The organism is Faecalibacterium sp. I4-3-84 (assembly GCF_023347255.1).
Lineage (GTDB): Bacteria > Bacillota > Clostridia > Oscillospirales > Ruminococcaceae > Faecalibacterium > Faecalibacterium taiwanense.
In genome coordinates this window covers 288,358-403,700 of record NZ_CP094466.1, presented here as the reverse complement: position 1 = coordinate 403,700, position 115,343 = coordinate 288,358, and the positions used below count along the sequence as shown (strand labels likewise).

The 115,343-nt window shown below is 57.6% G+C and carries 94 protein-coding genes and 8 tRNA genes (1 of these 102 running past the window's edge); 62 read left to right on the top strand and 40 right to left on the bottom strand.

Annotated elements, in window-relative coordinates; translation table 11 throughout:
• Positions 1-71 precede the first annotated feature (71 nt).
• The 9 genes from MTP41_RS01890 (at position 72) to MTP41_RS01850 (ending at position 10,896) form a co-directional block, all read left to right on the top strand.
• Positions 72-1,859: an efflux RND transporter periplasmic adaptor subunit gene (locus tag MTP41_RS01890; protein WP_249236068.1), complete on the top strand. Its 1,788-nt coding sequence runs from the start codon at positions 72-74 to the stop codon at positions 1,857-1,859.
• Positions 1,859-2,608 (top strand): ABC transporter ATP-binding protein, encoded by a 750-nt coding sequence (locus MTP41_RS01885; protein WP_249236067.1) that lies wholly within the window; start codon positions 1,859-1,861, stop codon positions 2,606-2,608. The genes MTP41_RS01890 and MTP41_RS01885 overlap by 1 nt, the downstream gene beginning before the upstream one ends.
• Complete coding sequence (locus MTP41_RS01880) at positions 2,605-3,804, top strand: ABC transporter permease (protein WP_249236066.1); 1,200 nt, start codon at positions 2,605-2,607, stop codon at positions 3,802-3,804. The genes MTP41_RS01885 and MTP41_RS01880 overlap by 4 nt, the downstream gene beginning before the upstream one ends.
• A 10-nt stretch (positions 3,805-3,814) precedes the next feature.
• Complete coding sequence (locus tag MTP41_RS01875; protein WP_249236065.1) at positions 3,815-5,926, top strand: S-layer homology domain-containing protein; 2,112 nt, start codon at positions 3,815-3,817, stop codon at positions 5,924-5,926.
• Positions 5,927-6,371: 445 nt separating this feature from the next.
• Complete coding sequence (locus tag MTP41_RS01870) at positions 6,372-7,031, top strand: amino acid ABC transporter permease (protein WP_118526105.1); 660 nt, start codon at positions 6,372-6,374, stop codon at positions 7,029-7,031.
• Positions 7,012-7,686 (top strand): amino acid ABC transporter permease, encoded by a 675-nt coding sequence (locus MTP41_RS01865; RefSeq protein ID WP_118526103.1) that lies wholly within the window; start codon positions 7,012-7,014, stop codon positions 7,684-7,686. The genes MTP41_RS01870 and MTP41_RS01865 overlap by 20 nt, the downstream gene beginning before the upstream one ends.
• A 6-nt stretch (positions 7,687-7,692) precedes the next feature.
• Entirely contained in the window at positions 7,693-8,442 is a 750-nt protein-coding gene (locus tag MTP41_RS01860; protein WP_005945732.1) for an amino acid ABC transporter ATP-binding protein, read from the top strand.
• Positions 8,443-8,513: 71 nt separating this feature from the next.
• Complete coding sequence (locus MTP41_RS01855) at positions 8,514-9,476, top strand: transporter substrate-binding domain-containing protein (RefSeq protein WP_249236064.1); 963 nt, start codon at positions 8,514-8,516, stop codon at positions 9,474-9,476.
• 136 nt (positions 9,477-9,612) lie between these two features.
• Positions 9,613-10,896: an amidohydrolase family protein gene (locus MTP41_RS01850; RefSeq protein WP_249236063.1), complete on the top strand. Its 1,284-nt coding sequence runs from the start codon at positions 9,613-9,615 to the stop codon at positions 10,894-10,896.
• 47 nt (positions 10,897-10,943) lie between these two features.
• On the opposite strand, the gene MTP41_RS01845 is transcribed toward MTP41_RS01850, so the two are convergent.
• The 4 genes from MTP41_RS01845 to MTP41_RS01830 all read right to left on the bottom strand — a co-directional run bounded on the left by MTP41_RS01845 (position 10,944) and on the right by MTP41_RS01830 (position 16,911).
• On the bottom strand, positions 10,944-11,696 hold the full coding sequence (locus tag MTP41_RS01845) for a hypothetical protein (protein ID WP_249236062.1): 753 nt from the start codon (positions 11,694-11,696) through the stop codon (positions 10,944-10,946).
• A gap of 308 nt (positions 11,697-12,004) precedes the next feature.
• Positions 12,005-13,759 carry a hypothetical protein gene (locus tag MTP41_RS01840; protein WP_249236061.1) on the bottom strand — a complete coding sequence of 585 codons (1,755 nt, stop codon included), beginning with the start codon at positions 13,757-13,759 and terminating at the stop codon, positions 12,005-12,007.
• Positions 13,759-14,679 carry an AAA family ATPase gene (locus MTP41_RS01835; RefSeq protein WP_249236060.1) on the bottom strand — a complete coding sequence of 307 codons (921 nt, stop codon included), beginning with the start codon at positions 14,677-14,679 and terminating at the stop codon, positions 13,759-13,761. Before MTP41_RS01835 ends, MTP41_RS01840 begins: the two co-directional genes overlap by 1 nt.
• Positions 14,680-14,880: 201 nt before the next feature.
• The gene (locus MTP41_RS01830; protein ID WP_249236059.1) at positions 14,881-16,911 is read right to left on the bottom strand and encodes an FAD-binding protein; all 2,031 of its coding nucleotides are present in this window, start codon (positions 16,909-16,911) and stop codon (positions 14,881-14,883) included.
• A gap of 173 nt (positions 16,912-17,084) precedes the next feature.
• On the opposite strand from MTP41_RS01830, the gene MTP41_RS01825 reads away from it, so the two are divergent.
• Positions 17,085-18,008 (top strand): LysR family transcriptional regulator, encoded by a 924-nt coding sequence (locus tag MTP41_RS01825; protein ID WP_097777582.1) that lies wholly within the window; start codon positions 17,085-17,087, stop codon positions 18,006-18,008.
• Positions 18,009-18,093: 85 nt separating this feature from the next.
• On the opposite strand, the gene MTP41_RS01820 is transcribed toward MTP41_RS01825, so the two are convergent.
• Genes MTP41_RS01820 through MTP41_RS01810 form a run of 3 tightly spaced genes read right to left on the bottom strand, consistent with a single transcriptional unit; the run spans position 18,094 to position 22,716 of the window.
• Positions 18,094-19,905 (bottom strand): ABC transporter ATP-binding protein, encoded by a 1,812-nt coding sequence (locus MTP41_RS01820; protein ID WP_249236058.1) that lies wholly within the window; start codon positions 19,903-19,905, stop codon positions 18,094-18,096.
• Position 19,906: 1 nt separating this feature from the next.
• Entirely contained in the window at positions 19,907-22,213 is a 2,307-nt protein-coding gene (locus MTP41_RS01815) for an ABC transporter ATP-binding protein (RefSeq protein ID WP_249236057.1), read from the bottom strand.
• Positions 22,210-22,716 carry a MarR family winged helix-turn-helix transcriptional regulator gene (locus tag MTP41_RS01810; protein WP_194173936.1) on the bottom strand — a complete coding sequence of 169 codons (507 nt, stop codon included), beginning with the start codon at positions 22,714-22,716 and terminating at the stop codon, positions 22,210-22,212. The genes MTP41_RS01815 and MTP41_RS01810 overlap by 4 nt, the downstream gene beginning before the upstream one ends.
• A 202-nt stretch (positions 22,717-22,918) precedes the next feature.
• Between MTP41_RS01810 and MTP41_RS01805 the strand changes: the two genes are divergently transcribed.
• Both MTP41_RS01805 and MTP41_RS01800 read left to right on the top strand, forming a co-directional pair.
• A complete protein-coding gene (locus MTP41_RS01805) occupies positions 22,919-23,902 on the top strand; it encodes a Na/Pi cotransporter family protein (protein ID WP_249236056.1) in 984 nt (327 codons plus the stop codon).
• 80 nt (positions 23,903-23,982) lie between these two features.
• On the top strand, positions 23,983-24,639 hold the full coding sequence (locus MTP41_RS01800; RefSeq protein WP_249236055.1) for a sortase: 657 nt from the start codon (positions 23,983-23,985) through the stop codon (positions 24,637-24,639).
• An 82-nt stretch (positions 24,640-24,721) separates the two neighbouring features.
• On the opposite strand, the gene gltA is transcribed toward MTP41_RS01800, so the two are convergent.
• Together gltA and MTP41_RS01790 are read right to left on the bottom strand one after the other, a co-directional pair.
• Positions 24,722-26,116 carry an NADPH-dependent glutamate synthase gene (gene gltA / locus MTP41_RS01795; RefSeq protein WP_249236054.1) on the bottom strand — a complete coding sequence of 465 codons (1,395 nt, stop codon included), beginning with the start codon at positions 26,114-26,116 and terminating at the stop codon, positions 24,722-24,724.
• Position 26,117: 1 nt separating this feature from the next.
• A complete protein-coding gene (locus MTP41_RS01790; RefSeq protein WP_044954207.1) occupies positions 26,118-26,960 on the bottom strand; it encodes a sulfide/dihydroorotate dehydrogenase-like FAD/NAD-binding protein in 843 nt (280 codons plus the stop codon).
• Positions 26,961-27,301: 341 nt separating this feature from the next.
• On the opposite strand from MTP41_RS01790, the gene MTP41_RS01785 reads away from it, so the two are divergent.
• The 5 genes from MTP41_RS01785 to MTP41_RS01765 all read left to right on the top strand — a co-directional run bounded on the left by MTP41_RS01785 (position 27,302) and on the right by MTP41_RS01765 (position 27,882).
• Positions 27,302-27,377: transfer RNA gene (locus tag MTP41_RS01785), tRNA-Gly, on the top strand.
• 6 nt (positions 27,378-27,383) lie between these two features.
• Positions 27,384-27,459: transfer RNA gene (locus MTP41_RS01780), tRNA-Val, on the top strand.
• A gap of 3 nt (positions 27,460-27,462) precedes the next feature.
• A tRNA-Asp gene (locus MTP41_RS01775) sits at positions 27,463-27,536 on the top strand.
• A 164-nt stretch (positions 27,537-27,700) separates the two neighbouring features.
• Positions 27,701-27,776: transfer RNA gene (locus MTP41_RS01770), tRNA-Phe, on the top strand.
• Positions 27,777-27,806: 30 nt separating this feature from the next.
• A tRNA-Gly gene (locus MTP41_RS01765) sits at positions 27,807-27,882 on the top strand.
• A 192-nt stretch (positions 27,883-28,074) separates the two neighbouring features.
• On the opposite strand, the gene MTP41_RS01760 is transcribed toward MTP41_RS01765, so the two are convergent.
• Positions 28,075-29,064, bottom strand: coding sequence for a nucleoid-associated protein (locus MTP41_RS01760; protein ID WP_249236053.1), 990 nt, complete (start codon positions 29,062-29,064; stop codon positions 28,075-28,077).
• Between the two features lie 143 nt (positions 29,065-29,207).
• Here MTP41_RS01760 and MTP41_RS01755 point away from each other — a divergent pair, with 143 nt between their 5' ends.
• Entirely contained in the window at positions 29,208-29,585 is a 378-nt protein-coding gene (locus MTP41_RS01755; RefSeq protein WP_097777588.1) for a PH domain-containing protein, read from the top strand.
• A 91-nt stretch (positions 29,586-29,676) separates the two neighbouring features.
• Here the strand turns inward: MTP41_RS01755 and MTP41_RS01750 are convergent, their stop codons facing one another.
• On the bottom strand, positions 29,677-30,840 hold the full coding sequence (locus MTP41_RS01750; RefSeq protein WP_249236052.1) for an MFS transporter: 1,164 nt from the start codon (positions 30,838-30,840) through the stop codon (positions 29,677-29,679).
• A gap of 170 nt (positions 30,841-31,010) precedes the next feature.
• On the opposite strand from MTP41_RS01750, the gene MTP41_RS01745 reads away from it, so the two are divergent.
• Positions 31,011-32,000 (top strand): helix-turn-helix transcriptional regulator, encoded by a 990-nt coding sequence (locus tag MTP41_RS01745; RefSeq protein ID WP_249236051.1) that lies wholly within the window; start codon positions 31,011-31,013, stop codon positions 31,998-32,000.
• Between the two features lie 18 nt (positions 32,001-32,018).
• Positions 32,019-33,338, top strand: coding sequence for an MATE family efflux transporter (locus MTP41_RS01740; protein WP_249236050.1), 1,320 nt, complete (start codon positions 32,019-32,021; stop codon positions 33,336-33,338).
• A 143-nt stretch (positions 33,339-33,481) separates the two neighbouring features.
• Here the strand turns inward: MTP41_RS01740 and MTP41_RS01735 are convergent, their stop codons facing one another.
• The 3 genes from MTP41_RS01735 to MTP41_RS01725 all read right to left on the bottom strand — a co-directional run bounded on the left by MTP41_RS01735 (position 33,482) and on the right by MTP41_RS01725 (position 37,295).
• Entirely contained in the window at positions 33,482-35,008 is a 1,527-nt protein-coding gene (locus MTP41_RS01735; protein WP_249236049.1) for a DUF6056 family protein, read from the bottom strand.
• Positions 35,009-35,141: 133 nt separating this feature from the next.
• Positions 35,142-36,230 carry a sugar kinase gene (locus MTP41_RS01730; protein WP_249236048.1) on the bottom strand — a complete coding sequence of 363 codons (1,089 nt, stop codon included), beginning with the start codon at positions 36,228-36,230 and terminating at the stop codon, positions 35,142-35,144.
• Between the two features lie 144 nt (positions 36,231-36,374).
• A complete protein-coding gene (locus MTP41_RS01725; RefSeq protein ID WP_154255656.1) occupies positions 36,375-37,295 on the bottom strand; it encodes a radical SAM protein in 921 nt (306 codons plus the stop codon).
• Positions 37,296-37,450: 155 nt separating this feature from the next.
• On the opposite strand from MTP41_RS01725, the gene MTP41_RS01720 reads away from it, so the two are divergent.
• The 3 genes from MTP41_RS01720 to MTP41_RS01710 all read left to right on the top strand — a co-directional run bounded on the left by MTP41_RS01720 (position 37,451) and on the right by MTP41_RS01710 (position 41,877).
• Entirely contained in the window at positions 37,451-39,469 is a 2,019-nt protein-coding gene (locus tag MTP41_RS01720) for a fructose-1,6-bisphosphatase (protein WP_097777594.1), read from the top strand.
• Positions 39,470-39,738: 269 nt separating this feature from the next.
• A complete protein-coding gene (locus MTP41_RS01715; protein ID WP_242959267.1) occupies positions 39,739-41,022 on the top strand; it encodes a UDP-N-acetylglucosamine 1-carboxyvinyltransferase in 1,284 nt (427 codons plus the stop codon).
• Between the two features lie 66 nt (positions 41,023-41,088).
• On the top strand, positions 41,089-41,877 hold the full coding sequence (locus tag MTP41_RS01710) for an MBL fold metallo-hydrolase (protein WP_249236047.1): 789 nt from the start codon (positions 41,089-41,091) through the stop codon (positions 41,875-41,877).
• A gap of 38 nt (positions 41,878-41,915) precedes the next feature.
• Here MTP41_RS01710 and MTP41_RS01705 read toward each other — a convergent pair whose 3' ends face one another.
• The 5 genes from MTP41_RS01705 to MTP41_RS01685 all read right to left on the bottom strand — a co-directional run bounded on the left by MTP41_RS01705 (position 41,916) and on the right by MTP41_RS01685 (position 45,982).
• A complete protein-coding gene (locus tag MTP41_RS01705; protein ID WP_154260476.1) occupies positions 41,916-42,893 on the bottom strand; it encodes an ATP-binding protein in 978 nt (325 codons plus the stop codon).
• Between the two features lie 9 nt (positions 42,894-42,902).
• On the bottom strand, positions 42,903-43,817 hold the full coding sequence (locus tag MTP41_RS01700; RefSeq protein ID WP_097777598.1) for a DnaD domain-containing protein: 915 nt from the start codon (positions 43,815-43,817) through the stop codon (positions 42,903-42,905).
• Positions 43,818-43,820: 3 nt separating this feature from the next.
• Complete coding sequence (locus MTP41_RS01695) at positions 43,821-44,198, bottom strand: hypothetical protein (protein ID WP_097775348.1); 378 nt, start codon at positions 44,196-44,198, stop codon at positions 43,821-43,823.
• A gap of 81 nt (positions 44,199-44,279) precedes the next feature.
• Positions 44,280-44,355, bottom strand: a tRNA-Gly gene (locus MTP41_RS01690).
• A 55-nt stretch (positions 44,356-44,410) separates the two neighbouring features.
• Positions 44,411-45,982 (bottom strand): peptide ABC transporter substrate-binding protein, encoded by a 1,572-nt coding sequence (locus MTP41_RS01685; RefSeq protein ID WP_249236045.1) that lies wholly within the window; start codon positions 45,980-45,982, stop codon positions 44,411-44,413.
• Between the two features lie 255 nt (positions 45,983-46,237).
• Here MTP41_RS01685 and murD point away from each other — a divergent pair, with 255 nt between their 5' ends.
• The 4 genes from murD (at position 46,238) to MTP41_RS01665 (ending at position 51,035) form a co-directional block, all read left to right on the top strand.
• A complete protein-coding gene (gene murD / locus MTP41_RS01680; RefSeq protein ID WP_097775350.1) occupies positions 46,238-47,641 on the top strand; it encodes a UDP-N-acetylmuramoyl-L-alanine--D-glutamate ligase in 1,404 nt (467 codons plus the stop codon).
• The gene (locus tag MTP41_RS01675) at positions 47,638-48,396 is read left to right on the top strand and encodes a GNAT family N-acetyltransferase (protein ID WP_249236044.1); all 759 of its coding nucleotides are present in this window, start codon (positions 47,638-47,640) and stop codon (positions 48,394-48,396) included. Before murD ends, MTP41_RS01675 begins: the two co-directional genes overlap by 4 nt.
• Positions 48,397-48,579: 183 nt before the next feature.
• A complete protein-coding gene (locus MTP41_RS01670; RefSeq protein ID WP_005945812.1) occupies positions 48,580-49,842 on the top strand; it encodes a methionine gamma-lyase family protein in 1,263 nt (420 codons plus the stop codon).
• A 14-nt stretch (positions 49,843-49,856) separates the two neighbouring features.
• A complete protein-coding gene (locus MTP41_RS01665) occupies positions 49,857-51,035 on the top strand; it encodes a pyridoxal phosphate-dependent aminotransferase (RefSeq protein ID WP_097775353.1) in 1,179 nt (392 codons plus the stop codon).
• A gap of 78 nt (positions 51,036-51,113) precedes the next feature.
• On the opposite strand, the gene MTP41_RS01660 is transcribed toward MTP41_RS01665, so the two are convergent.
• The 4 genes from MTP41_RS01660 to proC form a co-directional block, all read right to left on the bottom strand.
• Complete coding sequence (locus MTP41_RS01660; RefSeq protein WP_005945815.1) at positions 51,114-51,554, bottom strand: methylglyoxal synthase; 441 nt, start codon at positions 51,552-51,554, stop codon at positions 51,114-51,116.
• Positions 51,555-51,991: 437 nt separating this feature from the next.
• Entirely contained in the window at positions 51,992-53,254 is a 1,263-nt protein-coding gene (locus tag MTP41_RS01655; RefSeq protein WP_249236043.1) for a glutamate-5-semialdehyde dehydrogenase, read from the bottom strand.
• A gap of 4 nt (positions 53,255-53,258) precedes the next feature.
• A complete protein-coding gene (gene proB, locus MTP41_RS01650) occupies positions 53,259-54,035 on the bottom strand; it encodes a glutamate 5-kinase (RefSeq protein ID WP_249236042.1) in 777 nt (258 codons plus the stop codon).
• A gap of 7 nt (positions 54,036-54,042) precedes the next feature.
• A complete protein-coding gene (gene proC, locus MTP41_RS01645; protein ID WP_249236041.1) occupies positions 54,043-54,849 on the bottom strand; it encodes a pyrroline-5-carboxylate reductase in 807 nt (268 codons plus the stop codon).
• 335 nt (positions 54,850-55,184) lie between these two features.
• Between proC and MTP41_RS01640 the strand changes: the two genes are divergently transcribed.
• Complete coding sequence (locus MTP41_RS01640; RefSeq protein WP_097775356.1) at positions 55,185-55,766, top strand: TetR-like C-terminal domain-containing protein; 582 nt, start codon at positions 55,185-55,187, stop codon at positions 55,764-55,766.
• A gap of 160 nt (positions 55,767-55,926) precedes the next feature.
• Complete coding sequence (locus MTP41_RS01635; RefSeq protein WP_118526039.1) at positions 55,927-57,360, top strand: radical SAM protein; 1,434 nt, start codon at positions 55,927-55,929, stop codon at positions 57,358-57,360.
• 264 nt (positions 57,361-57,624) lie between these two features.
• Here MTP41_RS01635 and MTP41_RS01630 read toward each other — a convergent pair whose 3' ends face one another.
• From MTP41_RS01630 to typA, 6 genes are all read right to left on the bottom strand, one after another.
• On the bottom strand, positions 57,625-59,151 hold the full coding sequence (locus tag MTP41_RS01630; protein ID WP_118526037.1) for an Ig-like domain-containing protein: 1,527 nt from the start codon (positions 59,149-59,151) through the stop codon (positions 57,625-57,627).
• Between the two features lie 57 nt (positions 59,152-59,208).
• Entirely contained in the window at positions 59,209-60,321 is a 1,113-nt protein-coding gene (locus MTP41_RS01625; protein ID WP_097777609.1) for an HlyD family secretion protein, read from the bottom strand.
• Between the two features lie 2 nt (positions 60,322-60,323).
• Positions 60,324-60,773, bottom strand: a complete 450-nt coding sequence (locus tag MTP41_RS01620; RefSeq protein ID WP_097777610.1) for a hypothetical protein — start codon at positions 60,771-60,773, stop codon at positions 60,324-60,326.
• Between the two features lie 365 nt (positions 60,774-61,138).
• Positions 61,139-63,469 (bottom strand): peptidase domain-containing ABC transporter, encoded by a 2,331-nt coding sequence (locus MTP41_RS01615; protein ID WP_249236040.1) that lies wholly within the window; start codon positions 63,467-63,469, stop codon positions 61,139-61,141.
• Between the two features lie 459 nt (positions 63,470-63,928).
• Positions 63,929-64,005: transfer RNA gene (locus MTP41_RS01610), tRNA-Asn, on the bottom strand.
• Between the two features lie 158 nt (positions 64,006-64,163).
• Positions 64,164-65,987 (bottom strand): translational GTPase TypA, encoded by a 1,824-nt coding sequence (gene typA, locus MTP41_RS01605; RefSeq protein WP_097777612.1) that lies wholly within the window; start codon positions 65,985-65,987, stop codon positions 64,164-64,166.
• Between the two features lie 216 nt (positions 65,988-66,203).
• Between typA and MTP41_RS01600 the strand changes: the two genes are divergently transcribed.
• The gene (locus MTP41_RS01600; RefSeq protein ID WP_120020278.1) at positions 66,204-67,811 is read left to right on the top strand and encodes an MBL fold metallo-hydrolase RNA specificity domain-containing protein; all 1,608 of its coding nucleotides are present in this window, start codon (positions 66,204-66,206) and stop codon (positions 67,809-67,811) included.
• Between the two features lie 48 nt (positions 67,812-67,859).
• On the opposite strand, the gene MTP41_RS01595 is transcribed toward MTP41_RS01600, so the two are convergent.
• Positions 67,860-67,934: transfer RNA gene (locus MTP41_RS01595), tRNA-Gly, on the bottom strand.
• A 145-nt stretch (positions 67,935-68,079) separates the two neighbouring features.
• Here MTP41_RS01595 and MTP41_RS01590 point away from each other — a divergent pair.
• The 10 genes from MTP41_RS01590 to MTP41_RS01545 all read left to right on the top strand — a co-directional run bounded on the left by MTP41_RS01590 (position 68,080) and on the right by MTP41_RS01545 (position 80,387).
• Entirely contained in the window at positions 68,080-68,775 is a 696-nt protein-coding gene (locus MTP41_RS01590; protein WP_249236039.1) for a DNA alkylation repair protein, read from the top strand.
• Between the two features lie 129 nt (positions 68,776-68,904).
• Positions 68,905-69,615, top strand: a complete 711-nt coding sequence (gene pyrH / locus MTP41_RS01585) for a UMP kinase (protein ID WP_120020276.1) — start codon at positions 68,905-68,907, stop codon at positions 69,613-69,615.
• An 81-nt stretch (positions 69,616-69,696) separates the two neighbouring features.
• Positions 69,697-70,251, top strand: a complete 555-nt coding sequence (frr, locus tag MTP41_RS01580; RefSeq protein ID WP_005945866.1) for a ribosome recycling factor — start codon at positions 69,697-69,699, stop codon at positions 70,249-70,251.
• A 92-nt stretch (positions 70,252-70,343) separates the two neighbouring features.
• The gene (gene uppS / locus MTP41_RS01575) at positions 70,344-71,057 is read left to right on the top strand and encodes a polyprenyl diphosphate synthase (protein WP_249236038.1); all 714 of its coding nucleotides are present in this window, start codon (positions 70,344-70,346) and stop codon (positions 71,055-71,057) included.
• Positions 71,058-71,170: 113 nt separating this feature from the next.
• Entirely contained in the window at positions 71,171-72,031 is an 861-nt protein-coding gene (locus MTP41_RS01570) for a phosphatidate cytidylyltransferase (RefSeq protein WP_097781696.1), read from the top strand.
• Between the two features lie 15 nt (positions 72,032-72,046).
• A complete protein-coding gene (gene dxr, locus MTP41_RS01565) occupies positions 72,047-73,198 on the top strand; it encodes a 1-deoxy-D-xylulose-5-phosphate reductoisomerase (protein WP_249236037.1) in 1,152 nt (383 codons plus the stop codon).
• Positions 73,199-73,213: 15 nt separating this feature from the next.
• Positions 73,214-74,326: a M50 family metallopeptidase gene (locus tag MTP41_RS01560; RefSeq protein WP_097777618.1), complete on the top strand. Its 1,113-nt coding sequence runs from the start codon at positions 73,214-73,216 to the stop codon at positions 74,324-74,326.
• A gap of 23 nt (positions 74,327-74,349) precedes the next feature.
• Entirely contained in the window at positions 74,350-75,396 is a 1,047-nt protein-coding gene (gene ispG, locus MTP41_RS01555) for a flavodoxin-dependent (E)-4-hydroxy-3-methylbut-2-enyl-diphosphate synthase (RefSeq protein ID WP_097777619.1), read from the top strand.
• 14 nt (positions 75,397-75,410) lie between these two features.
• Positions 75,411-76,025 (top strand): protein adenylyltransferase Fic, encoded by a 615-nt coding sequence (gene fic / locus MTP41_RS01550; protein ID WP_097777620.1) that lies wholly within the window; start codon positions 75,411-75,413, stop codon positions 76,023-76,025.
• A 108-nt stretch (positions 76,026-76,133) separates the two neighbouring features.
• Complete coding sequence (locus MTP41_RS01545; protein ID WP_442900359.1) at positions 76,134-80,387, top strand: PolC-type DNA polymerase III; 4,254 nt, start codon at positions 76,134-76,136, stop codon at positions 80,385-80,387.
• A gap of 116 nt (positions 80,388-80,503) precedes the next feature.
• On the opposite strand, the gene MTP41_RS01540 is transcribed toward MTP41_RS01545, so the two are convergent.
• A complete protein-coding gene (locus MTP41_RS01540; protein WP_207698984.1) occupies positions 80,504-82,198 on the bottom strand; it encodes a DAK2 domain-containing protein in 1,695 nt (564 codons plus the stop codon).
• A 60-nt stretch (positions 82,199-82,258) separates the two neighbouring features.
• A complete protein-coding gene (locus MTP41_RS01535) occupies positions 82,259-82,609 on the bottom strand; it encodes an Asp23/Gls24 family envelope stress response protein (protein ID WP_005945874.1) in 351 nt (116 codons plus the stop codon).
• Between the two features lie 439 nt (positions 82,610-83,048).
• Between MTP41_RS01535 and MTP41_RS01530 the strand changes: the two genes are divergently transcribed.
• Complete coding sequence (locus tag MTP41_RS01530; protein ID WP_097775366.1) at positions 83,049-83,501, top strand: CBS domain-containing protein; 453 nt, start codon at positions 83,049-83,051, stop codon at positions 83,499-83,501.
• A gap of 588 nt (positions 83,502-84,089) precedes the next feature.
• Entirely contained in the window at positions 84,090-85,868 is a 1,779-nt protein-coding gene (locus MTP41_RS01525; RefSeq protein ID WP_249236035.1) for a Na/Pi cotransporter family protein, read from the top strand.
• Positions 85,869-85,922: 54 nt separating this feature from the next.
• On the opposite strand, the gene MTP41_RS01520 is transcribed toward MTP41_RS01525, so the two are convergent.
• Together MTP41_RS01520 and MTP41_RS01515 are read right to left on the bottom strand one after the other, a co-directional pair.
• Positions 85,923-86,093, bottom strand: coding sequence for a hypothetical protein (locus MTP41_RS01520; protein WP_154255643.1), 171 nt, complete (start codon positions 86,091-86,093; stop codon positions 85,923-85,925).
• A 132-nt stretch (positions 86,094-86,225) separates the two neighbouring features.
• Entirely contained in the window at positions 86,226-86,600 is a 375-nt protein-coding gene (locus tag MTP41_RS01515) for a hypothetical protein (RefSeq protein WP_249236034.1), read from the bottom strand.
• Between the two features lie 269 nt (positions 86,601-86,869).
• Between MTP41_RS01515 and MTP41_RS01510 the strand changes: the two genes are divergently transcribed.
• The 13 genes from MTP41_RS01510 to MTP41_RS01450 all read left to right on the top strand — a co-directional run bounded on the left by MTP41_RS01510 (position 86,870) and on the right by MTP41_RS01450 (position 101,012).
• Entirely contained in the window at positions 86,870-89,395 is a 2,526-nt protein-coding gene (locus MTP41_RS01510; protein ID WP_207698983.1) for a transglycosylase domain-containing protein, read from the top strand.
• Positions 89,396-89,575: 180 nt separating this feature from the next.
• The gene (locus tag MTP41_RS01505) at positions 89,576-90,016 is read left to right on the top strand and encodes an ACT domain-containing protein (RefSeq protein WP_005945891.1); all 441 of its coding nucleotides are present in this window, start codon (positions 89,576-89,578) and stop codon (positions 90,014-90,016) included.
• Between the two features lie 30 nt (positions 90,017-90,046).
• On the top strand, positions 90,047-91,282 hold the full coding sequence (locus MTP41_RS01500) for a homoserine dehydrogenase (protein WP_005945893.1): 1,236 nt from the start codon (positions 90,047-90,049) through the stop codon (positions 91,280-91,282).
• 28 nt (positions 91,283-91,310) lie between these two features.
• Positions 91,311-92,216 carry a homoserine kinase gene (gene thrB, locus MTP41_RS01495; protein WP_249236033.1) on the top strand — a complete coding sequence of 302 codons (906 nt, stop codon included), beginning with the start codon at positions 91,311-91,313 and terminating at the stop codon, positions 92,214-92,216.
• A gap of 93 nt (positions 92,217-92,309) precedes the next feature.
• Positions 92,310-93,509 (top strand): aspartate kinase, encoded by a 1,200-nt coding sequence (locus MTP41_RS01490; protein WP_005945897.1) that lies wholly within the window; start codon positions 92,310-92,312, stop codon positions 93,507-93,509.
• Between the two features lie 342 nt (positions 93,510-93,851).
• On the top strand, positions 93,852-94,664 hold the full coding sequence (locus MTP41_RS01485) for a M15 family metallopeptidase (protein ID WP_249236032.1): 813 nt from the start codon (positions 93,852-93,854) through the stop codon (positions 94,662-94,664).
• 39 nt (positions 94,665-94,703) lie between these two features.
• Positions 94,704-95,999, top strand: a complete 1,296-nt coding sequence (locus MTP41_RS01480) for a M16 family metallopeptidase (RefSeq protein WP_249236031.1) — start codon at positions 94,704-94,706, stop codon at positions 95,997-95,999.
• Complete coding sequence (gene yfmH, locus MTP41_RS01475) at positions 95,986-97,296, top strand: EF-P 5-aminopentanol modification-associated protein YfmH (RefSeq protein ID WP_097777630.1); 1,311 nt, start codon at positions 95,986-95,988, stop codon at positions 97,294-97,296. The genes MTP41_RS01480 and yfmH overlap by 14 nt, the downstream gene beginning before the upstream one ends.
• Complete coding sequence (gene lgt, locus MTP41_RS01470) at positions 97,293-98,345, top strand: prolipoprotein diacylglyceryl transferase (protein ID WP_249236030.1); 1,053 nt, start codon at positions 97,293-97,295, stop codon at positions 98,343-98,345. The genes yfmH and lgt overlap by 4 nt, the downstream gene beginning before the upstream one ends.
• 148 nt (positions 98,346-98,493) lie before the next feature.
• Positions 98,494-98,805, top strand: a complete 312-nt coding sequence (gene rplU, locus MTP41_RS01465) for a 50S ribosomal protein L21 (RefSeq protein ID WP_044954216.1) — start codon at positions 98,494-98,496, stop codon at positions 98,803-98,805.
• A gap of 14 nt (positions 98,806-98,819) precedes the next feature.
• Positions 98,820-99,071 (top strand): 50S ribosomal protein L27, encoded by a 252-nt coding sequence (gene rpmA, locus MTP41_RS01460; protein WP_005945908.1) that lies wholly within the window; start codon positions 98,820-98,822, stop codon positions 99,069-99,071.
• A 243-nt stretch (positions 99,072-99,314) separates the two neighbouring features.
• On the top strand, positions 99,315-100,598 hold the full coding sequence (gene obgE / locus MTP41_RS01455; RefSeq protein WP_097777632.1) for a GTPase ObgE: 1,284 nt from the start codon (positions 99,315-99,317) through the stop codon (positions 100,596-100,598).
• A 9-nt stretch (positions 100,599-100,607) separates the two neighbouring features.
• Positions 100,608-101,012, top strand: a complete 405-nt coding sequence (locus MTP41_RS01450) for a Mini-ribonuclease 3 (protein WP_097775375.1) — start codon at positions 100,608-100,610, stop codon at positions 101,010-101,012.
• A gap of 278 nt (positions 101,013-101,290) precedes the next feature.
• Here the strand turns inward: MTP41_RS01450 and MTP41_RS01445 are convergent, their stop codons facing one another.
• A complete protein-coding gene (locus tag MTP41_RS01445; protein WP_097777633.1) occupies positions 101,291-101,473 on the bottom strand; it encodes a hypothetical protein in 183 nt (60 codons plus the stop codon).
• Between the two features lie 105 nt (positions 101,474-101,578).
• Between MTP41_RS01445 and MTP41_RS01440 the strand changes: the two genes are divergently transcribed.
• A complete protein-coding gene (locus MTP41_RS01440) occupies positions 101,579-103,117 on the top strand; it encodes an RsmB/NOP family class I SAM-dependent RNA methyltransferase (RefSeq protein ID WP_249236029.1) in 1,539 nt (512 codons plus the stop codon).
• 181 nt (positions 103,118-103,298) lie between these two features.
• Entirely contained in the window at positions 103,299-104,036 is a 738-nt protein-coding gene (locus MTP41_RS01435; RefSeq protein ID WP_044954219.1) for a YebC/PmpR family DNA-binding transcriptional regulator, read from the top strand.
• Between the two features lie 191 nt (positions 104,037-104,227).
• On the opposite strand, the gene galT is transcribed toward MTP41_RS01435, so the two are convergent.
• The 4 genes from galT to htpG all read right to left on the bottom strand — a co-directional run bounded on the left by galT (position 104,228) and on the right by htpG (position 110,542).
• Positions 104,228-105,727 (bottom strand): UDP-glucose--hexose-1-phosphate uridylyltransferase, encoded by a 1,500-nt coding sequence (gene galT / locus MTP41_RS01430; RefSeq protein WP_249236028.1) that lies wholly within the window; start codon positions 105,725-105,727, stop codon positions 104,228-104,230.
• A complete protein-coding gene (locus tag MTP41_RS01425) occupies positions 105,724-107,010 on the bottom strand; it encodes a galactokinase (RefSeq protein ID WP_120080264.1) in 1,287 nt (428 codons plus the stop codon). Before MTP41_RS01425 ends, galT begins: the two co-directional genes overlap by 4 nt.
• Before the next feature lie 335 nt (positions 107,011-107,345).
• A complete protein-coding gene (locus MTP41_RS01420) occupies positions 107,346-108,455 on the bottom strand; it encodes a 5-bromo-4-chloroindolyl phosphate hydrolysis family protein (protein ID WP_249236027.1) in 1,110 nt (369 codons plus the stop codon).
• 158 nt (positions 108,456-108,613) lie between these two features.
• Complete coding sequence (gene htpG / locus MTP41_RS01415; RefSeq protein WP_097777638.1) at positions 108,614-110,542, bottom strand: molecular chaperone HtpG; 1,929 nt, start codon at positions 110,540-110,542, stop codon at positions 108,614-108,616.
• Positions 110,543-110,744: 202 nt separating this feature from the next.
• Between htpG and MTP41_RS01410 the strand changes: the two genes are divergently transcribed.
• From MTP41_RS01410 to MTP41_RS01400, 3 genes are all read left to right on the top strand, one after another.
• On the top strand, positions 110,745-111,524 hold the full coding sequence (locus MTP41_RS01410) for an alpha/beta hydrolase (protein ID WP_249236026.1): 780 nt from the start codon (positions 110,745-110,747) through the stop codon (positions 111,522-111,524).
• Positions 111,525-111,638: 114 nt separating this feature from the next.
• Complete coding sequence (locus tag MTP41_RS01405) at positions 111,639-112,079, top strand: hypothetical protein (protein ID WP_005945935.1); 441 nt, start codon at positions 111,639-111,641, stop codon at positions 112,077-112,079.
• A gap of 35 nt (positions 112,080-112,114) precedes the next feature.
• Complete coding sequence (locus MTP41_RS01400) at positions 112,115-112,645, top strand: HD domain-containing protein (RefSeq protein ID WP_097777640.1); 531 nt, start codon at positions 112,115-112,117, stop codon at positions 112,643-112,645.
• A gap of 79 nt (positions 112,646-112,724) precedes the next feature.
• On the opposite strand, the gene MTP41_RS01395 is transcribed toward MTP41_RS01400, so the two are convergent.
• Entirely contained in the window at positions 112,725-113,243 is a 519-nt protein-coding gene (locus MTP41_RS01395; RefSeq protein ID WP_249236025.1) for a GNAT family N-acetyltransferase, read from the bottom strand.
• A gap of 206 nt (positions 113,244-113,449) precedes the next feature.
• Here MTP41_RS01395 and MTP41_RS01390 point away from each other — a divergent pair, with 206 nt between their 5' ends.
• Positions 113,450-114,517 (top strand): alpha/beta hydrolase, encoded by a 1,068-nt coding sequence (locus tag MTP41_RS01390; protein WP_243111455.1) that lies wholly within the window; start codon positions 113,450-113,452, stop codon positions 114,515-114,517.
• 21 nt (positions 114,518-114,538) lie between these two features.
• Positions 114,539-115,343 carry the 5' portion of an alpha/beta hydrolase gene (locus tag MTP41_RS01385; RefSeq protein ID WP_249236024.1) on the top strand. 272 nt of this gene lie beyond the right edge of the window, so the window shows 805 of its 1,077 coding nt (coding positions 1-805); the start codon lies at positions 114,539-114,541; its stop codon lies beyond the right edge, outside the window.

The window sequence follows — 115,343 nt, the reverse complement described above, 5'->3', positions numbered from 1 at the left end:
GAATCATCCTGTATACTTCCAGATATTGGCGGAGAAGATCCCGCCGCATGCAATACAGGAGGGGCGATACGATGCTGCGAAAGAAAAACAGCGAACCGGCACAGCAGCCGGATGCCCAGCAGGAACTGCTGGACTTTGAGAACCCGGCGGTGCAGCCGGGCAAAAAAGACCCGAAACAGTTTTTGAAGCGCAACTGGAAAAAGATCACTGCGGTGGTCTGCGTGGCGGCGGTGGCCGCTGCGGTGCTGCTGCCCAAAAACAGCAAAAAGGCTGTGCAGGCCAGCACCCAGTACATGGAGGCCGCACTGGAACGGCGGGACATCACCAACACCTTCAGCGGTTCCGGAACCATTTCCGCAGCTAACACCTATACGGTCAAGTCGCTGGTGAAGGGCACTGTGCTCACCGCAGATTTTGAGGTGGGCGATACCATCGAGAAGGGTACCGTGCTGTACACCATCGACAGTTCAGACGTTGCCACCAGTGTGGAAAAGGCCCAGCTTGCGCTGGAGCAGGCACAGCGCAGCTACGACGATACAGCCGATGCCCAGTACATCCGCAGCGTCATTGGCGGCACAGTGGCTTCCATCAAAGTCAAGGCCGGTGACTACGTGACCGCCGGGCAGGAGATCGCCACCGTGCGGGACGATTCCAGCCTGCTGCTCACGCTGGAATTCCCGGCAGCGGATGCTTCGGGGTTTGCCGTGGGTCAGGCTGCGGAGGTCATACTCAACGGTACCTTTGAGACCCTTTCCGGCACGGTGCAGGCCGTGGCCGGCACCGATACCATCAGCAGCGGCAATCTGCTGGTGCGCACCGTGACCATTGCCGTGAAGAATAATGGCAGCCTGACCACCGCACAGGCCGCATCCGCCACCATCAACGGTGTCAGCGCGCTGGCTTCGGCCCGGTTCGATTATCAGCACCAGCAGACCGTCACAGCCACCACCAGCGGCACGGTGGCTGCTGTGTGCGTCAAGGAAGGCACTGCCATTGAGGCCAACACGGCCATCGTGCAGCTTTCCGGCACCGAGCTGAGCAGGCAGGTACAGTCCGCTGCCGACAGCCTGCTCAACGCGCAGCTTTCCATGAGCGATACCCAAAAGCAGATGGAAAACTACACCATTCCCTCGCCCATCAGCGGCACCGTGATCCAGAAGAATGTCAAGGCTGGTGACACTGTGGGCACCGATACTACAGCCAGCGAGACGCTGTGCACCATCTACGACCTGAGCTATCTGGAAATGACGCTGAATGTGGACGAACTGGAAATCCTCTCCATCAAGGAGGGTCAGACCGTCACCATTACGGCAGATGCCATTTCTGACCGTACCTTTACCGGCGTGGTCACCAGTGTTTCCGCTGCAGGAACCACCACCGGCGGCACCACGACCTACCCGGTGACCATCCGCATCGATGACACCGGCGACCTGCTGCCCGGCATGAACGCCACGGCCGAGATCGAGGTGAGCAGTGCGTCCAACGCCCTTGCCGTTCCCAACGGTTCCGTGGTGCGCGGCAATTATGTGCTGGTCACCAAGGATTCGCCCAGTGCTGCCAATGCCGTGCAGGATATGACCGCACCGGACGGCTATGTGTACGTAAAGATCACCACCGGCACCAGCGACAACGATTCGATCGAAGTGACCGGCGGCCTGCAGGAGGGCGACACCATCGCCTACGATGCCAATGCTGCTGAAAAGCAGAACGCCAGCGACAGCATGGAATTCATGGTGGGCCCGGGCGGCACCATCGCCTACGATGCCGACGCTGCTGAAAAACAGAACGCCAGCGGCAGCGGCGGGCACGGCGGAGGGAACGGAGGCCCCGGCGGCGGAGGCCCGGGAGGTGGCTTCTGATGAGTGCCCTTATTGAATTTGATCATGTGTGCAAGTATTACCAGATGGGCGATACCCTTGTAAAGGCTGCAGATCACATTTCGATGCAGATCAACAAGGGCGAGTTCGTGGCCATCGTGGGCCAGTCCGGCTCCGGCAAATCCACCTGCATGAACATCATCGGCTGTCTGGATGTGCCCACGGCGGGCACCTATAAACTCAATGGCCGGGATGTGGGCAGAATGAGCCGCGACGAGTTGGCCGAGATCCGCAACGAGCTGCTGGGATTCATCTTTCAGCAGTACAACCTGCTGCCCAAGCTCAGCCTGATCGAAAACGTGGGGGTCCCGCTGGTGTATGCCGGAGTGCCGCGTGGGGAGCGCCGCCGCCGTGCCGCCGCCGCACTGGAGCGGGTGGGCCTTGGCGATAAGCTCCGGAACAAGCCCAACCAGCTTTCCGGCGGTCAGCAGCAGCGTGTTTCCATCGCGCGGGCACTGGCAGGCCGTCCGGCTGTCATTCTGGCCGACGAGCCTACCGGCGCACTGGACAGCCACACCGGCCGTGAAGTGCTGGGCATGCTGCAGGACCTGCACCGGCAGGGCAACACCGTGGTGCTTATCACCCACGACAACTCCATTGCCGTGCAGGCCCAGCGCATCATCCGGCTGGAGGACGGCCATGTGGTGTACGACGGCGATGCCCACGCACCCGAAGCCGTGGTGCAGCCCAATTATGCACCCAAGGCAGAACAGGAGGGGAGTGCATCATGATCTATGAGACCTTCCGTGAAGCCATCCAGAACATCTGGAGCAATAAGTTCCGCACCTTCCTCACCATGCTGGGCATTATCATCGGCGTGACGGCGGTCATCGTTATCGTGGGCCTTGGCAACGGCATGACCCAGAGCATCCAGTCCAGCTTTTCAGATCTCGGCACCAACATCATCAGCGTGCAGGTCATGGGTTACGGTTCCCGCTCTGTGAAAGTGGAGGATGTTTACAGCCTCGTGGATGCCCACCCGGACCTGTTCGAGGCGGTGTCGCCTACGGCCAGCATCAACGGGACCGTGAAGGTGGGTACCACCAGCTACAGCAACACCAGCGTCAAGGGCGTGAGCGAGAGCTATCTTGGAATGAGCGGCTGCACCGTCCGCGTCGGGCGCGGCATCAACTACGTGGATCTGACTGACAACAAGAAGATCTGCGTAGTGGGCGATTACATCAGCCGTGTGGCCTATGGCGGCAATGCCGTGGGCCAGACCATCAAAATCGGAGCGGAGAAATATACCATTGTGGGTGTACTGGAAGCCAAGGTGACAGACACCTCGGATCAGGAGGGCAGCAGCGATGATATCGTTCTGCTGCCCTACACCACGGCGCTGCGTGTTTCACAAACCAGCACCGCCAGCTCCTACGCCGTCACTGTGACCAGTGAGGACAACATTTCCGAAGCGAAGACCGCACTGGAAAACGGCCTGCAGGAGCTGCTCAGCTCCGATAAGGGCTACATGGTCACCAGCATGAGCGAAATGCTGGATATGATGACCTCCATGGTGAACATGGTCGTCACTATCCTCACAGCCATTGCGGCCATCTCGCTGCTGGTGGGCGGCATCGGCATCATGAACATCATGATGGTGTCCGTCACCGAGCGCACCCGCGAGATCGGCATTCGCAAGGCGCTGGGTGCCAAGGAACGGGTCATTCTGGGCCTGTTCGTCACCGAAGCTGCCACCACCTCGGCGCTGGGCGGCATACTGGGCATCGGTCTGGGCTATCTGCTCTCGGCACTGGCAAACAAGATCCTGCCGCTGGTCATGTCCGATATGGAAATGACCGTGGCACCGTCTCTCAGCTCGGTGGCCGTGGCCTTTGGCATCTCGGTGGGCATCGGCGTGCTGTTCGGCTACCTGCCCGCAAAGCGCGCGGCACGGCTCAACCCCATCGAAGCGCTGCGTTACGATTAAGGAGGCAACTATGAAAAAACGATTCCTCGCACTGCTGCTGTCGGTGTGCATCGGCGTGTCCATGCTGGTGCTGCCCGCATCGGCAGCTGGCTCCAACACGGCGGTGCAGACGGCGGTAACGCTGGGCGCTTTCTCCACCGAGGAAGCTGCCGGGCTGAGCACGCCGCTCACCCGTGGGCAGCTGGCAAAGCTGCTGGTGGCCTTTTCCGCCTACCACGATAACGCCAATACGCAGGGCAGCATCGGCACTCTGTATACTGATGTGAACGGCAGCAGCGCTTATGCGCCCTATATCCGCATTGCAGTGCAGCAGGGCTGGATGAGCGGCTATACCGATGGCTCCTTCCGCCCGAATCAGACCGTGACGCTGGAAGAAGCCTGCACCGCCGCTCTGACCCTGCTGGGCTATGATGTGACGACCCTGACCGGCGGCTTCCCCGCAGCACAGCTGAACAAGGCAAACGCCATCGGACTGCGTGCAAATCTGAGCCGCACCCAGGGTCAGGCCATGACCATGGAAGACGGAGCCATCCTGCTGTACAACGCCCTCACCGCAAACACGGCCAGCGGCAGTGTGTACGGTACCACCCTTGGCTTTACGGTGACAAATGGTCAGGTGGATGTTTCGTCCATCCTGCTCAGCAATCTGGAAGGCCCCTTTGTGGCATCGGAAGGCGAAAGCCTGCCCTTTGAGCCGGAGGCCGTTTACTGCAACGACAGCGTGAGCACCAACGCCCAGCTGTCCGCTTATGATGTGTACTATTATAATGCCAGCGCAAAGACCGTGTGGGTCTACACCCGCAAGGCGGCAGGCCGCATCACGGCGGTGTCGCCCAGCGCCAGCGCACCCACATCTGTTACCGTGGCTGGCACCAGCTACACCATTGCAAGCTCCTCGGCAGCAGCCCAGCTGTCCAGCCTGAACGGCGGCGGCGTGGGTCAGGTAGTCACCCTGCTGCTGGGCATGAACAACGAAGCCGTTGCCGTGCTGACCGGTGATGCCGCAGACGAAGTGTTCTACGGCGTAGTGCAAACGGCCACCCGCAGCCTTGTGGAAGAAAACGGCGCGGACGTGCAGCAGAAGGTGGAAGTGAAGTGCACCGACGGCATCACCCGCACAGTGAGCGTGGCCAAGGACCTGAACTACCCGGCCGGCTGGATGGTGAAAATCACCGTGAACGCCGACGGCGAGCAGGTGGATGCCATTGGTAAAAAGGGCACTTCCGGTACGATCAATGCAGACGGTACCGCTCTGGGCGAAACAGCCCTTGCGGACGGCGTGGAAATTCTGGATACGACTTCGGAGGGTGTGGCTGGGACGGTAAGTCCCAGCCGCCTATCGGGGGTAACACTTTCGGATGCCGATGTGCGCTACTATACCACCAATGAGAACGGTCAGATCGATCGACTGATCCTGAACGATGTCACGGGTGATCTGTGGACTTACGGCGTGCTGGACGACGTGAAAAACCTCATCAACAATGTCACCTCTTCCAGCAGCACCACATCCACCGGCACGACGACCGGTACCACCACAAGCACCTCTTCCAGCACCGATGCAGCTTCCATCGCAGGCGATGTGGCCGAGATCGTGCTGCCCAGCATCGGCGACCTTTTGTGGGGCCTTGTGGACGGAAGCATCGGCAGCAGTGTGTGGGAAAGCGTGACCGGCAGCACCGACAAGCTGGCAAGCTATCTGCTCAAGTTGGGCGCAGCTAACACCAGCGGCGGTCTGAGCACTGTGCTCAACTATCTGGGAAGCGGTGCAGATTACGTGTGCTACGTGAACGGCAAGCAGACGACCTACAAGACCAGCACCAAGTACCCGGTGCTGGCGGGCGGCATTGCTGTGGGCATCAGCACTTCCGGCAAGGTCAAGTCCATGCGGCAGCTGATGCCTGCCGTGATCGACAAGGTGGGCGCGGCCTCGGTGATGAGCGGCGGCAAGAAGTACGAGACTGCCGACGATATGCAGGTGTATCTGTGGTATAAGGGCACCTACTATCCCACCACCCTTTCGCAGGTGAACGGCGAGGACTACACCCTCATTGGCTGGTTTGATAACGACGGCCGCGCAGCAGGCAGCAAGATCCGCGTGCTGATCGCGGTCAGGAAAAACTGAATCCGGCCCGGCCCTCCCCCGACGGGAGGGCTTTTTGCTGTCCGCACGACGCATACGGTCAAGTTGAAAAATGAATAAAATTTGCACATAGAATGAGATGTTTTTAGGCTGAATGAGCAAAGAATCGAAAGAAGCCCCATAATCATATTGACATAATGGGTAATGGGGTGTAAACTACGTGCATCGGGTCGAGCAAATCTGAAAATTGAGATCATTCAGGGAGGAAACGGCTATGATGTGTTGTTGCGCAATGTGTTGTTGTACCGCAAACGCTTCCCGGACCGGCCGCCCTGCAGTATGGTATGCCGTGTGAGCATATCTGCATATTCTGTGTGGGAACACGCAGAAGGATCTGTCGCTGATCGCCTGGGAGCTTACTTGAAGAGGGAGCTTCCGGGCGTTTTGTTTTGACCCGCAAATCAGGATACAAGGGAGGAATCCGGCAATGGACTGGAATGCGATCCAGCAATATTTGCCGCTCTACCAGAAAGCCGCTGTACTTACCGTGCGGCTGGGCGTTGCAGGCATCATTTTTGCCATCATCATTGGCCTTGCCTGCGCAGTGATCCAGTATGACAAGGTGCCCGTTCTGCGGCAGATCGTGGGTGTCTACATCCAGCTGTCCCGCAACACACCGCTGCTGGTGCAGCTGTTCTTCATTTATTATGGCCTGCCCAAGGTGGGCATCCGCACCAATGCCGAGATCTGCGGCATTGCCGGTCTGGCGTTTCTGGGCGGCAGCTACATGGCCGAAGCGTTCCGCAGCGGTCTGGAAGCCATTGAGCCGATTCAGACGGAAAGCGCCTACAGCCTTGGCATGGATCGCTGGCAGACCATGCGCTACATCATTCTGCCGCAGGCCATGTCCACCAGTATGCCGGCTTTCATGGCAAATGTGATCTTCCTGCTCAAGGAGACCAGCGTGTTCAGCGCCATCAGCCTGATGGACCTGATGTTCACGGCCAAGGATCTCATCGGCATGTATTCCAAGACCATCGAATGTCTGTTCCTGCTGGTGGTGTTCTACCTTATCATTCTGCTGCCGGTGTCCATTGTGGGCAGCCTGATCGAAAGGAGGCTGCGCTATGCTGGATTTGGGTCTTGATGTCCTGTTCAAGGGCAAAAACATGGCCCGCCTGCTGGGCGGCCTTGGCGTTGCACTCAAGATCAGTGCCGTCTCGGTGATCATCAGCCTGCCGCTGGGCATCCTGCTGGGCGTGCTCATGACCTCCCGCAACCCCGTTATCAAGGCGGTTCTGCGGCTTTATCTGGAGTTCGTCCGCATCATGCCGCAGATGGTGCTGCTGTTCCTCGTTTACTTCGGCACCACCCGTGCCTTTGGGTGGAACCTTTCCGGCGAGATGGCATCCATCATCGTGTTTGTGCTGTGGGGCACCGCAGAAATGAGCGACCTTGTGCGCGGTGCGCTGATCGCCATTCCGAAGCACCAGTATGAGAGTGCCGAGGCCCTTGGCATGAGCCGGGCGCAGACTTATTGGTACATCATCATTCCGCAGACGGTGCGCCGCCTGATCCCGCTGTCCATCAACCTGATTACCCGCATGATCAAGACCACCAGCCTTGTGCTGATGATCGGTGTTGTGGAAGTGATCAAGGTAGCACAGCAGATCATCGAGGCCAACCGCACCGCCAGCCCCAACGCAGCGTTTGGCATTTATCTCACGGTTTTCGTGTTATATTTCTTCGTATGCTGGCCTATCAGTCTGCTGGCATCCTATCTCGAAAAGAAATGGAAGTGACCGTACATGGCAGAACCTATTTTGACTGTTGAACATCTGATCAAGGCCTATGGCGAGACCCCCGTGCTGGATGATATCAGCTTTGCTGTCAAGCCCGGTGAGGTCATCGTGGTAGTCGGCCCTTCGGGCTGCGGCAAAAGCACGCTGCTGCGCTGCCTGAACGGCCTGGAGCCCACCCAGAGCGGCCGGGTGCGGCTGGGCAATGAGACCGTTGCCTACGGCGGTAAAAATCTGACCCAGCTGCGCCAGCGCATCGGCATGGTGTTCCAGAGCTACGAGCTGTTCCCGCACATGACGGTGCTGGACAATGTGCTTCTGGCACCCACCAAGGTGCAGAAGCGCCCCAAAGCGGAAGTGCAGCAGGAGGCCGAAGCTCTGCTGGACCGCGTGGGACTGCTTGCCAAGAAAAACAGCTACCCGCGTGAGCTTTCCGGCGGACAGAAGCAGCGCGTTGCCATCGTGCGCGCACTGTGTATGCACCCGGAGATCCTTCTGTTTGATGAAGTGACCGCTGCCCTTGATCCGGAAATGGTGCGCGAGGTGCTGGACGTTATGCTGGACCTTGCCAAGCAGGGCAAGACCATGATCATCGTCACCCACGAAATGCAGTTTGCCCGCGCCATTGCCAACCGCGTCATCTTTCTGGATGGCGGCAAGATCGTGGAAGAAGCTGCACCGGCCGAGTTCTTTGACCGGCCCAAGACCGAGCGCGCGCAGCGCTTCCTGCGCACCTTCACGTTTGATGCTGTGAAATGAGTCACAGATCAAGATAAAGACTGCGGGGGTTCCGCAGCCAATGGGAAAGATTTTGTAAAGGAGAATCCATTATGAAACGGTCTAAAATTTCTCGTCGTTCCTTCCTGCTGGGTCTGGGCGCAGCATCCGCTGCTGCCGTTCTGACCGCATGCGGCGGCTCTTCTTCTGCTTCCACCGCAACTGCAGCATCTGGCAGCGCAGCATCCGGCAGCAGCGTGGTCTACCGCACGCTGGATCAGATCAAGGAGTCCGGCACCATCAACATCGGTGTCTTCTCCGACAAGAACCCGTTCGGCTACGTGGATGAGAACGGCGAGTATCAGGGCTATGATGTCTACTTTGCCCGCCGTCTGGGCGAGGATCTGGGCGTAGAGATCAACTTTGTTTCTACCGAGGCTGCCAACCGTATCGAGTATCTGCAGACCGGCAAGGTGGATGTGATCTTGGCAAACTTCACCGTGACCCCCGAGCGCGCAGAGGAAGTGGATTTCGCTCTGCCGTACATGAACGTTGCACTGGGCGTCATTTCTCCGGACAGCAACGTTATCACCACTCTGGACAACTGGAACGCTGACGATCAGATGATCGTCATTTCCGGCACCACTGCTGAGACCTACCTGACCAAGGAGTACCCCAATATTCCGCTGCAGAAGTACGATTCCTATGCAACGGCCAAGAATGCACTGGAGAACGGCAACGGCGTGGCATGGGCCAACGATAACACCGAGGTCATTGCATTTGCAAAGCAGAACACCGGCTACACGGTCGGCATTCCCTCTCTGGGCAGTCAGGACACCATTGCTCCCGCTGTGAGCCAGGGCAACACCACCGTTCTAGATTGGCTGAACGAGGAGATCAAGACTCTGGGCGAGGAGAACTTCTTCCACAAGGACTATGAGGAGACTCTGGTGGATACCTACGGCACCGACTTCGAGGACGAGCTGGTGGTCGAGGGCGGCGAGACCGCTGCCAGCGAGGCAGCAGCTTCTGAGGCTGCTGCTTCCGAAGCAGCTTCCAGCGCAGCCGCACAGTAAATAAATAACATCGAGCGGGCAGGAGAGTGCTGAACCTTTCCTGCCCGTTTTTGCATTGCACCATCTGCCGGAACGTGCTATACTGGAACAAAACAACTCCTGTCCGAAAAAACTTGAAAAAGAGAGGATGTTCCCAATGAAGCGTGCCTATACGAACGGGATCCTGCTGGATGGCACCGAGCAGATGCAGCCGGTAGAGCACAAGATCCTGCTGACCGAGGATGATAAGATCATTGCCATTGTCGATGAGGGCGTGGATCTGGACGGTTGTGAGGTGATCGATCTGCACGGAGGCTATCTGTGCCCGGGCCTGATCAACCTGCATGTGCATCTGGCAGGCAACGGAAAGCCCAGCGCAAAGCCGCGGGACAATGCCGCGCTGGTGCGCAAAATTCTGAGCAATGGCCTGACCCGTGCGGTGGCCTACAGGCTGGTATGCAGCTACGCGAAGCTGGAACTGCTGGGTGGCGTGACTACCATCCGCACCGTGGGCGGCATTGCAGATTTTGACACCCGCTGCCGTGATGATGCTGCAGCTGGCAAGCTGCTGGCACCGCGCATTCTTGCCGCCAACGAAGGCATTTCGGTGCCCGGGGGACATATGGCAGGCTCGGTGGCAGTTGCGGCCCATAGCAATGCCGAAGCACTTGCTCAGCTCAAAAAGGCCAGCGGACAGAAGGTGGATCTTGTCAAGCTGATGATCACCGGCGGCGTGCTGGATGCCACCGAAAAGGGAACCCCCGGCGAGCTGAAGATGAAGCCGGAAATGGTCAAAGCCGTCTGCGACGAGGCCCACAAGCTGGGCTATACCGTGGCGGCACACACCGAGTCGCCAGAGGGCGTAAAGGTGGCACTGGAAAACGGCGTGGATTCCATTGAGCACGGAGCAAAGATGGACGATGAGACCATCCGGCTTTACAAGGAGCGGGGAGCCTTCCTGTGCACGACCATCTCCCCGGCACTGCCCTATGCGCTGTTCGATACAACGGTTTCCGGTGCATCGGAAAAGGACCAGTATAACGGCAAGATCGTGTTTGACGGTGTGGTGGAAAGCGCAAAGACCGCCCTTGCCAACGGCATTCCGGTGGGCTTGGGCAATGACGTGGGCTGCCCCTACATCACCCAGTACGATTTCTGGCGGGAGCTGTGCTATTTCCATAAGTATTGCGGTGTGAGCAACCAGTTCGCCCTGTACACGGCCACCCTGCGCAATGCTCAGCTGGCCGGAGTAGGAGACGTGACCGGTTCCATTGAGCCGGGCAAGAGCGCAGATTTTATTGTGACAAAGCACAACCCGCTGGAAGACCTGCGTGCGCTGCAGCATCTGGAACTGGTGGTCTGCCGCGGCCATGTGATCAAAAAGCCGAACCCCAAGCGGAACAAAACGGTGGATGCCCTGCTGGACCCGTACCTCGAATAATACTGAAAAAGCAAGGAGAGACGATCGGTCTTTCCTTGCTTTTTCGTTCACATGCCTGCCATCACGGCCATGATGCTTTGCCAGCTCTTGTTGCGGGCAGCGGGCACAGTGGTGCGGCGGCGTGCGGGTGCAGAGCCGGAAGAGACCGTATTCATGGCGGTCATCGGCACCGACGGATGGAAGAATACGGCTGTATCACCGGCCAGCCACTGGGCGGCAAGGCGGGCTGCCTGCAGGTCGGCCTGCAGGGTGCGGCGCTCGGCACCGGCCAGATGATCCGCCAGCCAGTAGAGGATGGCACCCAGCGGCAGGCTGGGCAGAACATCCTGACTCCAGTAGGTCCAGCGGGCACCGGCCCCTACATGGCTTTCTACCGTGATCACAGCGCCGGTGCGGGCGTTCTGCGGGATGCTGCCCTGATAATTGATACCGGCGCACTGGCGAAGCTCGGCGGTGATGCGCTGGGTGCGGGCCATATCCAGCCTGTCCTCACGGCAGTAGGCGCGGAAATCGGTCTCGTCGATCAGACCGTCGGCGCTGGAAGGAAAGCGGCCCACCAGCTGGCCATCGGCGTTGTGGCACAGCTGCCAGCCCTTGCGGAACAGCTGGAAGTTCAGGCAGCGGCGACCCATGGTGGAGTAGCACAGAATGGAGGTGCTCTCACCGGGCAGCTGCTTCAGCTCCAGGCAGGCATCGTTGCCGCAGGTGTCCTGCAGCTTTACCGTTAACAGCAGCTGCGCACCGGGGTGCTGAGCTGACATAGCGTTGTGCATGGCATCAAAATAACGGTTGGCATCCATGATCGGTTCCCTCCTGAAACTATAACACAGCAGTTCGTTGTATAACGGATGGGCACTGCGCCAAACGACCCGGTGCACAGCAGGCGGCTTACGCAGGAATGTTTTATTGACTGAACATAGTATAGCATACTTTGCAACAAAAAACAACTATAAGTTTGCAGAAAAACAAAATATTTCCGCGCATCCTGCAACAGTGACCCGAAACATGGTTGTTGCAAGAGTGAATCAGTTGTGTTCTGTATCAAAAACAGCCCACAGACGGCAAGGCAAAAGCCTCCCATCTGTGGGCTGTTCTGGTAAAATATGGTTCAATCGCCCAGTTCACGGATCTCGTTTTGGATCAGCCGCCCGGCCGCGCGGGCCAGTTGGTCCATGCCGCGGATACGGGCCATGTTTTTGCCGTAGATCTGTGCAGCGGCACCGGCAGAGCTGTCCTCACCCATGAACACAGCCGACACCCGGATGCCCATGCGCTGCAGCGCACGCACCTGCGCGGCAGTGTCAGCCACACCGGCAGCGTCCTCGTAACCGCAGCCCAGCGGGTTTTCTGCACTGGGCGGGATGCGGCGGCTGTCGTTGGGCGAAGCGTCCGTCAGCACGATGAGCAGATGCCGCGGCGCAGGACCGGGCGCAAACCGCAAAAGGTCGCCTGCGGCCCGCAGGGCAAGGCCGTCACGGTTCCAGCCGGAAGCAAAATATCGGTTGATGTTCTGCAGGTTTTTGTCTGCAAAGCCTTTGAGCACACGCAGTACGGTGTAGCCCCGCAGGCTGCTGAAGCTGGACACCCGCACCGGGATACCGCAGGCTGCAAGGCTCTGGGCCAAAATGGATCCTTGCGCCGCGATCACTTCCTGACAGTGCAGGCGGGACGCAGATGCATCCAGCAGAAGATCCACCGTGAAGGAGGGCTGGTTCTCTTCCTCGGCACACAAAAACACCCGGTCATCGTTCAAAAGTGGTGCGCGCCAGATGCGCCCAGCGTTCAGATTGCCACTGCGGGCAACACGGGCGTTGGGCTGCTGGTGCACAAGGATGCAGTTGCGGATCTGCTCGGTGAGCCGCAGCACCACACTGCGGTGCAGTTCCCGATTTTTGGCGTAATAAGCGCGGTTGCGGTCAGCCTGAAGTTCAGCCTGCTCAGCCAGATGCTTTGCTTCCGGTGTGGGAGCCTGCTCCGGGCTGGGCACACCGGCACTGAACCACAAATGGCACCCCAGATGGTCGCCCACGCAAAGCTCCTGCTCAGCCTTGCGCAGCCGTTCCGGCGGGTAGAGAGAGCGGCCGAAGCAGCTTTCGATGTAGGCCTTGTCCTGCGCGGCATTCTGCTTCAGGGTGATGTGGGCCCGGCGCTTGTCCACCGCCAGCCCGCCGCCCACAGCATCCACGGAGCTTGAGTGCTCCACGGTCACGCGGTCCGTTTTGATCATCTGGGTGGGCATGGCTTTGGTGGCAAGCTTTGCCAGCAGGCCGTCCAGATGCAGATGCAAAGCTGCTCTCTGGTGCACAGTGCCGTCGAACAGGTTGAATTTTGCGTAGATCGATAAAATTTCGGCTTTCAGCTGTTCCGGCTCCGGCACATGCTCCGGGGCCAGCGCGGCGGCAAGGCCGGACTCGTAAGGGGTCATCACCGGGTCGGCACGGCCCAGCACACGCCGCCAGCGTGCAGCCTGCATGGTGTACACCAGCTGATTTTTTGCCATCCACTCCTGACGGGAGAGCTTGTATTGAATCGCAAAAAAGTAATCTGCATGGGCATGGCGCAGCGCTTCCAGAACCGGGCGGCGGGGCAGCTCCAGCCGATAGGCGGCGTTTTCCAGATACAGCCATGTCATGTCGTCCAGCATGGTCTGCCGCAGATCACCGTCCCATGCGTCAAAGACGCTGCGAATCAGCGCGTCACCGTAATATTTGTGGATGAGGCCCACGACCGTGTTCATGTAAAAATCGGTGGTGCCGTCGGTATAGCGGGCCAGAAACAGCGGCTCAAAGCCATAGGCTCCTGCAGCAGCCCAGACCTGATTGGCCGCACGCCGCTCCTGCGCGGTGTAACTCTGGGCGTCCATCAGCCAAAGAGCTTGGCGGCATCCAGCTTGGCCGGAATGCGCGCTGCGATCACATCACGGATCAGGCCCTGCTCGTAGGAGTCAAAGGCCTTGTTGGTGATGCCCATATCCAGTGCCGCGCCTGCCGGGATGCCGCGCCGGATCAGCCGCAGGGCATCCAGCATGCCGCGCAGGTCCAGCGCCTTGGTGGAAATTTCCGCACTGTCGCACTTTTTCTGCAGGTCAAGGAACAACAGTGCAAACTGGCGCACATACTTGGAAGCAAGATCGGGGAACTGCGTACGCAGCAGCTTTTCCAGATCGTCCTGCGTAATGGTGGGCATCTGGATGACCACGAAACGGGAGGTGAGGGCCTCGTTCAGCTCACGAGTGCCGGCATAACCGTAGTTCATGGTGGCAATAAAGCGGGTCTCCTCCGCCAACGGGATGCGGTCGTAGCCGGGCACATCGATGGCACGGCGGAAGTCCAGCACCGCGTGCAGCACGGCCAGCGCTTCGTTTTTGGCCATGTTGATCTCATCCAGCACACCAAAGCCGCCGCACTGGGCGCAGCGGTATACCGGGCCGGGCCGGAACACCACCTGACCGTCCGCAAAAGTGTCCATACCGATGAGGGATGCTGCATCCATGTTCACATGGAAGGAGATGTCCCACGCAGGACGGCCAAAGGCGGCGGCAAGATTCTCGGCCAGCACGTTTTTGCCGGTGGCTTTTCCGCCTGCCAGCAGCAGGTTTTCGCCGCAGAGCAGCGCCGCCAGCGCCTGCTCCCACACATCCTTTCCATAATAAGTAAAGGCAGGGGAGGGAATGCGTGGTCGCAGTGCGTCCGGCAGGGCATGGGCAGCGCGGTACTGTTGGACTGCTTCCAGCAGAGCGGGGTCTACCCCTTCCTTCTGCAGAGTTTCAAGGAGATCAGACATTTGTACAAACACCTCGATTTTGCCGGTTGTCTGGCACAAACCGGCTGTTCAGCTTTATCATAGCACAATCGTGGGGATTTGTGTAGGGGGCGGGTGGCGAAAAAATGGCAAAGAGAGGCGGCCCCAAACAGGGACCGCCTCTCTTCATGAAGAAAGAAGAAATGGAAAAACGCTTAAGTTGTGCCGGAAAACCGCGCTGGATCAGGCGTTATCCAGACCGGCCATCTGCTTGACGGCCTTCATGGCGAAGGTCAGGGTGCGGCCCATGGCCACACCAGCCATCAGGCAGGGGTAGTTGTTGGCAAAGAAGCTGCCGGACATATCACCGGTGATATACAGGCCCTCCATGGGCTGGTTGTTGTTGTCCAGCGCCTGACCCTTTTCGTTGATGGCAATGCCCTGCTCGGTGGTCAGCAGAGAGGCACCCAGCCAGCAGCCATAGAAGGGCGCAGTGCGGATGGCACTCAGGCGGTAAGCAGGCTTGCCGAAATCCTCATCGTTCTGTTTATCGTACAGCTCATTGTAACGTTCCACGGTAGCAAGGAAGGTGTCCTTGGCAGCACCGGTAAAGCCCATCTTGTCAGCCAGCTCGTCCAGCGTATCGCACTTGAACAATGCTCCGGCCTCAATAGCCTCGTCCATCTTACCCTGAATGTACTTCTCGCCGCCGTTGCGGGTCTGGGCAGAGCAGCCGATGGTGTGGAAACGTTTTGCGTCCTCCAGAATGTTGGCATCGCAGATCTGTGCGTAGACGCGGCCCGGCTGGTGGGCAGCAGCGTAGACGATATCGTTGTAGGGGCAGCTCTCGTTGGCAAAGCGCTCGCCGTTGCGGTTCACCTTCAGGAAGGGCTGGGTACCGGGGTTGTACTGGCGGATCTTGCCGGGGAAGGCCTTGCCGCCAAAGGCGGAGTCACTGTCCACGTAGCCTGCATCCACGCCGGGAGCCACGATGCCGCGGTCAAACAGCATGGGAGCAGCTTCCTTGTCCAGATTGGCACCGGCCCACACGGCAGCGCGGATGCCGTAGCCCTTGTCGGCAGGAGAGTAGGAGCAGGCGGTGGTGACGCTGGTGCCCAGCGGGTCCAGCTGTTCCATCATGTAGGGGTTGCCGGGGAAGCCGCCGCAGGCCAGCAGAACGCCCTTGTTGGCGTTGTAGCGGATGAAGTGGTCATCCTCGGTGCTCTGGGCGATGATGCCGGTAATGCGGCCCTCGCTGTTCTTTTCCAGCTTGGCCAGACTGGTCTTGAAGTCTACATCGTAGCCCAGCTCCTGAATGTACTGCAGCAGCAGCTCATTACGAGCCAGACCAGACTCGCGTTCGCTTGCCATGTAGTTGTGCTCCTGCACAGGGAAGAGGTAGTCGGTGTTGTGCTCCGCGTTCTCTGCGGGCCATGCAGCCTCGCTGCCAGAGGTGAAATCGCACACCCAGCCGTACTTGTCTTCCAGAATGCTGCGCATGAAATCGTGCATAGCGGCAGACTCGTTGATCCAGGTCTTGACGACGCGCTGGTCGCACTTGCCGGAGGCATAGCGGGAGATCTCGCTCAGCAGCTTGGCGCGGTCGGCGGGCTGCTCACCGGCGGCCTTGGCAGCAGCGGAGTCGATCGCGCCGTACCAGTGGCGGGTGTCCTGTACGTTGGCATTCTGCTCAATGACACGGAAGTTTAAGCCATTCTTGGCAGCATAGGCGGCAGCAAACATACCGCCGTTGCCTGCACCCACAATGAGAATGTCGGTGTCTACGGTCTCGGTGATGGCAGCCTCGTCGATATCGGGTTCTTTGCCCAGCCAGTCGTTTGTGTCGCCTGTGGGCAGCTGCACGCTGGACACCACAGCCTCACCCTTTGCCTGTGCATAGCAGCTCTTGGCAGCCTTCATCACAGCATCGGAGGTGATGGTAGAGCCGGAAACGCCGTCGATTTCGGCAGAACCGGCAGAAAGCAGCTGCTCACGCAGCTCATCGGCAGCGGCAGCGCCGAAGGAAGCGGTCTCACCGGAGGTGTCCACCACCACGTCGGTGACAGCACTGTCGGAGAAGGTCATGGTGACCTTGACGGTGGAGGAGATGCCCTCGGCAGTGCCCTCGTAGGTGCCGGGGATGTACTGACCGGCAGCACCGGAGGCAGTGGAGCTGGAGGCGGAATTGCAGGCAGCCAGTGCGCCGGCAGTGACACCGCTCATGGCGGCGGCAGCAGCGATCTTCAGAAAGCCTTTGCGGGAGATCTTGTTCATAGGGATGCTCTCTTTCTTTTTGTTCTTTGTTGTGTTCCTTCTTATCGTGCAGCAGGGTAAAAACTACTTTGCTGAATCTTTAACAATTGTATCGTAGAGCGGCACACTTTACAATTCAAATTTGTTATATTATAATTTAGAAAACCCTAATGTGAGAAGGTGAGGACGCACAGATGAACCAGAGTGCACTGGAAGGATTTGTGAAGATCGTAGAGATGGACAGCTTTTCGGCAGCGGCAGAGGCGCTGTATCTTTCGCAGTCGGCACTTTCGCAGCAGATCCGCACATTGGAAGGACAGCTGCAATTTGAACTGTTTCAGCATGTGCCGCGTCGGGTGATCCTTACCCCGGCAGGCCGGGACTTTTACCCCAAGGCAAAGCAGTTGACGGCCCTGTATCAGGAGGCAGTGCGCCATGCCCGTGCGGTGCAGCAGCAGGCAAACCCACCGGAAAGGCATCTGCAGATCGCCGGTTGTCACGAGGCGATGCGGATGTTCGTGTATGATGTGTTTTCCCTCACCAGTGACCTGTGCCTGCAATACACGCCCATTCTGGGGAAGTGCGCCAACCGCAGCGAAATCTGGCGCAGCCTGAAAAAAGGGGAGATGGATCTTTCCTTTCAGCTGGAAAGTGCAGAGTTCTACGCGCAGGGGCTTACCTTTGTGCCGCTGTTCTATGTGCCGGAGCTTTGCATCCCCATCCACCCGCCTGCCGATATGCCGGTGGGCAGGCTGACCTTGGAGCAGGCGCTGCAATACCGCTGGCTGCCCATCAAGGAGATGTACCAGACTGTCTATGAGACAAGTCTGCTGCAGGAGGGGATGGAACGCGGGGTGGAGTTTACGCCGGTGGGCGGCATCCGCAGTGCGCCTTATGGGGACCCGGCGCTCAAGATGGTCCCGGCGGTCTATTACCGCAGACCGGATCTCAGCTTTGTGCGGGTGCTGGACTGGGGCAGGGGACACCGCTTTGGCATCGTGCTGGGGCAAAAACGCGAAGATCCGGTGGTAATGGCCTATGCCCGCGCGTTGCAGCAGCAGCTGCCGTCCTTCTCGGAAAAGCTGTTCGGCCTGAAGCTGGAAGCGATTCAGGAATAAAAAAGAAACACCGCCCGGCGGTTCTCAGTTCGGAGAACTGCCGGGCGGTGTTGATAAGGGAATCATTCAAAAAGGGAAAAGTTCTTTACTCCACCACGTCCTCGAACTGGCTGTTGTACAGGTCGGCGTAGAAGCCGCCTGCTTCGATCAGCTGGTCGTGGGTGCCCTGCTCCACAATGTCGCCATCTCGCATCACAAGGATGAGGTCGGCATCCCGGATGGTGGAAAGACGGTGTGCGATCACAAAGCTGGTGCGGCCCTCCATCAGGCGGTCCATGGCGGTTTGGATGCGCTGCTCGGTACGGGTATCCACGCTGCTGGTGGCCTCGTCCAAAATTAGGATGCGGTTATCTGCCAGAATGGTGCGGGCGATGGTGAGCAGCTGCTTCTGGCCCTGACTCACGTTGGAAGCGTCTTCGTTCAGCTCCATCTGGTAGCCGCCGGGCAGGGTGCGGATGAAGTGGTCGGCGTTGGCAGCCTTGGCGGCGGCGATCACTTCTTCGTCGGTAGCATCCAGACGGCCATAGCGGATGTTCTCCATGATGGTGCCCTTGAACAGCCATGTGTCCTGCAGCACCATGCCGAAGCCCTCGCGCAGGGCGCTGCGGTCAAAGTCACGCACATCGTGGCCATTCAGGGTGATGGAACCGGAATCAACATCATAGAAGCGCATGAGCAGCTTGACCATGGTAGTTTTGCCCGCGCCGGTAGGGCCGACGATAGCCACCTTCTGGCCGGGCTTGACCTCACAGCTGAAATCGTGGATGACGGTCTTTTCGGGCGTATAGCCGAAGCGGACATGGCTGAATGTCACCTGACCGTTGATGCAGCCGGGGTCGGCCCGGCGGGCCGGGTCTGCCTGCTGATCCTCTTCCGGCTCGTTCAGAAACTCGAACACCCGCTCAGCGGCAGCGGCCATGCTCTGCAGCATGTTGGACACCTGAGAAAGCTGCTGGATGGGCTGGGTGAAGTTCTTGACGTACTGGATGAAGGCCTGAATGTCACCGATGGTAATGGTGCCGTTTGCCGCAAAAATGCTGCCCACGATGGCCACCGCCACGTAGCCCAGATTGCCCACAAAGTTCATAATGGGCATCATCAGGCCGGAGAGAAACTGGCTCTTCCATGCGGATTCGTACAGCTTATCGTTGGCGGCGTTGAAGTCGTTCAGCACCACGGCCTCGCGGTTGAAGGCTTTGACCACGTTGTGGCCGGAGTAGACTTCTTCCACCTGACCGTTCACAACGCCCAGAATGGCCTGCTGTGCCTTGAAGTATTTCTGGCTGAACTTGACCACGATGAGCACCAGCGCCAGCGAGACCGGCAGGATCAGTAGGGCGATCAGGGTCATCTTCGGGCTGATGGACAGCATCATGACCAGCACGCCGATCATGGTGGTCACACTAGTGATGAGCTGGGTGATGCTCTGGTTCAGGCTCTGGCCCAGCGTGTCCACATCGTTGGTGATGCGGGACAGCACCTCGCCCACGGTGCGCTTTTCAAAGTAGGCAAGGGGCAGGCGGTTGATCTTTTCGCTGATCTGCTTGCGGAAGTCGTAGCAGACTTTCTGGGAAAGGCCGGTCATGAGCCAGCCCTGAATAAAGCTGAAGGCGCTGCTCAGCAGGTACATGCCCAGCAAAAACAGCAGGATGCGGCCGATATACACAAAGTCGATGCTGCCGGTGCCGCGCAGCTTGGCGATCCAGCCGGTGGCAAGAGCCGTGGTGGCCTTTGCCAGCACCTTAGGGCCTGCAATATTGAAGATGGTAGAAAGAATGGCAAATACAATGGCGGTAACGAGCGAAAGGCGGTAGCGGCCAAGGGTGCGCACAAGCTGCAGCAGGGTGCCCTTGAAGTCCTTGGCGCGTTCGGTCGTCATGCGTCCGGGTCTTGGCATATCACTCACCCTCCTTTTCGGTATTCAGAGATTTGAGGTCCAGCTCCTTCTGGCTCAGCTGGCTGCGGGCGATCTCCTGATACTCCGGGCAGGAAGCCATCAGCTGGGCATGGGTGCCCTTGCCCACCAGGCGGCCTTCGTCCAGCACCAGGATCTGGTTTGCGTGCAGCACAGTGGAGATGCGCTGTGCCACAATGATAACGGTAGCGTTATCGGTCTGGGCTTTCAGTGCACGGCGCAGGGCAACATCGGTCTTAAAGTCGAGGGCAGAAAAGCTGTCGTCGAACAGATAAATTTTGGGGTCCTTGGCAATGGCGCGTGCAATGGAAAGGCGCTGCTTCTGGCCGCCGGACACATTGGAGCCGCCCTGTGCAATGGGGCTTTGGTAGCCCTGCGGTTTTGCGTCGATGAACTCGGTGGCCTGCGCAATGGCAGCGGCCTTTTTCACATCGGCATCGGTGATGTGCTCCCCGCCGAACTTCAGGTTCGAGTCGATGGTGCCGCTGAACAGCACGCCCTTCTGGGGTACATAGCCCAGCAGGTCGTGCAGCTGTGCCTGCGGCATATTGCGCACATCGATGCCGTCCACGGTCACGCTGCCGCCGGTGACATCATAAAAGCGGGGGATGAGGTCGAGCAGGGTGGATTTGCCGCAGCCGGTAGAGCCGATGATGGCGGTGGTCTCGCCGGGCTTTGCGGTAAAGCTGATGTGCTCCAGCGCATCGCTGTCCGCACCCGGGAAGCGGAAGCTCACATCGTGGAACTCTACCTCACCCTGCCAGTTTTCGTGCTCCTGCGCGGGCTTTGCAGCAGCTTCGTCCGGGTCGTTGATGGTGGCTTTGGTGCGGATCACCTCGTCGATGCGCTCCGCAGCCACACCGGCGCGGGGCAGCATGACGGCCACCATGGCCAGCATCAGGAAGGACATGACGATCTGCATGGTGTAGGTGATGAATGCAATCATCTCGCCCACCTGCATGGTGCCGTTGTCCATGGCCTTGCCGCCGAACCAGACGATCAGCAGGCTGGTGCCGTTCATGATGAGGGTCATAAAGGGCATCATGGCAACCATGGCATGGTTGGTGAACAGCTGGGTGCTCATCAGGTCTTTGTTGGCCTTGTCGAAGCGCTCCTCCTCAAACTTTTCACGGCTGAAGGCACGCACCGGCATGATGCCGGTCAGAATCTCGCGGCTGACGAGGTTCAACCGGTCCACCAGCTTCTGCATGATCTTGAACTTGGGCATGGCCACACTCATCAGGAAGAGGATGAGCAGCAGCAGAACGGCCACATCCAGCACGATGATCCAGGAAAGGCCGGTGCTGCTGTTCAGCACATGCAGCACGCCGCCAATGCCCAGAATGGGCGCATAGGCCACCATGCGCAGCAGCATGACGCAGACGAACTGCACCTGCTGGATGTCGTTGGTGGTGCGGGTGATGAGAGATGCGGTGGAAAAATTCTCAATCTCTGCATTGGAGAACCCGATGACGCTGGCAAAGGTCTCACGGCGCAGGTCGCGGCCAATGGCGGCGGACACACGGGAGGCGAGGAAGCCCACCGCAATGGACACAGCCACCATCAGCAAAGTCAGGCCCAGCATCTGGCCGCCTACGCGGTAAAGGTAGCGCATCTGCACATCGTGGGCAATGCCCTGTGCCTCGTATTCCAGCTGCACCAGCAGCATGGACTGGCTTTTGAGGTTCTCCATCAGGGTATCATCCAGACTGGCAAAAGCACCGGCCAGCTGCTGTTGGACAGCTTCGCGGGTGAAGCCGGGCATCTGGCTCATAGCGGCAAACTGGGCGCATACGGTGTCCAGATCTTCGGCAGTGGGGGTGACGGTCTCGCTATCCGTGGTGGTGCTCTCAGAGGATGCCGCCTGCATGTCAGCAAGGCCGGTCATGCCCATGGTGTCCTGCCCGGCGGGGGCGCTCGCTGCCTGCGCGGCGGCCATATACAGCACGATGTCCGGCGTGGTGACGGCATCCTCCAGCGCGGTGCGCTCGTCATCGGTCAGGTCGGTGCGCAGCTTCAGCACGCCGTCGTCCTGAAGATAATACCCGTAGGCGTTCTGGAGCGCATCAGCGTCCTCTTCGCTCATCAAAAGCGTGAGGGCATCCAGCGTGCTCTGGCGTATCGTTTCCGGCAGGGGGCTTTCAATGCCGCCCTGCTGGATGCCGGTGTCCACGATCCTGCTGGTGTAGTCCGGCAGCGAAAGATCGCAGTACGCCTGCACGAACAGCAGCGCGAACACCACAAGACAGACGGCCCAGTGCCGGGCCAGCTGCTTGAAAATTTTCGTCATAGTTCGGTTCTCCCTTCGTTGTTTTTTGCTTCACGGGAAGCGTTTTCCGCAAGGATGGCATCCATCAGTGCGCCGCGCAAAGTATTCATCTGCTGCACCTGCTCCGGTGTCAGCCGGGCCATCACGCAGGCAAAATAATCGCTGAGGGCATCTTCACACCGGGCACAGGCGGCGTAGCCCTCCGGCGTGATGCGCACCAGCGTTTTGCGCCGGTCAGCCGGGTCCGCTTCGCGCAGAACAAGGCCGTCCTGTTCCAGCTGGCGCAGGCTGCGACTGATGGCTGGCAGCGGCTGGTGTGCCTCCCGGGCAAAATCGGAAACATACACCGCTCCGTTCTGCCCATGGGTACTGATCGTGTGAGCCAGACCCTCCAGCATGGGAAAGTGGCACTTGGGACAGCCCCGCAGAGCCGCCTTCATGCCGGCCCGGGATGCCTTGCTCAGCCGTCCGAAAAAATGGCACAGGCCGTGAAAGCTCGCGGCGGCTTCGGTCTCGTTCAACATTTTATCCCTCCTCATTGCAAAATGCTTAACAGCTGTTAACTATTAACGCCTGACAATAATATTCCTCCCGCACCCAGAATGCAAGGGCAGTTTAGGATAATTTTAAAAAAGTTCACAAAAAGGGGAGGGCGGCAGAAAGCCTGAACCGCCCGGCAGCTGCATAAATAGAATAAGAAATGTTTCTGCGGGAGGGGCGGCGGCAGTGGAACAGAACCTGACAAGAATTTTTACACTTTTTGGCGGCTTGGCACTGTTTTTATACGGCATGGATGCGCTCAGCCACAGTCTGGAAACAGCGGCAGGCAGCCGCCTGAAAAGCCTGCTGGCCGCTGTGACCGGCAGCCCGGTGCGGGGCGTGCTGGCGGGGGCTGCGGTCACGGCGGTGCTGCAAAGCAGTTCGGCAGTCACGGTGATGGTGCTGGGCTTTGTAAGTGCGGGCCTGCTGACCCTGCGGCAGGCGGTCCCGGTGATCTTTGGCTGCAACATCGGAACCACCATTACCGCACAGCTGCTGGCCTTCCGGCTGGAAGATGTGCGCGGCCTTGTGCTGCTGGCCGGGCTGCTGCTCTGCTTTGCCTGTGCAGGGCAGAAGGCCCGGGCCATTGGCCGGGCGGTGTTCGCCTTTGGCCTGCTGTTCGAGGGCATTGCCGATATGGGCACTGCCATGGAACCGCTGGCGCAAAGCCCGGTGTTTGTGCACTGGCTGGGTCGGGTGCGGCAGCACCCATGGCTGGGGCTGCTGGCGGGGCTTGGCATGACCCTGACAGTGCAGAGCAGCTCGGCTACCATTGCCCTGCTGCAGAACTTTGCAGCCCGCCCCGGGCTGGACGGCAGCAGTCTGTTGGGTCTTGCGGGTGCGCTGCCGGTGCTGTTGGGCGATAACATCGGCACCACCATCACGGCAGTGCTGGCATCCTTGAGCGCAAGCCGGGACGCAAAGCGGGTGGCTGTGGCCCATGCAGTGTTCAATCTGACCGGCGCGGCGGTGTTCTGCGCCGGTCTGCCGTTGTATGTGCGGCTGACGGCTGCACTTTCGCCCAAAGGGCCGGAGCTTGCCGTGATCGCCCGGCAGATCGCTAATGCGCACACCTTGTTCAATGTGGTGTGCACGCTGGTGTGGCTGCCGCTGACCCCGCTGATGGTGCGGTTTGTGTGCCGCCTTGTGCCGGACCGGGCAGTGCGGTAAGTTTTTACTGGACAAACATACCAATTGCGCATATACTGAAAGGGATGAAACCTACCGCGAAACAAAAAGGAAACATTGCTATGCGACAGAAAATCGGAAGAGTGTGTATGGTGCTGGGCGCGCTGCTGATCCTTGCGGCAGCAGCCCTGCTGGCCTATAACAAGTGGGATGCATCCCGTGCAGACAAGGCCTCGCAGGAGGTGCTGGGCGAGCTGGAGCAGACCCTGAACGCTTCCATTGAGGAAAAGGCAAAATCGGATACCGTGGCGCTGCAGCCGGAGCTGGACCCCACGCAGGAAATGACCGTGACCGAACTGAACGGCTGGGATTACATCGGCTATCTGTCCATTCCATCCATCGGGCTGGAACTGCCGGTGATGAGCCAGTGGAGCTATGCGGGCCTGAAAATCGCACCGGGCCGTTACTCCGGTTCCACCTATGCGGATAACATGGTGGTCTGCGCCCACAACTATGCAAAGCATTTCAGCCCCATCAAGTGGCTGACCGAGGGCGCGCAGGTCTATTTTACGGATATGGACGGTATGCGCTGGACCTACGAGGTCTCCTATGTGGAAAACCTGCAGCCCACGCAAATTGAGGAAATGACCGAAAAGACGGAGGAGTCCGATGAATGGGATCTGACCCTCTTTACCTGCACCACCGGCGGCAGCGCCCGGTGCGCTGTGCGGTGCGTGCGGACGGGCTACCCGGCGCTCACAACGGAGACCGCAGAATAAGATGCAAAAAATCCCCTGTGCACTGGCACAGGGGATTTTTCATATCCGGTATTCAGTGGGCGGTGCCCACCTTCACAGGGGATTACTTGCTCTGAATGTACTCGTCAATGGCCTTTGCAGCAGCCTTGCCTGCACCCATGGCCTTGATGACGGTGGCCGCGCCGGTCACGGCATCGCCGCCGGCGTACACACCATCGCGGCTGGTTTTGCCGTCGTCGCCGTCGGTAACGATGCAGCCGTGCTTGTTGGTTTCCAGACCCGGGGTGGTGGAGCGGATCAGCGGGTTGGGGCTGGTGCCCAGACTCATAATGACCGTGTCCACATCCAGCTCGAACTCGCTGCCCTTCTTTTCGATGGGGCGGCGGCGGCCGGAAGCATCCGGCTCGCCCAGCTCCATCTCAATGCAGGTGATGGACTTGACAAAGCCCTCGTCGTTGGCGTGGATCTCCACAGGGTTGCACAGGGTCTTGAAGATGATGCCCTCTTCCTCGGCGTGCTCCACCTCTTCCTTACGGGCGGGCAGCTCAGCCATGCCGCGGCGGTAGACGATGTACACGGTCTCGGCACCCAGACGCAGGGCGCTGCGGGCAGCGTCCATAGCCACGTTGCCGCCGCCCACAACGGCGACCTTTTTGCCGGTGCGGATGGGGGTCTTGCTGGTGGGCAGATAAGCCTTCATCAGGTTGGAGCGGGTCAGGAATTCGTTGGCAGAGTAGACGCCCTTCAGGCTCTCGCCGGGGATGCCCATGAAGCGGGGCAGACCGGCACCGGAGCCTACGAACACGGCCTCGTAGCCGTACTCGTCCATCAGCTCGTCGATGGTGAGCACCTTGCCAATGACCATATTGCACTCAAAATCAACGCCCATCTTCTTCAGGCCGTCGATCTCCTGCTGCACGATGGCCTTGGGCAGACGGAACTCAGGGATGCCGTACATCAGCACGCCGCCGGCCACATGCAGGGCCTCGTAAACGGTGACCTTGTAGCCAAGCTTTGCCAGATCGCCTGCGGCGGTCAGGCCGGCAGGGCCTGCGCCGATAATGGCCACCTTGTGGCCGTTCCATTCGGGCACGACGGGGGCGGTGTGCACATTCTCACGGTGCCAGTCGGCAACAAAGCGCTCCAGGCGGCCGATGCCCACCGGCTCGTTCTTGATGCCGCGGGTGCACTTGCCCTCGCACTGGCTCTCCTGCGGGCATACACGGCCGCAGACAGCGGGCAGGGAAGAGGAACGGTTGATCACCTGATAAGCGGCTTCAAAGTCGCCCTCGGCCACATGGCCGATGAACTCGGGGATATCGATGCCCACAGGGCAGCCGGTCTGGCAGGGTTTGTTCTTGCAGTGCACGCAGCGCTTTGCTTCGTTCACGGCCATTTCTTCGGTGTAGCCAAGTGCAACTTCCTTAAAGTTCTTGTTGCGTACATTGGGGTCCTGCGTGGGCATGGGGCACTTCTTCGGGTCCATATTGAAAGCCATCTTATTTTACCTCCTGATTGAGCAGATTGCATGCCGCTTCACGGGCGTGTGCCTCAAACGGGCGGTACATGGTGCCGCGGGCCATTGCCTCATCAAAATCCACCAGATCGCCGTCAAAGTCGGGGCCGTCCACGCAGGCGAACTTGGTCTCGCCGCCAACGGTCAGGCGGCAGCCGCCGCACATGCCGGTGCCGTCGATCATGATGGGGTTCATGGAAACGATGCTCTTCAGGCCATGCTTCTGGCAGGTCTTGACCACGAACTTCATCATGATCAGCGGGCCGATGGTGATGACCAGATCGTACTGGTTGCCGGCGGCCACCAGCTCGTCCAGTGCAGCGGTAACAACACCCTTGGTGCCATAGCTGCCGTCGTCGGTCATAATGCGCAGCTCGTCGCTGCAGGCTTTGAACTCGTCCTCAAGGATCAGCAGGTCCTTATTGCGGAAGCCCACCACGCTGTGCACCACACAGCCCTGCTCGTGCAGCTCACGGGCAATGGGCAGAGCGATGGCGCAGCCTACGCCGCCGCCCACGACACATACCTTCTTCAGGCCTTCCACCTCGGTGGCGCGGCCCAGCGGGCCTACAAAGTCGTGGACACTCTGGCCCACCTGCAGGCTGTTCAGTTCCATCGTGGTACCGCCCACGATCTGAAAAATGATATCCACAGTGCCCTTTTCGCGGTCGTAACCGGCCACGGTCAGGGGGATGCGCTCGCTGTCCTCAAACGGGCGCACAATGATAAACTGGCCCGGCTTTGCCTTTTTGGCGATCAGCGGGGCTTCAATGACCATCTTCGTCACGGTGGGATTCAGCGCGACTTTTTCAGTGATCTTATACATTGTGTTTGCTCCTTTATGCTGGCTTTTCCTATTTCTGCGCACGAAAACGCGCCTGTATGCCCTCGGCGGCATAACAGACGCAGCTCTTACAGGCGACAAAATGACACTCTCCATTATAATAGTTTACAAAAGGGAAAGCAAATCAATTTTCTTCGTGTATGTCCTGGCAAACTTGAATGATGACACAGGTGAAGCCCGCAAAAGTGAAGCCTTTTGAACACAGACAGGTGGGTTTCCAACTTTTTTGCAGAAAATGCAAATTTGTGGTTGACAATTGCCGGGCGGTACGGTATAATAATCAGCGTCGCCGGTAAACAGCCCGGCACAGACACATGGAATGTGCGGCCGTAGCTCATCTGGTAGAGCGCCACCTTGCCAAGGTGGAGGTAGCGAGTTCGAGCCTCGTCGGCCGCTCCATTTTGTGGAAGTTTAGCTCAGCTGGGAGAGCATCTGCCTTACAAGCAGAGGGTCAGCGGTTCGAGCCCGTTAACTTCCACCATTTGGCCCGGTAGCTCAGTTGGTTAGAGCACCAGCCTGTCACGCTGGGGGTCGTCGGTTCGAGCCCGATCCGGGTCGCTTCGTCGGAATGTCAGTCGTTTGTCTGGCAGTCTTACAAGTAAGACCGCCGTAACAAACTCTGAAATTCCTCCTCTTCCCCACAAAACTTTGCTTCGCAAATTTTTGCGGGGGCCCCGCTTGAAATACGAGTGGGAGGGTGCAGGGATAATTGCACCGCTTATGCCTCTGTAGCTCAGTCGGTAGAGCAGGGGACTGAAAATCCCCGTGTCATTGGTTCGATTCCGATCGGAGGCACCAGCTAAGGAAATCCAGCAGGGTTTCCAATGTGCGGCCGTAGCTCATCTGGTAGAGCGCCACCTTGCCAAGGTGGAGGTAGCGAGTTCGAGCCTCGTCGGCCGCTCCAATACGAAGCCATCGTTGATGCAGAAATGCAAAAACGATGGCTTTTTTGTTGTTTCCCGTTACGGCTCCTTCCTGTGAAAAAAGAAAAGCCGGAAAATCCGCAGATTTTTCGGCTTTTGCAAATATGAAAATAATGATTCCGCTGATATTGTCGGAGCGCAATCCGTGCGCGGAGACAATTTTAAATCGTTTCTTACAGGATCACATTTTTAATGAGCAGCGAAATGCTGCCGTCGTCGCTGTGCAGAAATTCCACCTCGTTGTCCGAGTTGAGCAGTTCGGTGGGAATCTTCACCTCAATGCCGTTGGCGGTGTGGATGCTGCGGCTCTCCATGCGGCGGATGCGCGCAGGGGTCACGGTCACGGGCTGTTCAGGCGCTTCCAGCACATCACTCTTTTCCACATAATCATCAAAGGGCACGGCGGCAAGGGGATATTCCTCTTCCAACTGCTGACGCACCTGCTGGATGGATACCTGATTGTCGTTGTCTGCGGCTTGATTGGCAATCAGCATCGCGATCTGAGCCTCTACGTGGGGCTGATCTGCGTAGTTTTCCTGCACGGCCTGCACGGCGGCTTCCTGAATGGCCTGCAGCTTTTTCTTTTCCGGCTGGGCGGTGGTGTACTGGAACACTACCGTGGAAAGGTAAAAATCCTTGTGGCCGTCGATGTCGAACTTTTTTTCCAGCAGCTTCATGGAGTAGTCGGTCAGATTGACAAGGGCACCTTCCTCCACCTTGCCGCTCTGGCTGGGCAGGCAGGCCCGCTGCTGGATGATGGAGTTCACCGGGGCACCCTCCACATTCTCGGTGTAGTGGGTGTAGCCGTTTTTGTAGTTCAACTTCAGGATGCCCAGCCACGGCTCACCATCGCGGGTAAAATCCACCACGGCAAGGTCTGCCCCCGGAATGGTGGTGTGCGCGTGCATGTAGTCGAACAGAACGCCCGCGATGCGGCAGGAGAGGTCCACAAAATCGTGGTTGTGCTCCAGCTCGTTTTTAAAGGCGGAATCCGGCAGCGGGCGGCACTGGCGGATATCGTCGCTGGCAAGCAGCTTTTCGATGTGGTACTGGAAATAGGCGGTCTTTTCGGCGGTCATTTCCATGCCGCTGCCGCTGAGTACAGGCGCATCCATGGTGGTGTCCAGCACGTGCAGAATGGCCTGATGAATGATGATCTCCATGGGAGTTACCTCGTTTTTATAAGAATCTCTTTGGCATACAGTATAGCACAGCCCGGCCCAAAAGGCGAGAGCACATCTTGTAAACCGCCTGCAGGAATGCTACAATAAGGGCAGAAAACCACGCAGGAAAGGGGACAAAAAACATGGAATTCCGTGATAAGCCAATGGAAAACCTCATCCGCCTTCAGGAAAAGGACATCTGCAAAAATGCCCGCGCGCTGCTGCTGGACGGTGAGAGCATCGTGGGGGCCTACAAGACGGTGCGCGATCAGGTGATCTTTACCACCCACCGCATCATCATGGTGGATATGCAGGGCGTTACCGGAACCCGGCAGCAGATCTTTGTGCTGCCGTACCGCAAGGTGCTGCACTTCGGGATCCAGACGGCAGGCTTTGGCGACCCGGTGCAGGCATCGCAGCTGACCGTCTGCTTTGCGGACGGACACGAGGCAAAGTTTGGCTTTATCGGCCAGCAGGAACTGTTTGCGGTCGCCAACGCCATCAGCCGGTGCATCCTGTAAATAACTCCTTTAAAACAGCAGGCTCCCCGCCCGAGACCGGACAGGGAGCCTTTTGCTGTATATGAAATAGGAGAATAGGAGAATGGCAGAATTAGCAGCGGCTTGTTTTGCGCACCAGCTGTTCGTGCATGAATACCATGAGCACCAGCAGTGCCAGCAGGTAAAAAGGGAACAGTGCCGGAGTGATGTTGTTTGCCAGCAGGCCGAACAGCGGCGGCATGGCCAGATTGCCCAAATAGGCGCTTGCCATCTGGATGCCGATGACCGCCTGCGATCTGTCCGCACCGAAGTGTTCCGGCGTGGAGTGGATGATGCTGGGATAGATGGGCGCACAGCCAAGCCCCACAAGAACAAGACCGCTCAGGGCAAGGATCTGCGGTCCGGGCAGCAGCAGAGCCAGCACCCCTGCGGCCAGAATGCACTGACCCATGCGGATCATCTGCGTATCGTTGAATTTCAGGGTCAAAAAGCCGCAGGCGGCGCGCCCGGCAGTGATGCCGATGTAGAACAGGCTGGCAAAGCTGGCGGCAGTGCCGGCGGCAACGCCTTTCGTCAGTGTGAGGTAGCTGCTGGCCCACAGACCGGCCGTGGTCTCCAATGCACAGTAGCAGAAGAAGCACAGCATCACCTCTCTGGCACCCGGCAGGCAGAATACCTGTCCAAGGCTCAGCGCCTGCGGCGAAGCAGCTTCGGCTTCAGTGCCTGCAGTACGGCCCTGCCATAGCGGCAAACTGAAAAAGAGCACTGCGCTCAGCAGGATCTGGAACAGGGCAATGTACCGGTAGCCGGATGTCCACGGCCCGCCGCCTGCCAGCACCCGGCCCATGACCATGGGGCTGATCATGGTGCCGATGCCCCACATGCAGTGCAGCCAGCTCATGTGGCGGCTTTTATAATGTAAGGCAACATAGTTGTTCAGGGCCGCGTCCACGCTGCCTGCACCCAGCCCATAGGGCACGGCCCACAGGCAGAGCATCCAGAACTGTGTGGAGATCGAAAAGCCGAACAGCGCGGCAGCTGTCATGGCCACACTGAGGACGGTCACTTTTCCAGTGCCCAGCGCACGGGTGAGCCGGTCGCTGTTCAGGCTGGAAACGATGGTGCCAAAGGAGATGATCATGGAGATCAGCCCCGCATAGGACACCGGCACACCGAGCGCCGGATACATGGAGGGCCACGCCGACCCCAGCAGGGAATCCGGCAGGCCCAGACTGATGAACGAGATGTAAATGATCGGAAGCAGAAGCTGTACCATAAACCTTGAGTTCCTCCGGGAAGGGTGTTATACTTGCAATGCATCTTGTGCTTTGCTGATGTAATAATATCACACATCGGAGCGGAATATTAGGATAAAAACGCCCGATTGGTACAACAAAACCGGCGCGGATGCGGATGTGCACCTTGACGGAAAGGAGATGGCTGATCGTGGCATTTCAGACCAGCTGTGCAGCAGCGGGCGGGCTCAACTGCCCGCCGGATATTGTGGCGGATAGCGAGGGCAGGGAGCTGGTGCAGCACGGCAGCGCACTGTTTCCCATTGCCTGCTATGAAGAAGACCTCAAAAGCTATTCGGTAGCATGGCACTGGCATGAAGAGTTTGAATACATCCTTGCCGTAAAAGGCCCGCTGGCGGTGGACGTGAACAAAGCCCGTCTGATTTTGCAGACCGGGCAGGGCGTATTTGTCAATTCCGGAGTGTTCCATGCGGTGGAGCAGGCTGAGACCGGGGATGCTCTGCTGCATTCCGGGGTATTCCATCCGCGCCTGATCGGCGGCATGGATACCATCTTCTGGCAAAAGCTCGTACACCCGCTGCTTCAGCCGGGAGCACCGGCGTTCTTTCTGCTGAACGAGGCAGACGACGGGCAGAAGGCCGTGCTCTGCCATTTGCGGAAAGTCTGGGACGCAGTGGCCCAAGAGGTCTTTGACTATGAGAATCAGGCGCGGTACCATCTTTCGGCGGCGGTGCATCTGCTGGGAATGCAGTGCGAGGGTGGAAAAACAAAGGTCTCTCAGCAGGAGCAGATCGCGGCCCAGCGCATGAAACAGATGCTGCGTTTTGTGGAAGAGCATTATGCTGAGGAACTGAACGTGGAGCGCATTTCCGACTGCGTGGCCCTGAGTGAGAGCGCCTGCCTGCGCAGCTTCCGGCAGCTGCTGGGGATCACACCCATCCAGTATGTCAAGCAGTACCGCATTGAAAAGGCCGCCGAGCTGCTGCTTTCCACCAGCATGAAGATCGGCGAGATCGGTGCCGACTGCGGCTTTTCGGATACCAGCTACTTTACAAAGACCTTCCGGGAGATCAAGCACTGCACGCCCAGAGAGTACCGTCAGAAGTTTGCAGGAAGAGAGCAGTCTCTTTCAAGGCGGGACGGCGGCAGAGCCAGTGCACCGGCTGAAACAGCGTTATAAAAAGGAGAATCGGAAACAATGCAGCATAGTTTGACCAAAGGCCCCATCACCGGCAGCATTTTGCTGTTTGCTCTGCCGCTGATGCTGGGCAATCTGCTGCAGCAGATGTACAACATTGCGGATACATGGGTAGTGGGCCGCTTTCTCGGCGCAGACGCGCTGGCGGCAGTGGGCTCGTCCTATACCCTCATGACCTTCCTCACCTCTATTTTGCTGGGCCTGTGCATGGGCAGCGGTGCGGCCATTTCCATGCAGTATGGCAGCGGCGAGCAGGACCGGATGCGGCAGAGCGTGTTCCTTTCGTTCGTCCTCATTGCAGGCATCTCGCTGGTGCTGAACGTGCTGGTGTATCTGGGACTGGACGGAATCCTGTGGGTGCTGCGGGTGCCGGAGGAGCTGCGCCCACTGATGAAGGAATACCTGCTCATCATCTTTTTGGGCATTACGGCTACTTTTTTGTATAACTACTTTGCAAACCTGCTGCGCGCCATTGGCAACTCGGTGGTGCCGCTGCTGTTTCTGGCGGTTTCGGCGGTGCTGAACGTCATTCTGGACCTTGTGTGCGTGCTGGTGCTGAACTGGGGAGTGAAGGGCGCGGCGGGCGCAACAGTGTTCTCGCAGTTCGTGTCCGGCATTGGCATCGGGTTGTACACTCTCAAAAAATTCCCGCAGTTGTGCCCCAAAAAGGCCGACTGCCGCTGGGACAAAAAGAATCTGGATATCATCCTCAATCTGTCCGTCATGACCAGTGTCCAGCAGTCCATCATGAACTTTGGCATCCTGATGGTGCAAGGTCTTGTGAACAGCTTTGGCACCGTGATCATGGCGGCGTTTGCGGCGGCGGTCAAGATCGATTCCTTTGCCTACATGCCGGTGCAGGACTTCGGCAATGCGTTTTCCACCTATGTGGCCCAGAACTACGGCGCGGGCCAGACCGACCGCATCAAAAAGGGCATCCGCAGTGCGGGCCTGTGCAGCGCAGTGTTCTGCGTGTGCATCAGTGTGCTGGTGTGCGCCTTTGCTTCGCCGCTCATGAGCATCTTCATCGACCCGGGCGAAGGGGCTATTATTGCCGCCGGTGTGCACTACCTGCGTATTGAGGGCGCGTGCTACATTGGCATCGGCATTCTGTTTTTGCTGTACGGCTATTACCGCGCCGTCAACCAGCCGCAGATGTCGGTGGTGCTCACCATTGCATCGCTGGGCACCCGCGTGGCGCTGGCCTATCTGCTTTCGGCCACGCCGCTGGGCGTTACCGGCATCTGGCTCAGCGTGCCCATTGGCTGGGCGCTGGCAGATGCCATTGGCATTGGATACTATTTAAAAAAGAAGCGCTAAAAAAGCAAATAGCACAAAAACAGGAACCCGGAACCTTCTTGAGCCGCTTGGCTCGGAACAGGTTCCGGGTTCCTACTTTTGCACGATGCTAGCGCATTTTTATTTTGCAACAGCCCCTTTTTTGCTCTGTGAGAAAGCAGGCATCAGCCTGCAGCGTCCAGAACGACCTTTTTATGATTGAAGTATTCCGCCAGAGCTTCGTTCTGCCAGTATTCACCGTCATCTTCGGATGCGGCAAGAAGATCATCCTCAAACGGCGGGCAGGGCGGCAGAAGCCCCGGAAGAACACAGACATCAGAAGGTGTCAGAAGAAGCTCCAGACGTTCCTGATAAGCCTGTTCATGCCGGTCTGCAGAGCCATCGACAATGGCAGTGATTGCCTTGCCGGAGGTAAGCCGCTGGAGAGAGGGCAGAGGATCCTCCGGTCCCACCAGACCGACGGCCAGCATGAGGATGCCTGCCAGAAAGAAAGCTGCCCGGTGGGATGGTACAGCAAGAAAAGCGGGCAGCCCTGATGGCTCGGAACGGGTGTGTTTGAACCAGTTGATCCAGTAATAGAGGATTGCAAAAATGCACCAGTAGGAGCTGTAGCAGTAAATGTTGATCTGACGCCCGGAGCCGATGTAGCCCATAGCATACAGCGGCGGGGTGTACTGCGAAGCGTAAAGGCCAAAGATCAGAGTACTTGCCAGCACCGGATGCTGGAACGGAAGGATGCGGCGATCCGGCAGGCAGTAGAAAAACACCCCGGCGATCGCAAACAGGACGATCTGAGGTAGATTGACCCAGCTCATCACCCAGATAACAGCGTTGGACAGAGAAAGAAGAATGGCCAGCACGGGGGAAATGGATGCCTCGCGGGCAGCCCGGACAGCGTTTCCGGGCGCAAGAACGCTGATTGCAAAGGAAACCAGCAGGATCAGAAGAATCACAGCAAGGCGGAACCGGCCGGGCTTTTTGAAAAATAACCATGCGGCGCAGAGAACAGAGGCGATGAAGCTGGTGGTCAGGGCGGTGCTGTAATTTCCGCCGCCGATCAGAACCGCAAGCAATGCACAGCACCCAGTCAGCACCGGATGCACTTTTTTGCCGGCGTCCAGCAGCAGGGTACCGATCCCGGCAAAAAAGAGAAGCGAAAACGAATAAAAGACCGCATAATAGGAAGCGCCGTTGAACCAGTAAAACGCCTGCGCCTGATTGGTCACCATCTGAACTGAGAGCAGAAGCGTCAGCGCGGAGAGGATCACGGCCTGACTGCTTTTTCCGCCCAGAAGCCTGCAATAGACAAAATGCATCAGGACGAAGGTGGAAAGGCTCAGGCAGCCGATAATGATGAATGGGGTGAGAAAATAGGCAGACTCTGAAAAAGCCCCCGGCTGTAATGCAAATAGAAAAATTGCTGAAAACGTCCCCTGCCAAGTGAAATAGTAGTCGCGCACCGTTTCCGCTGCAGCGGACAGAATCTCCGGGATCCCGCCGCCGGAAACAACAGCCCGATGCACAAGCAGTCCGTATGTAAAATCGTCTGCCAGAGGGTGACAGTAAGATGAAAACAGGAAAATCGGGATCAATGAGATCAGATAGAGAAGAACGGCCAGAAAGGCGATCCTGGATGGCATCAGTGCGGCACCGAACCTCCGGTGCAGGCGCTGGAAACGGGTCGAATGCATGAAAAACCTCCTGAAATAAAGTACAAAATGACATACCTGTAGTATAACAGAAAAAACCGGCAGGAAAAGTGTTTGCCCACAAAAAAATCTGGTCTCCTGCACAAAAGCAGGAAACCAGACCGGGAAAAAGCGATTACCGCTTGATATCGTAGTTCATGTTCATCAGGTTGCGGATAGTGCTCACATCATCGGTGATGTTGGCATCGCCGTGGATGGTGTGCTTGATGGCACTGCTTGCCACCGCAAAGTTGATCATATCCATGGCTCTGTAGTTGTGCAGCATGGCGTAGATCAGGCCGCTGGCAAAGGCATCACCGCCGCCCACGCGGTCAAGGATATTAAAGGTGAACAGCTTGCTCTCGAAGGTGTGGCCGTCGTACCACATGAAGGCCTTCAGGCTGTTCTCGCTGCCGCTGTGCGCATAACGCACATGGCGGGCAATGCACTTGAGGTTGGGATACCGCTCGATGAAGTGCTGGAAAATCTCGTCCTGCTGCTCATAGCTGGGCTGCAGAGGAACGCCGTCCTTCCAGTCGCCCTTGGAGTGGTCGCTCTCATCCTTCCACAGGTGGTACGGCTCAATGCCAAGCAGCACATCCACATAGGGCAGGCACTCGGTGCAGAAATCGCGGGCTTCTTCCCAGCTCCACAGGGTGGAGCGGAAATTGCCGTCGAAGCTGACGGTCAGGCCCTTGTTTTTGGCGACCTTGAGCATATCCAGAATGAGGGCACGGCAGTTGGGTGCCAGTGCCGGGGTGATGCCGCTCAGGTGCAGCCAGTCGTAGCCGTCCAGCAAAGCATCCAGATCCACCTGCGAGAAATCGTACTCAGTAATGGCACTGTGCTTGCGGTCGTAGATGACCTTGGACGGGCGGATGCCGTAGCCGGTCTCCAGATAATAAGTACCCAGACGGTTGGAAGGAGTCTCGTTCGGCTCGGTCAGGATCATAGGGGTGCAGTGCACGTCGTTGGAACGCAGCCAGCGCACGGCGCTCTTGCCCAGACTGTTGTTGGGCACCACGCTGAAGAAGGTACTGTCCACACCAAGGTTAGCCAGTGCCAGTGCAATGTTGGCCTCGCTGCCGCCGTAGCTGGCCTCAAAGCCGGATGCCATACGGATCTTCTCGTAGTTCGGCGGGGTCAGGCGCAGCATGATCTCACCGCAGGTGATGAATTTCTGGCCGGGGGTATCGTTGCCAAGGATCGGGTTGAAATGTTCCATAACGCTCCTCCTGATATTTACAGCTCATCAGAGTTCTGTTAACACATCGTTGTATCCATTATAATCCGGCCCGGATGGGATTGCAAGCACTTCCGCAGGGATGCAAGAGAAAATAATCAGCCTTTTTTGGGAGATTTGACGAATTCATACCCCTGTCAAATCGAAAGAAGGCGTATACTCTTCCTTTGCGCTGCTCTTCTGCTGCATGTAGCCCTGCGCCAGTCCCTTGTCCATGGCATAGTTGACCACCCGGCGGTATTCATAGGTGGTAATGCGCCGTCCGATGCCGTGCTCTGCGGCTTTGTAAAACGGTGTGTACTGGCTCATGACGCTGGGGATGAAGCATCCGGGGTCTGCATCGTTCCACGCGGCCATCTGGTCAAGCACCGCAAAGCTGTCGTCAACATGGCCGGGCAGGGCAAGGTGCCGCAGAATGACCCCCTTTTGCAGGATGCCCTCTGCATTGAACACCGGGTGCCCGGCCTGTGCCATCATGGCTTCAATGGCGGGCTTTGCCTGCGCAAAATAGTCCGGTGCAGAGGAAAGCTCTGCCGAGAGGGCGGAGGAGACGTATTTCAGGTCGGCCAGCCAGATGTCGATGTATCCGCGCCATGCTTCCACGCTTTCCACCGTTTCGTAGCCGCCGGTGTTGCATACGATGGGCAGATGCAGGCCCTTAGCCCGGGCAATATCCAGCGCGGCAATGATCCAGGGCCGCCACTGGCCGGGCGTGACCAGATTGATGTTGTTGGCACCCTGCTCCTGCAGATTCAGGAAAATCTCTGCCAGATGTTCCACGCTGATCTCCTTGCCAAGGCCCTCGGCGCTGATGGGATAGTTCTGGCAGAAGCAGCATTTGAGGGTGCAGCCGGAAAAGAACACCGTGCCGCTGCCCTTTGTGCCGCTGATGCATGGCTCCTCCCAGTAGTGCAGGGCAGCGCGGGCTGCTTTTAAGGTGCCGCCCGCGCCGCAGAAACCGGTGCGCCCGGCAGCACGGTCGGCCCCACACCGGCGCGGGCAGAGGGTGCAGGAAGAGGGAACGGAGACGAAATCGCTTTTCGGCATAATATCCAAAGTCCTTTGCTGAAAGTTTGTCAGCCCCAGTATACCACTTTTCGCCCCGGACGTGCTATACTATAAGATAAGGAAAAAATAATACATATGGAAAGCAACATCTTTGCAAGGTCCGTGTGGCGGACTGCGGCAGAGAGAACGTTGTGATGGAGGAGACCATGCGCACCGAAACCGATGAGATCCGCGATAATCTCAAGTACCTGACCCTGCTCTCGCGGGATTATCCTTCGCAGGCGGCGGCAGCCAGCGAGATCATCAGCACGCAGGCACTGCTCAAGCTGCCCAAGGGTACCGAGCACTTCATGAGCGACCTGCACGGCGAGAATGAAGCTTTTGTGCATATTCTGAATTCCGCCTCCGGTGTCATTCGCGAAAAAGTGGATCAGGTGCTGGGCGATACCGTGCCGAAGCATACCCGCGCCGAGCTGGCAACGCTGATCTATTACCCCAACGAAAAGCTGCCCCAGCTCAAGGCACGCTGTACTAGCGAGGAAGCACTGGATCAGTGGTACACCGAAACGCTGCTGAGGCTCATTGATATCTGCCGTCTGGTGTCCTCCAAGCATACCCGCGACCATGTGCGCAGATGCCTGCCTGCCAGCTGCGGCTACATTCTGGACGAGCTGCTCCACGCCCATTTTGAGGATCATGACAAGGATCTGTACTACGGCCAGATCGTGGGCAGCATCATTGAAAATGGCCGCGCCGACCGCTTTATCGTGCGGCTGTGCGAGCTGATCAAGCATCTGGCAGTGGACAAGCTGCACATCGTGGGCGACCTGTTCGACCGCGGCCCACGCCCGGATATCATCCTCGATCTGCTCATGCGCCACCACAATGTGGATATCCAGTGGGGCAACCACGATGTAGTATGGATGGGTGCCGCTGCGGGCAGCCCCATCTGCATCTGCACGGTGCTCAAGACCACGCTGGCTTATCATAACCACGGAATGCTGGAGGACTGCTACGGCATCAACCTGCGCCATCTGCAGCGCATGGCCGAGCAGTTCTACGGCAATGATGATCTTTCCATCTGGATGCCTCATACCGATGCGGCCCGCGGCCCCTACACCAGGGGAATGCTGCACCGCTGTGCCGTGATGCACAAGGCCATCAGCATTCTGATGTTCAAGCTGGAGTGCCATGTCATCGACCGCAACCCGGACTTCCAGATGCAGGAGCGAGATTATCTGCGCCGCATCGACTGGGAAAAGCACACGGTAAAGATCGGCGAAAAGGAGTATCCTCTGCGGGATACCTCGTTCCCCACGGTGGACCCCGCCGACCCGGCCGCACTGCACCCGGATGAACAGCTGGTGCTGCGCAAGCTGGTGCAGTCCTTCCGCCAGAGCGAAAAACTGCAGCAGCATGTGGAATTTCTCTATGCAAAGGGCAGCGTGTACCACATTGAGAACGGCAACCTGCTCTACCATGGCGCTGTGCCCATGACCAGCCGCGGCACCTTTGCCATGGAGCGCTTTGAGGGCCACCGCTACTCCGGCCGCGCACTGATGGACTACTGTGATGCCCGCGCCCGCCGGGGCTACTATGCACCGGAAGGCAGCGCTGCCCGCCAGAGCGGACAGGATTTTTTGTGGTATCTGTGGTGCGGCAAGCTTTCGCCGCTGTTTGGCCGCAGTGCCATGACCACCTTCGAGCGGCTCTATGTAGAGGACGCTTCCACCCACACCGAGGTGAAGGACCCCTATTATACATGGTATAACGATGAGGCCGTCTGCCGCCGCATTCTGGCCGAGTTTGGCCTGCCCGGTGCCAGCCACATCGTCAACGGCCACGTGCCGGTGCGGGAAAAGAACGGCGAAAGCCCCATCAAGGGCGGCGGACGGCTGGTGGTGATCGACGGCGGTTTCTGCCGTGCCTACCACGAAAAGACCGGCATTGCGGGCTACACGCTGGTGTATTCCAGCCGCACCATGTCCCTGCGCACCCATCAGCCCTTTGAAAGTGCTGAGAAAGCGGTGAAGGATAATCTGGATATCATTTCCCAGAAAAACATTCTGGAGACCGAAAATCATCGCATTCTCGTGGAGGACACCGACGAGGGCGAGGTGCTGCGGGAGCGTGTGCACGACCTCAAGCAGCTGGTGGCTGCCTACCAGCTGGGCTGGATCACTGAGACTCGGTGCGAAGACCACATCTGGTAAAGAAAGCGCAACAGCAATGGATCTGTTTTTTGTAAAATACCTGAAAAAGAAATCAAAATTTTGGAATATCCTGCGCGAAAATGGGCAAAACAGAAAATAATAAAACAACACCAAGCGGGGCTTTGCTTTTTTGTGAAAGTTGTGTATAATAAGATAGCTGTACGTGTACGGCCTTATGGCCCATGCACATCAGGCAGCTTTTATGGAAAATGCTTTCAGGAACCTTAACAGGCCTGCGGCTGCGGGCCTCCGACAAGGAGATCATAAAATTGGAGAAATTTGTTATTACGGGCGGCAAGCCCCTGCACGGCGAAGTTACCATTTCGGGTGCCAAAAATGCGGCGGTGGGCGTCCTGCCTGCAACCATTCTGGCTGCGGATGTCTGTGTGATCGAGAATCTGCCGGATATCAGTGATGTGGCGGTGAGCCTGAAGATCCTCAGCGTTCTGGGCGCACAGATCAAAATGATCAACCGCAACACCTACGAGATCGACACCACTCATCTGAACGGCACCAACGTCCCGGACGACCTGTCCCGCCAGATGCGCGCCAGCTACTACTTTCTGGGCGCACTGCTGTCCCGTTTTGGCAAGGCTCAGGTGGCCATGCCCGGCGGCTGCAACCTCGGCCCCCGCCCCATTGACCAGCACCTGAAGGTGTTCAGTGCTCTGGGCGCAGAGGACAGCGTGGACTACGGCATGATCACCGTGCGCGCCAAGGAGATGAACGGTGCACACATCTTCTTTGATAAGGTCAGCGTGGGCGCTACCATGAACGGTATGCTCTCCGCTGTAATGGCCAAGGGCCAGACCATTCTGGAAAACTGTGCCAAGGAACCCCATGTGGTGGATCTGGCAAACTTCCTGAATATGTGCGGTGCGAACATCCGCGGCGCAGGCACCGATGTGATCAAGGTGCGCGGCGTGGAAAAGATGCACGGCTGCACCTACAGCATCATCCCGGATCAGATCGAGGCTGGCAGCTACATGGTGGCTGCTGCTGCCACCGGCGGCGATGTTCTGGTGAAGAACGTCACCCCCAAGCATCTGGAACCCATTACCGAAAAGCTGCGCCGTGCAGGCGTGGAGGTGGAAGAATTTGACGATGCTGTGCGTGTGCGCCGCACCGGCGATATTCTGCCGCTGAAGATCAACACGATGCCGCATCCCGGCTTTCCCACCGACATGCAGCCCCTGATGGGCGTGCTGCTGAGCGTGGCCAAGGGCACCAGCACCGTGACCGAGAGCGTGTGGGACAACCGCTTCCGCTATGTGGACGAGCTGCGCAAGATGGGTGCCAACGTGCAGGTGGACGGTCAGGTGGCTGTGTTTGAGGGCGTGGATAAGCTCACCCCTGCACCGCTGCGCGCACTGGATCTGCGTGCAGGCGCTGCCATGGTGGTGGCTGCGCTGATGGCAGACGGCACCAGTGAGATCGAGGAAATCGGCCACATCGAGCGCGGCTACGAGAATATCGTGGAAAAGCTGCGCGGTCTGGGTGCAGACATCAGCAAGGTGGAGCGTATGCCCGCTGCACTGGATCAGGCACTGTAACTTATAAAAAGCAAACAGCCTGCTGCATATGCGGCGGGCTGTTTTTGAGTGTATCAGAGGTTTTTCATGGCAGAATTCATCTCGTTATATTCGGGTTCCTCCGGCAACAGCAGTGTGGTGCGCTGCGGGCAGCGGTATCTCATTGTGGATATGGGCAAGGGCGTGCGCACTACCTCGGCGGCGCTCAAGGCGCTGGGCCTTTCCGTCAGTGACTGCGACGGCATCCTTGTCACCCACGAGCACAGCGACCATGTGAAGGGGCTTTCCACCTTCCTCAAAAAGAACACGCTGCCGGTGTACGGTGCAGCGGCAACGCTGGATTTTCTGGACAACAACGGCATCGTACCGGCCAGCTGTGAGCTGCACGAGCTGGAAGGCAGGGAAGAGGACGTGGGCGCGTTTGGCGTGCAGAGCTTTCCCACCAGCCACGATGTGCCCTGTGTGGGCTACCGCATCCACACCCCGGACGGCAAGACCATGACCATTGCAACCGACCTTGGTATGCTCACGCCGCCGGTGCACGAGGCGCTTTCCGGCTGCGACCTTGTGGCACTGGAGAGCAACTACGACCTGCACATGCTGCGCAGCGGGCCGTACCCCTATTACTTACGGGCACGCATTGAAAGCACCCGGGGCCACCTTTCCAATGACGAGTGCTCGGCAAAGCTGCTGGAACTCATTCAGGAAGGGTGCAAAAAGTTTGCGCTGTGCCATCTTTCGCAGGAGAACAACACGCCTGCGCTTGCCCTGCAGACCGTGTTCAACACGCTGGGCGCGGCGGGCGTTGTGCCGGAGAAGGACTGCATCGTGCAGGCACAGCGCCGCAACGAAATGAGTCCGGTATTAGAGTTTTGAATAAAACAAACGGCAATGCAAATGCATTGCCGTTTGTTTTATTCAGCTGCTTTCTGTGTGCGGATGTCATCGCCTGCAAAAAGGCAGGGGACAAAGGCAGAAAGGCGGCTGGAAATTTTTTCGGTATACAGCTTTTCCAGCAGAGCACCGTCAGTGATGTTGGTGGTGACGATGGTGGGCAGCTTTGCACCCAGCCGGTTGTTGAGCAGACTGTACAGGCTGCTGATGAGGAAGGCGGAGTTGAACTCCGAGCCAAGATCATCCAGAATGAGCAGGTCGGCCCCGGCAGCGGTCTGCATCAGCGTTTCCTCCTCGCCTGCCGGGTCTGCACCAAAGTGCAGCCCTTCCAGCTTGGAGAAAAAGTCCGGGCTGGAAACATAGATCACATCGTAGCCCTTTTCCAGCACGATGCCCGCAATGGCAAGGGCCGCATGGGTCTTGCCAAGGCCCGCATTGCCAAACAGCATCAGGCTCTCGCTGTGGTGGTCAAACTCTTCCGCGTAGCTGCGCAGGTCTGCCAGCATATCGGCCATGTAAGGGCGGATGGCACCGCCCACCTTTTCATCGGCACGGTTCGGGTAATAGCGCAGCTCCATGGTGTCAAAGCTTGCAATGGACAGGCTGGACAGCGCCTCGATCTCCTTGCGGCGCAGCTGCTGCATCACCTTGTGCACGCACTCACAGGTGCGGCCATTCACGCTGCCGGTGTCCTGACATTTGGGGCAGACAAAGCGCGGCTCCAGTGCATCAGCGGGCCGTCCGCTTTGTGCCAGCAGGGCGGTCAGCTTCTGCTTTGCATCGGCAAGGGCGGCGGCAGCCTCGGTGCGGTCCTTGCCCGCAGCACCGGCCAGTGCGCAGCGGATGCCCCGCACCCGCACCTCTTCTTCTGCATGGCGCAGGGCGGGAATGGCGGCTTCGGCTTCGGCGCGGGCATCCTCGGCTCTGGCTCTGGCCACCTGCCGCCGGGCGGCCACGGTGCGCATGGCTTCCTGATACAGTTCGTTTTTGGTACGCATGGCTCCTCCTTATTCCGGCTTCTTTTTCAACGGACGGCGGCGGGCAGCGTTCTTGAGGAAATCGTTGCCGCTGGGGGCTTCGCGGTCTACCCGGAGGTTCCGGCTGGCACCCGCAATGGCCACCGGGCTGCGCACATCGTGCACGGTGCGCAGGCCCTTGGCGTTCCATGTTTTGAGGATACTGTTCCAGTACCACAGGTCGCGCTTGGCCCCGGCCTGCACGGCAGCTTCCTGCACCATGGCATCGTCGTAGCCGTAAACCTCGTACCAGCGTGCAATGGCCTTGCGCCCGCCAAGGGTCAGCTCGCTTTCCGGGATGTTCAGAAGGCCGCTGACATACTGCTCGCGGCTCTGGCGCAGTGCCAGCAGTTTGAGGTGGGCATCGGCCTGCTCACCGGTCTCCACGCCCTCGGTGCGCCACACCTTCAGCTCATGCACTACGGCGGCCATGGTGCTGCGGCCGGTGCTGGCAACGTAGGCGGTGCACAGCATCACGGTCTCCGGCGCAAAGCCCTCCTGCATATAAAGGTTGACCAGCTTTTCCATCTCCCTGTGGGTCAGCGGACGGGCAAAGCCGGTCTGTGCGCAGTCGATCAGGCTGGAGATCATGGGGTCGGTGCGGCTGGCCGCAGCGATCTCGGCCCAGGTCATGGGTGCGGGGGCGCTGGGTTCCTCGCCCGGTGCGGCGTTCTCTTCGTACCGCTCCAGCAGGCCAGCGCCTGCCCAGAAGGAGAGGGCGCTCTCGGCACTGATGCGGCTGCGCAACTTGAGGTCGGCACAGATCTTGTCCGGGTCGGTGATGCCGGTCGCCAGCACATACAGAGCCACGCGCACATTGTATTCTTCGGCGATGCCCAGTTTGGAAAACACCAGCTGCGGTACTGCAATGGTATCGCCCTTGAGTTCTTTTAAACGATAGATCATGTTTTATTCCTTCGGCTTGTCCGGCTCGGCTTCGGCAGCAGGCGGCTCCCACGGGTCGCTGTCCATCATGCTGGGGCAGTTTTTCCAGCGGTCAGGATCAGCATTGAACGCGTCCTGCAAAAAAGCGGCTGTGGCCTCCCGGCCCTCGTCGGTGAGCGGAAACACCTTCTGCACCCGCAGGGCAGGGTCGGTCTTTTCAATGGTCCAGGGGTCCGGCCAGTAGTCCACGGTGAGGATGCTTTCCTCCTTTGCGGCACCCTCGCCGCCGTCCGGATCCGGCACGGTGCGCTTGCCGGGAATCATCCGGTATCGCAGGCCGTATTCGTTGCCGCTGTAGGAATTTTTGCATTTGAAGTAATGCAGCAGGGGAACAAAGATCATGGCAGAGTCCTTTCGTATTTTGCAGGGAGCGGCTGTAAGCAAAAACGGCAAACCGATATTCCACGGTTTGCCGTTTGTTTTTGGAGCAGGGTACGGGACCCGAACCCGCCGCCTGCTGCTTGGGAAGCAGCCGCTCTACCGGATGAGCTAACCCTGCAAGTTGCTCATTTATTGTAGCAAAGAGGGACGGGATTGTCAAGGGCCGGAGAATGTCAGTTTTTCTGGGCATCGGTCAGGTCCAGCACCGGCGTGAAGGGGTCGAATACAAGGCCGGTGATGCCGTCCGCCACCAGCAGACGCCTGTTCTGGCCCAGCAGCGGCACCACGGCGCAGCCTTCCAGCAGCTGGCGCTCACAATCGGCCAGCAGGGCACAGCGGGCGCTGCCGGTCTGCTGGGCACTCTCGGCCAGACGCTGAGAGTAGATGGGGTCGGACCAGCCGGTCAGGCCGCCGCCCTCGGCTGTGAACTGCTGCAGCATCTGGTATACGCTGCCGCCTTCGGCGCGGATGGGAGCCAGCGCAATGGTGTAGCTGCCCGCTGCAAGGCGTTTGTCGAACTCCTCCTGCGGAACCTCTTCCACCGAGAAGAAAAGGGAGCAGTCCTTCTGCCATGCGCCGTTGATCTGTTCGGCCAGTTCGGTCAGGCCGGCTTCCTTCGGCAGCAGGATGGTCACGCCGGAAAAATCCGAGCTGGCCATGCCCTGCCGTGCATTCAGGTACAATGTACGGGGGTCGGTGATGGTGGGCAGCGGGTTCCTGGCAGACTTGCGGTAATCGGTGCCGTCCACGGAAAGGCCGGTGGGCACAAGACCATCGGCAGCGGTGTACAGACCGGAAGAGGGCACATCCACATTCTCCCGGGCGATGCCGGCAAGCGCCTGCCGCAGTTCCTGATCGGCAAACACAGAATCTTCGGCGCTGTTGAACAGCAGTGCCCAGGTGGTGTCGGAGTAATCCACCGACTGCAGCGAGGTATCCTCGCCGGTGTCGTCCAGCGCGGCGGAGCATTTTTCGTCTGCAATGAGTTGGGCGGCGCTCTTTCCGGTGCTGCCGGTGTTCTGCACCAGACGCAGGCTGCCGATCATGGGGAAGGAGACATCCCGGTGCAGGAACAGGCCGCTGGCCGTCCAGTTGTAAAGATAGAAGCTGCCGCTGGAAAGGGTGGTCTTGGCGGTCAGGCCGTAGGTGCCGCGGGTGCTCTCAAAAAATGCTTCATCGCAGGGCATGGCACCGGGCAGGGTGAGCTTGGCAAGGAAGTTGTCGTCCTTTTCACTCAGGCGGAACACCAGCGTCAGCGGGCCGGCGGCCGAAACGCCCAGCGTGCTGGCATCGGCTGTGCCAGCCAGCACGGCAGCACTGTTCTCAAGGGCGGCAAACTCCACGGCATAAGGGGAATTTGTCTGCGGCTGGAATATGCGCCGAAATGCAAACACAAAGTCCTCGGCAGTGATGGTGTGATCCGTGGAAGCGCCCTTGACGGCCTTGTAGGTCAGGCCGTCCTTGATCTGGAAGGTGTAGGTCTTGCCATCGGAGGAGATCGTCCAGCTCTCGGATAGATCGGGCACGATCTCGCCATCCGCTTTTTTGCGGACAAGCCCGCTGTAAAGGTTCTCACAGGCGATCACGTCCGGGGCAGCAGAAGCCACCTGCGGGTCGAGGTTTGCGGGAATGGTATCCACGAACCATGTAAAGCTTGGCGCACTGGAACTGCTGCCGCAGCCGGTGAGCGCAAGCAGGAACGCAGCAGCAAGCAATGCTGCGGTAATACGGAAGAACTGTTTCAAGGGGATGACCTCATTCTATGGTATTTGCGAAAAAAGGCTTCTTGTATACAAAAAACACTCTACTTCGACAAGTGTAGCAGAAACAGCGGCAAAATACAATTGCAGAATTGTGAATTTACCTTGCTTTTTGGGGCAAAAAGGGCGTTTTTCCGTTGCCAATTGCGGCTAAATGGACTATAATGGTACAGCGAAACATCTCTGCACCCGTTTTGAGGTGCGTTCTGAATACGATATTATGGAGGAGGAACTGTTTTTATGCAGAAGGATCAGCAGAAACTGATTGAACTCATCAAAGGCAAAAAAGTGGCCTTTATTGGTGCCGGTGTCAGCCACAAGACCCTGATCAAGGAGTTTGTGGAGCTGGGTGCCCATGTGACCCTGTGCGACCAGAAAAAGAGCGTGGAGGACTTTGGCGATTACGCTGCAACCATCAAGGAGCTGGGCATCGACCTGAGCCTGGGCGAAAACTATCTGGATGGCTTCAAGGGTCAGGATATCATCATGCGCACCCCGGGCTTTGTGGGCTACTTTGAAAAGCCCCTGCAGGATGCCATGGCCGCAGGCACCATGGTCACCAGTGAGGTGGAGTTGTTCTTCGACTTCTGCCCCTGCGAGATCGTAGCCGTGACCGGCTCCGACGGCAAGACCACCACCACCACCCTGATCTCCAAGTTCTACGAGGCCGCAGGCCGCAAGGTGCATCTGGGCGGCAACATCGGCGCAGCTCTGCTGCCCATGCTGCCCGAGGTGGCTCCCGATGATGTGGCTGTGGTGGAGCTTTCCAGCTTCCAGCTCATCAGCATGCATTCCAGCCCCAACATTGCCGTGGTGACCAATGTCACCCCCAACCATCTGGACCACCACAAGGACATGCAGGAGTACATTGATGCCAAGCGCAACATCCTGCTGTACCAGAAGCAGCCCTGCCGCGCTGTGCTGGGCTATGAGAACGAGATCAGCCGTTCCATGCAGTCCGACTGCAAGGGCAAGCAGGTGTGGTTCACCCGCCTGCACGATACCGACAACGGTGCCTTCCTGCGCAAGGAGGACAACATGCTCTGTATGGCCGAGGATGGCGTTGTGACCCCCTTCCTGGCCCAGAAGGACGTGAAGCTGCGCGGCCTGCACAACATTGAAAACCTGCTGGCTGCTGCCGCTGCCGTGTGGGGCGAGGTGCCCGTGGAAGCCATCCAGAAGGTGGGCAGCACCTTTACCGGTGTGGAGCACCGCATTGAGCCGGTGCGCACGCTGGACGGCGTGCTGTACTACAACGACTCCATCGGCACCAGCCCGACGCGCACCATTGCCGGTCTGCGCAGCTTTAACCAGAAGGTCATTCTGATCGCTGGCGGCTACGACAAGCACATTCCCTATGAGCCGCTGGCACCGGAAGTGGTGGCCCACGTGAAGAATCTTGTGCTGATGGGTGCCACCGGCCCCCGCATCGAAAAGGCTGTGCGCGAGGACCCGAACTTCAACGAAGCAGAGCTGCCCATCCAGCACGCCGACAACATGCAGCACGCTGTGGAGCTGGCCCGTGCCTGCGCAAAGCCCGGTGACATCATCATCCTGTCCCCGGCCAGCGCATCGTTTGATCTGTACCCCAACTTTGAGGTGCGCGGCCGCGAGTTCAAGAAGATCGTCAACGAGCTGAAGTGATCGCGCAGGTCAGCACAAAAGCCCACCGCGCCCGCTTTTTAAATGCCTGCCGGGGGAAATGGGTGCTGGGGGCGACCCTGCCGCTGGATCTTGCCCTTTTTAGCAAAAGCCAGCCGTGGCGATTCTACGCAGGACCTACACTGGCGCTGGAACTCAGCGGCAGCACCGTATGGGCAGCAGGGCACGCAAACCCGGAAGAGCTGGCCAGCTTTCTGGCTTTCTGCGGGTGTGAGAGCATCATTTTAGACGAAAACGAATGCCCACCACCTGACGGGTGGTGCAAAGCTGAAACGCTGACCGTATTCGGCCTTGCACCCGGCAAGGCTCTGCCGCTGCCTGCCGCAGACGAAGCCCTCTGGGCACAGCTGGACCTTGACCGGGAACCCTCTGCCATGGATGTGGCACGGGCGCTCTACCCGGCGGATACGGCAAAGCAGGAGGACTTTTACTCCGAGCTTTGCACAAAGCGCACCCGCAGCAAAGCTCTTGTGTGGGCACTGCGGCAGGGAAGTGAAACGATCTGCACGGTAGGGGCTTATGCCCTTGCGAACAGGCAGGCCTACATGGCCTGCGGGCAGACAGCCCAGCCTTTGCGGGGCAAGGGCATCGGCGGGCGGCTCATTGTGCAGATGGCGAACGAGCTTGCTGCCAAGGGGGAGCACCCGGTGTTTCTCTGCAGCCCGGAGCGGGTGCACTTTTATACCCGGCTTGGCTTTGAAAAGCTTGCGGAGTATATTCGTTATGTGCCATCGTAGTTTGTCGGCTGACACGTCGGAAGTTTCTCTGAGGACCGTCCGCTGGGGTGGGACCCTGTTGCCCGCAGGGCAATAGGGCGGGCGATGGAATGGCCCGAATCGTGTCCGAGGAGAAAGCTGCCGACGCGTCAATTCATGTAAGCTTTATCCCAAATCATAAATTAAGGAACCGTTATAATGTCAATGCTGAACCACTTTTTCAATTACAAACCCGAAGTTCTGGCGCTGGACGAAAAGGCTATGGAGCTGTGCCAGCCCTATTTCCGCCATATGGAGGAGATCCGCGATTTTAACCAGCTCAAAATGCTGAAAGCCTTTGCGGATACCCAGATGTCCTCCACCGATATGCTGGGCACCACCGGCTACGGCCTGTGGGATACCGGCCGCGCAAAGCTGGAGCAGATCTTTGCCGAGGTGATGGGCGCAGAGGATGCCCTCGTGCGCAGCCAGTTCCAGAGCGGTACCCACACGCTGGCTGTGGCGCTGTTCGGCCTGCTGCGGGCAGGGGACACCCTGCTGGCTGCCACCGGCCGTCCCTACGATACGCTGGAAGGCGTGATCGGTCTGGACGGCAAGGGCAGGGGCACCGGCACCCTGATGGATTACGGCATCCGGTACGATGAAGCTCCGCTGAAAGCCGACTTCACCCCGGATTATGACCTGATCGCCCAAAAGGCCCCCGGTGCAAAGGTGTGCCACATCCAGCGCAGCCGCGGCTATCTGCAGCGCAATGCCTTTGATCTGGAAACGATCCGAAAAATTGCGGATACCGCCCGCGCCGCAAACCCGGATATCATTATTTTTGTGGATAACTGCTACGGCGAGTTCACCCAGACGCAGGAACCCTGCCAGATGGGCGCAGACCTTGTGGTGGGCAGCCTGATCAAGAACCCCGGCGGCGGCATCGCTCCCACCGGCGGCTACATTGCGGGCCGCAAAGACCTTGTGGAGCTGTGCGCTTACCGCCTGAATGCGCCCGGTCTCGGCAAGGATCTGGGCTGCACGCTGGAAACGCCCCGTGATATGTATCTGGGCTTCTACTATGCGCCCGGCGTGGTGTGCGAGGCCATTAAGACCGCCATTTACGCCCAGTGTATGCTGGAGCTGCTGGGCAAGAATCCAGTGCCGCGCTACTGCGACGACCATAACGACATCGTCACCTGCTTTGATGCAGGCACTGCGGATGCGCTCATCGGCTTCTGTCAGGGCATTCAGGCTGCAAGCCCCGTGGACAGCTATGCCGCCCCGGAACCTTCTCCGGAGCCGGGCTATACTGATGAGGTGGTCATGGCAAGCGGCAGCTTTACACAGGGCAGCACCATCGAGCTTTCCTGCGACGGCCCGCTGCGTGAGCCGTACACCTGCTACCTGCAGGGCGGTCTGAACTTTGCTGCCAGCCGTGCAGGCGTGCTGCTGGCCATCCAGAAGGCTTATTTTAAGGACTAAAAAGAGGAGAGTACATGCCTGTTTTAAGTGACCGTGTGGGTACCTTCACGGATTCTGTCATCCGCCGCATGACCCGCATCAACAATCAGTACGACTCCATCAACCTCTCGCAGGGCTTCCCGGATTTTGACCCGCCGAAGCAGTTGCTGGACGCTCTGGCCGAAACAGCTTACAAAGGCCCGCACCAGTACGCTGTGACCTTTGGCGCGCAAAATTTCCGCGAGGCGCTGGCAAAAAAGACCAGCCCTGCCCTGCACCACGAAGTAGACCCCAACACCGAGATCTGCGTGACCTGCGGCGGCACTGAGGCCATGATGGCCGCCATGATGACCATCTGCAACCCCGGCGACAAGGTGATGATCTTCTCACCGTTCTACGAGAACTACGGTGCCGATGCCATTCTTTCGGGCGCGGAACCCATCTATATCCCGCTGGTGCCGCCCACCTATGAGTTTGACATCAGCCTGATCGAAAAGGGCTTTGCCGAGGGTGCCAAGGCGCTGATCCTGTGCAACCCCTCCAATCCCTGCGGCAAGGTGTTCCGCCGCGACGAGCTGGAAGCCATTGCAAAGCTGGCCATCCAGTACGATGCCTTTGTGGTGACGGATGAGGTGTACGAGCATATCATCTATGCACCCGCAGAGCATATCTGCATGGCAAGCCTGCCCGGCATGTTTGAGCACACCATCACCTGCAACTCGCTCTCCAAGACTTACTCCATCACGGGCTGGCGTCTGGGCTATCTGATCGGACCCGCAGAGGTCATTGAGGGCGCGCGCAAGGTGCACGACTTCCTCACTGTGGGTGCGGCTGCACCCCTGCAGGAGGCTGCTGTGGCCGGTTTGGAGATGCCCGCCAGCTATTACGAAAAGCTGCAGGCCCTTTACACCGAAAAGCGCGATCATTTTCTGGCCGGGCTGGACCGTGTGGGGCTGAAGCACAATGTTCCGCAGGGCACCTATTTTGTGATGATCGATATTTCCGATTTTCTGGCGCTGCCCCAGTTCAAGGGCTGGACCGACCTGCAGTTCTGTGAGTGGATGATCCGGGAAGTGGGCGTGGCCGCTGTGCCTGGCTCCAGCTTCTTCCGGGAGCCGGTGAACCACCTGATCCGGATGCACTTTGCCCGCGGCACCGATGTGCTGGACGAAGCCGTCCGCCGGCTGGAAAAGCTGCAGGCTTTACTGAAATAAAAGCAAAACAAAAAACAACAGCGCCGCAGGAAGTTTCCTGCGGCGCTGTCTCTTTCCCGATACTCTATACACGATTCATCACACGGCGTGGCGCTGCACGGTGGGCATTGGCTCCACAAGAGCGGGATGCATCCCCTCGCGGTAGTCCAGGTCGCCCTGATCCATACCGCGCAGCAAGACCTCGGCGGTGGCAATGTTGGTGGCAATGGGTACGCTGTGCATATCGCACAGGCGGAGCAGATTCTGCTCGGTGATGCTGGCGGCATCCGCTTTCAGCGGGTCACGGAAGAACAACACAAGATCCACTTCGTCGCACGCAATGCGGGAAGTGATCTGCTGCACACCGCCCAAGCGCCCGGAGAGATAACAGTGCACGGGCAGGCCGGTAGTCTGCGCCAGCATCCGTCCGGTGGTGCCGGTAGCAATGACTGTGTTTTTGGACAAAATGGCGCTGTAAGCAGTGCAAAACTGCAGTGCAAGCTCTTTGCGGGAATCGTGTGCAAGAATGGCGATCGTCATATTGCTCTCTCCTTTGTTCCAAGTATAGTGTTGTGTGTGACGAACAACTTTCTCATTGGAAAGTGAAATGAAGTGAAATCGTTATCAAGTTTTTCAATATAGTTTTACCGCATCGAAATAGGGGTTGTCAAGGGGGTTCTTGTACTTTTTACAAAACAAAATGGAGAAAGTAAGACTATATCTTTGTGAGAAGTGCAGAAAACTGGGATACAATCATCCATATCAGTGAGCGAACAGGAAAGGCGGATTGAAAACATAATTCAGCTTTTGTCTTTACTGAAAGAACATTTCATGGGAATAGAACAAAAATACAGGCTGGCGCAAATCGCACCAGCCTGTTTCGGGAAAAGCTTTTCAGTTTCGTTTCTAAATTATGAATATTATGGAGAAAACGCTCACTCCCGATTTCCGCACTGGAAAGGTGGGTTCAGCGGGCTTTAGCGGATCTGACCATTGCCGTGGATGATATACTTGTAGCTGCACAGCTCGGCCAGTCCCATGGGGCCGCGGGCGTGGAGTTTCTGGGTGGAAATGCCCATTTCACACCCAAGGCCGAATTCACCGCCATCCGTAAAGCGAGTGGAACAGTTCACATACACGGCGGCGCTGTCCACTGCGGCAGTGAACAGGTCGGCATGGGCCTGTGTCTGGGTCAGGATGGCCTCGCTGTGGCCGGTGGAGTGCTCAGCAATATGCCCGATGGCCTCCTCTACGCTGTCCACGACCTTGACCGCGAGGATGTAGTCCAGAAATTCGGTGTTAAAGTCCTTTTCTCCGGCAGGGGTGCCGGAGATGATGGCGGCTGCGCGCTTATCCAGCCGCAGCTCCACCGGGTGCAGGCCCTTTGCCGCGCGGTCCGGGCCAAGGCGTTGGGCCAGACGGGGAAGAAACTCCCCGGCAATGGCAGAGTGCACAAGGCACACCTCCTCGGCGTTGCACACGCTGGGGCGGCTGGCCTTGGCGTTCTCGATGATGTCCAGAGCTTTGTCCAGATCGGCGGTGTCGTCTACGTACACATGGCAGATGCCGGTGCCGGTCTGGATGCAGGGGACCTTGGCGTTCTGAACGCAGGCACGGATCAGCCCGGCACCGCCGCGCGGGATCAGCAGATCCACATAGCCTACAGCGGTCATCAGAGCGTTGGCAGAAGCGTGGGTGGTGTCCTCGATCAGGCAGACCGCTGTCTCGGGCAGACCGGCCTTTTTCAGGCCCTGCCGCAGAACGGTGACGATGGCGTTGGCACTGCGCCAGGCCTCCTTGCCGCAGCGCAGGATGCAGGCGTTGCCGCTTTTGATGGCAAGGGCAGCGGCATCGCTGGTCACATTGGGGCGGCTCTCGTAGATAATGGCGATCACGCCCATGGGCACAGCCGTCTTTTCAATGACAAGCCCGTTGGGGCGCTCCACCCGGTTCAGCACCCGGCCCACCGGGTCGGGCAGAGCGGCAACCTCGCGGATGCCCTGCGCCATGGCTTCAATGCGCGGTGCGGTCAGGGCCAGACGGTCCAGCATCACATCGCTGATGTGCCCTTTGGCAGCAGCCATGTCCTCAGCGTTGGCGGCAAGGATGGCCGCCTGATCGTCTGCGCTGCACAGCGCAGACGCCATGCCCAGCAGGGCCGCGTTGCGGGCGGTGTTATCGGCCAGCGCAAGGGCACTTTTGGCGCTGCGGGCGGCTTCCAGAATTTCCTGTGTGGTCATGTGTTCAGTCCTCCTTGCAGGCCGCAAAGCGGGTGCCTGCGGGCTTGCCTGCGGCAATGTCGTACAAAAGCTCCGGGTGTGCGCCGTTGGCAATGACCATATCGGCACCGCTGCCCGTTACCATGCGGGCGGCGCGCAGCTTGGTGGTCATGCCGCCGGTGCCAAGGGCCGAACCGGCACCATCGGCCAGAGCCATCACCTCGGGGGTGATCTCCTCCACCAGCGGGATGAGCTTTGCATCCGTGTGGGTGTGGGGATTGGCGGTGTACAGGCCGTCGATGTCACTCAGAAGCACCAACAGGTCAGCCTTGGCGCAGCAGGCCACGATGGCCGCTAGCGTGTCGTTGTCGCCAATGGAGGTGATCTCATCGGTGGAAACGGTGTCGTTTTCGTTGATGATGGGCAGGGCACCCAGCTCCAGCAGGCGGGACAGGGTGTTCTGAAAGTTCACGCGGCGTTCGGTGTGCTCCACGTCCACGCCGGTGAGCAAGATCTGCGCCACGGTGTGATTGTAGGCGTTGAACAGTCGGTCGTAGGTGTACATCAGCTCACACTGGCCCACAGCGGCGCAGGCCTGCTTGGTGGTGGTGTCCTTTGGGCGGGTTGGCAGTGAGAGCTTGCCCACGCCCATGCCAATGGCACCGGAGGACACCAGAATGACCTCATGGCCCTCGTTTTTCAGGTCGCTGAGCACCTTGACCAGCTGTTCCGTGTGGCGGATGTTCAGCCGTCCGGTGGTGTATGCCAGAGTAGAAGTGCCTACTTTTACAACGATGCGCATGATATCCTTAAACCTTTCCCATTTCCTTTGTCTTATTGTACGAGGCGATCACGGCATCCATCACCGCACCGCGCAGGCCGTGCTCTTCCAGCACGCGCACGCCCTGAATGGTGCTGCCGCCGGGGCTGCACACAGCATCCTTGAGTTCGCCGGGATGCTTTCCGCTTTCCAGCACCAGCTTTGCGCTGCCCAGAACCATCTGCGCGGCATATTCCTGCGCTTTGGCGCGGGGCAGGCCGCAGGCCACGCCGCCGTCGGCCAGAGCCTCAATAAACTGGTACACCCATGCCGGGCCGCAGCCGGAAACGCAGCTGGCGGCATCGATCAGACTTTCCGGCACGGCATCCAGACGGCCCGCAGGAGCCATGATCTTGAGGAAGGCTTCTTCTTCCTCAGCGGTGACATTACTGGAACAGTACTGGATCATACCCTCACCCACCGAAGCCGGGGTGTTGGGCATGATGCGGATCACAGGAAAGTCCTCACCGGCCAGCTCCTGAATACGGGCGATCGAAAGGCCCGCTGCCATGCTGCACAGCACAAAACGGCTGGGGCGCTCGTCAAAGGTGAACTTGAGCGGCTGGAGCAGAGCTTCCATCATCTGGGGCTTTACCGCCAGAAAAATCAGGTCGCAGTCACCGGCCACCTCGGCATTGGTGGCTGTTTTGCAGCCCAGTTCTTTGGCCAGTGCCTGTGCCTTGGCTGCAGTGCGGTTTGCCAGAAAAACTTTCTTAGGGTCAACAGCTTTGCAAACGGCACGGGCGATGGCTCCACCCATGTTGCCGCAGCCCAGAAAACCAATGGTATCCATCATAGTTTGTACCCTCCCTCAAAACGGCACTTCAATCACAGCCGTCTGCTCCCATTCTAAGCGTAGAGGAATATAAAATCAAGGGCCTTTTCCGCTTTTTTGCCGGAAGAAGCCGCTTTTGCAGGCATTGCGCACCGCCGGAAGGGGTTTAGGGGGCTGAGAAACGGCTTTTGAAGCGAGAAACTGCCGGAGTGAAAACGCAGGAAGATTCTTTGTTTACAAAATGGACAGAATCAATGCTTGCAATCGGAACGGCTTTTGCGGTATTATAATGTACGAAGCTGCCAATCGCCGTACGCAGCGGGAAAAATTTCTACGGTTGGGAAAGGAAGGTTTTTGTGTCACAAACAACGAAGCGGGCACTGGAAGCATCGCTGAAAAAGCTGCTGCTGGAAAAGCCCCTCAATAAGATCACAATCAACGATATCACCGAGGACTGCGGCGTGAACCGCATGACCTTCTACTACCACTTTAAGGATATTTACGATCTGGTGGACTGGATCCTGACGGAAGATGCAACCAAGGCGATGGAAGGCTGCCAGAGCTTTGATACATGGACCGAAGCGTTTCTGGACATTCTGCACCAGATCCGGGATAACAAAGCACTGGTGCTGAACGTATACCGCTCTGTAGGTCGTGAACAGGTGGAGCAGTATCTGTACAAGCTTCTGGACCCTATGCTGAAGGAATTTGCGGATCGCGAATGCCGCGACATCACCGTGCAGGACGATGACAAGCAGTTTGTGGTGGATTTTTACAAATATGCGCTGGTGGGCGTGGTGCTGGAATGGATCCGCCGGGATATGAAGACCGAGCCCGCTGTGATGGTAGAACGTATGGGACGGATGCTGCAGGGCGATCTGCGCCGCGCGTTATGCCGCCTTGCCAGCAATAAGATCCATCTGGAACAGGACGGTTGAACCGGAAGAACGACAAAATTTTATCATAATCCGCGCCGTGATGGGTTTTCTATCACGGCGCTTTTTCTGTTTATGGCAATTTGTGGGATAGAATGGTAGAGTAATGGCATAGAAATAGAAAAAGAGATTTCCGAAAAATACCGTTTGGAGGAAAAGGATAATGAATACTTCTGTTGAGAGCCTGACTCATAAAATGCAGCGTGCTGCCGTTGGTAAAATGGTGGACGTGGTGCTTTCTCATGCCGATAAAGACCGTCAGAAAACCGTGGGACAGCTGGTGGATGTCGCAAAGCAGTTCTATGGCAGTTCGTTCAGCGCTGAAGCCTACGAACACGCCAGACAGACCCTGACCGACCCCGACAGCAAGTGGTCCAAGCTCATCAACTGTGTGCTGGATCAGACCGACCCCAACGTGGCCCGCACCATGGCGCTGAATCTGGGCTACGAGGCTTTCTTCCGCGGCACCAAGACCATCCGCGAGAACCGTGTGAAGTATCAGTGCAACATCCCCTGGCTGATCCTGTTCGACCCCACTTCCGCCTGCAATATGCACTGCGTGGGCTGCTGGGCCGGTGAATACGGTCACAAGAATAACCTCAGCTTTGAGGATATGGACAAGATCGTTACCGAGGGCAAGGAGCTGGGCGTGTACCTGTACATGCTGACCGGCGGCGAGCCGCTGGTGCGTAAGGCTGATATCCTCAAGCTGGCCGAGAAGCACAATGATGTGCAGTTTGCCATCTACACCAACTCCACCCTCATCGATGAGCCGTTCTGCAAAGAGGTGGTGCGTCTGGGCAACATTGCCTTCATGCTGTCCATCGAGGGCACCCCGGAGACCAACGATGCCCGCCGCGGTGAGGGGCACTATGCCGCTGTTATGCATGCTATGGATCTGCTCAAGGAGCACGGCATCGTGTTCGGCACGTCCATCTGCTACACCCGCGATAATATCGAAGCTGTTACCAACGATGAGTTCATGCGTTTCCTGTGTGAGAAGGGCGCACACTTCGGCTTCTACTTCCACTACATGCCCGTGGGCAACGAGGCAGCACCGGAACTGATGCCTACCCCGGAGCAGCGCAAATATATGATCGACCGCATCCGCTATCTGCGCTCGGAAGAGTGCGATATCCCGTTCTACCCGATGGATTTCCAGAACGACGGTGAGTTTGTGGGCGGCTGTATTGCCGGCGGACGCAACTACTTCCACATCAACTCGGCCGGTGACGCAGAGCCGTGCGTGTTCATCCACTACTCCAATGCCAATATCCACGACCAGAGCATTCTGGAAATTCTGCACAGCCCGCTGTTCATGGCTTATCACAACGGCCAGCCCTTCAACAAGAACCATCTGCGTCCCTGCCCGATGCTGGAAAACCCCGAACTGCTGCAGAAGATGGTGCACGAGACCGGTGCCCACAGCACCGACCTGCAGTCGCCGGAGAGCGTGGAGCACCTGTGCGAGAAGTGCAAGAACTATGCGGCCAACTGGCAGCCCACGGCGGACGAGATCTGGTCCCACACCAAGATCCGCGAGAGCCGCTACGAGAACTACAAGGACTGGAAGCCCTCGCAGCCCATTGAAAAGTAACGAAGGCAGACATCATAATGCAAACAAAGCCCAGGCGTTCCATTGAAGTGCGCTCCGTTAAGTAGGCAGAGAAATAATATCAGTTTTTGTTCGCCGTTTCCACAAGGAGACGGCGAATTTTTTTGTGCAAAAGTGATGGTTCTTTCCTGACATAAAAATACCCCCCAGAGTACGCAGAGTTTTTGTTTTACTCTGTCTACTCTAGGGGGAGCATATCACACTCAGAGAGGGTCTTGCTGTTTCATGAAAGAGTGGTTTTGAAAATTACCAGAACCAGTAGCGCTTTTTCAGCACAACATATGCAATGCCGATCAGAACCACTACAACACCACCGGCAATGAAGAAGGTCCAGTTGATATTGGCAAATTTCAGGTTCTGGTTGGTCAGCAGATAACGGCCTGCAGTATCGGCAGTGATGATGCCGTCGGTGTAGCTGTTCAGGTACTGCCACTTGTTGGAGACGGCGTTGTACAGATACAGGCGGGTATAGGTGCTCACATCCAGATCGATGCGCACCGAGCAGGGAAGAGCCTTGCCCTTGTCCAGCTCGAACTCGATGCCCTGATCGGACTCAGTCAGGATGAGCATGGTGTCCAGCTCACTGGTGGTGCTCTTGACGCCGCTGCCTGCAATCTGCATGGTGTAGCCATCGCCCACCACGCACAGGGTCTTGCCGGTAGTGCGCAGCGCATTGAGGATATCACCGGTCACGGTAGGCACCTCGGCCTGTGTGAAAACGATCTCGTTGTCCTCACTGTCCTGAATGGCCTGCACAACGGGATCGATCTCGATGGGAGTATCGTTATCCGGTTCGGTGGAGCTGCTGTCCGAAGAATTATCGGAAGAAGATGCAGCCGAACGGTTGACGATGACCGTGACCATGGCGGATGCAGTGCCATTGGAAACGGTAATGGAAGTAGCGCCGGTGCCCACAGCCGTGATCACGCCGCTGGGGCTGACCGTGGCAATGTTGCTGTTGGCGGACTTATAGGTGAACTTCTGGGAAGCGGAAGAAGGCTTGACACTGGCGGTCAGGGTGCGGGTGGCACCGGGCTTGAGCACAACGTAGGAAGGATTCACCGTGACGACCTGACCGCTGTTGGAAGAACCAGTGCTGGCGGTGCCGGTGCCGGTACCGGAGTTGGGAATACTCATGACCGTGACATTGGTGGTAGCAGTCACCGAACCGCAGGTAGCGGTAATGGTGGCGGTGCCGGGGGCAATGCCGGTAACACGGCCGAAATTGTTCACCGTGGCGACCTTCTCATTGGAAGAGGTCAGGGTGACGGTGGCATAGTTGGAAGCCGAAGTAGGCCGCACCTGCAGCTGTGCCGAGACCGAGTTGCCAACATAGATGGTGTTGGAGGAAAGGGAAAGGTCCATCTCGGTAACGATCATGGAAGAATCCATGGAGACAACGATGGTATAGGCACAGATCTGGTTGCCTGCGGCAGCGGTGATGCGGGTGGTGCCTACGCCCACAGCCTGCACGACACCGGAGTTGCTCACGGTCAGGATGGAAGTATCGTCCGAGATAAAGACAACCGAGTCGGTAGAGTTGCGCGGACGCACCACAGGAGACAGCTGCTGAGAGGAACCCAGCAGCATGTTGGCGGTATAGCTGCCGGCCTCAATGCTTTCGGCAGGCACGTCCTGATCCCACGGCATGGCAACGCCGCTCAGGGCAAGGCCGGAGACGGGGCTTGCTGCGGCCGCAGACACAGCTGTGCCGCAGGCCAGCAGGCAGAGCGCTGCCGCACAGACGGCCAGTTTTTTTGCGGTTGATTTCATAGTAAGTGTACCTCTTTGGGTGATATAACGGCGGCTGGCAGTCAGCACAGCTCCGGTTTAGCGGAACAGAACGCCCAGGGCTTCCATTGCGTACTCGAAATAGGTGACCTGATCGTACTCCACACGGGCAGTAACGCTCATGCCGTTGGAAAGATCCACCTTGTCGCCGCTGCGGCTCACCACATAAGTGGCATCGGGCTTAATGGTCATCTTATAGTAGGAAGCGTTGGAGCTGGCCGTCACGTCACTGTCAATGGCCGTTACAGTGCCGGTCAGGGTGCCATAGGAATACTCCGAAAGGCCGGTAATGGCGATCTTGCACGGGTCACCCACATGAAGCAGCGGGCGGTCATTCACGGTGACCATGGCAACGATCTCCAGATCGTCGTTCTCGCTGGCAACAGTGGCCAGCGGGGAGCCTGCGCTCAGCACCATGCCCTCTTTGTAAGGAGTATCCATGTGGATCACACCGGAGGTGGGGGCGTAGATGTAGTAATCGTTGGCACCGGTGTTCAAGGCATCGAGCTGAGCCTGAATATTGTCCACGTTGCTCTGTGCGCTGGTAATGCTCTGGGAGATGGACTGCATGGTGGAGTAGTACAGAGCTTCTACTTCGCTCTGGCTCTGCTCCATCATGGTCTTGATCTGAGCATCGGAGTAACCGGCAGCCTGATAGGCCGTGGCATCAAAGGTCTTCTGGGAGACCTGGCTCTTGTAGGTCTCGTACTGATAGTAGTAGGGCTGATCTTCGGGGTTTGTCTCGCTGAAGTAGTTGGTATCATCCTGCACGCACTGCAGCAGCTTGTTGTACTGGTCCAGCTGGGTCTGGTAGATCTTGAGCTGGCTTTCCAGGTTATCCTGCTGCATGTCGATATCCGTGCTCTTGATGTGGGCCACGAGGTCGCCCTCGTTCACATAGCTGCCCTCCGAAATATACATCTCGGTAATGGAGCCGGAATAACTGGACATGATATAGGTTTTATTGCTGGCCTGCACGGTGCCTGCGTTCTGGCTGACATAAATGCGGTTGGTATGGGTGCTCCACACCACCAGAAACAGCATGAAGATGCCCACCAGAATGACAAAAGCGTAGCCATAAGGCGGCAGCTTTTTTTCCATCATGATGCGGCGGTCCTGCAGATCCGAAAGGTTCTGAACTTTAATCGTCATAATTACTTGGTCTCCATAAAGACATCGACCACGGCATCATCCTCGTCCTGATTGACATAGATGGTATAGGAGGTGCCGGTCAGTTTCTGCTCATTCTCAAAAGCGTGGACCTGCAGCTTGTAGGAAGCCAGCTGGCTTTCGGGCATGGGGCCGGTGTAGTGGGCATACAGGCAGTTCTTCACGCGCAGAATAGCATCCATATGGTAGTCCTGCTCCATCTGGCCGATGAACTGGGTAGCCTGCTGCATCATGTACAGGTGCATCTGACGATCCTCACCAACCACCATGGCCTGCACAATGGGGCCAATGGGCTGTGCGTTGTTGCTCTTGATAAAGTTGTGCATCTGGGTCAGCACCACGGGCAGACTGGCCATCTCTTCCGGATGAATCTCACGGGAGAGCACATTGGTGAGCTTCAGGGTCTTGTTCTCGGCTACTTTGATCTCTTTCATGTTGAATACCTCGGTTCCTTTTCAGATTTACCTCAGAAGAGGCAGTAATAGGCAATCGAGAAAGGGGAGAAAACCGCTGCAGAGAGTAGCTTCCTCTCCGCTCCCGATCGCCTACTACTTATAAAAGTAATAGGGATCTTGCGAATAAAATGTGCCCGGAGGCGTTTTGCCTCCGGGCACACCATAGTGAGGCATAGTCACCTGAGCAGGCAGGGCCTGTTCAGGATAACACCATCTACTTCTACTAAACAGAAAGTCTTTCTAGCTCTTTTTTATCTGACACAGCAAAACTATGTCAAACCAAGCTATCCATCAAGAATTACTCCCTTTCATATGTAACCGGGTGCGCACCCGGCTGCAACACATCAATAGGTGATCGACTCACCGTCGTCATCCTCTTCCACCACGGCCTGCATGACAGACTGCTTGGGCTCTGCCTTTTTGCTGCGGTAGATACCCTGCTGCATGTTCCACAGCTCGTAGTACTTGCCTTCCTTGGCAAGCAGCTCATCGTGCGTGCCGCGTTCCACGATCTTGCCGTGATCCATCACAAGGATCAGATCACAGTCACGAACGGTGGACAGGCGGTGAGCTACGATCAGCATGGAACGATCTGCAAGCTGATCGTAGATCATGTTGAAGATCAGATTTTCCGTAGCAAAGTCCAGATTACTGGTGGATTCATCCAGAATGTAGAGGTTGGAATCTTTCAGGAAAGCGCGTGCCAGCGCAATGCGCTGCTTTTCACCGCCGGACAGGCCGTTGCCTGCTTCTTCCAGATAAGTGTTATACTGCAGGGGCAGATGACGGATAAAGTCGTGAGCATCTGCCTTCTTGGCAGCTTCCTTAACTTCGTCCATCGTAGCGTCCATACGGGAAACGCGGATGTTATCATAAATGGTCTTGCTGAACAGCTCAACGTTCTGCGGCACATAAGAAATTGCGCGGCGGACAGAGTCATTGGTGTATTCAGCCAGATTCACACCGTTCAAGTCGATCTCGCCATCTTCCGGCTCATAATACTTGAGCAGAAGCTTGGTGATCGTGGATTTGCCGCTGCCGCTGCTGCCCACCAGTGCGACCTTTTTACCGGCCGGAATGGTAAAGCTGATGTGATCCAGTGCAGGGGCACGGTTGCCATAACGGAAAGTGACATCCTTGAACTCGATATCGCCCTCCACCTTGTCCAGATCGGTGCGGTCTTCGTCGCCGACCGTCTCGGAGGGATAATCCATGATCTCGCCCAGACGCTTCATGGAAATGCTGGCCTCCTGAATCTGCATCTGCAGACCGATCAGGTTGCTCAGCGGGGAAGTAAAGTAAGAGGACAGTGTGCTGAAGGCCATGAATCCGCCCAGTGTCATCTCACCCTTCAGAACCTGACTGATACCCACATAGGTGGTCAGCATGCTGAAACCGGTGGAAATGAAGGAGGAAATCAGGCCCTGCGTGGTACTGATCTTGCTGGAGCGCAGGCTGATCTTCAGGCTCTTGATGTACTCACGCTCGAGGTTCTCCATTTCGGTATCCTCGTTGGCGTTGCACTTGACCGTCTCAATGCCGCGCAGGCTTTCGATCATCTGGCTGTTCAGTGCAGCGGACTGCACCATGGTTTCTTCGTTGATCTTTTTGTAAGGCTGCTTGTAGATCAGCACCAGCAGAATGCTGACCAGAGCCATGAACAGCGAGATCGAGAAGAGCATCGCATTCATGCGGAACAGGATGATACCGGTGATCATGGCCATCGAGATATCCATGATCAAGCTCAGCGCAATGCTGGTAAAGATGGATTTGATGGTGTTTGCATCCGAATAACGGGTGGTGATATCACCAGTCTTGCGGGTGGCAAAGAACTTCATGGGCAGATGGAAGATATGCCCGAAGTAGCCCAGCATCAGCGGAATATCGATCTTGATGGATAGGTGGATCAGAACCCACTGCCGGACAAAGCCCACCAGCGTATTGGTGATGCTGACCATGCTGAATACAAGGATCAGCGTGACCAGCAGATTGTCTAGGCCATATGGCAAGACCTCGTCCATCAGGATCTTGTTGAACATGGAGGAGGCAATGCCCAGGATCGTAACGATCAGAGAACTCAGGATCGCATAGGCAAAGAGCTTTTTCTGGGGCAGCAACAGGTCGACGTAACGCTTGAACATGCCGCCCTTTTCGATCTTACCGCCCTTGAACTCCGAGGTGGGGTTCATCAGCAGCAGAACACCGGTAAAGTTCTTGTAGAACTCATCCAGAGAGATCTTTTTCAGCTCACTGCCGGGGTCGCCGATCACGACGTAATCCTTGCACTTGTGTTTTTTGCCGTTCTTCTCATCTTCCTTGGCGGCTTCGGCTTCTTTCAGCATGTGCCGACGACGCTCACCGTCATCTTTGATGGTGGTCTTTTTAAAGACGACCACAAAGTGGGCCAGACCCTGATCGGTGATGACCTGCGCAATGCAGGGCAGCGAGAAATCGCTGAGGAAATTTTCACGGTCTACGCGAACCGCTGCAGTGGTGAAACCCAACTCATTAGCGGCTTTCTGCAAACCAACAAGGTTCGTGCCTTTCAGGTCGGTACCCATCATATCGCGCAGGCGGGTGATGGTAACTTCCTTTTTGTAATGGAGGCACACCATTGCGAGGCAGGCAGCCGCACAGTCAGTGGTGTCGTGCTGCCGGACATAGGTATAACGCATAGATGCTTCCTTTGATCATATACAAATTTATTCAAACAGCGGCAGGCGTTTTGAAGAAGCGGCTTGCCGCAGATCTGACAACGTGAAAAGAGCCGGAGCCTGAAACAGCAGCACAGAAACCGGTGCTTTGTCCTGTCCTGCGGAGAACCATGACAAAACACCGGTCGGCTGCTATCAAAAGAAGGGAGCGCCTACCCTTTGATCTGTGTGCCGGACTTTGGAAAAACAGATACAAATTCCCAAAGCTTATAAGCAGTATACCACAATGTGACATCTTCTTCAAGTAGTCAAATTTTAAGAAATCATTATCCTTGATGCTTTTTTCGCATGAATGCTGTGCTTTTGGGACAGAGAAGCCCAAAAACAGAGGAGAAACACGACTGCATGGCTGTACAGAAAAAGGGTGTAGTATGGGACAAACAAAAAAGGCAATGTTCTGTGGAACATTGCCTTTTCTTCTGGCGCCTCTTGCCTGACTCGAACAGGCGACACCCTGATTAACAGTCAGGTGCTCTAACCGACTGAGCTAAAGAGGCAGATCACATTTGTGACTGCGAGAGATATTATACCGCATAAGAATGCCTTTTGCAAGCCTTTTTTAAAAAATGAATCATTTTTGGCAAAATAAAACCGTCCTGCAGCGTTTTGAAACGCTGCAGGACGGTAAAGTACATATTATAAAAGAAGGAAAGGCTTATTTCAGCTTGCTCTTGGCCTTCATGCGCTGCTCGTGGTTCAGGATCTGCTTGCGGATGCGCAGATTCTCGGGGGTGACCTCCAGCAGCTCGTCCTGTGCAAGGAATTCCAGGCAGCCTTCCAGACTGAGCTTGCTAATGGGGATCAGGCGCAGAGCATCATCGGAGCCGGATGCACGGGTATTGGTCAGGTGCTTGGTCTTGCAGACGTTGACATCCACGTCCTCGCCGGAAGCAGTGTAGCCAATGACCATGCCCTCGTAGACCTTCTCACCAGCGCCCACCAGAAGGGTGCCGCGCTGCTGAGCATTGAACAGACCGTAGGTGACAGCCTCGCCGGTCTCAAAGCTGACCAGAGAACCGGTGGAGCGGTTGGCAATCATGCCAGCCCAGACATCGTAACCGTCGAAGATCTGGTTGATAACACCCTCGCCATGGGTATCGGTCAGGAACTGGTTGCGGTAGCCGAACAGGCCGCGGCTGGGCATACGGAACTCCAGACGCACACGGTCGGTGCCCAGAGATTCCATCTGCTGCAGGATAGCCTTGCGCTGGCCCAGACCGGTCATGACAGCGCCCTGATACTGGGTGGGCACATCGATGACGACATGCTCCATAGGCTCATAGGTCTTGCCGTCGATGACCTTAGTCAGAACGTGCGGGGGAGAGACCTGCAGCTCATAACCTTCACGGCGCATGGTCTCGATCAGGATGGACAGGTGCATCTCACCACGACCCATAACGCGGAAGGAATCGGTAGTGGCAGAATCCTCCACCTTCAGAGCAACGTCCTTCAGCAGCTCCTTCTGCAGACGGTCACGGATCTGACGGCTGGTGACGTACTTGCCCTCGCGGCCGGCCAGCGGGCTGTCGTTGACGGAGAAGGTCATTTCCACGGTGGGGTCGTTGATCTTCACAAAGGGCAGCGGCTCCACATTGGAGGGGCTGCACAGGGTATTGCCGATGGTCACGTCGGGCAGGCCGGAGAATGCCACGATATCGCCGGCGGTGATGTTATCGCACGGCTGACGGCCATTGGCCTGAAAGTCGTACAGCTTGGTCAGACGGCCGCGCATCTTCAGATCCTGATTGTGCCAGTCACAGACGACAACTTCCTCGCCCACCTTGGCAACGCCGTTCTGGATGCGGCCAATGCCGATGCGGCCCACGAAGTCGTTGTAGTCCACAGAGGACACCAGCATCTGGAAGGGAGCCTCGGGGTCGCCCTCAGGCGGCTTGATGGTGCTCAGCAGAGTATCGAACAGAGGGATCAGGTCGGTGCCGGGCACATCGGGGTCCAGGCTTGCGGTGCCATCACGGCCACAGCAGAACAGCATGGGGCAGTCCAGCTGCTCATCGGTAGCACCCAGATCCATCAGCAGGTACAGAACTTCGTCGATGACTTCCTTGATGCGGGCATCGGGGCGGTCGATCTTGTTGATGGCCACCACCAGGCTCAGGTTCTGCTGCAGAGCCTTCTGCAGCACAAAACGGGTCTGGGGCATGCAGCCCTCGGCGGCATCCACCAGCAGCAGAACGCCGTTGACCATTTTCAAAACGCGCTCCACCTCGCCGCCAAAGTCGGCATGGCCCGGAGTATCGACAATATTGATCTTGACACCCTTGTAGGTGCAGGAGCAGTTCTTGGCCAGAATGGTAATGCCGCGCTCACGCTCGATATCGCCGCTGTCCATGACGCGCTCAGCCACGACCTGATTATCGCGGAATGCGCCGCTCTGACGCAGCATTGCATCCACCAGGGTAGTCTTGCCGTGGTCAACGTGAGCGATAATGGCAACGTTGCGCAAATCGTTACGAACCATAAAATTCAACCTCTCTATTATTAAAACTCATAAAATACGAACGAACGTCATACAAGTTTAAGTTTATAACAGGAAGGGGTGGTTTGTCAAGATTGTATAAAAATTTTTTCAAGCTTTCGGCAGAATGCCTGAGAAAAGCCATGCGATTTGTGCGGCGTGTACCTTTAAAATATGCTATACTAAGGGTACAGAAGAAATAAAGCCGGAGGTGTTTTTATGAAGATCACATTTCTGGGCGCGAACCATGAGGTCACCGGCAGCTGCACTTTGATCGAAGCGGCTGGGCAGCGCTTTTTGATCGACTGCGGCATGGAGCAGGGTAAGGACGTATACGAGAACCAGCCCATCCCGGTGGCACCCGGCGAGATCGACTGGGTGCTGGCCACCCATGCACACATCGACCATACCGGTATGCTGCCGCTGCTGGTGCGCAACGGCTTCCGCGGCAAGATCTATGCCACGAACCCCACGGTGGAGCTGTGCGGCATCATGCTGCGGGACTCGGCCCATATTCAGGAATTTGAAGCGGAGTGGAAAAACCGCAAGGGCCAGCGCTCCGGCGCAGAACCGGTGGAACCGATGTATACTGTGCAGGATGCTGAAGCAGCCATGAAGCTGTTTGTGGGCAAGGCCTATGAGCAGCGCTTCCAGCTTGCACCGGGCATTGAAGCCCGCTTTGTGGATGTGGGCCATCTGCTTGGCTCGGCCAGCATAGAGCTTTGGATCACCGAGGGTGAGACCACGACCAAGCTGGTATTCTCCGGTGATATCGGCAATCTGGATCAGCCCATCATCAAGGATCCTGCTTACATCAAAGAGGCGGACTACGCCTTTATGGAATCTACCTACGGCGACCGTAGCCACGGCCCGAAGCCGGACTATGTGAGCGAGCTGACGAAGATCCTGCAGCGCACCTTTGACCGGGGCGGCAATGTGGTCATTCCCAGCTTTGCGGTGGGCCGCACGCAGGAGATGCTCTACTTTATCCGTGAGATCAAGGAAAAGGGCCTTGTGAAGGGGCACGGCAACTTCCCGGTATACATTGACAGCCCGCTTGCCATCGAGGCGACCCGCATCTTTAAAGATACCGACCCGGACTGCTTTGATGCGGACACCCGCGCTCTGCTGGAAAACGGCATTGATCCGATCACCTTCCCGGGTCTGCGCGTCACGGTGACCAGCGATGAATCCCGCATGATCAATGCAGACCGCGTGCCAAAGGTCATCCTCTCGGCCAGCGGCATGTGCGAAGCGGGCCGCATCCGTCACCACCTCAAGCATAATCTGTGGCGGCCGGAGTGCACCATTCTGTTCGTGGGCTATCAGGCGGTGGGCACGCTGGGCCGCACCCTGCTGGAAGGTGCCACGACGGTAAAGCTGTTCGGTGAACCCATTGAGGTGCAGGCAGAGCTGTGCCAGCTCACCGGCATGTCCGGCCATGCGGACAGAGAAGGTCTGCTGCGGTGGGTGAACTCCTTTGAGCAGAAACCAAAGCGTGTGTTCGTGATGCACGGCGAAGATGAGACCGAGGACCACTTTGTGCAGACCTTGACGGAACAGGGCTTCACTGCCTGCGCACCCTACAACGGCGCACAGTGGGCCATCGGAGCCGAAGGGGCCGTCTGCCTGCAGGAGGGCACGAGAGCCCGCATTGAGCACAAGGCGAATGAAGGCCAGAGCCGTGCCGCCAGTGTGTTCCAGCGGCTGGTCAGCGCCGGCAAGCGCCTGCTGCGGGTCATCGAGCACAACGAGGGCGGCGCAAACAAAGACCTTGCCAGGTTTGCCGACCAGATCAATGCCCTGTGCGATAAGTGGGACCGATAAAGCAAAACAAAAGCACCGTGACCCAAAAGGCCACGGCGCTTTTTTGCATGGAGCGGGCAATGGGAATCGAACCCACCTCCTCAGCTTGGAAGGCTGATATACTAGCCGATGTACGATGCCCGCATTTACGAACGATATTATAGCATGTTCCGGCACAAATGTCCAGCCCAATTTTTGTGTGTTCCTTAAAGCACCGGAAAAGAATGCCGGAACGGCCTTGCTTTTCCATACGGCTCTGCTACAATAGAAAAGAACGGAGGGAGAGAGGATGGAGCCGGAAGCAGAGATCATTCGTGCGCAGCTGTTTGCCTTGCAGGATGAAGCATACCGCACCTTTCACAGTGCGTTGATGCCCACCGTGCCGCCGGAAACGGTGATCGGCGTGCGCGTTCCGGCTCTGCGCAGGCTGGCAAAACAGCTCGCGGGCACAGCGCAGGCAGAGGTGTTTTTACAGGCCCTGCCGCATGGATACTACGAAGAGAACAACCTCCACGCGTTTCTGATCGAACTTATCCGGGACTACGACAGGGCACTGGCTGAAACGGAAGCGTTCCTGCCCTACATCAACAACTGGGCCACCTGTGACTGCTTTTGCCCCAAAGTGTTTGCAAAGCACAAGAAGGAACTGCTGGTGCCCATTCGCCGCTGGCTGGATTCGGGCGAGGTGTACACCGTGCGCTATGGCATGGAGATGCTGATGCGCTATTATCTGGATGATGTATTCCGGCCGGAATATCTGGAATGGGTGGCCGATGTGCGCAGCACGGAATACTATATCAATATGATGCGGGCATGGTATTTTGCCACAGCACTGGCAAAGCAGCCGGATGCCGCGCTGCCGTGGCTCACAGAAAAGCGGCTGGATCTGTGGACCCACAACAAAGCCATCCAGAAAGCGGTGGAAAGCCGCCGCATTCCGCCCGGAATGAAGCAGCTGCTGCGCGGTCTGCGCAGCCGTTCATAAAAGCTTCCGGATTTCCGCGCAGATTTCCTGTTTACTTTATGGATGTTTTATTGTAAAATAAGCTATAGTAAAAAATGTCAGGGTATGCCTATGCCCTGACGGAAGATAAAAACAGGTGGTGTTTGGATTATGGCATTGAAATATCAGCGTATCCTTCTGAAGATCAGCGGCGAAGCACTGGGCGGCGAAAAAGGCACGGGTTTTGATGAGCCCACCATGGACGCGATCTGCGGCGGCGTGAAGAAAGCGCACGAGCTGGGTGTGCAGATCGGCATCGTGGTTGGCGGCGGCAACTTCTGGCGCGGCCGTTCCAGCGGCAAAATGGAGCGCACTCTGGCCGATAAGATCGGCATGCTGGCAACCGTGATGAACGCACTGGCTGTCTCCGATAAGCTGGAACAGCTGGGTGTGCCCACTGAGGTGTTCACCTCCATCACCATGCCACAGGTGGCACAGCCCTTTACCCGCAAGGATGCCCTGCGCGCCATGGATGAGGGCAAAATCGCCGTGTTCGGCGGCGGCACCGGCAACCCGTTCTTCTCCACGGATACGGCAACCGCTCTGCGCGCTGTGGAAGTGAGCGCCGATGTGATGTTCAAGGCTACTATGGTGGATGGCGTTTACGATAAGGATCCCCACAAGTACGCCGACGCAAAGAAGTATGATACCCTCACCTTTACCAAGGTGCTGGAAGACCAGCTGGCTGTTATGGATGGCACTGCTGCCACTCTGTGCCGCGACAACAAGCTGCCCATCCTCGTGTTCGATCTGGCCGACCCGGACAACATTGCCCGTGCCGTGCAGGGCGAGAATGTGGGCACACTGGTTTACGAGGGCTGAAACGCCTGCAGCCGACATACATTATAGGGCAGACGCATTGCAGCGCAGCCCCAAGATAAAAAGGAACAGGAGACTACCGCAATGAGCAGCAACACCAAGGTTTACGAAGACAAGATGAAGAGCTCGGTCGAACATCTGGGCCGCGAACTGGGCGCTGTGCGCGCAGGCCGCGCAAATCCCGCTGTGCTGGATAAGGTCAGCGTGGATTATTATGGTGCCCCCACTCCCATCCAGCAGGTGGCATCCGTGGCTGTGGCCGAAGCACGCACCCTGACCATTACCCCGTGGGACCGCACCCTGCTGCGCCCCATCAGCAAGGCGATCATGGCCAGCGATGTGGGTATCACTCCCATTGATGACGGCTCTACCATCCGCCTGAACTTCCCGGCTCCCACCGAGGAGCGCCGCAAGCAGCTGGCAAAGGAAGTTTCCAAGCTGGGCGAGGAGGCTAAGGTGGCAGTGCGCAACATCCGCCGCGAGGCTATGGATAAGGCCAAGGCCATGAAGAAGGCCGGCGAGCTGACCGAGGACAGCCAGAAGACCATGGAAGAGGATGTCCAGAAGCTGACCGACAAGTATATCAAGAACATCGATGCTGCGGTGGAAGAAAAGCAGAAGGAGATCATGTCTGTCTGATTTGCGCAGATGCAATAAACTGGAGGTGCCGTGCGCTGAAGAAGAGTGCGCGGCACTTTTGTTGAAGGCGGCGTTGCTGCCGGGAGGAAACAATGGCGCATCCTAAAGAATTTGCCGAGGGCCTTTCCATCGGCATCATCATGGACGGCAACGGCCGTTGGGCAAAGAACCGCGGCCTGCCCCGCACTGCCGGGCACAAAAAAGGCGCAGAGGTGTTCAGCGATATTGCAGATTACTGCGATGAGCTGGGCGTTTCGTCGGTGTACTTCTATGCGTTTTCCACCGAGAACTGGAAGCGTCCACTGGAAGAGGTCAACGCCATCATGCGGCTGTTCGGCGAATATCTGCTGAAGGGCTTTGACTACAAGAACCGCAATATCCGCATCAAGTTCATGGGCGACCGCACAGTGCTGGATGAAAAGCTGCAGCAACTGATGAACAAGCTGGAAGTAGATTCTTCGGTCAAGACCGGCATGACCCTGAACATTGCCATCAACTACGGCGGCCGCCCGGAGATCGTGCGGGCGGCGCAGCAGCTGGCGGCAAAGGCGGCGGCAGGGGAGATAAAGCCCGAAGAGATCACGGAACAGCTGCTCAGCGATACCATGTACACCGCTGGCCAGAAGGACCCGGATTTTATCCTGCGTCCCAGCGGAGAAAAGCGGCTGTCCAACTTCATGCTCTGGCAGGCAGCTTACTCGGAACTGGTAGAAATGGACGTTCTGTGGCCGGATTTCACCCGCAGCGATCTGGACGCTGCCATTGAGGAGTTCAATCATCGTTCCCGCCGGTTTGGCGGACTGTAAAACCCAAGACCTCCTGCACACGGTGCAGGGACCGGACGGCCCGGCGGCTTTGCCGGAGCCAAACTTAATCCAGAGGGGCGCGGCACCCGACCGGTGAAAAGGAGATCCAATCTATGAAAACACGTGTTATTACTGCGATCGTGGGCATCATCGTACTGATCGGCGTGATGTTCACCTTCAACACTCTGATCTTTAATCTGGTCATCGCGGCCATTACGCTGATCGCCGTTCACGAGATCTACAGTGCCCTCGGCTTTGAAAAGAAGGACTGGCTGATGTATGCGGTTCTGGTGCCGTATACACTGCTGGTCATGACGAGCAACTATCAGGTCATGCGGCGGCTGGTGATGCCGATGTCCTTTCTGCTGGTCACCTTTTATGCCATCTATCTGGTGGTGCGCAATGGCACCATCAGCTATCAGAAGGCCAGCGGCCTGCTGATGTTCTCCGGTATCGTGATCTTCTGCTTCTATTCCTTTATCCGGCTCAAGGAGCTGCTGCCGGTGGAGCAGTACGGCTACGATGCGGTGTTCTTTATCCTGCTCATCCTCTGCTTTGCCTGGGGCGGCGATACCTGTGCCTACTTTGCAGGCCGTGCCTTTGGCAAGCACAAGCTCTGCCCGGTGGTCAGCCCCAAAAAGACCGTGGAAGGTGCCATTGGCGGTGTTCTGGGCACCATGGTGTTCGGTGTGATCATCACACTGGTGTACTCGGTGGCAGCAAACCGGATGGAAGCCTTCACCCGCACCAATATCGGCGTTTCCATGTACGTGATCATTGCGCTGCTGGGCTGCGTGGCGGCGGTGCTGGGCATTTATGGCGATCTGTTTGCCAGCGTGGTCAAGCGCCAGTGCGGCATCAAGGATTACGGCACCATCTTCCCGGGGCACGGCGGCATTCTGGACCGTTTTGACAGTGTGATGTTCATTGCGCCCTTTGTGACCATGGTCATTACGGCGGTGTTCTACTATTAAAAGGGGGAACGTGTGATGTCGAAAAAAATCACTCTGCTGGGTTCTACCGGTTCCATCGGCACCCAGAGTCTGGATGTGATCCGTGCACAGGGCTATGAGGTGTTCGGTCTTTCTGCCCACAGCCATGTAGACAAGATCCTGCAGCAGATCGAAGAGTTTCATCCGCGCTATGTCTGCATGACCGACCCGGATGCGGCCCGCAGGCTGGATGCGAAGCTTTCCGGTCGTGCAGATGCGCCCCGGCTGCTGGTAGGGCCGGAAGGACTCAAGCAGCTGGCCGCGCTGGACGGCACCGATGTGGTGCTGAACAGCGTGGTGGGCATTGCAGGCCTTGGTGCCAGCCTGTGCGCGATCGAAAGCGGGCATGATCTGGCCCTTGCCAACAAGGAGAGTCTTGTCACTGGCGGCCATCTGGTCACACAGGCCGTGGCAAAGCATGGTGTAAAGCTGCTGCCGGTGGACAGTGAACACTCGGCCATCTTCCAGTGCCTGCAGGATAAGGAGAGTGCCCCCAGCCTGACCAAGATCCTGCTCACGGCATCCGGCGGCCCCTTCTTCGGGATGAAGACCGAGGAGCTGCGCGGTAAGACCAAGGCGGATGCCCTCAAGCACCCCAACTGGAACATGGGCGCAAAGATCACCATTGACTCTGCCACCCTGATGAACAAGGGTCTGGAGCTGATCGAGGCAGTGTGGCTGTTCGGCCTGCCGCCGGAGAAGATCCAGATCGTGGTGCAGCGCCAGAGCATCGTGCATTCGGCGGTGCAGTTCAGCGATCATTCGGTCATTGCTCAGCTGGGTGTGCCGGATATGCGCATTCCCATCCAGTATGCGCTCACCTACCCAAAGCGCGTACCCGGCGTTGTGCCGGAGCTGGACTTTGCCGCACTCAAGGTGCTCACCTTCGATGTGGCAGACGACGAGACCTTCCGCTGCCTTGCCGCCTGCAAAAAGGCCATCAAAAAGGGAGGTCTCGGCCCATGCGCCGCCAACGGTGCCAATGAGGAAGCTGTCAAGCTCTTCCTTGAGGACAAAATTGGCTTCCTCGATATTGGCCGTCTGGTGGAAGCAGTCGTGGACAGCGACAGCTTTGGCGGCGAGTATACCCTCAGCGATGTGTACGAGTGCGACCGCATGGCACGAGAGTTCGTGCGCGCACATCTTTGATCTTTAGGAGACGCAATGTCAATTTTTATCACCCTGATCGCCGCATTGATCGTGTTCAGCGCTGTGATCGCCATTCATGAATTCGGGCACTTTACCGTGGCAAAGCTCTGCGGCATTCAGGTCAACGAGTTTTCCATCGGCATGGGGCCGGCTTTGTGGAAGAAAATTTACAAGGGCACCCAGTACAGCCTGCGTGCATTGCCGGTAGGCGGCTATGTGGCGCTGGAGGGCGAGGAAAGCCCCGAGAGCCAGCAGGCCGAAGCGGCCCGCGACGAACGGGAAGCAGAGAACGAAAACCCTGTCCCGCCGGAGCAGCGCACCGGCATCCCTTTGAACGAGGCATCGGTATGGCAGCGTGTGCTTGTGATGGTGGCAGGTGCCTTCATGAATTTCGTGCTGGGCTTTGTGGTGCTGGTCATTCTTGTGGCAGCACAGGAAGGAGCCATCACCAGCAAGACCATCTATTCCATTGAGAACGATGCCCTCTGCGGCCAGACCGGCCTGCAGGCGGGGGACGAGATCGTTGCCGTGAACGGCAGGCGCTGCTTTGTGGCCAACGACATCCTTTATGAGCTGGTGCGCACCGAAGCCTATCGCGCCGATTTTACGGTCAAGCGGGACGGCCAGAAGGTGGAACTGTCGGACGTGCAGTTCAACACCTGGCAGGACGAGGACGGCCAGACCCATATGACCCTTGGCTTTACGGTGTACGGCATCAAAAAAACACCGCTCAATGTGTTAAAAGAAGCGTGGAACAGCACCCTGTACTACGGACGCATCGTGTTTACCTCGCTGGAAGACCTTGTGCGCGGACGCGAGAGCATCAACAATCTGTCCGGCCCGGTGGGTATCGTGACAGCGATCGGTCAGGCGGCAAGCTACGGCTGGCAGGATCTGCTGGAGCTGCTGGCCCTCATCACCATCAATCTGGGCGTGTTCAATCTGCTGCCCTTCCCGGCACTGGATGGCGGCAAGGTGGTATTTTTGATCATTGAGGGCGTTACCGGCCATGCAGTGCCGGAAAAGCTGCAGGGCACACTGACCATTGCGGCCTTTGCACTGCTGTTTGGCCTGATGCTCTTTGCAACCTATAATGATATCATCCGGCTTGTGACCGGTGCAATGTGAGCAAAAACAGAAAGGGGAGCTTTATGAGGCAGTTAAAACGGGAAGTGAAGATCGGCAATGTGACCATCGGCGGCAAGAATCCTATTGCGGTGCAGACGATGCTCAACGTGCCGGTGGAGGATATTGAGGGTAATGTGGCGCAGGCAAAGCGGTGCGAAGCTGCTGGCTGTCAGATCTTGCGCGTGACCTGCCCCAGCCCGGCGGATGCAAAGTGCATCGAAGCCGTCAAGAATGCGGTGAACATCCCCATTGTGGCAGACATCCATTTTGACTACAAGGCGGCTCTGGCCTGCGCAGATGTGGGCGTGGATAAGATCCGCATCAACCCCGGCAACATTGGCGACGATGACCGGGTGAAGGCTGTGGTGGATGCCTGTCAGCGCAAGAACATTCCCATCCGCATCGGCGTGAATGGCGGCAGTCTGGAAAAGCACATCCTTGCAAAATACGGCGCACCCACGCCGGAGGCCATGGTGGAGAGTGCACTGTACCATGTGCGCCTGCTGGAAAAATTCGATTTCAACAACATCGTCATTTCCATCAAGAACTCCAATGTGCCCCGCATGATGGAGGCCTACCGCCAGCTCAGCGCTGTCACGGATTACCCGCTCCATGTGGGTGTTACCGAGGCGGGTACCTACCAGATGGGTCTGCTGAAAAGCGGCATGGGCATCGGCGGAATGCTGCTGGAAGGCATTGGCGATACCATCCGCGTCTCGCTGGCCGCAGAGCCAGAAAAGGAAGTGGAAGCGGGCTACAACATCCTGCGCGCCGTGGGCTTCCCGGTAGCAGGCCCGGAGGTCATCACCTGCCCCACCTGCGGCCGCACCCAGTATCCCTGCACCGAGATCGCCAATGAGGTGGAAAAGCGGCTGCAGGGCTGCAAAAAATCCATCAAGGTGGCCGTGATGGGCTGCGTGGTCAACGGCCCCGGTGAAGCCCGTGAAGCAGACATCGGCATTGCCGGCGGCAAGGGCGAGGCGGTGCTGTTCATCCACGGCAAGCCCATCAAAAAGCTGACCGGAGACAACATCCTGGATCAGTTCATGGATGAGATCTATAAACTGTAAAATGGGAGAATGCTATGGCACTGCAAAACAAACTGGGCCTGACAGATGAACTGGAGCTTGCCCGTGAAGAGGAAAGGATCAGCAAACAAAAGGCGCTGGAGCTGTATGATACGGGTTTGCTGAATACTTTTCCGGTGGGAACATTTGCAGGCCTTGCAATGATCCATAAATATCTGTTTGAAGATATCTATGAATTTGCCGGTCAGATGCGCATCGTAAACATCGCAAAGGGAAATTTCCGCTTTGCACCGGTCATGTATCTGCACCCGGCACTGGAAAGCATTGACCAGATGCCGCAGTCCACGTTTGATGAAATTATTGAAAAATATGTGGAGATGAATGTGGCGCACCCTTTCCGGGAAGGCAATGGCCGCAGTACCCGTATCTGGCTGGACAGCATCCTGAAAAAAGAACTGCATCAGGTGGTGGATTGGAGCCGCGTGGATAAAAGCGACTATCTGATGGCCATGGAGCGCAGCCCGGTGAAAGATCTGGAAATCAAGGTGCTGCTGCATAAAGCACTGACGGAACAGATCAATGACCGTCAGGTGTATATGAAGGGGATTGATGCAAGCTATCATTATGAGGGCTACCAGATTTTCAGAACAGAGGAACTTGCAAAGAAATAAAACCACATTTTTGCTGCCACACCTGCAAAAACGGGTGCGGCAGTTTGTGCTGTATAAAAAGGAGTACCATTTGTGACACCACTCGTATCCAACCTGTGGCCGCAGTTCATGGTGGACCCGGCATTTGCAGACTGCTTCGGGCAGGTCATTGTGGAGCATGCGCAGATGCTGCGGCAGGAGCGGCAGGTCATCTTTACCCTGCGCAGCGGTGCGCCACTGGACAAAAATCTCTGTGCCCGGCTGCTGGCATCCCTGCAGCCGGATTATGAGGGCTTTGAGCTGCGCATCCAGAACCTGTTTGGCTATGCCATGCTGGACGAAGCGGCCCTGCGCGATCTGATGGAAGAGATGAAGCGGGACGGCGTGCCCATCAATGGCTTTCTGGACCGGTGCAAGATCAACATCATCGGACAGAAGATCACCATCGGCGTATGCCATGGCACCAAGTTTTTGCAGGAGATGCACTTTGAAAAGCTGCTGGCAGAGCGCATTGCGGCCCACACCGGGGTAACGCCGCAGGTAACGCTGCAAAGCGCTGTAAGCGAAGCCGAGCAGCACCAGATGGAAGAAAAGCTGGAGCGCAAGATTGCGCCACCGGTGGTCAAGTTTGAGAAAAAGAACACAGCACCGTCCATCAAGGTGGATGGTCTGGACCTGACCGATAAGCCCGTCACCATTTTCCACGGCAGGATGTTCACCCCCAAGAACCTCACCCCGCTGAAAGACCTTGGCGGCGAGGGCGGCAAGTGCACGATCTGGGGCGATGTGTTCTTCTCGGAGGTCAAGGGAAACTTCCGCAAAATTTATACCGTATCCATCACCGATTATCAGGGCTCCATCAACCTGAAGATCCGCGCGCAGGAAGGTGAGGACTGCTCCAAGTGGGAGAGCCTTGGCAAAGGCACCACCCTCATCGTGCGCGGCGACTGCTCCTACGACAAGTACGAACACGATTATATCGTCTACCCCTACGATGTGCTCATCGTGGAGCGCAAAAAGCGGGAGGATACCGCACCGGTCAAGCGTGTGGAGCTGCATCTGCACACCAAGCTTTCCAGCATGGACGGCTTCTGTGACCCCGGCGGCATCGTCAAGCTGGCCCACCGCATGGGGCATCCGGCCGTTGCCATCACGGACCACGGTGTGTGTCAGGGTTACCCGGAAGCCATGCTGGCAGCGGACGATATCCATAAATCAGACCCGGACTTCAAGTTGATCTACGGCTGCGAAGCCTACTTTGTGGACGACATGATCCCCTGTGTATACGGTGTGAAGGATCAGCCGCTGGACGGGGAGTTCTGCGTGTTTGATACCGAGACCACAGGCCTTGACCCCGGCGTGGAGTATATGACCGAGATCGGTGCCGTCATCGTGAAAAACGGCGAAGTGGTGGAGGAATTTGATACCTTTGTCAAGCCCGGCAAGCCCATCACCCCCAGGATCACCGAGCTGACCGGCATCACCAACGAAATGGTGGCGGATGCTCCCGGCGAAAAGGAAGCACTGGAAGCCTTCCTCAAATTTGCGGGAGACCGCATCCTTGTGGGCCACAACGTCCACGCCTTTGATATGCGTTTCCTGCGCGCCGCCGCCAAGCGCAGCGGCATCAAGCTGGAGCCGACCTATATCGACACCCTGACCATGGCGCAGGCCATGTACCCCGGCCTGCACAACTACAAGCAGGGCACCATCAACAAGCATCTGGAGCTGCCTGCCTACGAGGCCCACCGTGCCTGTGAGGATTCTGCCGCGCTGGGCCGCATCTTCGGGGTCATGCTGAACGACCTGAAAGAAAAGCAGGTAGCAAAGGTCAGTGAGATCAACACCGGCCTTGGCGGCAACCGCGAGGTGCTGAAAAAGAAGTATTACCACCTCATCATTCTGGTCAAGAACCAGATGGGCCTGAAAAATCTGTACAAGATCGTCAGCGAAGCCCATGTGAACTACTTTTTCAAAAAGCCCCGGGTGCCCCGGAGCCTTTTGAACAAATACCGGGACGGCCTGCTGCTCACTTCCGCCTGCGAAGCCGGCGAGCTGTACCGGGCCATCGTGGATGGCACCAGCTATGAAGAACTGAAAAAGATCGCGTCCTACTACGATATTCTTGAGATCCAGCCGCTGGGCAACAACGCCTACATGGTGCGGGACGGCAAGGTGGACAGCGAAGAGGACATCAAAAACTTCAACCGCACGGTCATCAAGCTGGGCGAGGACCTGCACAAGCCGGTCATTGCCACCGGCGATGTGCACTTTACCGAGCCGGAGGATGCGGCGTACCGCGCTGTGCTGCAGGCGGGCAACGGCTTTAAAGATGCCGACAACCAGCCGCCGCTGTTCTTCCGCACCACGCAGGATATGCTGGCGCAGTTCTACTATCTGCCCAAGGAAAAAGCCTACGAGGTAGTGGTGAAGAACCCCCGCAAGATCGCGGCGATGATCGACAACAATGTTCGTGCCATCCCGCGCGGCACCTACCCGCCCAGCATCGAGGGTGCAGAGCAGCAATTGCGCGATGCTACGTGGGAACACGCCAAGCGCGATTACGGTGACCCGCTGCCCGAAATTGTGGAAAAGCGGCTGCAGAAGGAGTTGGACTCCATCTGCGGTCATGGCTACGCCGTGCTGTACGTCATTGCGGTCAAACTGGTGGCCTATTCCAACGCGGGCGGCTATCAGGTGGGCAGCCGTGGTTCGGTCGGCTCATCGGCCGTGGCCCACTTCTCCGGCATCTCGGAGGTGAACAGCCTGCCGCCCCACTATCGCTGCCCCAAGTGCAAGCACAGCGAGTTCATCACCGACGGCAGCGTGGACGACGGCTTTGACCTGCCGGATAAAAACTGCCCCAACTGCGGCACCCGGATGCTGGTGGACGGCCACGATATTCCCTTCGAGACCTTCCTCGGCTTCTACGGCGATAAAGAGCCGGATATCGACCTGAACTTTTCCGGCGAATATCAGTCCAATGTGCACCGCTATACCGAGGAGCTGTTCGGCAAAGCCAACGTGTTCAAGGCGGGCACCGTGTCCGGTATTCAGGACAAGACCGCCTACGGCTATGTCAAAAAATATCTGGATGAGCGCGGCCGCACGGTGAACCATGCGGAGGAGAACCGCCTGACTCTGGGCTGCACCGGCGTCAAGCGCACCACGGGTCAGCACCCCGGCGGCATGGTCGTTGTGCCGGACACCTACGAGATCTACGATTTCTGCCCCATCCAGCACCCGGCGGACGATGTGGCAGGCGGCCTGCTGACCACCCACTTCGAGTTCAAGTACCTGCACGATACCCTGCTCAAGCTGGACGAACTGGGCCACGATATGCCCACCTTCTACAAGTATTTTGAGGAGTACACCGGTATCCCCATCGACAGCATCCCCATGAACGACCCCAAGGTGTACAGCCTGCTGACCAGCCCCGAAGCGCTGGGCGTGACCCCGGAGCAGATCGACAGTCAGACCGGAACCTTCGGCATCCCGGAAATGGGCACCAACTTCGTGCGCGGTATGCTGGTGGAGGCACGGCCCAAGAACTTCTCCGAGCTGATCCAGATCTCGGGCCTGTCCCACGGAACGGACGTGTGGACCGGCAACGCGGACGAGCTGATCCGCAGCGGCACCTGCACCATTGCGGAGGTCATTGGCTGCCGTGACAGCATCATGCTGTACCTGTTGCGCAAGGGTCTGGAACCCAAGATGGCCTTTGATATCATGGAGGCCGTGCGTAAGGGCAAGGTGGCCAAGGGCGGCTTCAAGGATGGCTGGGAGGAAGCCATGCGGGAGCACGAGGTGCCGGACTGGTACATCGAGAGCTGCCGCAAGATCAAGTATATGTTCCCCAAGGCCCATGCCGTGGCCTACCTGATGTCGGCCATTCGTCTGATGTGGTTCAAGATCTACCGTCCGCCGGAGTTCTATGCCGTGTACTTTACCGTACGCGGCGACGATATCGACTACGAGGCCGCTGTGGGCGGTGCGGCAGTGGCCCGCGCCCACATGGAAGAAGTCAAGCGCCGCCTGAAGGAAGAGAAGAACGCCAAGGACGAAGATGTGCTGGTCAGCCTGCAGCTCGTCAACGAGATGCTGGTGCGCGGCTACGAGTTTTTACCCATTGAGCTGGGCAAGAGCCGCGGCTCCAAGTATGTGGTGGAGGACGGCAAGGTACGTCTGCCTTTCTCTTCGCTGAAGGGTCTTGGCGGTGCTGCCGCCGATGCACTGGAAAAGGTGACCATCCACGGCGAAGAATATATCTCGGTGGAAGAGTTGCAGCAGGCTTCCGGTGTCGGCAGCAGCATTCTGGACCGTTTGCGTCAGGTGGGCGCTCTGGGCGACCTGCCGGAGAGCAGTCAGGTGAGCTTCTTCTGAGGATTCTGAAAGCAAAAGTGCCTGCACGGCTTTAGCTGTGCAGGCACTTTTGCTTTAAAAAAGCACCCGCGGCAAAAATCGCAGGTGCTTAAAAATTCAGCAGAACGGGGGAGTGTTTACTCCACGCTGATCATATAATAGTAAACGGGCTGGCCGCCGCGGATGTGGCTGACCTCAACGTGGTTCGGGCACTTTGCCTTTACGATCTCGGTGACCTTCTCGGCATCCTCATCGCTCACGTCGCAGCCGGAGATGATGGTGACGAAGCTGGAATCCTTCTTGCACATGCCGCGTGCCAGACGGTAGGTAGCTTTGGTGATATCGTTGGAGGTGGAAACGATCTTGCCGTTCTCCAGAGCCATGATCTCGCCCTTCCTGATGCGCTTGCCGTCGTACTCACTGTCGCGGGCAGCATAGGTGATCAGACCGGTGGACACCTTGTCGGCAGCAGCCATCATGTTGATGGTGTTGGTCTCGGCGTTCACAGAGGGATCAAAGTTCAGCATGGCGGTGATGCCCATGGGCACGGTGCGGGTGGGCAGAACGACCACCTGACGGTCGGCCAGCTTCTGGGCCTGCTCAGCAGCCATGATGATGTTCTTGTTGTTGGGCAGCACGAACACGGTCTTTGCGGGCACGCTCTGGATGGCAGCGAGGATATCCTCGGTGGCTGGGTTCATGGTCTGACCACCGGAGACCACTGCGTCTGCAGCCAGATCGGTGAACACGGCCTTCAGGCCTTCACCGGCGGCAACGGCAACAAAGCCATAGTCACGGCTGGGGTCCACAGCAGCGTAGACGAACTCGCTGGACTGAGAAGGGGCCTTCTCAGCAGAAGCCTGCTTTTCCAGGCTCTTGCCCTGCTTCTGACGGGCCAGGAACTGCTCGTGCATGTTCTCGATCTTGAAGTTGGTCAGGTAGCCATACTTGATGGCTTCGCTCAGGATCTTGCCGGGATCAGCGGTGTGCACATGCAGGTTGATCACATCGTCATCCTCGATGCACACCACACTGTCGCCGTTGGATTCTGCAAAGGCACGCATCTTTGCGGCGCTTGCACCCTCATACTTGTTGATCAGGAACTGGGTGCAGTAGCCGTTCTTGATGTCCTCCACCTTCATCAGGTCGTCGGTGAACACGCCCTTGCCGGCGTTCTCGGTGGAGAGCTTTGCCTTGTTGGGAGCAGCCTCGCCGCCTGCCACGATGCCTTCGCCATGGAACACCTTGCCCATGCCCTCAAAGATAATCATGATGCCCTGACCGCCGGCATCCACAACGCCGGCCTTCTTCAGAACAGGCAGCAGGTTGGGGGTGTCCTCCAGAGCCTTCTGGCCGGCGGTCATCACCACATCCCACAGAGCGGGCACATCCTCGGCACCGCAGGCAGCAGCTTCCTCAGAGGCAATGCGTGCAACCGTGAGGATGGTGCCCTCGGTGGGCTTCATAACGGCCTTATAAGCGCCCTCGACACCCTTCTTCAGAGCCTCGACAATGTCGGCAGCGGTGGCTTCCTTCTTGCCTTCCAGCGCCTTGGAGAAGCCGCGGAACAGCAGGCTGGTGATAACACCGGAGTTGCCGCGTGCGCCGCGCAGCATGGCGGAAGCAGCGGTCTTGGAAGCCTCACCCACGGTGCAGCTGTCGTCCAATGCTTCCAGCTCGCGCACAGAAGCACCCACGGTCATGCCCATGTTGGTGCCAGTGTCGCCATCAGGAACAGGGAAAACGTTCAGCTCGTCCACGCGGGAGCGCTGATTGTTGATGTTGTTGGCGCCAGAGATAATGGCGTCACGCAAAATCTTACCAGAAATCATTCTTTTTTACTCCTTGTACTTGCCGGAAAAGCCCGGCGCATTCGGATGAACCAACAAAAATCAGGCGATCACATCGTCTACCGAAACCACAACGCGGGCAACCTTCAGGCCGGTAGCCTGCTCCACCTCGTCCTTGACGCGGTGAGAGATGCTGCGTGCGGCGGTAGAAATGTTCAGGCCATAGCTCACTGCAATGTGCAGTTCGATCACCAGACGACCATCCTCCTGCGTGACACGGACACCCTTTTCCGGGTAATCAGAACCGTGCACCATGCTTCTGACGGCATCGGTCATATCACGGGGTGCCATTGCGGCAACACCGTAACACTGTTTAGCTGCTTCACCTACCAGAGTAGCAAAATACCCGGACGTAAAGCTGACATCCCCCAGAGGGAAACGGGAAGTGATCATAGTCGCTCTGCTCCTTTATGTTATTTTCATAAAACACATTCAAGGTCTGGGGCGCAGCGGCGGACAGATACACATACTGCGCCGAGAAACACCCACATTATTATACAACTTTGGGGCGCGCTTGTACAGCGCAAAATGCTGGTATATCAACTTTTTGCGCAGGTTTCTGCATTGACGGCATGGTTCGGGCGGCTTCGCACCGGGAAGGTGATAGCATAACGGACGCTGGTTGCTTTTTATCAAAACCGAAAGTATGACGAAAGAAAGCAAACAATCTGTTAAAAAAATATAAAAGGTGGGTGATAACTCTTTATCCGACTATGAAAAAGTGCTAAAATAGAAACAAGGATAGGGACTGCGGCGCAGGGTCCCGCTTGTGCGGATGAACTGCGTTATTTCTTGCGCACGGCGCGTGGAACAATGTTTAGGAGCTGTTGTCATGAATATTCTGTTTTTCCTTTCACCCAAGCAGGATCTGATGTATGTTTACGACGATTTCACCCTTCGGCAGACGCTGGAAAAGTGGGAGAATAACCGCTACGCGTCCATTCCGGTGCTCAACCGGCAGGGAAAATATGTGGGCACCCTGACCGAGGGCGACATTCTCTGGGGGCTGAAAAAGTTCCATGGTCTGGATCTGGAAGCGGCTGAGGATGTCCCCATTTCGGCCTTCCCGCACAAGCGCGACTACAAGGCTGTCACCGTGACCACCAGCATGGATCAGCTGATCGAAGCGGCCATGAACCAGAACTTTGTGCCGGTTGTGGATGACCGCGGCATCTTCATTGGCATCGTGCGCAGGCAGGCGATCATCCGTTACTGCTATGAGAAGGCCCGCACAGAGCAGCAGGCCCATGAGCAGCGCATCCCGGAATATGCCGCTGTGCATTGAACGATATAAATAGGTGGCCAGCCGCCCGGTTCCGCATCTGAAGCCGGGCGGCTTTTTGTCTGTAAAATGCGTTGAAAATCCGATTTATGGTACCTGCTGTGTGCGATAATACAGCCATGGAACAAAAACGTTCTGAAAAGCTGCAAAAAACGAGATACAGGAGGGAACACGGATGAAAGATTTTGAACTGCGTTATGTCGGAAGCCATGTGGAAGTATACACCGGCAGCGGAGTGTTCCTGTTTTCGGCCGATACGGTGCGGGAAGCAATGGAAGAACTGGCAGAGTAAGCGCCCGCAAACAGACAGGGACTTCGGCGCAAATGTAAAATTGATGTAAAATAATTGAAAAAGAAAGAGCACGAATTCATTAAGAGACGGAAAAATGTGTAGAAAAAGTGATTTTCTTGTAAAATAAACCTTGTTGTGACAGGATAAAAAATGATATAATAAATCCAAGCGCGGTCATTGTGCGCCGTTCTGTGCAGCAGAGCGGCAGGCCGCAGCATCTGCCGGATCAAGCAGGCCCGGTGTGCGGGCAGGGCAGATGTACAAGGATCAAAAGGAAGATCATTTTTAGGAGTATCGTTATGGATATCACACACATTACCTCTCTGTTGGGTGGAATTGCGCTGTTTCTGTACGGCATGTCCATTATGGGCGCTGGTCTGGAAAAGCTGGCCGGCGGCAAAATGCAGGGCGTGCTGCAAAAGCTGACCTCCTCAACGCTCAAGGGCGTTATTTTCGGCACCCTCATCACGGGTGTCATCCAGTCCTCGGCCGGCACGGTCGTTATTTGTGTCGGTCTGGTAAACTCCGGCATCATGACCCTTACGCAGTCGGTAGGTGTCATTATGGGTGCAAACATTGGTACCACTGTTACCGGCCAGCTGATCCGCATGGCGGATATCTCCGGTGACAGTCTCTGGCTGACACTGATCCAGCCCAAGACCTTTGCGCCCGTGGTGGCGTTTATCGGCTGCATTTTTTATGTGTTCCTGCGCAGCGCTAAAAAGAAGAACATCGGCCAGATCATGCTGGGCTTCGGCATCCTGTTTACCGGCATGAGCCTGATGGACACCGGTGTGGCTCCTCTGCGTGAGAGCGCCGTGTTCCAGAATCTGTTCGTTACCATGACGAATCCCGTTCTGGGCATTCTGGTGGGCGTGGTGGTCACGGTGATCATCCAGTCTTCCTCGGCATCGGTGGGTATCCTGCAGGCACTGTCCAGCACGGGTCTGGTCACCTTCAGCTCTGCCATCCCCATTATTCTGGGCGCACACATCGGCACGGCCTTTACGCCGCTGCTCACCATTGGCGGCTCATCCAAGGACGGCAAGCGCGCTGCACTGATCCATCTGTACTTCAACATCATTGGCAGCGTGATCCTGCTGGCGCTGGTGTATGCGGTGCAGTTTGCCGTTGGCATCCCCATGTGGAACGATGTGATGAACAAAAGCTCCATTGCAAACATCCACACCTTTTCCAGTGTGTGCGCAATGCTGCTGTTCCTGCCGTGCAGCGGCGTGCTTTCCAAGCTGGCAATGCTCACTGTGCCGGATAACGCCGAGGAAGCACAGGAGCTGAGCATGCCGGTGCTGGATGAACGTCTGTTCAAAAGCCCGGCTGTGGCCCTGCAGCAGGCTAAGAGCGCTGTGGTCAAGATGTCCCGCCGTGCTGCCCGCAATGTGAATCTGGCTGCACCGCTGCTGCTGAAGATGGACGAGGATGCCGTCAGCGCCATCCGGGTGCGTGAAAACCTGATCGACCGCATGGAGGTGGCAATCTCCAACTATCTGATCAAGATGACCGATCAGGAGCTGGGCGACGATGAGAGCCACACTGTGACCGAACTGCTGAATTTTGTTACCGAGTTCGAGCGCATCGGCGACTATGCGGTGAACATTATGGAAAAGGCAGAAGAACTGCAGGAAAAGGAAGCGTCCTTCAGTGAAAGCGCCACCAAGGAGCTGCAGCTGCTGGAGAATGCACTGAACCGCATCCTGAACCTGACCAACGATGCCTTTGAAAACAGCGATATGCGCCTGGCGGCTCAGGTGGAACCGCTGGAGGAAGTGATCGATGTGATGGCGGAGCGCCTGCGCGACCAGCACATCCTGCGCCTGAAGGACGGCGTGTGCTCCATTGATACGGGTGTCGTGTTCCTGGATGTGCTGAACAATGCAGAGCGCATCTCGGATCACTGCTCCAACGTTGCTGCCCGCCTGATCGGCATGGATGCCGGCGAGGACTACGACTCCCACACCCTCAAGAGCATCATGCACCACAACCCCACCAAGGACTACATGCTGGAATACGAGGAGTGCCGCAAGGCCTACCTTGTTCCGCTGGAAGAAATGGAAGCCTGAAACTAAGAAAGACCTCCGGGGCACTTTTCCCGGAGGTCTTTTTTGCGTTAAAAATCAGGCACTTTTGGGCAAAGAGACAATGACCCAGCGGTGCGGCCCGTGAAAGCCGTCCACCTTGGCGGCTTTGCTGCAGGTGCCGGGGCTGGGCGGGCCGAGGTGGATACCGCGGTCCAGCTGCTTGCCGCAAAGACGGCACTGGTAATGGAGGGTGATCTGTTCTGACATGAGGACGCACTTCCTTTTATGATCGCTGCAGGCGGTTAAGAAACTTTACTTCTATTGTCATTATATAATTTCTATATCGTAATGTCAATAAAAATAATTTGTAAAAGTAGATAAAAATTGAGCATTCTGCACTCAACCGCCCAGATCTTCCAGCAGCAGGTCCAGTTCCCGTTCGCTGTACACGGTCACACCGCGCTTGATGCGCACGGCATCGTTCTCCGGCAGAAGATTGGTGTAGATGCCGGTGACGGTGACAAGCACATCCGGCTGGCCATTGGTGCCACAGCGGTAAACGGCTACGCGCCCGCCTTTGTCGCACAGGCGGTAGCTCTGGGCAGCAAGCTCCGGCATGGTCTGTGCAGCAAGGTCTGCTGCGGAGGAAGGCGGTGCTTCGCTGCCGGGGTCGGGCACCGGAAGGCTGAGCTTGGGCAGGGCCATCCAGAACAGGCTGAACACGATGGTGAATACGCACAGCCCGTAGAACAGGCAGGTGCACAGTTTGCGCATGGAGAAACACGCTCCTTTCCGGCTGAAGTATGCCCCAAAACAGGGGGGCGCAGTCAATTTTCACACGGGAATGCTGTACTTTGTCCGGCAGATTGTGTTATACTACAGATGATTAGACCTATCAGGGCCGAAGATTGGTTCTTGCCCGCGTTCTGTGCACGTGCTATAATATGGTATTGCGTGCAGTTCTGTGCGCTTTGATGGAAAAGTACCAGCGCATGGCGCTGAAAAAGCAGCCTGAATGTTAGGAGGCGATTTCTATCTCCGATATGAGAAAGATCAACCGTGCCGGTGAGGGGCATTCCCCGGCACCGGCGGGGCGGAAGGTAAATGTGAGCAACAGCCGCCGGGAGTCCCAGCCGGAACCCAAACACGGCCGGGAACCCAAAGAACCAAAGGAACCCCGTGAAAAGGGCAGACATCCCATTCTGCGCTTCATTGGCCGAACCATTGCTACACTGATTTGTCTGGGCATCATGGCAGGCAGTCTGGTGGCAGTGGGTGCTGTGTATTACGTGGTGCAGGCTACCGCCAACGACGGCGACCTGCTGGATCTGGACAACATTGAGCTGAGCCAGTCCAGTGTGGTGATGGCTACCGACCCGGACACCGGTGCACAGGTGGAGTATGCCACGCTGCGCTCTTCCAACAGCCACCGCGTGTGGGCGGATCTGGAGCAGATCCCCACGAACCTGCAGTATGCGTTCATCTGCACCGAGGATAAGGACTTTTACAACGAGCCCGGCGTCAACTTCAAGCGCACCATCGGCGCAATGGTCAACGAATACCTGCTGCCCATCTACAGCTCCAAGCAGGGTGCATCCACGCTGGAGCAGCAGCTGATCAAGAACCTGACCGACGACAAGAGCGCCAGCGGCATTGAAGGTGCACTGCGCAAGCTGCGCGAGATCTACCGCGCCCTCTGTCTGAGCCGCAGCTATTCCAAGGAGACCATTCTGGAAGCGTACCTGAACACCATCAGCTTTACCGGCACCATTCAGGGCGTGCAGACTGCGGCCAACGAATACTTTAATAAGGATGTCAGCCAGCTGACCCTGTGGGAGTGTGCGACCATTGCGTCCATCACCAAAAACCCCACCAACTATAACCCCTACACCAACCCCGAAAACCTGATCAACCGCCGTAACTTCCTCATGTACAACATGTGGCAGCAGGGTGTGATCAGCGAAGAGGACTACCGCAACGCAGCGGCCCAGCCGCTGGTACTGGCCGAGGAAGAGGATACTAAGAAGAATTCTTCCGTTACCTCTTACTTTACCGATGCACTGTTCACCGAGCTGGTGCAGGACATCATGGACAAGGAAAACATTTCGGAATCCGAGGCACAGAAGCTGCTGTACACCGGCGGCTTTACCGTTGAGTCGACTGTGAACACCAAGGTGCAGTCCGCCATGGAAAACCTGATGCTCAACACGGACGATGCCTACTTCCCGGCCGGCTGGCATGAGGAAGAGGTGACCTCTATCTCGGACGACGATGTACAGGTGATGAACGAGGACGGTACGCCCAAGACCCGCACCGGCGACGACGGTACCGTTTACTATTACCGCAATGTGCGTACTCAGGCAGCCATGGTCACGCTGGACTATGACGGCAATGTGATCGCCATTGTGGGTGGTCTGGGCGAAAAGAACAAGAGCCTCTCGCTGAACCGTGCCTACAGTGTCACTCGTCAGACGGGTTCTACCATCAAGCCTATCGGTGCGTATGCACTGGGTGTAGAGTATGGTCTGGTGAACTGGTCCACCATGCTCAACAACTCGCCCTTGTATCAGAAGCAGGATATGGTGATCCGCGATGAGGATTACTGCCGCAAGAACGGCCTGATGGGCCTTTCCGACAAGCAGCTGCGCGCTTATCCCAACGCATGGCGCAGCTGGCCCCGCAACTATGGCGGCAACTACGGCGACAACAGTGATGTGCCGCTGTGGAACGGTCTGGCCCGCTCGCTGAACACCATTGCGGTGCGTGTGGGTGATCTGGTGGGCGCAAGCAACATCTTCAATTTTGTGTACAACACCCTGCAGCTGAACACGCTGGACCCGGTAAACGATGTGGGTCTGGCGCAGATGGTCATGGGCAGTCAGACCCATGGCGTTACGCCCACGGCGCTGGCAGCTGCGTTCCAGATCTTCTACGATGGCCAGTACACCACCCCGCACCTGTATACCCGCGTGCTGGACCGTGACGGCAATATCTATCTGGAGAACAACTCCACCAGCTATCAGGCCCTGACCCCGGATACCGCTTATGTGATGAACCGCCTGCTGAAGAACGTGCTGTACTCCAGCGTGGGCACCGCCGGCGGCCGCTATCCCAACTCCAATGGCATGGAAGCCTTTGGCAAGACCGGTACCGCCAGCGACGAAAAGGATCTGTGGTTCGTGGGCGGCACGCCGTACTACGTTACCGCCGTGTGGTGGGGCTACGATGCACCCTATGATATGACCAAGACGCTGGGTAAGCAGCAGGCCAAGACCCGTACCTGTGTTATGGCGTGGAAGGCGCTGATGGAACAGGTGCAGGCAGACCTGCCGTATAAGGCATTCCCGACCTCTGCCGGTGTGGTAGAGCGCCGCTACTGCACCCAGAGCGGCCTGCTGGCAGGCGGCTCCTGCCCCAGCACCGCCGTGGGCTACTACCGCGCCGATGATCTGCCTGGTACCTGCAACTACTCCCATGCAGCAGCTCCTGCAGCGGCTGCACCTGCGGAGACTGCGGCACCGGAGCAGGCTGTCATTCCTGCGGATACAGGTAATCAGGATACAGACTGATCTGTAGCCATATGAAGGACAAAAGGCGTACTATCGGCACCGGCGCGGAGTGAATCCGGCAAGGAAATACCGCGCTTGCCGCAGCAAAACTGGATAATCTGACAAAAACGCATCCGACCTCTTGCATTGCAGGGGGCCGGATGCTATTATATTCACTGCAAGAACACTTGTGTTTGTGAGGTGAACAAGTTGGAACGCCGCTTTTATCTGGTAGATGCGCAGGTGCTGCCTGAGGTTTTTCTCAAGGTGGTGCGTGCCAAGGAACTTCTGGCCAGCGGGGAGGCACGCAGCATTTCCGCAGCCACCCGCGCAGTCGATCTTTCGCGCAGCGCTTTTTATAAGTATAAGGATTGCATTTTTGACTCCGAGAATGGCCGTGAGGTGATCACCGTCATGGCTACTCTGCGGGACGAGACCGGTGCACTGCAGAGCCTGCTGGCCGGCATCAGCGCCGCAGGTGCAAGCATTGTGACCATCAACCAGTCCACACCGGAAAACGGTGCCGCACTGGTGGCAGTCACCATCCGCACCGATACCATGCAGATGACTCCCGAAGAGCTGACCGAAAAACTTTCGCGTCAGCGTATGGTGGTAGGCGTGCACTGCGGGTACAATCTGTAAGCAGTCTTCAGAAAACGAGGGAGAACAACAATGGCTAAAATTGCAATTCTGGGCTTTGGCACGGTGGGCAGCGGCGTGTACGAGGTACTGTGCCGCAACGCTGCGGGTGTCTCCCGCCGTGCAGGTGAGCCGGTGGAGGTCAAGTACATCCTTGACCCGAAGGATTTTTCAAACCATCCGGATGCACACCTGTTTATAAAGAACTTCGATACCATTCTGGAAGACCCGGAGATCAAGGTGGTGGTGGAGACCATCGGCGGCACCCGCTTTGCGTATCCGTATGTAAAGGCCTGCCTTGAGAGCGGCCGCAGCGTATGCACCTCCAACAAGGAGATGGTGGCCACCTACGGCGCAGAGCTGCTGGGCCTTGCCAAAGAGCACGGCTGTGCCTTCCTGTTCGAGGCTTCTGTGGGCGGCGGTACGCCCATCATCACCCCGATGCACCAGTGTCTGGCGGCAAACGTCATCACCGAGGTGGAGGGCATCGTGAATGGCACCACCAACTTCATGCTCACCAAGATGGTGCGCGAAAATCTGGGCTTTGACGATGCGCTGAAGATCGCGCAGGAGCTGGGCTACGCCGAGACGAAGGACCCCAGCGACGATGTGGACGGCCGTGATGCCTGCCGCAAGATCGCCATTCTGTCCTCGTTGGTGTGCGGCCATCAGATCTACCCCCAGAACATTCCCACCCGCGGCATCCGTGCCATTACCACGGCAGATGTGGAAGCGGCGGAAAAGCTGGGCTGTGTGATCAAGCTGATCGCATGGATGAAGCGCGGCAAGGACGGCAGCGTGGCTGCCGGTGTGGAGCCGTGTCTGGTGCCCAAGGCAAACCAGCTGGCCAGCGTGGACGATGTGTTCAATGCAGTGCTGGTCAAGGGCGATATGCTGGGCGACGTGGTGTTCTACGGCAAGGGCGCAGGCAAGCTGCCCACCGCCAGCGCCGTGGTGGCCGACGTTGTGGATGCCCTGAAGCATGGCTCCAAGGTGCACGACAGCCTGTTCTGGCAGCCTGCTGAGCCGGTGGAGGGAATGCTCACCGACCCGGCTCCTGCTGCATATTATGTGCGTGTAGCAGGCATTGCTCCGGCGGTGGTGGAAGCCATCTACGGCTATGGCAGGGTGGTGGACGAACGCTACGAAGGCTGCGCTTACTTTGTGGAGCGAGCCGACGAAAAGGCACTGGCCGAAGCAGCCCGCAAGGTGGAAGCCGTGGGCGGCAGCGTGAAGCTGGTGCTTAAGCGTCTGCCGGAAGAAAACTGATAACGGAATAAGGAAAGGTGCGGCGGCTATGAAGATCAAGGTTTCTGTCCCGGCCACCAGTGCAAACATCGGCTCCGGCTTTGATGCGCTGGGTCTGGCGGTGACGCTGTATAATACGGTCACCTTTGAAGAGAGCGAAGTGCTGGATATCTCGTCTGCGGACGGTACCCGCATCCCGCGCGGTGAATCGAACCTCGTGTACCGTTCGGCAAAGGGGCTGTTTGAGAAGGTGGGCAAGCAGATCCCGCCCCTCAAGATCACCCAGACGAATCCCATCCCCATGGCGCGCGGCCTTGGTTCTTCCTCGGCCTGCATCATTGCGGGACTGCTGGGTGCAAACCGGATGCTGGGCAATGTGCTCAACACGCAGGAGCTGCTCACGCTGGCCACCTCCATTGAGGGCCACCCCGATAACGTGGCCCCGGCTCTTCTGGGCGGCCTGACCAGCAGCGTGTTCGAGGATGGCAAGGTGTACTCGGTCAAGCGCAATGTGGATGAAACGCTGTGCTTTGCCGCCATCGTGCCGGACTACAAGCTGCTGACGGAAGCCGCTCGTGCGGCCCTGCCCAAAGAGGTCTCCCACAAGGACGCGGTATATAATCTTTCGCGCGCTGCGCTGGTGCCCGCCGCCTTCTGCGAGGGCAGACATGATCTGCTGGCCATTGCCACCGAGGATAAGCTGCACCAGCCCTACCGTATGCCGCTGATGCCCGGCTCCAAGGAAGTGTTCGATATGGCACGCCTGTGTGGTGCAAAGGCTGTTTACGTTTCCGGTGCGGGCAGCACCGTGATGGCCGTAGCGGAAAAGGCGGAGGCCGAAAAGTTCTATTCCAAGCTGGAAAAGGGTCTGGAGCTGCTGGAAGGTCTGGACGGATGTGAAGCATTTACATTGCTGCGTTTGGATGCCGATAACACCGGCGCAACGGTGGAATGATAAATGGGTAAGGAAAGTGCAAGGCGCTGCTGACCGCTTCCGCCCGGTGTACCCCCTTTTGACAAAGGGACAAAAAGAGGAGAGTGACAAGATATGGCGTTGATCGTACAGAAGTTCGGCGGTTCTTCGGTGAAGGACCGTGACCGTATCTTCAACGTGGCACGCATTGTGGCAAACACCCACAACGCGGGCAATGACGTAGTTGTGGTGGTGTCCGCTCAAGGCGATACCACCGATGACCTGATCGCCAAGGCTGGGGAGATCACCCACAACCCTTCGGCCCGTGAAATGGATATGCTGCTGGCTAGCGGCGAGCAGATCAGCATTTCGCTGCTGGCCATGGCACTGAATGAGCTGGGCTGCCATGCCATCAGCCTGACCGGCTGGCAGGCTGGCTTCCGCACCGACCGCGCCTATACCAAGGCGCGCATCACCCGCTTGGAGACAGAGCGCATCTCTTCTGAGCTGGAGCGCAACCGTGTGGTCGTTGTGGCGGGCTTCCAGGGCCTGAACAAGATGGATGACATCACCACTCTGGGCCGCGGCGGCTCCGACACCAGCGCTGTTGCCATTGCAGCAGCCCTGCACGCAGACCGCTGCCAGATCTTTACCGATGTGGAAGGCGTTTACACGGCCGACCCGCGCAAGGTGCGCAACACCCGCAAGCTGGATGAGATCACCTTTGACGAGATGCTGGAGCTGGCATCTCTGGGTGCACAGGTGCTGAACAACCGCAGCGTGGAGCTGGCCAAAAAGTATAATGTGGAGCTGGAGGTGCTCTCCAGCCTGAATCCCGTGCCCGGTACGGTGGTCAAGGAGGTTACAAAAGACATGGAAGGTATGCTGATCAAGGGTGTCGCAAAAGACACTGATGTTGCTGTTATCACGATTCTGAACGTTCCCGATGAGCCGGGCATGAGCTTCAAGATCTTCGGTCTGCTGGCCCAGAAGAACATCAACGTGGACATCATCCTGCAGTCCACCGGCCGTGACGGCAAGAAGGATATCAGCTTTACCTGCTCTGAGGGCGAAGCCGATCTGGCCATGCGCGTGCTGAAGGAGAGTGCACACTTCAACGATGTGAGCGTGGACACCACCTGCGCCAAGGTCTCCATTGTGGGTGCCGGTATGCAGAGCCACAGCGGCGTTGCTTCCAAGATGTTTGAGGCACTGTCCAACAACAACATCAACATCAAGATGATCTCCACCAGCGAGATCAAGATCTCCTGCATCATCAACCGCGACGATGCCGACAAGGCTGTTTCTGCGATCCACGATATGCTGTTTGACTGATCTGTAAAAAAATGAATTTTGTGCGCTGTACAGTTTCTTTGGAAGCTGTACGGCGCTCTTTTTGTTGACGGCCTCGCCCTCTCAGTCGCTTACGCGACAGCTCTCCCAAAGGGAGAGCCTCTGGCGAAGAGAAAAACTTTCTGGTTCTGCCAAGGCCTCTCACTTTGGGAGAGGTGGACGCGAACAGTGTGAGCGGACGGAGAGGGCAAGGCCGCTGACGAGGACGGTCATACTTATTTTACACTTCCGGCGTTTACACAAAATGCAAAGGGGTGTATAATATACACTGTATCTGTGCGGCGCAGTGCGCTGCAAATTCTGCAAAAGGAGCTGCAACGCACCATGGAACCGACTGATAGAAATGCTGCAAAGCCCCGCCTGACCCGCGCTCAGTGGAAGCGCCGCAAGCGGCTGCGTCTGGTCCGCAACTGGGCCATTCTCATTCTCGTCTGCGCCGCCATTGTGGCGCTTATGACCAAAGGCATCCTCTGGCTACTGCCAAAGGTGAACGCCATGCTTGCAGGGCCGCAGAGCTTTGATGCGGCCAGCTACGATGGCACCGGCTACAGCTTTGATGCTGACGATGAGCGTTTTGTGCTGGTGAACACCAATCTGCCTTTTGCCGAGGAACCCTCTCCGGCCCTTGCCGATGCCGATGAAGCCAGCGGTATCCAACTGGAAGCCGAAGCAGCTGCAGCCTACCAGAAAATGGCTGCGGCTGCGGCCGAGGACGGCGTTGCACTGGTGCTGACGGCAGGCTATCAGGACGCAGATGCCCGCAGCGCGGCCTATGAGACGCAGAAGCAGCAGTATCTGGAAAAGGGCAAAACCGAGGAAGAAGCCGCCAGCCTTGCGGCAGATATCCAGCCGCCTGCGGAATGCAATGATCACGGCACCGGCTATGCGGCGGATATCCTCAGTACGGACTACCCGACCCGTGATACCGGCTTTGATACGACCCGCGCCTACGAGTGGCTCACCGCCTACGCCGCCGAATACGGCTTTATCCTGCGCTATCCGCAGGACAGGCAGGCTGCTACCGGCGTGGTGTTTGAGCCGTGGCACTGGCGGTATGTGGGCGTTGAAAATGCCCTTGCCATCCGTGCCAGCGGCTTGAGTCTGGAAGAATTTCTTGCCTTGCAGAAGGCATCATAAAAATAAAAGCTCCCTGTGAAAGCAGGGCGGAGGAACAAATTGGAACGTACTCTCATTGCGCCGGGTGTGCATCTTTCCTGTGACCCGGCGGAAAAATTCAACCGCTGCCGCATCAGCGTCCACTTTGCCTTTCCGGCAAAGCGGGAAACGGCCACAGCACATGCGCTGCTGCCGCTGGTGCTGGAGCGCGGCTATGCCGACTGCCCGGATATGACCCGCCTGACCAAAAAGCTGGCCAAGCTCTACGGTGCAGACCTCACAGTGGATGCCCGGCCCATGGGCTGCAGCCACAACCTGTGTGTTAGTGTTACCGGTATCAAGGACCAGTTTGCGCTGGAAGGGGAGCCCCTTACAAGGGAATATGCATCCATTGCACTGGGTGCGGCCTTTCACCCGTATTTTGTGGGCGGCACTTTTGATCCGGAAGCCGTGGGCATTGAAAAGCAGATGCTGAAAAAGGCGCTGGAAGATGAGATCAACGATAAGCGCCTTTACTGCCTGCATCAGGCCAACCGGGAATTCTTTGGCGACAGCCCGGCGGGTGTGCGGCAGGAGGGCTATCTGGAAGAGGTGGAAGGCCTGACACCGGAACAGCTTACCGCAGCCTATTACGAGATGCTGCGCACCGCCAACATTGAACTGCTTGTGCTGGGCTGCACGGCAGAGCAGACCGCTGCGGTAAAGGATGCACTGCTGGCAGAGCTTGCGGCAATTGACCGCGCACCGCTGCCGCTGGCGGAAAACATTGCCATGCCCCGCCGGGAGCCGGTGCACAAAACCGAAACCTATGATATGGTGCAGGCGAAGCTCTGTATGCTGTTCACGCTGGGCGAACCCATGCGCACCGAACAGCTGGCTGCTGTGCGCCTTGCCATGGCGCTGTACGGCGGCAGTGTGACCAGCCGCCTGTTCCTGAATGTGCGCGAACGTGACCACCTGTGCTACTACTGCTCGTCCTCGTTCCAGAGCTTTACCGGAAGCATGGCTGTGAACAGCGGCGTGGAGCACGCCGACGCAGCCCGGGCAGAGCAGGCCATCTTGAAGGAACTGGCCGACCTGTGCGATGGCCCCATCACCGACGATGAATTTGAGGACTGCCGTCGGGGTCTGCTGAGCGGGATGCAGGGGGTAGAGGATACCTTGGGCGGCATCGAGACATGGTATTACATTGAAGTGCTGCGCGGCGGCGACCCGGCCAAGGTGCAGACACCCGCCGAAGCCCGCGCCGCTCTGCAGGCCGTGACCAAGGACGACGTGCGCGCCATCCTGCGCAAACTGACCCTCTCGGTCAGCTATCTGCTCACAAAGGAGGTGGCCGCTCATGCCGCAGAATAACCAGACCCTGCTGGAAAAGACCGTGGCTGACCAGTGGCAGACCCTGCCATCCGGACTGACCGTTATCGTGCGGCCCATGCCGGGTTATTCCAGCACTCATGTCATTTTTGCTACCCGCTTTGGCTCCATTGACCGGGATTTCCGGCTGGACGGCAAAGAGGTGCATCTGCCTGCAGGCGTGGCACACTTCCTCGAGCACAAGATGTTTGAAGATCAGGACGGCGATGCCTTTGCAAAGTATGCCAAGACCGGTGCCAATGCCAACGCATTTACCAGCTTTGACCGCACCTGCTACCTGTTCACTGCGACCCAGCAGCTGGACGAAAGCTTGGATGTGCTGCTGGGCATGGTGACTCATCCGTACTTTACCGAGCAGACCATCGCCAAGGAGCAGGGCATCATCGGGCAGGAGATCAAAATGTACGATGACAGCCCGGACTGGCGGCTCATCACCGGCCTGTTCGAGTGCTTGTACCACGAGCATCCCATCCGCAGCGATATCGCGGGTACGGTGGAGAGCATTGCTGAGATCACGCCGGAGATGCTTTACGACAGCTGCAAAGCCTTCTATGCACCGGGCAATATGGTGCTGGCGGCTGCCGGCAACACTACCATGGAGCAGATCCTGGCTGCCTGTGAGCGCCACGGCCTGATGAGACCGCGCAGCACCGAAAGAGTGCAGCGGCTGTGGAAGCCGGAACCCATGACGCTGGCGGCAGCCCATAAGACCCTGAAAATGCCGGTGTCCAAACCCTGCTTCGGCGTGGGCTTCAAGGAGAAGCCGTTGCCCCCGAACGATCTGCGCACTGAAGCGCTGTATGATCTGATCCTGAGCTGCATCACAGGCGGCATGTCGCCGCTGTACCGCCGCCTGTACGACGGAGGCCTTGTGAACCCCGGCTTTGGCGGGGAAGTGCTGCGGGTGGACGGCTGCTGCTGCATCCTGTTCACCGGCGAGAGCGATGCACCCGATGCCGTGAAGCAGATGCTTCTGGACGAGATCGCCCGCATCCGCGCAGAAGGCGTGGACCGGGAGATCTTTACCCTGTGCAAGAACGAAAAGTACGGCCAGCTGATCGAAAATCTGGAAAATGTGGAGGACTCGGCCAGCCAGATGGCAGATTTTGCCCTATCCGGCCAGACGGTGGCGCAGCAGATCACCATGCTGGCAGGGCTGACTGCCGAGGATGCGGACGCTGCGCTGCAGCACATCCTCAGCACCGACCGCATGGCTGTGATGGATATTCTGCCAGATGGCACTGCGCCGCTGGCCGAGAACGAGGAGGAAGCAGAATGACAAATCTGGTGCAGTTCCCGGGGCTGGGCCTGAGCTTTGAGATCAACCGCGTGGCCCTTTCCATTGGCGGGTTCAATATTTACTGGTATGGCGTGTGCATTGCCTTTGGCATCTGTCTGGCGCTGGTATTTGCGTTCCGCCACAGCATCGAGTTCGGCGTGGACCCGGACAGCATGGTGGACGTGATCCTGATCGGCATCGTGCTGGGCATTGTCAGCGCCCGCGCTTACTATGTGGCCATGGCACCCTTTAAATACGAAAGCATCTGGGAGATGATCGCCATTCGGGATGGCGGCCTTGCCATCTACGGTGGCATCATCGGCGGCTTTCTGTTCGGTGGCTTGGCCTGCAAACGGCGGGGCGTGCCGGTGCTGCCCATGTTCGACCTGACCGCTATGGGCTTTCTGCTGGGACAGGGCTGCGGCCGCTGGGGCAACTTCTTCAATCAGGAGGCCTTTGGTTGCAACACCACCCTGCCGTGGGGCATGTTCAGCGAAACGACCCGCGCTTACCTGATGGGCAGCACAGTCACGGCCCAGAGCGGCGTGACCATTGACCCGAATCTGCCGGTGCATCCCACCTTCCTGTACGAAAGCATCTGGTGCTTTGTGGGCTTTCTCCTGCTGTTCCGTTACATTAAAAAGCGCAAGTTCAACGGTGACATTGCCCTGCGGTATATGATCTGGTACGGCGCGGGCCGCTTCTGGATCGAAGCCCTGCGCACCGACAGTCTGATGCTGGTGCCCTCCATTGGTCTGCGGGCATCCCAGCTGGTGGCAGGTATCGCTGTGGTAGTCGGTATGGCTGCGGAAATTTACTTTACCCACAAGTTCAAGGACAAGCCCCTGATGGTAAAGCTGGCAATGACGGCGGACAACGAAGCTGCAGTCAATAAGCTGAGCAAAGAAAAAGCTGTTATCGGTCTGATGACGGATGCAGATACTGAACTGCTGGCCTCCAGCCCGCGTAAGCTGTTCGTGGAGCGCACCGAAGCCTACAACGCGGAAGTAAAACGCACCATCGCGGAAAGCGGGAAGGCGAAACAATAAAAAATCTTTCGGAAAGAGGAAAATTCCTCTTGCATTTCCATCGTTTTTTTGCTATACTATTCTAGCCGCGTGGTGTGGGCGCCTGAAATGGCCCAGTGTAAGGGCCTGCCTTTACGACCAGCGAGTACAACGAAAAGGAATGAACAAAATGTACGCAATCATTGTTACCGGCGGTAAGCAGTACCGCGTGGAGCAGGGCGACATCGTCTACATCGAAAAGCTGGACGTTGAGGCCGACTCCGAAGTGAAGTTTGATCAGGTTCTCGCTATTGGCGAGGAGGGTTCTGTGAAGGTTGGCGCTCCCGTTGTTGAGGGTGCTACCGTTACTGCCAAGGTCATCAAGAATGGCAAGGGCAAGAAGCTGAACATCATCACCTATCGCGCAAAGAAGCACAGTGCTCGCCGTATGGGCCATCGTCAGCCCTTCACCAAGGTTGAGATCACTGCGATCAACGGCTAAGGAGGTAAATTACAATGGCACATAAAAAGGGCGTAGGCAGCACCAAGAACGGCCGCGATTCCGCAGCACAGCGTCTGGGCACCAAGCGTGCAGACGGTCAGTTCGTTCTGGCCGGCAACATCCTGGTTCGTCAGCGTGGCACCCACATCATGCCGGGTGAAAACGTTGGCAAGGGCAGCGATGACACCCTGTTTGCTCTGGTGGACGGTACCGTCCGTTTCGAGCGCGTGGGTAAAGACGGCAAGAAGTGCAGCGTCAAGCAGTAACTTCTTTCGGATAACTGCAAAACGTAGAGAGCCGGACCCTCGTGGCCCGGCTCTTTTTGATGAAGAATTCTCTTTTTGACTGTCTGGCAGAAACTCCCCCAGTCGCCTGTGGCGACAGTCCCCTCGGGGAGGGGGCCTTAAAGCCTCCCTCCTTGAGGGAGGTGGCATCGTGCAGCGATGCCGGAAGGAGTTCCCGGCAAGGGAAGGGGAATAAACGAACATATAAAACTAAGGAGGGGCTGTATGGCAGCACAAACCAACTTTATCGACATCGCCACGATATGGCTCCACGCGGGCAAGGGCGGCGACGGTGCGGTGAGCTTTCACCGTGAAAAATTCGTGGCCGCTGGCGGCCCGGACGGCGGCGACGGCGGCCGCGGCGGCGATATCATCTTTGTGGTGGACGATCACCTGACCACCCTGATGGATTTCCGCTATAAGCGCAAGTATGTGGCCCCGGAGGGTGGCAAGGGCGGTGCAAGCCTGTGCCACGGCAAAAACGCGGAGAACCTTGTTATCAAGGTGCCGCTGGGCACCGTCATCAAGGACGCCGAGAGCGGCCTTGTCATTGCGGACCTGTCCGACCACACCCCAGTCACCATTGCAAAGGGTGGCCGCGGCGGCTACGGCAATGCGCATTTTGCCACTCCCACCCGACAGATCCCCAAGTTTGCAAAGCCCGGTATGCCCGGCGAAGACATTCAGGTGACGCTGGAGCTGAAGCTGATCGCCGATGTGGGTCTGATTGGCTTCCCCAATGTGGGTAAGTCTACCCTCATTTCCACCATCAGCGCAGCCAAGCCTAAGATCGCAAACTACCACTTCACCACGCTGGTGCCCACGCTGGGCGTTGTATCCGTGGCGGAGGGCGCAAGCTTTGTCTGCGCCGACATCCCCGGCCTGATCGAGGGTGCCAGCGAGGGCATCGGTCTGGGACATGACTTCCTGCGCCATGTGGAGCGCTGCCGCCTGCTGCTGCATGTGGTGGATGTTTCTGGCAGCGAGTGCCGTGAACCCATTGAGGATTTTGAAAAGATCAACGAGGAGCTGGCAAAGTTCAGCCCTGTGCTGGCTGAGCGCCCGCAGATCGTCATTGGCAACAAGTGCGATCTGGCCACCGAGGAGCAGATCGAAGCTTTCCGCAAGTATGTGGAAGGCAAGGGCTTGACCTTTGTGCCCATCTCTGCCGCTACGATGCAGGGCGTGAAGGAACTGCCGGGCCTCGTGTATAACCGCCTGAAGGATATCCCGCCGGTGCCGGTGTTTGCTCCCGAGTACAAGAAGCCCGAACCCAAGGCCAACGACCGTGCGTTTGAGATCAAGCGCATGGAAGCCCATGTATGGAGCGTGGAAGCCCCGTGGCTGGAATACATTCTGGCCGGCAGCAATGTGGACGACTACGAAAGCCTGCAGTTCTTCCAGCGTCAGTTGGGTGAGAGCGGCATTCTGGACGCTCTGGTGGCAAAGGGCGTGCAGGAGAACGACACCATTCTCATTGGCGATTACCAGTTCGATTATATCTTCTAAGAGGTCACTATGAACGAACCTGAAAAGATCGACCCGCGGGAGCTTAGCCCCTTGGCGCTGGCCTTTGTGGGCGACAGCGTGCTGGAACTGCTGGTGCGACAGCGTCTGGTGGAGCACCACCGCCTGTCTGCCGGAAAGCTCAACGCAGAAAAGGTCAAATACGTCTCGGCCCGGGCACAGTTCCGGGAGGAACAGCTGCTGGAGCCGCTGTTCACTGAGGACGAACTGGCCGTGTTCAAGCGGGGCCGCAACGCCAGCAAGGCCAGCGTGGCAAAGCACGCTTCCCCGGAGGAATACCGTGCTTCCACCGGCTTCGAGTGCCTGCTGGGCTGGCTGTATCTGAACGGTCAGCTGGGCCGTGTGCACGAGCTGTTTGAAACACTGTGGCAGCAGTTCGACCCCAACGAAACCTGAGAAGTTGCTTTCATAATCATTGCACACCGCCTGAACGGTCTTTTTGCTGCCATACTGCGTTGCTCTTCCTTGCAATCCATCAGGATTGCTGCGGAAAACCGCCTTGTCTGGCGGCAAAAAGCCGCGCCCATTCGGCGCACCCTGACTATAAAAACAACTTCTGACGCGAAAGCCCGCTGCTTTCCGCACTGGAAAACAGTGCCGGAGGGCAGCGGGCTTTGCGATTTGAGAAAGATCAGAGGTTCGCGCCCATGGTCCATCAGGCGCGAAGGGCAGCGTCAGCGGCTGTTTTTGGCGTTGCTGGAACGGTTGCTCGTGGAGTTCTTGGCGCTCTCATCGTCGGCACCCTTGGTGTACTGGTTGGGGTGCTTGTGCTCGTTGGTGGCGCTGTTGGTGGTCTGGTTGGACGTGCGGTTCGAGGTCTGATTCTTGCAGTTATTGCTGCGGTTTTCGGTTGCCATAGTGAATGATCTCCTTTCGGTTTTCCGTGCGGGGCGGTGTGCCCCTCACAAGACCTAGTTTGGCCGCAGACGGCGGCTTTATACATCCCACAGGAGGAATGCAGAATGCCCATGGAATATTTTGAACAGCGGGAGCGCGCTCTGCTGGGAGACCGGTTCGATGTCCTGTATGCAGCCCCGCAGGAAACGGCGGAGCGCGGCGTAACGGTGTCGGCCCTGCGCAGCTCACCGGAGCGGTTTGCCGCAAAAGCCGATTTCCCACTGGAAGCATCGCCCTTTTGCAAGGCGGCATTCGTGGTGCATCAGCCGGACTTTAAGCCCGGGCGGCATCCGTACTACCATGCGGGTGTGTTTTACTCGCAGGAGCCGTCTGCGTCCTCGGCGGCACCGCTGCTGGGCGTGCAGCCCGGGATGCGTGTGCTGGACATGTGCGCCGCGCCCGGCGGCAAAAGCAGCCAGCTGGCGGCGGCGCTGCAGGGCCGGGGTGTGCTGGTGAGCAACGAATATGTTGCGGCCCGTGCGGATATCCTGAAAAGCAATCTGGAACGCATGGGCGTGTCCAATGCGGTGGCGCTCAATGAGTCGCCCGCCCGCATTGCGGACGCTCTGCCGGAGTTTTTTGACCGGGTGCTGGTGGACGCGCCCTGTTCCGGCGAGGGAATGTTCCGCAAGGAGCCGGTGGCTCGTCAGCAGCACTGTGAAGCGCTGGTGAAGCAGTGTGCTGAGCTGGGTGCAGAAATTCTGGACTGTGCAGCCGCTGTGCTGGCCCCGGGCGGGCAGCTGGTGTATTCCACCTGCACCTTTGCACCCGAGGAGGACGAGGGACAGGTGGCGGCATTCCTGCAGCGCCACCCGGAGTTCACCCTTGCGGATGCCTTGGGAAATGTGGACTACACCTTTGGCAGTGAGGGCGAAGCCAACCGCACCGGCGGCCTGCCGCTGGATGTGAGCAAGGTGCGCCGTATCTGGCCCTGTCAGGGCGGCGAGGGCCACTTTATGGCCCGGCTCGTCAAAGCTGGCACTCCGCGCGTTCTGCCCGCAGAGGGCGAGTACACTGCCGAAGAACAGCTCTGGCTGGCAGCAGCGGAAGCTGCGGGCAAAAAGGCCAAGGGGAAGGGCGGCAAGCCTGCCAAGACCCCGGATGCCCGCAGTGCCCGCCGCGAGAATGCCCGTGCCTGCCGGGAAGCGGTGCAGGGTGACAAGCGCAGCCGCGAAGCACAGGCAGGGGAGACAAGTCCTGCCCAGAGCCTTGCAGCATGGCACGCGTTTGCCGGGCAGTATTTCCCGGCGCTGGTTGACCGCCCGGCTGTGGTGCACGGCGGCGGTGTGCTGCTGCCGGTGCCGTTCCCGCAGACGAACCTGCATGTGCTGCGGGCGGGCGTATTTGTGGGCAGCGTGCAGAAAGGCCGCTTTGTGCCGGAGCACCATCTGTTCACGGCATTTGGCGCACAGTGTGTAAACCGCGAAGAACTCACCCTTGATGACCCGCGCTGCGTGGAGTATCTTTCCGGCCGTGAGGTGGAAGCCCGCATCGCTGCTGACGGCTGGTGCTGCGTGACGGTGGACGGCTGGCCGCTGGGCGGCGGCAAGGTGTCCGGCGGGCGGGTGAAAAACCATTATCCCAAGGCGCTGCGGCTGCTGTGAACGGGCAGAAAAAGCGCATTTTTCCGCGCAGAATGCTGAAAACCGGGCGGATAAGGCTTGAACGCTCTGCCCGGTTGTGCTACAATAATAGAGTTAGATTTTGTGTGCTGCCACAATGCGGGCGACCACAGCCCGTCTGCCCGCAGGCGGAGATTTGAGAATATACAGGAGGCTCTTTCCCATGTCTGGACATAGCAAATGGAACAATATTAAGCGCAAGAAGGAAAAGACCGATGGCGCAAAGGCAAAGGTCTTTACCAAGATCGGCCGCGAGATCAGCGTTGCCGTGCGTACCGGCGGCCCGAACCCTGCTTCCAACAGCAAGCTGGCTGACCTGATCGCCAAGGCAAAGCGCATGAGCGTGCCCAACGATAACATCCAGCGCATCATCAAGAAGGCTGAGGGCGGCGATAAGACCGAGTACGAGGCAATCACCTACGAAGGCTACGGCCCCGGCGGCGTTGCTGTCATGGTGGAGACCCTGACCGACAACCGCAACCGTACCGCTGCCGACCTGCGCCACTACTTCGACAAGAACGGCGGCAATCTGGGTGCTATGGGCTGCGTGGGCTTCCTGTTCAGCCAGAAGGGTGTCATTGACATCTCTCTGGAAGATAAGGATGCCGACGAGGCTATGATGGATGCTCTGGATGCTGGTGCCGAGGACTTCGATGCCAGCGAGGATGCAGCCGAGATCACCACCGATCCCGAGAACTATTCTGCTGTGGTCAAGGCCATGGAGGAGAAGGGCTACGAGATCCTCTCCGACGATCTGGCCATGGTGCCCATGACCACCACCCGCCTGACCGACCCCGACCAGCTGAAGCTGATGGGCAAGCTGCTGGATGCGCTGGAAGACAATGATGATGTCCAGAACGTCTGGCACAGCCTGGAGAACGAAGAGGATCTGCCGGAATAACCTTCCGCAAGGCTCTTTTCTCCTGAAATAAGACGATAAAAAGCCGCTTTTTGTGCTAATTGGCACGAAAGGCGGCTTTTTTGTGCTGTGTTACGGGACTGAAAACGGCTTGGGACCTCCACTGAACAATAAAAATCCCCCGTCGGCAAGGCATACCGGCGGGGGAAAGGGGGAGAGCGTTTTTTAATAGATTATTGCACGCTTGCAAGGAACCGCACAAAGCCTGCGCGGCCAGCCTCGTCCATTTTATAGACACCGGCATCGGCCAATACCTGAGCGAACACATGGCCCACCTCGTCCTGCAGGATGAGGTGCACGGTGTCGCCGTTCAGTTCCGGGTGGCGGGCAAGAATATCCTCGGCCCACTCGGCGTGCTTCTGCAGTTCTTCCGGATACTGGCTCACCGGGGTGCGGGCCACCAGTGCATCGGCCAGCTCAAACAGCTCCTTTTTCAGGCGGCTGGGCAGCACGGCAAGGCCCATGACCTCGATCAGGCCGATGTTTTCCTTTTTGATGTGATGCAGCTTTGCATGGGGATGGAACACGCCCAGCGGATGCTCCGGGGTGGTGATGTTGTTGCGCAGCACCAGATCCAGCTGATACTTGCCGTCCCGCATCCGGGCAATGGGGGTGATGGTGTTATGTGGCTCGCCGTCGGTCTCGGCAAAGATGAAGCATTTTTCGTCCGAGTAGCCGCGCCATGCGGTCAGAATTTTATCGGCCAGCTCCACAAGACGGGCATCATCCGCGCTGGTCAGGCGGATGCAGCTCATGGGCCAGTGCACGATACCGGCATCCACATCCTCAAAACCGGGGAAAACCCACTTCTTCTCGACGGGAGCCTTTGCCATAGCGAATTCATAGTGGCCGCCCTGGAAATGGTCGTGGCTGAGAATGCTACCGCCCACGATGGGCAGGTCGGCGTTGCTGCCCACGAAATAGTGGGGGAACAGGCCCACGAAATCCAGCAGCTTGCGGAAGGTAGCACGCTCGATCTTCATGGGAGTGTGCTGGTTGTTGAACACGATGCAGTGCTCGTTGTAGTAGACGTAGGGGCTGTACTGCAGGTTCCAAGCGCTGTCGTTGATGGTGAGAGGGATGATGCGGTGATTCTCGCGGGCGGGGTGGTTCATGCGGCCTGCATAGCCTTCGTTCTCGGCGCAGAGCTGGCACTTGGGGTAGGCGCTCTGGGGAGCCAGTTTGGCGGCGGCAATGGCCTTGGGGTCTTTTTCGGGCTTCGAGAGGTTGATGGTGATATCCAGATCGCCGTAGGGGGTCTTGGTGACCCATTTCAGGTCACGTTTGATGCGGTAGCGGCGGATATAATCGGTGTCCTGACTGAATTTATAGAACCAGTCGGTCGCGGCCTGCGGACCTTCGCTTTCGTAGCGTTCTTCGAAATTGGCGCGCACGATGCTGGGCCGCGGGGTCAATACGCCCATGAGCTTTGTGTCGAACAGGTCGCGGGCGGTGGAGTTGTCCTCGCACACACCGCGGGCAACGGCATCATCTACCAGCGTTTTGAGGATGCTTTCCAGATCGGTATAGCACACCTCGCCCTCCGGCGCGGTAAAGTCGTCCAGCTGCATGGTCATAAGCAGCTGGTTGCGGATGTAAATTTCATCATCGGGCAGGATAAGGCCGGTGTCCAGCCCGTAATTCACGAGCTGCTGAATGGCGGTGGAGATCACAGCACTGCGCCTCCTTCCGGGCGGATGCTCAGCACATGGCAGCGGCCCTCACCAAGGATGGCTTCCATGTGGGCCTTGAAGTCGGCCAGCATTTCCACCGGCACAAAGGCCTGAGCCGTACCGGCAAAGCCGCCGCCGTGCACGCGCACAGCGCCCTTGCCGTTCAGATAATGCTTGGCAGCTGCAATGGTCACGCCCATCTCCTGATGCTCCTTGTAACCGGCGGGGATCACGTTCTGCAGGTATTCCCAGCTGCTGTGGCCGGACTCGTTGACCAGACGCAGGAAAGTGTCAAAATCGCCCTCGCGCAGGGCAGCTACCTGTTTTGCCACGCGGTCGTTATCGGCATAGATATGGAAGGCGCGCAGCACGGCACGGTCGCCACACTGCTTGCGGCACTCCGGAAGCTTTGCAAGGAAGGTCTCGAACGGCACATCCCGCAGCACTTCGCCGCCGCACACAGCAGCCACAGCGCGGCACTCGGCGGGCACAGCGGCATATTCGTCGGTCAGGTCGGCATGATCTGCGCAGGAATCCAGAATGCACAGGGCAAGGCCTGCCTTGGAGAAATCCACGGCCACCGGCTCCACATCCGGGTGGGCAGGGTCCGCAAAATCAATGGTAATAATGTTGCCAACGCTGGAAGCCATCTGATCCATCAGGCCGCAGGGCTTGCCAAAGTAGACGTTCTCTGCCCACTGGCCGATCTGCGCGATCTCGATGGGGGAGACTTTATCGGTCATGAAGCAGTCATTCAGGATCACGCCGATCAGCACTTCAAAGGCGGCGGAGGAAGAAACGCCGCTGCCCTTGGGCACGTTGGAGGAAATGTACACATCCAGACCGGCCAGCTTTGCGCCGCGCTGACGGAAGGCTTCGCATTCGCCGCGCAGCAGAGAGAGGGTAGTGTTTTCCTCTTCCTTGCGGGCAGCAAGGTCATCAAGGCCGATCACACACAGGTCGTAGCCTTCGCTCTGCACGCGCAGCTGGTTCAGGGTGTTGGGCGCGGCGGCAGCAATCATATCAATATTCACGCTGCCGGCCAGCACGCGGCCATGCTGGTGGTCGGTGTGGTTGCCGCCGATCTCGGTGCGGCCGGGGGCACTGTAAAGACCAGCTTCAGCATGGGGGCCAAAGGTGGCATCCAGACCATTCAGAACAGCTTCGTAGCGGGCAGCCTGTGCAGGAGTTTCGTCGGGCGCACAGCAGTAAAGTGCTGCCAGCCGGGCAGCGTGAGCGCCGCTGGAAAGCTCCTGCTTCCATGCGGAAACAGATTTCATCATAGGATAATCCTCCTTTTGAGCGGGTTGGAACTGCAGTGCAGAGCCGCATACAGGATGCTCTGCACACTTCTGTCCTTATCATATAAAATCCGGACAGAAAAAACCATGTGTTATTGTTGCATCTGGATGAAAAGTTGCAAAAAGACTGAAATTGGCGCACAGAGTGGAATTTGACGGTTGAAATAAAATTAGATATAAAACGGAAAAACCATTGGCAAAAATGCCTGCAAATCCGCGGCTTTGCGTGGGACGGACGAGGCCTGCACAACATGGAGATTTGCGCTTTGAAAAAACAGGGAAAAAGCTCATGGGCCTTTTCCCTGTTCCCCAAAATATTATTTTGTAAACTCGTTTCCGGTCAGGCCGTCCATGTTCAGCATCCCTTCCAGCGCGGCCACATCTGCCGAAACGTCCAGTGCGTCGGACTGGAACAGCTTGTCCAGCTGATTTTCAAAGGCAGTCACCAGCAGGTCCATGCTGCGCTCGATGTTCTTTTTGGCATCGGCGATGTTTTCCCCCTGCACATCCTGCGCAGAAAGGCTGGCGTAAGTGTTCAGCAGCTTGAGGGCGGTGGGCAGATAGTAGTCCATGAATTTCTGCAGCTGAGCCTTTTTGCCGGGGTCCTGCTTTGCCAGCTCAAAGATGCGGGCACTGACCGCTTCCAGACGGCTGATCTTGGTGGTCATCACGGGGTCCGGGATGGCATCGTTGACCTGCCGCAGCTGTTGCAGAATTGCGGTATATTGGTCCGCTGGTGCAGGTTCTGGGGCGGGCGCAGGCTTCGGTTTCCGGAGCGGCTGGGGAGCCGCGCCGCGCACTACCAGAGTATTGGTGCGGTTATCAATGTAAGCATCTGCACCGAAGTAACCGTGGGAAATAGCACTTTCCACCACGGTGCGGCCCTTTGCAGCGTCGATGCCCGCGGCAGCAAACAGCTCGTCCAGCGGAATATTGTCGCGGTCGCCTGCGATCTTGTCCAACAGGCGTTCCAGCTTGCGGGTACGATCCATGCGCAGGCCGGTCCACAGTGCGCCGGCTCCGCCAATGGTCGTGGCCAATGCAGGGAGCAGATCGTCGAAGTCCGGAAAGTCGAACAGGCAGTCGATCAGTTCCTCCGCACCGGTAAACAGGAAGATAGCACCCAGAATGGTGCAGATCACGGCAATGGTCTTGTGCCAGTTTTGAGCGTCCTTCTGCTCTTTGGTGGGAACATCGTGGCCGTAGGCTGGCTCGTTTTCCTGCTGGGGGGCCGTCTGCGCAGATGCGGGGCCGAGGTCGGAACGATAGTCTGCCTGCGCCTGTGCAGCAGCCTTTTCCTCTTTTTCGGCGTTTTTATCGATGCTTTTTAAGATGAACAGCAGCACGCCCAGCGGTGCCGACATGGCAAACACAATAAAGATGGCAATGGTGGGAATGTGGGCAAAATAATGTTTTTTGGGCTGCATGAGCAAAAACCTCTCAATTTATCCTGACTGTCCGGCAAAAGAACAGAAAAAGACCGCGTTCCACTCTATTATAGCGGAGCACGGCCTTTTTGTTAAGGGGGAAATATTGATGTGCGTGGAAGCAACAGGGGAGTAAGTATGCTGCCTGCCGGAAAAAGTTACTTCATCAGGCTGCAGACGGCCTCGGCGTAGGCGGCGGGATCATCCACCGGCAGGCCTTCGATCAGCTGAGCCTGTGCGTACAGCAGAGCACTGTACTTCTTGAGCTTGTCGGTGTCACCGGCCTCCTGTGCGGCCTTGAGCACGGCAAACACGGGGTGGTTGACATTCAGTTCCAGAACCTTATCGCTCTTTACGCCTTCGCTGCCGGGCTGCTTGGACAGCACCTTTTCCATCTCAATGGACAGCGGGCCGTCAGCACTCAGGCACACAGGGTGATCCTTCAGGCGGGTAGAGACCTTGACCTCTTTCACCTTGCCGTCCAGAGCGTCCTTCATGGCATCGAACAGGTTCTTGTTCTCAGCGGTAGCATCCTCGGCGGCCTTCTTCTCTTCCTCGGTCTCAAGGCCCAGATCACCGCTGTTGACATTCTTGAACTCCACGGTGCCGTCCTTGCCTTCGGCATCCTTGCGGGGATAGGTGCGCAGGATCTGCAGGCAGAACTCATCCACATCCTCGGTCAGCAGCAGGACGTCATAGCCCTTATCCATGACCAGCTCAGCGGCGGGCAGCTTTGCCAGACGGTCGGTAGAATCACCGGCAGCAAAGTAGATATACTTCTGCTCAGCGGGCATCTTGTCCACATACTCCTGCAGAGTGACCATCTTCTGCTCCTTGGCAGACCAGAACAGCAGCAGGTCGCGAAGCAGCTCGGCGTGCATGCCGTAGTCGGAGTAAGCACCGAACTTGATCTGACGGCCGAACTCTTTCCAGAATTCCTCGTACTTCTCGCGGTCATTGGCCAGCATGGCGTGCAGCTCGTTCTTGATCTTTTTTTCCAGAGCGTTGTGGATCAGCTTGAGCTGGTTGTCCTTCTGCAGCATCTCGCGGCTGATGTTCAGGCTCAGATCCTGACTGTCCACAATGCCCTTGACGAAGCTGAAGTAATCGGGCAGCAGGTCGGCGCACTTCTCCATAATGAGCACGCCGGATGCGTACAGGGCCAGACCCTTTTCATAATCCTTGGTGTAGAAGTCGTAGGGACGGTGGCTGGGCACGAACAGCAGGGCATTATAATTTGCAGTGCCCTCGGTGCGGCTGACGATGACGCGGGCGGGGTCGGTATAATCGCCAAACTTTTCCTTATAGAAGTTCGCGTACTCCTCGTCGGTCACTTCGCTCTTCTGCTTTTTCCAGATGGGCACCATGCTGTTCAGGGTTTCCAGCTCGGTGTAAGTCTCCCATTCGGGCTTATAGTCCTCCGGCTTAGGATCGGGTTCCGGCTTCTGGCGCTCGTGCTGGCGCTCCATCTGGATGGGGTAGCGCACATAGTCGCTGTACTTCTTCACGATGGCCACGATGCCGTACTCATCGAGGAAGTTGTCGTAGTGGTCCGTCTCAGTATCCGGCTTGATGTGCAGGATGATCTGGGTGCCTGCGGTGTCCTTCTGGGCGGGGGTCATTTCGTAGCCGTCCACACCGGAGGACTCCCACTGCCATGCTTCATCCGAGCCATAAGCCTTGGAAATGACGGTGACTTTATCGGCTACCATGAAGGAAGAGTAGAAGCCGACACCAAACTGGCCGATGATATCGATGTTCTCGTCCTTGTTATCCTTCTTGAAATCCAGAGAACCGGAGTGAGCAATGGTGCCCAGATTCTGCTCAAGTTCCTCTTTGGTCATGCCGATGCCGTTATCCTCAATGGTCAGGATGCGGTTCTCCTGATCGCGGGTGATGAGGATGCGGAAATCGCCCTTGTTCATGCCCACAGAAGGATCGGTCAGGCTCTTATAATAGAGCTTATCGATGGCATCCGATGCGTTGGAGATCAGCTCGCGCAGGAAAATTTCCTTATTGGTGTAGATGGAGTTGATCATCATATCCATCAGCTTTTTGCTTTCAGCCTGAAATTCTTTCTTAGCCATAATGCAAAACCTCTTTTTATCTGTATTCGGCACCAAGCACTCGGAGTAGGATATTACTTTTGAATGCTTAGCACTCGTAACTTTCGAGTGCTAATATACACCGACAAAAAGCAAAAATCAAGAGCTTTCATAAAAAGTTTAAAAAATGGTTCGTTTTGTGCTATAATGAACCGCAAAGGATGCTGTAAAAGGAGGAAATATCATGCAGCTGAAACAGCTGGAACTGGCCGGCAGTGGGACGCTGACCGTTTATCTGCGTGATTGCTGTGAGCGGATGCCGAATGTGCTTGACCGGCCATTGGTGCTGGTGGTGCCCGGCGGCGGCTATACCCATGTGAGTGCCCGTGAGGGCGACCCGGTGGCGCTGCAGTTTGCGGCGGCGGGGTACCACACCGCTGTGCTGGACTACGCCATCTGCGAAAAGGCAAAGGACTACATGCCGCTGCGCCAGCTGGCCGAGGCTATCGGTCTTGTGCGGCAGCACGCGGCCCAGTGGCATATCCTGCCGGAAAAAATTGCCGTGTGCGGCTTTTCAGCGGGCGGCCACCTGGCCCTTTCCGGTGCTGTGCTGGACATTCCCGGCGAAGCGGCCCAGCCCCGGCCCAATGCGGTCATTCTGGGCTATCCGGTGGTCACGGCAGGGCAGTATGCCCACTGCGGCAGCTTTGTGCAGCTGGCGGGCAGCACTGACCCGGCGGCACAGCAGGTGTTCGGGCTGGAGGATAAGATCACGCCGCAGATGCCGCCGGTGTTCGTATGGACCACCATGGAGGATGCCGCCGTTCCGGTGGAGAACACCCTGATGCTGGTGAACGCTCTGCACCGGGCGGGTGTGCCATGCGAGGCGCATCTGTTTGAAAAGGGGGTGCACGGTACCAGCATCAGCACGGCAGAGGTGGACCAGCCCAGCCGCCACCGGCATCACTGGGTGGAACTAGCAGTGGAATGGCTGGGAGACACTTTTGCCTTTTCCGTCTGTTAAGTCTGGATATATTTGAACGAACCTACAAAAAATTCACAATTAAACTGTTGACTTGCATAAGCCTTTGACGTATACTGGTCAGCAGGGACAAACTAAAGGAAGAAGGAAATACCTATGGTTATGGACCCGACCCTGCCGCGCATCTCTGTGCGCGACCTGATGATGCAGGCTTTTCTCACCGGATGGGAGCTTTCGGACAAGACAGTTTCGCAGGACGAATACCTGCAAAGTTCCATTCAGGTGATCGAAATGCTGCAGGTGGAACCGGAAAACCTTTATGCCGAAGAAGGCCTTGGCCTGCCGGACGGCGAAGAAGTGGATCATTTGGACGACTGGCTGCGTGCCGACGGCCAGTGGCTGTACTACGGTGTAGAGGAAGAAAATTTCTTCCTGATCCAGTGGTACCCAGATGAAGCCGCCGCAAAGGCAAAACTGGCCCAGCTGGAAGAACTGGGCGACGGCAAGCAGTATCTGGTAGATTTTTCCCTCAAGCGGGAGAACCCTTCCAGTGCAGAGAACTTCGGTAATTCCAATCCGGTCCAGCTCCGCTCCTGAAAACATCACCTTAAAGCGAAAGGAAATTTTGCAGCATGCAGCTTTCTGAGATCGAGCGCGAACAGCTTTATGCCATCGTAGAAAAATATGATCATCACCCGGATGTGCAGCGGATGCGGGAGTACATCCAGCACGGCTCTGTCACCACCTACCAGCATTGCAAGAATGTGGCGCTGGTGAGCTTCTGGCTCAACCGCCGTCTGCATCTGCACGCTGACGAGACCTCGCTGGCAGTGGGTGCCCTGCTGCATGATTTTTATCTGTACGACTGGCACACCACCGGTACCTTTCACGGCCTGCGCCGCCTGTTTGAGATGCACGGCTTCTCCCATCCGGGTTATGCCTGCGTCAATGCAAAGCGGGTGTTCAGCATTACCACAAAGGAACAGAGCATCATTGCAAGCCACATGTGGCCGCTGACCTTCCGTCATGTGCCCACCTGCCGCGAAGCAGTCATCGTCTGTCTGGCCGATAAGTACTGCGCTGTGGTAGAAAGCATGTTCCAGCGTTCCCGCGCCGGTGCCGTGGTGGACGGCAGCGTGGACATCGACGGCGAAGAGTGGTAAGCCTGTTTTTACCTTTATCATTTTATCAATGGACAAAAAAGAACTCCGCACCTCACAGGGCGCGGAGTTCTTTTGTATCTTACAGCTTTTTATAGCCTTCCGGTTCATTGGCGGCAGCGCGGTATTCCATTAAGAATGTGTCCAGCCAGCGGCCGTGACAGTCGCGGGCAATGCGTTCCCGGCGGCCCACTAAGCGAAAGCCGCATTTTGTGTGCAGGGCGCGGCTGGCAGCGTTGTCCTGCAGCACGGTGGACTGCAGTGTCCAGTAGCCGGCCTTTTCTGCCTGATGGCACAGCTCGGTCAGCAGGTGATAGCCAAGGCCATGGCCCCGGAACTGCTCACCCACGTAAATACTCACCTCGGCAACGCCGCGGTAGCACCAGCGCGGGTCCACCCGGCGCAACGCCGTCCACCCGGCAATCACGCCGTCGGCCAGCAGTATCAGTCGGCATTCTTTTGCGTGGGAGGCATCCCACGCAGAATACGGCGGACAAGTGGTCTGAAAAGTGGCATGTTCTGTAGCAATGCCCTCTAAATAGATTCTGGAAACAGCGCTCCAGTCTTCCGGCTCCATGGGCCGGATCTCGATTTTGCTCATATTTCGATCCCGGCAGAAAGTGCATAGCTTTCCGCGCCCTCAACTCTCAAAAAATATCCGGCTCCAGTATAGCAGAATTTGCGGTGCGGTACAAGCGCCGTACTGCACAGAAATTTCTTTGACAAGCGGAAGGTTTGTGATACAATAAATCATAACAAAGAAAAGCGCGGCAGGATACGCCGCTGCAGAACGGAGGATGTCCCAAAATGAAGTGGATCAGAACGGTGGTGTGCGCGCTGGGAATGCTGGCGTGCGTATCGCTTTCGGCATTTGCTGCAGAGTACGGCGAGCCGAACATCACAACAAAGACGACCATGAAAGAGCTGCGGGAGAACCCCAGCATCAAAGGCTCCGGCTACTATACCTACTGCAACGAATGGATCGAGGGCAGCACGCAGTACGATGATACGCCCATTGAGGGCTATGTAAGCTACGCGGCTGCCGAGGATGCCGCCGAAGGCATGAACCTTGTGATCGAAAACTACAACAGGGGCGTACAGATCACCTGGCAGGTGTATACCCCGGAAGAAATTGCGGAAAATTCTTCTCTGGGCATGGTGCAGCTGTATTATTTCCCGGCTAAAACAGCCAACGCAAAGTACGCCATCGTGGTGCCCGGCAACGGCGGCAACACCACCGCAGAGCTGAACGAGGGTGCATCCATTGCCAACCAGCTGCACGAGCTGGGCTATGCGGCTTTTGTGCTGCGGTACCGCTCTTTCCTGAATGCATCCGACAATGCGCCACTGTACGATATTGCCAATGCCGTAAAGTACCTGACCGAAAATGCAGATCAGTTTGGCGTTCAGCGCGAAAACTATGCGCTGATGGGCTTTTCTTCCGGCGGACACATCGTGGGCCTGATCGGCTCAGACAACGAAAAGTTCGGCTATAAGGCATTTGGCCTCCCACAGCCTGCAGCGCTGCTGCTGGGTTACCCCATCAACGATTTCTTTGAGGTGAAGCCGCTATATCAGCTGGCCATTGACCCGCTGGTGCTTGGCTGGCGTTACTACTGGACCGATATTTCGGATGTGGTGAACGAAAACTTTACCCCTACCTATTTCTTCTACGGCAAAAATGATCTTTATATGCAGCGCATGTGCTACTCCCAGCAGGGGCCGCTGCTGGAGCGCAAGCTCCGGGAGAGCGGGGCTGTTTATGAGTGCCATGTGTACGAGAACGCACCCCACGCCATTGGCCCGGGCCGCCACACCGATGCGGACGGCTGGATCCGGCAGGCAACGGCATTCTGGGAAAAACAGTGCAAATAAAGAGATAAACGGGGGATTGCTGTGAGAAATCGATTGCGCACGGTGATGTTTGGTATTGGCCTGATGATCCTGCTGGCACAGCCGGCGTTTGCGGAGGAGCTTGGTCAGGCCAACATCACACCGCGCACCAAAATGGCAGAGATCCGCTCCAACCCCAGCGTTGTGGGTGCGGGCATCTACACCTACTCGCTGGATCAGGACCGTGTGCTGGACCGGATGTACTGGGACGCGCAGCCGCTGAGCTGCCTTTCCAATCACTGGACGGCACAGGATGCGGCGGATGGACTGAACTATCTGATCCGCACCTATAACGCTGGGCAGCGGGTGACCTTCCCGCTTTATACGGCGGAGGAGATCGCGCAGGATACCAGCCGGGACGGTGTGGAACTGTATTATCTGCCGGCAGAAGGGGCGCAGGCGAACCAGAAATATGCGCTGGTGATCGGCGGTAATGCGATTGTGGTCAGTGCGGAGATCCGCGAGGGCATTTCCACTGCATGGAACCTGCACGAAATGGGCTATCCGGTGTTCGTGCTGCGCTACCGCATCGGCATGAAGGCTTCCAACAATGCGCCGCTGCAGGATGTGGTCCGCGCGGTGCAATACATCACGGAACATGCAGGACAGTTTGGCGTGCAGGCGGAGGATTATGCCATTGTAAGCTATTCCTCAGGCGGGCAGATCGCCGGACTGTTCGGCACCGACGCGGTGGGCTACAAAAATTACGGCCTGCCAAAGCCCGGTGCCATGCTGCTGGGCTACCCGGTAAACACCTTTCTGGAGTTCAAACCGGTCTATAATATCCTGCTGGACCCCGGCGTGTGCA

Bases quoted from the DNA above. Each gene is read 5' to 3' on its own strand.
- frr (WP_005945866.1), top strand. From the start codon at position 69,697: ATGAGCAGCAACACCAAGGTTTACGAAGACAAGATGAAGAGCTCGGTC.
- MTP41_RS01735 (WP_249236049.1), bottom strand. From the start codon at position 35,008: ATGCATTCGACCCGTTTCCAGCGCCTGCACCGGAGGTTCGGTGCCGCA.
- MTP41_RS01445 (WP_097777633.1), bottom strand. From the start codon at position 101,473: ATGGCAACCGAAAACCGCAGCAATAACTGCAAGAATCAGACCTCGAAC.
- MTP41_RS01625 (WP_097777609.1), bottom strand. From the start codon at position 60,321: ATGACGATTAAAGTTCAGAACCTTTCGGATCTGCAGGACCGCCGCATC.
- MTP41_RS01710 (WP_249236047.1), top strand. From the start codon at position 41,089: ATGGCAGAATTCATCTCGTTATATTCGGGTTCCTCCGGCAACAGCAGT.
- MTP41_RS01665 (WP_097775353.1), top strand. From the start codon at position 49,857: ATGCCTGTTTTAAGTGACCGTGTGGGTACCTTCACGGATTCTGTCATC.
- MTP41_RS01830 (WP_249236059.1), bottom strand. From the start codon at position 16,911: ATGAACAAGATCTCCCGCAAAGGCTTTCTGAAGATCGCTGCTGCCGCC.
- MTP41_RS01845 (WP_249236062.1), bottom strand. From the start codon at position 11,696: ATGGATGCCAACCGTTATTTTGATGCCATGCACAACGCTATGTCAGCT.
- MTP41_RS01615 (WP_249236040.1), bottom strand. From the start codon at position 63,469: ATGCGTTATACCTATGTCCGGCAGCACGACACCACTGACTGTGCGGCT.
- MTP41_RS01410 (WP_249236026.1), top strand. From the start codon at position 110,745: ATGCAGCTGAAACAGCTGGAACTGGCCGGCAGTGGGACGCTGACCGTT.
- typA (WP_097777612.1), bottom strand. From the start codon at position 65,987: ATGGTTCGTAACGATTTGCGCAACGTTGCCATTATCGCTCACGTTGAC.
- MTP41_RS01860 (WP_005945732.1), top strand. From the start codon at position 7,693: ATGGCAGAACCTATTTTGACTGTTGAACATCTGATCAAGGCCTATGGC.
- ispG (WP_097777619.1), top strand. From the start codon at position 74,350: ATGAGGCAGTTAAAACGGGAAGTGAAGATCGGCAATGTGACCATCGGC.
- MTP41_RS01515 (WP_249236034.1), bottom strand. From the start codon at position 86,600: ATGCGCAAACTGTGCACCTGCCTGTTCTACGGGCTGTGCGTATTCACC.
- MTP41_RS01800 (WP_249236055.1), top strand. From the start codon at position 23,983: ATGCGACAGAAAATCGGAAGAGTGTGTATGGTGCTGGGCGCGCTGCTG.
- MTP41_RS01660 (WP_005945815.1), bottom strand. From the start codon at position 51,554: ATGACGATCGCCATTCTTGCACACGATTCCCGCAAAGAGCTTGCACTG.
- MTP41_RS01540 (WP_207698984.1), bottom strand. From the start codon at position 82,198: ATGATTTCTGGTAAGATTTTGCGTGACGCCATTATCTCTGGCGCCAAC.
- MTP41_RS01700 (WP_097777598.1), bottom strand. From the start codon at position 43,817: ATGATCTATCGTTTAAAAGAACTCAAGGGCGATACCATTGCAGTACCG.
- MTP41_RS01835 (WP_249236060.1), bottom strand. From the start codon at position 14,679: ATGTCTGATCTCCTTGAAACTCTGCAGAAGGAAGGGGTAGACCCCGCT.
- pyrH (WP_120020276.1), top strand. From the start codon at position 68,905: ATGGCATTGAAATATCAGCGTATCCTTCTGAAGATCAGCGGCGAAGCA.
- MTP41_RS01865 (WP_118526103.1), top strand. From the start codon at position 7,012: ATGCTGGATTTGGGTCTTGATGTCCTGTTCAAGGGCAAAAACATGGCC.
- yfmH (WP_097777630.1), top strand. From the start codon at position 95,986: ATGCCGCAGAATAACCAGACCCTGCTGGAAAAGACCGTGGCTGACCAG.
- MTP41_RS01630 (WP_118526037.1), bottom strand. From the start codon at position 59,151: ATGAAATCAACCGCAAAAAAACTGGCCGTCTGTGCGGCAGCGCTCTGC.
- thrB (WP_249236033.1), top strand. From the start codon at position 91,311: ATGAAGATCAAGGTTTCTGTCCCGGCCACCAGTGCAAACATCGGCTCC.
- MTP41_RS01435 (WP_044954219.1), top strand. From the start codon at position 103,299: ATGTCTGGACATAGCAAATGGAACAATATTAAGCGCAAGAAGGAAAAG.
- MTP41_RS01395 (WP_249236025.1), bottom strand. From the start codon at position 113,243: ATGAGCAAAATCGAGATCCGGCCCATGGAGCCGGAAGACTGGAGCGCT.
- MTP41_RS01450 (WP_097775375.1), top strand. From the start codon at position 100,608: ATGAACGAACCTGAAAAGATCGACCCGCGGGAGCTTAGCCCCTTGGCG.
- murD (WP_097775350.1), top strand. From the start codon at position 46,238: ATGCAGAAGGATCAGCAGAAACTGATTGAACTCATCAAAGGCAAAAAA.
- dxr (WP_249236037.1), top strand. From the start codon at position 72,047: ATGTCGAAAAAAATCACTCTGCTGGGTTCTACCGGTTCCATCGGCACC.
- MTP41_RS01790 (WP_044954207.1), bottom strand. From the start codon at position 26,960: ATGTATAAGATCACTGAAAAAGTCGCGCTGAATCCCACCGTGACGAAG.
- MTP41_RS01740 (WP_249236050.1), top strand. From the start codon at position 32,019: ATGCAGCATAGTTTGACCAAAGGCCCCATCACCGGCAGCATTTTGCTG.
- MTP41_RS01510 (WP_207698983.1), top strand. From the start codon at position 86,870: ATGAGAAAGATCAACCGTGCCGGTGAGGGGCATTCCCCGGCACCGGCG.
- gltA (WP_249236054.1), bottom strand. From the start codon at position 26,116: ATGGCTTTCAATATGGACCCGAAGAAGTGCCCCATGCCCACGCAGGAC.
- MTP41_RS01725 (WP_154255656.1), bottom strand. From the start codon at position 37,295: ATGCCGAAAAGCGATTTCGTCTCCGTTCCCTCTTCCTGCACCCTCTGC.
- MTP41_RS01400 (WP_097777640.1), top strand. From the start codon at position 112,115: ATGCAGCTTTCTGAGATCGAGCGCGAACAGCTTTATGCCATCGTAGAA.
- MTP41_RS01885 (WP_249236067.1), top strand. From the start codon at position 1,859: ATGAGTGCCCTTATTGAATTTGATCATGTGTGCAAGTATTACCAGATG.
- MTP41_RS01820 (WP_249236058.1), bottom strand. From the start codon at position 19,905: ATGCCAAGACCCGGACGCATGACGACCGAACGCGCCAAGGACTTCAAG.
- MTP41_RS01670 (WP_005945812.1), top strand. From the start codon at position 48,580: ATGCTGAACCACTTTTTCAATTACAAACCCGAAGTTCTGGCGCTGGAC.
- MTP41_RS01570 (WP_097781696.1), top strand. From the start codon at position 71,171: ATGAAAACACGTGTTATTACTGCGATCGTGGGCATCATCGTACTGATC.
- MTP41_RS01850 (WP_249236063.1), top strand. From the start codon at position 9,613: ATGAAGCGTGCCTATACGAACGGGATCCTGCTGGATGGCACCGAGCAG.
- MTP41_RS01870 (WP_118526105.1), top strand. From the start codon at position 6,372: ATGGACTGGAATGCGATCCAGCAATATTTGCCGCTCTACCAGAAAGCC.
- MTP41_RS01810 (WP_194173936.1), bottom strand. From the start codon at position 22,716: ATGTTGAACGAGACCGAAGCCGCCGCGAGCTTTCACGGCCTGTGCCAT.
- MTP41_RS01840 (WP_249236061.1), bottom strand. From the start codon at position 13,759: ATGGACGCCCAGAGTTACACCGCGCAGGAGCGGCGTGCGGCCAATCAG.
- MTP41_RS01545 (WP_442900359.1), top strand. From the start codon at position 76,134: ATGGTGGACCCGGCATTTGCAGACTGCTTCGGGCAGGTCATTGTGGAG.
- MTP41_RS01425 (WP_120080264.1), bottom strand. From the start codon at position 107,010: ATGATGAAATCTGTTTCCGCATGGAAGCAGGAGCTTTCCAGCGGCGCT.
- MTP41_RS01520 (WP_154255643.1), bottom strand. From the start codon at position 86,093: ATGTCAGAACAGATCACCCTCCATTACCAGTGCCGTCTTTGCGGCAAG.
- MTP41_RS01405 (WP_005945935.1), top strand. From the start codon at position 111,639: ATGGTTATGGACCCGACCCTGCCGCGCATCTCTGTGCGCGACCTGATG.
- MTP41_RS01750 (WP_249236052.1), bottom strand. From the start codon at position 30,840: ATGGTACAGCTTCTGCTTCCGATCATTTACATCTCGTTCATCAGTCTG.
- MTP41_RS01755 (WP_097777588.1), top strand. From the start codon at position 29,208: ATGGAATTCCGTGATAAGCCAATGGAAAACCTCATCCGCCTTCAGGAA.
- MTP41_RS01855 (WP_249236064.1), top strand. From the start codon at position 8,514: ATGAAACGGTCTAAAATTTCTCGTCGTTCCTTCCTGCTGGGTCTGGGC.
- htpG (WP_097777638.1), bottom strand. From the start codon at position 110,542: ATGGCTAAGAAAGAATTTCAGGCTGAAAGCAAAAAGCTGATGGATATG.
- MTP41_RS01705 (WP_154260476.1), bottom strand. From the start codon at position 42,893: ATGCGTACCAAAAACGAACTGTATCAGGAAGCCATGCGCACCGTGGCC.
- uppS (WP_249236038.1), top strand. From the start codon at position 70,344: ATGGCGCATCCTAAAGAATTTGCCGAGGGCCTTTCCATCGGCATCATC.
- MTP41_RS01880 (WP_249236066.1), top strand. From the start codon at position 2,605: ATGATCTATGAGACCTTCCGTGAAGCCATCCAGAACATCTGGAGCAAT.
- MTP41_RS01815 (WP_249236057.1), bottom strand. From the start codon at position 22,213: ATGACGAAAATTTTCAAGCAGCTGGCCCGGCACTGGGCCGTCTGTCTT.
- MTP41_RS01490 (WP_005945897.1), top strand. From the start codon at position 92,310: ATGGCGTTGATCGTACAGAAGTTCGGCGGTTCTTCGGTGAAGGACCGT.
- MTP41_RS01485 (WP_249236032.1), top strand. From the start codon at position 93,852: ATGGAACCGACTGATAGAAATGCTGCAAAGCCCCGCCTGACCCGCGCT.
- MTP41_RS01530 (WP_097775366.1), top strand. From the start codon at position 83,049: ATGAATATTCTGTTTTTCCTTTCACCCAAGCAGGATCTGATGTATGTT.
- MTP41_RS01760 (WP_249236053.1), bottom strand. From the start codon at position 29,064: ATGGAGATCATCATTCATCAGGCCATTCTGCACGTGCTGGACACCACC.
- MTP41_RS01730 (WP_249236048.1), bottom strand. From the start codon at position 36,230: ATGGAACATTTCAACCCGATCCTTGGCAACGATACCCCCGGCCAGAAA.
- MTP41_RS01695 (WP_097775348.1), bottom strand. From the start codon at position 44,198: ATGATCTTTGTTCCCCTGCTGCATTACTTCAAATGCAAAAATTCCTAC.
- MTP41_RS01590 (WP_249236039.1), top strand. From the start codon at position 68,080: ATGGAGCCGGAAGCAGAGATCATTCGTGCGCAGCTGTTTGCCTTGCAG.
- MTP41_RS01620 (WP_097777610.1), bottom strand. From the start codon at position 60,773: ATGAAAGAGATCAAAGTAGCCGAGAACAAGACCCTGAAGCTCACCAAT.
- lgt (WP_249236030.1), top strand. From the start codon at position 97,293: ATGACAAATCTGGTGCAGTTCCCGGGGCTGGGCCTGAGCTTTGAGATC.
- MTP41_RS01525 (WP_249236035.1), top strand. From the start codon at position 84,090: ATGGATATCACACACATTACCTCTCTGTTGGGTGGAATTGCGCTGTTT.
- MTP41_RS01390 (WP_243111455.1), top strand. From the start codon at position 113,450: ATGAAGTGGATCAGAACGGTGGTGTGCGCGCTGGGAATGCTGGCGTGC.
- MTP41_RS01535 (WP_005945874.1), bottom strand. From the start codon at position 82,609: ATGATCACTTCCCGTTTCCCTCTGGGGGATGTCAGCTTTACGTCCGGG.
- MTP41_RS01825 (WP_097777582.1), top strand. From the start codon at position 17,085: ATGAACCAGAGTGCACTGGAAGGATTTGTGAAGATCGTAGAGATGGAC.
- MTP41_RS01440 (WP_249236029.1), top strand. From the start codon at position 101,579: ATGCCCATGGAATATTTTGAACAGCGGGAGCGCGCTCTGCTGGGAGAC.
- MTP41_RS01635 (WP_118526039.1), top strand. From the start codon at position 55,927: ATGAATACTTCTGTTGAGAGCCTGACTCATAAAATGCAGCGTGCTGCC.
- MTP41_RS01720 (WP_097777594.1), top strand. From the start codon at position 37,451: ATGGAGGAGACCATGCGCACCGAAACCGATGAGATCCGCGATAATCTC.
- rpmA (WP_005945908.1), top strand. From the start codon at position 98,820: ATGGCACATAAAAAGGGCGTAGGCAGCACCAAGAACGGCCGCGATTCC.
- MTP41_RS01875 (WP_249236065.1), top strand. From the start codon at position 3,815: ATGAAAAAACGATTCCTCGCACTGCTGCTGTCGGTGTGCATCGGCGTG.
- MTP41_RS01500 (WP_005945893.1), top strand. From the start codon at position 90,047: ATGGCTAAAATTGCAATTCTGGGCTTTGGCACGGTGGGCAGCGGCGTG.
- proB (WP_249236042.1), bottom strand. From the start codon at position 54,035: ATGCGCATCGTTGTAAAAGTAGGCACTTCTACTCTGGCATACACCACC.
- rplU (WP_044954216.1), top strand. From the start codon at position 98,494: ATGTACGCAATCATTGTTACCGGCGGTAAGCAGTACCGCGTGGAGCAG.
- MTP41_RS01600 (WP_120020278.1), top strand. From the start codon at position 66,204: ATGAAGATCACATTTCTGGGCGCGAACCATGAGGTCACCGGCAGCTGC.
- proC (WP_249236041.1), bottom strand. From the start codon at position 54,849: ATGATGGATACCATTGGTTTTCTGGGCTGCGGCAACATGGGTGGAGCC.
- MTP41_RS01560 (WP_097777618.1), top strand. From the start codon at position 73,214: ATGTCAATTTTTATCACCCTGATCGCCGCATTGATCGTGTTCAGCGCT.
- MTP41_RS01420 (WP_249236027.1), bottom strand. From the start codon at position 108,455: ATGCAGCCCAAAAAACATTATTTTGCCCACATTCCCACCATTGCCATC.
- MTP41_RS01655 (WP_249236043.1), bottom strand. From the start codon at position 53,254: ATGACCACACAGGAAATTCTGGAAGCCGCCCGCAGCGCCAAAAGTGCC.
- fic (WP_097777620.1), top strand. From the start codon at position 75,411: ATGGCACTGCAAAACAAACTGGGCCTGACAGATGAACTGGAGCTTGCC.
- MTP41_RS01890 (WP_249236068.1), top strand. From the start codon at position 72: ATGCTGCGAAAGAAAAACAGCGAACCGGCACAGCAGCCGGATGCCCAG.
- obgE (WP_097777632.1), top strand. From the start codon at position 99,315: ATGGCAGCACAAACCAACTTTATCGACATCGCCACGATATGGCTCCAC.